Annotated in this window: 110 protein-coding genes, 15 tRNA genes, 1 rRNA gene, 1 pseudogene and 3 riboswitches (2 of these 130 running past the window's edge); of the genes and pseudogenes, 86 read left to right on the forward strand and 41 right to left on the reverse strand. The window is 42.7% G+C overall.

The window, feature by feature from the left end; all coding sequences use genetic code 11:
• The 16 genes from rrf to AC0VX7_RS05740 all read left to right on the forward strand — a co-directional run.
• A 5S ribosomal RNA gene (rrf, locus tag AC0VX7_RS05665) occupies positions 1-31 on the forward strand; it begins 85 nt to the left of the window's first position.
• A 65-nt stretch (positions 32-96) separates the two neighbouring features.
• Positions 97-171: transfer RNA gene (locus AC0VX7_RS05670), tRNA-Asn, on the forward strand.
• Between the two features lie 4 nt (positions 172-175).
• Positions 176-267 (forward strand) — tRNA-Ser (locus AC0VX7_RS05675).
• 15 nt (positions 268-282) lie between these two features.
• Positions 283-357 (forward strand) — tRNA-Glu (locus tag AC0VX7_RS05680).
• Positions 358-418: 61 nt separating this feature from the next.
• Positions 419-494 (forward strand) — tRNA-Val (locus tag AC0VX7_RS05685).
• A 181-nt stretch (positions 495-675) separates the two neighbouring features.
• Positions 676-749 (forward strand) — tRNA-Met (locus tag AC0VX7_RS05690).
• A gap of 42 nt (positions 750-791) precedes the next feature.
• Positions 792-867, forward strand: a tRNA-Asp gene (locus AC0VX7_RS05695).
• A 144-nt stretch (positions 868-1,011) separates the two neighbouring features.
• Positions 1,012-1,087: transfer RNA gene (locus AC0VX7_RS05700), tRNA-Phe, on the forward strand.
• A gap of 71 nt (positions 1,088-1,158) precedes the next feature.
• Positions 1,159-1,243: transfer RNA gene (locus tag AC0VX7_RS05705), tRNA-Tyr, on the forward strand.
• Between the two features lie 8 nt (positions 1,244-1,251).
• Positions 1,252-1,325, forward strand: a tRNA-Trp gene (locus AC0VX7_RS05710).
• A gap of 11 nt (positions 1,326-1,336) precedes the next feature.
• Positions 1,337-1,412 (forward strand) — tRNA-His (locus AC0VX7_RS05715).
• 39 nt (positions 1,413-1,451) lie between these two features.
• Positions 1,452-1,526, forward strand: a tRNA-Gln gene (locus AC0VX7_RS05720).
• 6 nt (positions 1,527-1,532) lie between these two features.
• Positions 1,533-1,607 (forward strand) — tRNA-Gly (locus AC0VX7_RS05725).
• Positions 1,608-1,616: 9 nt separating this feature from the next.
• Positions 1,617-1,691 (forward strand) — tRNA-Cys (locus AC0VX7_RS05730).
• A 41-nt stretch (positions 1,692-1,732) separates the two neighbouring features.
• Positions 1,733-1,817, forward strand: a tRNA-Leu gene (locus AC0VX7_RS05735).
• 52 nt (positions 1,818-1,869) lie between these two features.
• Positions 1,870-1,943 (forward strand) — tRNA-Gly (locus AC0VX7_RS05740).
• 113 nt (positions 1,944-2,056) lie between these two features.
• On the opposite strand, the gene AC0VX7_RS05745 is transcribed toward AC0VX7_RS05740, so the two are convergent.
• Positions 2,057-2,725 (reverse strand): B3/B4 domain-containing protein, encoded by a 669-nt coding sequence (locus AC0VX7_RS05745; RefSeq protein ID WP_475427052.1) that lies wholly within the window; start codon positions 2,723-2,725, stop codon positions 2,057-2,059.
• Positions 2,726-2,833: 108 nt separating this feature from the next.
• Here AC0VX7_RS05745 and queG point away from each other — a divergent pair, with 108 nt between their 5' ends.
• From queG to yhbH, 7 genes are all read left to right on the forward strand, one after another.
• The gene (gene queG, locus AC0VX7_RS05750) at positions 2,834-3,991 is read left to right on the forward strand and encodes a tRNA epoxyqueuosine(34) reductase QueG (protein ID WP_475427053.1); all 1,158 of its coding nucleotides are present in this window, start codon (positions 2,834-2,836) and stop codon (positions 3,989-3,991) included.
• 281 nt (positions 3,992-4,272) lie between these two features.
• Positions 4,273-5,166 (forward strand): amidase domain-containing protein, encoded by an 894-nt coding sequence (locus tag AC0VX7_RS05755; protein ID WP_475427054.1) that lies wholly within the window; start codon positions 4,273-4,275, stop codon positions 5,164-5,166.
• Between the two features lie 90 nt (positions 5,167-5,256).
• Positions 5,257-5,736, forward strand: a complete 480-nt coding sequence (gene trmL / locus AC0VX7_RS05760) for a tRNA (uridine(34)/cytosine(34)/5-carboxymethylaminomethyluridine(34)-2'-O)-methyltransferase TrmL (protein ID WP_041968144.1) — start codon at positions 5,257-5,259, stop codon at positions 5,734-5,736.
• A gap of 111 nt (positions 5,737-5,847) precedes the next feature.
• Positions 5,848-6,597, forward strand: coding sequence for an oxygen-insensitive NADPH nitroreductase (nfsA, locus tag AC0VX7_RS05765; protein ID WP_475427055.1), 750 nt, complete (start codon positions 5,848-5,850; stop codon positions 6,595-6,597).
• A gap of 337 nt (positions 6,598-6,934) precedes the next feature.
• Positions 6,935-8,830 carry a PrkA family serine protein kinase gene (locus tag AC0VX7_RS05770; protein WP_215035508.1) on the forward strand — a complete coding sequence of 632 codons (1,896 nt, stop codon included), beginning with the start codon at positions 6,935-6,937 and terminating at the stop codon, positions 8,828-8,830.
• Positions 8,831-8,913: 83 nt separating this feature from the next.
• Positions 8,914-9,096, forward strand: a complete 183-nt coding sequence (locus AC0VX7_RS05775) for a hypothetical protein (RefSeq protein WP_215035506.1) — start codon at positions 8,914-8,916, stop codon at positions 9,094-9,096.
• Between the two features lie 364 nt (positions 9,097-9,460).
• Positions 9,461-10,630 (forward strand): sporulation protein YhbH, encoded by a 1,170-nt coding sequence (yhbH, locus tag AC0VX7_RS05780; protein WP_475427056.1) that lies wholly within the window; start codon positions 9,461-9,463, stop codon positions 10,628-10,630.
• Between the two features lie 66 nt (positions 10,631-10,696).
• Here yhbH and AC0VX7_RS05785 read toward each other — a convergent pair whose 3' ends face one another.
• Complete coding sequence (locus AC0VX7_RS05785) at positions 10,697-11,449, reverse strand: C39 family peptidase (RefSeq protein WP_475427057.1); 753 nt, start codon at positions 11,447-11,449, stop codon at positions 10,697-10,699.
• A gap of 601 nt (positions 11,450-12,050) precedes the next feature.
• On the opposite strand from AC0VX7_RS05785, the gene AC0VX7_RS05790 reads away from it, so the two are divergent.
• The 4 genes from AC0VX7_RS05790 to AC0VX7_RS05805 all read left to right on the forward strand — a co-directional run bounded on the left by AC0VX7_RS05790 (position 12,051) and on the right by AC0VX7_RS05805 (position 17,362).
• A complete protein-coding gene (locus AC0VX7_RS05790) occupies positions 12,051-13,565 on the forward strand; it encodes a glycine betaine uptake BCCT transporter (RefSeq protein ID WP_475427058.1) in 1,515 nt (504 codons plus the stop codon).
• A gap of 528 nt (positions 13,566-14,093) precedes the next feature.
• Positions 14,094-15,032, forward strand: a complete 939-nt coding sequence (locus AC0VX7_RS05795) for a sugar-binding transcriptional regulator (RefSeq protein WP_475427059.1) — start codon at positions 14,094-14,096, stop codon at positions 15,030-15,032.
• Between the two features lie 273 nt (positions 15,033-15,305).
• Positions 15,306-16,520 carry a NupC/NupG family nucleoside CNT transporter gene (locus AC0VX7_RS05800; protein WP_475427060.1) on the forward strand — a complete coding sequence of 405 codons (1,215 nt, stop codon included), beginning with the start codon at positions 15,306-15,308 and terminating at the stop codon, positions 16,518-16,520.
• Between the two features lie 86 nt (positions 16,521-16,606).
• Entirely contained in the window at positions 16,607-17,362 is a 756-nt protein-coding gene (locus AC0VX7_RS05805) for an NRDE family protein (RefSeq protein ID WP_475427061.1), read from the forward strand.
• 110 nt (positions 17,363-17,472) lie between these two features.
• Here the strand turns inward: AC0VX7_RS05805 and AC0VX7_RS05810 are convergent, their stop codons facing one another.
• Both AC0VX7_RS05810 and AC0VX7_RS05815 read right to left on the reverse strand, forming a co-directional pair.
• On the reverse strand, positions 17,473-18,438 hold the full coding sequence (locus AC0VX7_RS05810) for an NAD(P)H-dependent flavin oxidoreductase (RefSeq protein WP_475427062.1): 966 nt from the start codon (positions 18,436-18,438) through the stop codon (positions 17,473-17,475).
• A gap of 170 nt (positions 18,439-18,608) precedes the next feature.
• Positions 18,609-19,439, reverse strand: a complete 831-nt coding sequence (locus AC0VX7_RS05815) for an aldo/keto reductase (RefSeq protein WP_475427063.1) — start codon at positions 19,437-19,439, stop codon at positions 18,609-18,611.
• A 648-nt stretch (positions 19,440-20,087) separates the two neighbouring features.
• On the opposite strand from AC0VX7_RS05815, the gene AC0VX7_RS05820 reads away from it, so the two are divergent.
• On the forward strand, positions 20,088-20,315 hold the full coding sequence (locus AC0VX7_RS05820; RefSeq protein WP_475427064.1) for a thioredoxin family protein: 228 nt from the start codon (positions 20,088-20,090) through the stop codon (positions 20,313-20,315).
• Between the two features lie 14 nt (positions 20,316-20,329).
• Here AC0VX7_RS05820 and AC0VX7_RS05825 read toward each other — a convergent pair whose 3' ends face one another.
• On the reverse strand, positions 20,330-20,998 hold the full coding sequence (locus AC0VX7_RS05825; protein ID WP_475427065.1) for a hypothetical protein: 669 nt from the start codon (positions 20,996-20,998) through the stop codon (positions 20,330-20,332).
• A 203-nt stretch (positions 20,999-21,201) separates the two neighbouring features.
• Between AC0VX7_RS05825 and AC0VX7_RS05830 the strand changes: the two genes are divergently transcribed.
• Entirely contained in the window at positions 21,202-22,047 is an 846-nt protein-coding gene (locus tag AC0VX7_RS05830; RefSeq protein ID WP_475427066.1) for a DegV family protein, read from the forward strand.
• A gap of 111 nt (positions 22,048-22,158) precedes the next feature.
• Positions 22,159-23,067, forward strand: a complete 909-nt coding sequence (locus AC0VX7_RS05835) for a Gfo/Idh/MocA family protein (RefSeq protein WP_475427067.1) — start codon at positions 22,159-22,161, stop codon at positions 23,065-23,067.
• A gap of 43 nt (positions 23,068-23,110) precedes the next feature.
• Here AC0VX7_RS05835 and AC0VX7_RS05840 read toward each other — a convergent pair whose 3' ends face one another.
• The 7 genes from AC0VX7_RS05840 to AC0VX7_RS05870 all read right to left on the reverse strand — a co-directional run bounded on the left by AC0VX7_RS05840 (position 23,111) and on the right by AC0VX7_RS05870 (position 31,737).
• Entirely contained in the window at positions 23,111-24,370 is a 1,260-nt protein-coding gene (locus AC0VX7_RS05840) for a rhodanese-like domain-containing protein (protein ID WP_475427068.1), read from the reverse strand.
• A 4-nt stretch (positions 24,371-24,374) separates the two neighbouring features.
• The gene (locus tag AC0VX7_RS05845) at positions 24,375-24,998 is read right to left on the reverse strand and encodes a TorD/DmsD family molecular chaperone (RefSeq protein ID WP_475428089.1); all 624 of its coding nucleotides are present in this window, start codon (positions 24,996-24,998) and stop codon (positions 24,375-24,377) included.
• A gap of 101 nt (positions 24,999-25,099) precedes the next feature.
• A complete protein-coding gene (gene nrfD / locus AC0VX7_RS05850) occupies positions 25,100-26,248 on the reverse strand; it encodes an NrfD/PsrC family molybdoenzyme membrane anchor subunit (protein WP_475427069.1) in 1,149 nt (382 codons plus the stop codon).
• A gap of 15 nt (positions 26,249-26,263) precedes the next feature.
• Positions 26,264-26,803 carry a 4Fe-4S dicluster domain-containing protein gene (locus tag AC0VX7_RS05855; protein ID WP_475427070.1) on the reverse strand — a complete coding sequence of 180 codons (540 nt, stop codon included), beginning with the start codon at positions 26,801-26,803 and terminating at the stop codon, positions 26,264-26,266.
• Between the two features lies 1 nt (position 26,804).
• Complete coding sequence (gene srrA, locus AC0VX7_RS05860) at positions 26,805-29,015, reverse strand: respiratory selenite reductase catalytic subunit SrrA (protein WP_475427071.1); 2,211 nt, start codon at positions 29,013-29,015, stop codon at positions 26,805-26,807.
• A gap of 29 nt (positions 29,016-29,044) precedes the next feature.
• Positions 29,045-30,097, reverse strand: coding sequence for a rhodanese-like domain-containing protein (locus AC0VX7_RS05865; RefSeq protein ID WP_475427072.1), 1,053 nt, complete (start codon positions 30,095-30,097; stop codon positions 29,045-29,047).
• A 347-nt stretch (positions 30,098-30,444) separates the two neighbouring features.
• Positions 30,445-31,737 (reverse strand): NCS2 family permease, encoded by a 1,293-nt coding sequence (locus AC0VX7_RS05870; RefSeq protein WP_475427073.1) that lies wholly within the window; start codon positions 31,735-31,737, stop codon positions 30,445-30,447.
• Positions 31,738-31,834: 97 nt separating this feature from the next.
• Positions 31,835-31,936, reverse strand: a riboswitch (purine riboswitch).
• Positions 31,937-32,357: 421 nt separating this feature from the next.
• Between AC0VX7_RS05870 and AC0VX7_RS05875 the strand changes: the two genes are divergently transcribed.
• The 7 genes from AC0VX7_RS05875 (at position 32,358) to AC0VX7_RS05905 (ending at position 37,055) form a co-directional block, all read left to right on the forward strand.
• Positions 32,358-33,080 carry a CBS domain-containing protein gene (locus tag AC0VX7_RS05875; protein ID WP_475427074.1) on the forward strand — a complete coding sequence of 241 codons (723 nt, stop codon included), beginning with the start codon at positions 32,358-32,360 and terminating at the stop codon, positions 33,078-33,080.
• A gap of 175 nt (positions 33,081-33,255) precedes the next feature.
• Positions 33,256-33,576, forward strand: a complete 321-nt coding sequence (locus AC0VX7_RS05880; protein ID WP_475427075.1) for a hypothetical protein — start codon at positions 33,256-33,258, stop codon at positions 33,574-33,576.
• Positions 33,577-33,742: 166 nt separating this feature from the next.
• Positions 33,743-34,420: a nucleotide-binding protein gene (locus AC0VX7_RS05885; RefSeq protein ID WP_475427076.1), complete on the forward strand. Its 678-nt coding sequence runs from the start codon at positions 33,743-33,745 to the stop codon at positions 34,418-34,420.
• Positions 34,421-34,434: 14 nt separating this feature from the next.
• Complete coding sequence (locus AC0VX7_RS05890; RefSeq protein WP_031307999.1) at positions 34,435-34,665, forward strand: 4Fe-4S binding protein; 231 nt, start codon at positions 34,435-34,437, stop codon at positions 34,663-34,665.
• A gap of 16 nt (positions 34,666-34,681) precedes the next feature.
• Positions 34,682-35,746, forward strand: a complete 1,065-nt coding sequence (locus tag AC0VX7_RS05895) for a 3-methyl-2-oxobutanoate dehydrogenase subunit VorB (RefSeq protein ID WP_475427077.1) — start codon at positions 34,682-34,684, stop codon at positions 35,744-35,746.
• Positions 35,743-36,504, forward strand: coding sequence for a thiamine pyrophosphate-dependent enzyme (locus AC0VX7_RS05900; protein ID WP_475427078.1), 762 nt, complete (start codon positions 35,743-35,745; stop codon positions 36,502-36,504). The genes AC0VX7_RS05895 and AC0VX7_RS05900 overlap by 4 nt, the downstream gene beginning before the upstream one ends.
• Positions 36,501-37,055: a 2-oxoacid:acceptor oxidoreductase family protein gene (locus tag AC0VX7_RS05905; RefSeq protein ID WP_475427079.1), complete on the forward strand. Its 555-nt coding sequence runs from the start codon at positions 36,501-36,503 to the stop codon at positions 37,053-37,055. The genes AC0VX7_RS05900 and AC0VX7_RS05905 overlap by 4 nt, the downstream gene beginning before the upstream one ends.
• Before the next feature lie 514 nt (positions 37,056-37,569).
• On the opposite strand, the gene AC0VX7_RS05910 is transcribed toward AC0VX7_RS05905, so the two are convergent.
• Positions 37,570-38,094: a D-glycero-alpha-D-manno-heptose-1,7-bisphosphate 7-phosphatase gene (locus tag AC0VX7_RS05910; RefSeq protein WP_475427080.1), complete on the reverse strand. Its 525-nt coding sequence runs from the start codon at positions 38,092-38,094 to the stop codon at positions 37,570-37,572.
• Positions 38,091-38,750: a DNA-3-methyladenine glycosylase gene (locus AC0VX7_RS05915; protein WP_475427081.1), complete on the reverse strand. Its 660-nt coding sequence runs from the start codon at positions 38,748-38,750 to the stop codon at positions 38,091-38,093. The genes AC0VX7_RS05910 and AC0VX7_RS05915 overlap by 4 nt, the downstream gene beginning before the upstream one ends.
• 208 nt (positions 38,751-38,958) lie before the next feature.
• Between AC0VX7_RS05915 and ytvI the strand changes: the two genes are divergently transcribed.
• Together ytvI and AC0VX7_RS05925 are read left to right on the forward strand one after the other, a co-directional pair.
• Positions 38,959-39,990 carry a sporulation integral membrane protein YtvI gene (gene ytvI, locus AC0VX7_RS05920; protein ID WP_475427082.1) on the forward strand — a complete coding sequence of 344 codons (1,032 nt, stop codon included), beginning with the start codon at positions 38,959-38,961 and terminating at the stop codon, positions 39,988-39,990.
• 78 nt (positions 39,991-40,068) lie between these two features.
• The gene (locus AC0VX7_RS05925) at positions 40,069-40,248 is read left to right on the forward strand and encodes an H-type small acid-soluble spore protein (protein ID WP_475427083.1); all 180 of its coding nucleotides are present in this window, start codon (positions 40,069-40,071) and stop codon (positions 40,246-40,248) included.
• Positions 40,249-40,262: 14 nt separating this feature from the next.
• On the opposite strand, the gene AC0VX7_RS05930 is transcribed toward AC0VX7_RS05925, so the two are convergent.
• Positions 40,263-41,537: an ATP-binding protein gene (locus AC0VX7_RS05930; RefSeq protein WP_475427084.1), complete on the reverse strand. Its 1,275-nt coding sequence runs from the start codon at positions 41,535-41,537 to the stop codon at positions 40,263-40,265.
• Positions 41,538-41,917: 380 nt separating this feature from the next.
• On the opposite strand from AC0VX7_RS05930, the pseudogene AC0VX7_RS05935 reads away from it, so the two are divergent.
• Positions 41,918-42,136 (forward strand): annotated as a pseudogene (locus AC0VX7_RS05935) (glutaredoxin family protein); the annotation flags it as partial.
• A gap of 243 nt (positions 42,137-42,379) precedes the next feature.
• Positions 42,380-43,732, forward strand: a complete 1,353-nt coding sequence (locus AC0VX7_RS05940) for an L-cystine transporter (RefSeq protein WP_475428090.1) — start codon at positions 42,380-42,382, stop codon at positions 43,730-43,732.
• Positions 43,733-44,025: 293 nt separating this feature from the next.
• Here the strand turns inward: AC0VX7_RS05940 and AC0VX7_RS05945 are convergent, their stop codons facing one another.
• The 3 genes from AC0VX7_RS05945 to AC0VX7_RS05955 all read right to left on the reverse strand — a co-directional run bounded on the left by AC0VX7_RS05945 (position 44,026) and on the right by AC0VX7_RS05955 (position 48,032).
• Positions 44,026-44,601 carry a YitT family protein gene (locus AC0VX7_RS05945; protein ID WP_475427085.1) on the reverse strand — a complete coding sequence of 192 codons (576 nt, stop codon included), beginning with the start codon at positions 44,599-44,601 and terminating at the stop codon, positions 44,026-44,028.
• 143 nt (positions 44,602-44,744) lie between these two features.
• On the reverse strand, positions 44,745-46,046 hold the full coding sequence (locus tag AC0VX7_RS05950; RefSeq protein WP_041968111.1) for an NCS2 family permease: 1,302 nt from the start codon (positions 46,044-46,046) through the stop codon (positions 44,745-44,747).
• 162 nt (positions 46,047-46,208) lie between these two features.
• Positions 46,209-48,032 (reverse strand): dihydroorotate dehydrogenase, encoded by a 1,824-nt coding sequence (locus AC0VX7_RS05955; protein WP_475427086.1) that lies wholly within the window; start codon positions 48,030-48,032, stop codon positions 46,209-46,211.
• 146 nt (positions 48,033-48,178) lie between these two features.
• Here AC0VX7_RS05955 and AC0VX7_RS05960 point away from each other — a divergent pair, with 146 nt between their 5' ends.
• The 3 genes from AC0VX7_RS05960 (at position 48,179) to AC0VX7_RS05970 (ending at position 49,997) form a co-directional block, all read left to right on the forward strand.
• Complete coding sequence (locus AC0VX7_RS05960; protein WP_475427087.1) at positions 48,179-48,361, forward strand: H-type small acid-soluble spore protein; 183 nt, start codon at positions 48,179-48,181, stop codon at positions 48,359-48,361.
• Positions 48,362-48,529: 168 nt separating this feature from the next.
• Positions 48,530-48,913: a DUF302 domain-containing protein gene (locus AC0VX7_RS05965; RefSeq protein WP_041968108.1), complete on the forward strand. Its 384-nt coding sequence runs from the start codon at positions 48,530-48,532 to the stop codon at positions 48,911-48,913.
• Positions 48,914-49,214: 301 nt separating this feature from the next.
• Positions 49,215-49,997, forward strand: coding sequence for an aldo/keto reductase (locus AC0VX7_RS05970; protein ID WP_215035516.1), 783 nt, complete (start codon positions 49,215-49,217; stop codon positions 49,995-49,997).
• Positions 49,998-50,352: 355 nt separating this feature from the next.
• On the opposite strand, the gene AC0VX7_RS05975 is transcribed toward AC0VX7_RS05970, so the two are convergent.
• Positions 50,353-50,502, reverse strand: a complete 150-nt coding sequence (locus AC0VX7_RS05975) for a hypothetical protein (RefSeq protein WP_475427088.1) — start codon at positions 50,500-50,502, stop codon at positions 50,353-50,355.
• Positions 50,503-50,897: 395 nt separating this feature from the next.
• Here AC0VX7_RS05975 and AC0VX7_RS05980 point away from each other — a divergent pair, with 395 nt between their 5' ends.
• Entirely contained in the window at positions 50,898-51,152 is a 255-nt protein-coding gene (locus AC0VX7_RS05980; protein ID WP_031307992.1) for a GlsB/YeaQ/YmgE family stress response membrane protein, read from the forward strand.
• An 82-nt stretch (positions 51,153-51,234) separates the two neighbouring features.
• Here AC0VX7_RS05980 and AC0VX7_RS05985 read toward each other — a convergent pair whose 3' ends face one another.
• A complete protein-coding gene (locus AC0VX7_RS05985; protein WP_475427089.1) occupies positions 51,235-52,155 on the reverse strand; it encodes an RluA family pseudouridine synthase in 921 nt (306 codons plus the stop codon).
• Positions 52,156-52,358: 203 nt separating this feature from the next.
• On the opposite strand from AC0VX7_RS05985, the gene AC0VX7_RS05990 reads away from it, so the two are divergent.
• Entirely contained in the window at positions 52,359-52,757 is a 399-nt protein-coding gene (locus AC0VX7_RS05990) for a YhcU family protein (protein ID WP_475427090.1), read from the forward strand.
• 68 nt (positions 52,758-52,825) lie between these two features.
• On the opposite strand, the gene AC0VX7_RS05995 is transcribed toward AC0VX7_RS05990, so the two are convergent.
• Both AC0VX7_RS05995 and AC0VX7_RS06000 read right to left on the reverse strand, forming a co-directional pair.
• A complete protein-coding gene (locus AC0VX7_RS05995; protein WP_475427091.1) occupies positions 52,826-53,296 on the reverse strand; it encodes a thioredoxin family protein in 471 nt (156 codons plus the stop codon).
• A 1-nt stretch (position 53,297) separates the two neighbouring features.
• A complete protein-coding gene (locus tag AC0VX7_RS06000; protein WP_475427092.1) occupies positions 53,298-53,735 on the reverse strand; it encodes a disulfide oxidoreductase in 438 nt (145 codons plus the stop codon).
• A 281-nt stretch (positions 53,736-54,016) separates the two neighbouring features.
• On the opposite strand from AC0VX7_RS06000, the gene AC0VX7_RS06005 reads away from it, so the two are divergent.
• The 5 genes from AC0VX7_RS06005 (at position 54,017) to AC0VX7_RS06025 (ending at position 60,349) form a co-directional block, all read left to right on the forward strand.
• Entirely contained in the window at positions 54,017-55,555 is a 1,539-nt protein-coding gene (locus tag AC0VX7_RS06005; protein ID WP_475427093.1) for a GNAT family N-acetyltransferase, read from the forward strand.
• Positions 55,556-55,898: 343 nt separating this feature from the next.
• Positions 55,899-57,644, forward strand: coding sequence for a phospho-sugar mutase (locus AC0VX7_RS06010; RefSeq protein ID WP_475427094.1), 1,746 nt, complete (start codon positions 55,899-55,901; stop codon positions 57,642-57,644).
• A gap of 37 nt (positions 57,645-57,681) precedes the next feature.
• Complete coding sequence (locus AC0VX7_RS06015) at positions 57,682-58,404, forward strand: SDR family oxidoreductase (protein WP_475427095.1); 723 nt, start codon at positions 57,682-57,684, stop codon at positions 58,402-58,404.
• 146 nt (positions 58,405-58,550) lie between these two features.
• Entirely contained in the window at positions 58,551-59,669 is a 1,119-nt protein-coding gene (locus AC0VX7_RS06020) for a GAF domain-containing sensor histidine kinase (RefSeq protein WP_475427096.1), read from the forward strand.
• 20 nt (positions 59,670-59,689) lie between these two features.
• Positions 59,690-60,349, forward strand: coding sequence for a response regulator (locus tag AC0VX7_RS06025; RefSeq protein ID WP_475427097.1), 660 nt, complete (start codon positions 59,690-59,692; stop codon positions 60,347-60,349).
• A 102-nt stretch (positions 60,350-60,451) separates the two neighbouring features.
• On the opposite strand, the gene AC0VX7_RS06030 is transcribed toward AC0VX7_RS06025, so the two are convergent.
• On the reverse strand, positions 60,452-60,706 hold the full coding sequence (locus AC0VX7_RS06030) for a YhdB family protein (RefSeq protein WP_475427098.1): 255 nt from the start codon (positions 60,704-60,706) through the stop codon (positions 60,452-60,454).
• Between the two features lie 189 nt (positions 60,707-60,895).
• On the opposite strand from AC0VX7_RS06030, the gene AC0VX7_RS06035 reads away from it, so the two are divergent.
• The 3 genes from AC0VX7_RS06035 to AC0VX7_RS06045 all read left to right on the forward strand — a co-directional run bounded on the left by AC0VX7_RS06035 (position 60,896) and on the right by AC0VX7_RS06045 (position 63,788).
• On the forward strand, positions 60,896-61,219 hold the full coding sequence (locus AC0VX7_RS06035; RefSeq protein ID WP_475427099.1) for a DUF3889 domain-containing protein: 324 nt from the start codon (positions 60,896-60,898) through the stop codon (positions 61,217-61,219).
• Positions 61,220-61,287: 68 nt separating this feature from the next.
• Complete coding sequence (locus AC0VX7_RS06040; RefSeq protein WP_475427100.1) at positions 61,288-62,697, forward strand: SpoVR family protein; 1,410 nt, start codon at positions 61,288-61,290, stop codon at positions 62,695-62,697.
• Between the two features lie 167 nt (positions 62,698-62,864).
• Entirely contained in the window at positions 62,865-63,788 is a 924-nt protein-coding gene (locus AC0VX7_RS06045) for a cation diffusion facilitator family transporter (protein ID WP_475427101.1), read from the forward strand.
• A gap of 63 nt (positions 63,789-63,851) precedes the next feature.
• Here the strand turns inward: AC0VX7_RS06045 and AC0VX7_RS06050 are convergent, their stop codons facing one another.
• On the reverse strand, positions 63,852-64,142 hold the full coding sequence (locus tag AC0VX7_RS06050) for an ArsR/SmtB family transcription factor (RefSeq protein ID WP_215035514.1): 291 nt from the start codon (positions 64,140-64,142) through the stop codon (positions 63,852-63,854).
• An 83-nt stretch (positions 64,143-64,225) separates the two neighbouring features.
• Positions 64,226-64,888, reverse strand: a complete 663-nt coding sequence (locus AC0VX7_RS06055) for a DUF3939 domain-containing protein (protein WP_475427102.1) — start codon at positions 64,886-64,888, stop codon at positions 64,226-64,228.
• 424 nt (positions 64,889-65,312) lie between these two features.
• On the opposite strand from AC0VX7_RS06055, the gene AC0VX7_RS06060 reads away from it, so the two are divergent.
• The 8 genes from AC0VX7_RS06060 (at position 65,313) to AC0VX7_RS06095 (ending at position 74,909) form a co-directional block, all read left to right on the forward strand.
• Positions 65,313-67,670 (forward strand): sensor domain-containing protein, encoded by a 2,358-nt coding sequence (locus tag AC0VX7_RS06060; protein ID WP_475427103.1) that lies wholly within the window; start codon positions 65,313-65,315, stop codon positions 67,668-67,670.
• A gap of 46 nt (positions 67,671-67,716) precedes the next feature.
• A riboswitch (guanidine-I (ykkC/yxkD leader) is annotated at positions 67,717-67,816 on the forward strand.
• Positions 67,817-68,127: 311 nt separating this feature from the next.
• Entirely contained in the window at positions 68,128-68,451 is a 324-nt protein-coding gene (gene sugE / locus AC0VX7_RS06065) for a quaternary ammonium compound efflux SMR transporter SugE (protein ID WP_215035423.1), read from the forward strand.
• 120 nt (positions 68,452-68,571) lie between these two features.
• The gene (locus tag AC0VX7_RS06070; RefSeq protein WP_214903229.1) at positions 68,572-68,919 is read left to right on the forward strand and encodes a PadR family transcriptional regulator; all 348 of its coding nucleotides are present in this window, start codon (positions 68,572-68,574) and stop codon (positions 68,917-68,919) included.
• Complete coding sequence (locus AC0VX7_RS06075; protein ID WP_475427104.1) at positions 68,900-69,541, forward strand: HAAS signaling domain-containing protein; 642 nt, start codon at positions 68,900-68,902, stop codon at positions 69,539-69,541. The genes AC0VX7_RS06070 and AC0VX7_RS06075 overlap by 20 nt, the downstream gene beginning before the upstream one ends.
• A gap of 99 nt (positions 69,542-69,640) precedes the next feature.
• On the forward strand, positions 69,641-71,116 hold the full coding sequence (locus AC0VX7_RS06080; RefSeq protein ID WP_475427105.1) for a DUF4153 domain-containing protein: 1,476 nt from the start codon (positions 69,641-69,643) through the stop codon (positions 71,114-71,116).
• A 116-nt stretch (positions 71,117-71,232) separates the two neighbouring features.
• Complete coding sequence (locus AC0VX7_RS06085; protein WP_041966379.1) at positions 71,233-71,586, forward strand: hypothetical protein; 354 nt, start codon at positions 71,233-71,235, stop codon at positions 71,584-71,586.
• A 403-nt stretch (positions 71,587-71,989) separates the two neighbouring features.
• Complete coding sequence (locus AC0VX7_RS06090; RefSeq protein ID WP_475427106.1) at positions 71,990-73,786, forward strand: TIGR04190 family B12-binding domain/radical SAM domain protein; 1,797 nt, start codon at positions 71,990-71,992, stop codon at positions 73,784-73,786.
• 166 nt (positions 73,787-73,952) lie between these two features.
• Positions 73,953-74,909 (forward strand): cation diffusion facilitator family transporter, encoded by a 957-nt coding sequence (locus AC0VX7_RS06095; RefSeq protein ID WP_475427107.1) that lies wholly within the window; start codon positions 73,953-73,955, stop codon positions 74,907-74,909.
• 61 nt (positions 74,910-74,970) lie between these two features.
• On the opposite strand, the gene AC0VX7_RS06100 is transcribed toward AC0VX7_RS06095, so the two are convergent.
• Entirely contained in the window at positions 74,971-76,320 is a 1,350-nt protein-coding gene (locus AC0VX7_RS06100) for a hemolysin family protein (RefSeq protein WP_475427108.1), read from the reverse strand.
• Positions 76,321-76,819: 499 nt separating this feature from the next.
• Here AC0VX7_RS06100 and AC0VX7_RS06105 point away from each other — a divergent pair, with 499 nt between their 5' ends.
• The gene (locus tag AC0VX7_RS06105) at positions 76,820-77,887 is read left to right on the forward strand and encodes an ATP-binding protein (protein ID WP_475427109.1); all 1,068 of its coding nucleotides are present in this window, start codon (positions 76,820-76,822) and stop codon (positions 77,885-77,887) included.
• 14 nt (positions 77,888-77,901) lie between these two features.
• On the opposite strand, the gene AC0VX7_RS06110 is transcribed toward AC0VX7_RS06105, so the two are convergent.
• Positions 77,902-78,462, reverse strand: coding sequence for a GNAT family N-acetyltransferase (locus AC0VX7_RS06110; RefSeq protein WP_475427110.1), 561 nt, complete (start codon positions 78,460-78,462; stop codon positions 77,902-77,904).
• 316 nt (positions 78,463-78,778) lie between these two features.
• Between AC0VX7_RS06110 and AC0VX7_RS06115 the strand changes: the two genes are divergently transcribed.
• Positions 78,779-80,053 (forward strand): dicarboxylate/amino acid:cation symporter, encoded by a 1,275-nt coding sequence (locus AC0VX7_RS06115; protein WP_475427111.1) that lies wholly within the window; start codon positions 78,779-78,781, stop codon positions 80,051-80,053.
• A gap of 77 nt (positions 80,054-80,130) precedes the next feature.
• On the opposite strand, the gene AC0VX7_RS06120 is transcribed toward AC0VX7_RS06115, so the two are convergent.
• Positions 80,131-81,261 carry a histidine kinase N-terminal domain-containing protein gene (locus AC0VX7_RS06120; RefSeq protein WP_475427112.1) on the reverse strand — a complete coding sequence of 377 codons (1,131 nt, stop codon included), beginning with the start codon at positions 81,259-81,261 and terminating at the stop codon, positions 80,131-80,133.
• A 258-nt stretch (positions 81,262-81,519) separates the two neighbouring features.
• Positions 81,520-81,626, forward strand: a riboswitch (TPP riboswitch).
• 109 nt (positions 81,627-81,735) lie between these two features.
• On the opposite strand from AC0VX7_RS06120, the gene thiT reads away from it, so the two are divergent.
• From thiT to AC0VX7_RS06145, 5 genes are all read left to right on the forward strand, one after another.
• Entirely contained in the window at positions 81,736-82,332 is a 597-nt protein-coding gene (gene thiT, locus AC0VX7_RS06125; protein WP_475427113.1) for an energy-coupled thiamine transporter ThiT, read from the forward strand.
• Between the two features lie 285 nt (positions 82,333-82,617).
• Positions 82,618-82,842 (forward strand): FeoA family protein, encoded by a 225-nt coding sequence (locus AC0VX7_RS06130; RefSeq protein ID WP_213365637.1) that lies wholly within the window; start codon positions 82,618-82,620, stop codon positions 82,840-82,842.
• The gene (gene feoB, locus AC0VX7_RS06135; RefSeq protein ID WP_475428091.1) at positions 82,842-84,851 is read left to right on the forward strand and encodes a ferrous iron transport protein B; all 2,010 of its coding nucleotides are present in this window, start codon (positions 82,842-82,844) and stop codon (positions 84,849-84,851) included. Before AC0VX7_RS06130 ends, feoB begins: the two co-directional genes overlap by 1 nt.
• Before the next feature lie 21 nt (positions 84,852-84,872).
• Positions 84,873-85,034: a FeoB-associated Cys-rich membrane protein gene (locus AC0VX7_RS06140; protein ID WP_215035398.1), complete on the forward strand. Its 162-nt coding sequence runs from the start codon at positions 84,873-84,875 to the stop codon at positions 85,032-85,034.
• 207 nt (positions 85,035-85,241) lie between these two features.
• A complete protein-coding gene (locus tag AC0VX7_RS06145; RefSeq protein WP_215035396.1) occupies positions 85,242-85,706 on the forward strand; it encodes a helix-turn-helix transcriptional regulator in 465 nt (154 codons plus the stop codon).
• Positions 85,707-85,779: 73 nt separating this feature from the next.
• Here AC0VX7_RS06145 and AC0VX7_RS06150 read toward each other — a convergent pair whose 3' ends face one another.
• Entirely contained in the window at positions 85,780-86,298 is a 519-nt protein-coding gene (locus tag AC0VX7_RS06150) for a universal stress protein (RefSeq protein WP_475427114.1), read from the reverse strand.
• 157 nt (positions 86,299-86,455) lie between these two features.
• Between AC0VX7_RS06150 and AC0VX7_RS06155 the strand changes: the two genes are divergently transcribed.
• Positions 86,456-86,641, forward strand: coding sequence for a hypothetical protein (locus AC0VX7_RS06155; RefSeq protein WP_475427115.1), 186 nt, complete (start codon positions 86,456-86,458; stop codon positions 86,639-86,641).
• 852 nt (positions 86,642-87,493) lie between these two features.
• A complete protein-coding gene (locus AC0VX7_RS06160) occupies positions 87,494-89,923 on the forward strand; it encodes a transglycosylase domain-containing protein (RefSeq protein ID WP_475427116.1) in 2,430 nt (809 codons plus the stop codon).
• 153 nt (positions 89,924-90,076) lie between these two features.
• Here the strand turns inward: AC0VX7_RS06160 and AC0VX7_RS06165 are convergent, their stop codons facing one another.
• Both AC0VX7_RS06165 and AC0VX7_RS06170 read right to left on the reverse strand, forming a co-directional pair.
• Positions 90,077-90,283, reverse strand: a complete 207-nt coding sequence (locus tag AC0VX7_RS06165; protein WP_475428235.1) for a hypothetical protein — start codon at positions 90,281-90,283, stop codon at positions 90,077-90,079.
• A 425-nt stretch (positions 90,284-90,708) separates the two neighbouring features.
• A complete protein-coding gene (locus AC0VX7_RS06170) occupies positions 90,709-91,032 on the reverse strand; it encodes an HPr family phosphocarrier protein (protein ID WP_215036548.1) in 324 nt (107 codons plus the stop codon).
• A gap of 262 nt (positions 91,033-91,294) precedes the next feature.
• Here AC0VX7_RS06170 and AC0VX7_RS06175 point away from each other — a divergent pair, with 262 nt between their 5' ends.
• The 7 genes from AC0VX7_RS06175 to fumC all read left to right on the forward strand — a co-directional run bounded on the left by AC0VX7_RS06175 (position 91,295) and on the right by fumC (position 99,861).
• Positions 91,295-92,575, forward strand: a complete 1,281-nt coding sequence (locus AC0VX7_RS06175; RefSeq protein ID WP_475427117.1) for an MFS transporter — start codon at positions 91,295-91,297, stop codon at positions 92,573-92,575.
• A 198-nt stretch (positions 92,576-92,773) separates the two neighbouring features.
• The gene (sigY, locus tag AC0VX7_RS06180; RefSeq protein WP_475427118.1) at positions 92,774-93,325 is read left to right on the forward strand and encodes an RNA polymerase sigma factor SigY; all 552 of its coding nucleotides are present in this window, start codon (positions 92,774-92,776) and stop codon (positions 93,323-93,325) included.
• On the forward strand, positions 93,291-93,638 hold the full coding sequence (locus AC0VX7_RS06185) for a YxlC family protein (RefSeq protein WP_215036545.1): 348 nt from the start codon (positions 93,291-93,293) through the stop codon (positions 93,636-93,638). Before sigY ends, AC0VX7_RS06185 begins: the two co-directional genes overlap by 35 nt.
• Positions 93,635-93,841 carry a sigma-Y antisigma factor component gene (locus AC0VX7_RS06190; protein ID WP_475427119.1) on the forward strand — a complete coding sequence of 69 codons (207 nt, stop codon included), beginning with the start codon at positions 93,635-93,637 and terminating at the stop codon, positions 93,839-93,841. The genes AC0VX7_RS06185 and AC0VX7_RS06190 overlap by 4 nt, the downstream gene beginning before the upstream one ends.
• A gap of 429 nt (positions 93,842-94,270) precedes the next feature.
• Positions 94,271-96,028, forward strand: coding sequence for an ABC transporter ATP-binding protein (locus AC0VX7_RS06195; protein ID WP_475427120.1), 1,758 nt, complete (start codon positions 94,271-94,273; stop codon positions 96,026-96,028).
• On the forward strand, positions 96,025-98,028 hold the full coding sequence (locus AC0VX7_RS06200; RefSeq protein ID WP_475427121.1) for an ABC transporter ATP-binding protein: 2,004 nt from the start codon (positions 96,025-96,027) through the stop codon (positions 98,026-98,028). The genes AC0VX7_RS06195 and AC0VX7_RS06200 overlap by 4 nt, the downstream gene beginning before the upstream one ends.
• Positions 98,029-98,481: 453 nt before the next feature.
• Complete coding sequence (gene fumC / locus AC0VX7_RS06205; protein WP_475427122.1) at positions 98,482-99,861, forward strand: class II fumarate hydratase; 1,380 nt, start codon at positions 98,482-98,484, stop codon at positions 99,859-99,861.
• Between the two features lie 157 nt (positions 99,862-100,018).
• Here fumC and AC0VX7_RS06210 read toward each other — a convergent pair whose 3' ends face one another.
• Positions 100,019-100,222 carry an alpha/beta-type small acid-soluble spore protein gene (locus tag AC0VX7_RS06210; RefSeq protein WP_023615428.1) on the reverse strand — a complete coding sequence of 68 codons (204 nt, stop codon included), beginning with the start codon at positions 100,220-100,222 and terminating at the stop codon, positions 100,019-100,021.
• Between the two features lie 356 nt (positions 100,223-100,578).
• Between AC0VX7_RS06210 and AC0VX7_RS06215 the strand changes: the two genes are divergently transcribed.
• Positions 100,579-100,821 carry a hypothetical protein gene (locus AC0VX7_RS06215; RefSeq protein ID WP_475428092.1) on the forward strand — a complete coding sequence of 81 codons (243 nt, stop codon included), beginning with the start codon at positions 100,579-100,581 and terminating at the stop codon, positions 100,819-100,821.
• Between the two features lie 76 nt (positions 100,822-100,897).
• Here the strand turns inward: AC0VX7_RS06215 and AC0VX7_RS06220 are convergent, their stop codons facing one another.
• Positions 100,898-101,998: an ABC transporter ATP-binding protein gene (locus AC0VX7_RS06220; RefSeq protein WP_215036540.1), complete on the reverse strand. Its 1,101-nt coding sequence runs from the start codon at positions 101,996-101,998 to the stop codon at positions 100,898-100,900.
• Positions 101,999-102,123: 125 nt separating this feature from the next.
• Positions 102,124-103,023: a PucR family transcriptional regulator gene (locus AC0VX7_RS06225; protein ID WP_475427123.1), complete on the reverse strand. Its 900-nt coding sequence runs from the start codon at positions 103,021-103,023 to the stop codon at positions 102,124-102,126.
• A 166-nt stretch (positions 103,024-103,189) separates the two neighbouring features.
• Between AC0VX7_RS06225 and AC0VX7_RS06230 the strand changes: the two genes are divergently transcribed.
• Entirely contained in the window at positions 103,190-103,450 is a 261-nt protein-coding gene (locus tag AC0VX7_RS06230) for a metal-sensitive transcriptional regulator (protein WP_041966706.1), read from the forward strand.
• 44 nt (positions 103,451-103,494) lie between these two features.
• Here AC0VX7_RS06230 and AC0VX7_RS06235 read toward each other — a convergent pair whose 3' ends face one another.
• The 6 genes from AC0VX7_RS06235 to AC0VX7_RS06260 form a co-directional block, all read right to left on the reverse strand.
• Positions 103,495-103,680: a hypothetical protein gene (locus AC0VX7_RS06235; protein ID WP_041966707.1), complete on the reverse strand. Its 186-nt coding sequence runs from the start codon at positions 103,678-103,680 to the stop codon at positions 103,495-103,497.
• Positions 103,681-103,740: 60 nt separating this feature from the next.
• Positions 103,741-103,953, reverse strand: coding sequence for a YheE family protein (locus AC0VX7_RS06240; protein WP_475427124.1), 213 nt, complete (start codon positions 103,951-103,953; stop codon positions 103,741-103,743).
• Positions 103,954-104,114: 161 nt separating this feature from the next.
• Complete coding sequence (locus tag AC0VX7_RS06245; protein WP_475427125.1) at positions 104,115-105,299, reverse strand: YheC/YheD family endospore coat-associated protein; 1,185 nt, start codon at positions 105,297-105,299, stop codon at positions 104,115-104,117.
• Positions 105,296-106,663: a YheC/YheD family endospore coat-associated protein gene (locus tag AC0VX7_RS06250; RefSeq protein WP_475427126.1), complete on the reverse strand. Its 1,368-nt coding sequence runs from the start codon at positions 106,661-106,663 to the stop codon at positions 105,296-105,298. The genes AC0VX7_RS06245 and AC0VX7_RS06250 overlap by 4 nt, the downstream gene beginning before the upstream one ends.
• Positions 106,660-107,745, reverse strand: a complete 1,086-nt coding sequence (locus AC0VX7_RS06255; RefSeq protein WP_475427127.1) for a YheC/YheD family endospore coat-associated protein — start codon at positions 107,743-107,745, stop codon at positions 106,660-106,662. Before AC0VX7_RS06255 ends, AC0VX7_RS06250 begins: the two co-directional genes overlap by 4 nt.
• Positions 107,746-107,822: 77 nt before the next feature.
• The gene (locus tag AC0VX7_RS06260; RefSeq protein WP_475427128.1) at positions 107,823-108,926 is read right to left on the reverse strand and encodes a YheC/YheD family endospore coat-associated protein; all 1,104 of its coding nucleotides are present in this window, start codon (positions 108,924-108,926) and stop codon (positions 107,823-107,825) included.
• A gap of 203 nt (positions 108,927-109,129) precedes the next feature.
• Between AC0VX7_RS06260 and AC0VX7_RS06265 the strand changes: the two genes are divergently transcribed.
• The 4 genes from AC0VX7_RS06265 to AC0VX7_RS06280 all read left to right on the forward strand — a co-directional run bounded on the left by AC0VX7_RS06265 (position 109,130) and on the right by AC0VX7_RS06280 (position 113,548).
• Positions 109,130-109,489: a YlbF/YmcA family competence regulator gene (locus tag AC0VX7_RS06265; RefSeq protein ID WP_475427129.1), complete on the forward strand. Its 360-nt coding sequence runs from the start codon at positions 109,130-109,132 to the stop codon at positions 109,487-109,489.
• A gap of 278 nt (positions 109,490-109,767) precedes the next feature.
• Entirely contained in the window at positions 109,768-110,640 is an 873-nt protein-coding gene (locus tag AC0VX7_RS06270) for a Cof-type HAD-IIB family hydrolase (RefSeq protein ID WP_475427130.1), read from the forward strand.
• Positions 110,641-110,920: 280 nt separating this feature from the next.
• Entirely contained in the window at positions 110,921-112,429 is a 1,509-nt protein-coding gene (locus AC0VX7_RS06275; RefSeq protein ID WP_475427131.1) for a coproporphyrinogen III oxidase, read from the forward strand.
• Positions 112,430-112,756: 327 nt separating this feature from the next.
• A complete protein-coding gene (locus tag AC0VX7_RS06280; RefSeq protein WP_475428093.1) occupies positions 112,757-113,548 on the forward strand; it encodes an enoyl-CoA hydratase in 792 nt (263 codons plus the stop codon).
• A gap of 39 nt (positions 113,549-113,587) precedes the next feature.
• Here the strand turns inward: AC0VX7_RS06280 and AC0VX7_RS06285 are convergent, their stop codons facing one another.
• On the reverse strand, positions 113,588-113,773 hold the full coding sequence (locus tag AC0VX7_RS06285) for a YhzD family protein (RefSeq protein ID WP_475427132.1): 186 nt from the start codon (positions 113,771-113,773) through the stop codon (positions 113,588-113,590).
• Positions 113,774-114,078: 305 nt separating this feature from the next.
• On the opposite strand from AC0VX7_RS06285, the gene AC0VX7_RS06290 reads away from it, so the two are divergent.
• Together AC0VX7_RS06290 and AC0VX7_RS06295 are read left to right on the forward strand one after the other, a co-directional pair.
• Positions 114,079-114,978 carry an ABC transporter ATP-binding protein gene (locus AC0VX7_RS06290; RefSeq protein WP_475427133.1) on the forward strand — a complete coding sequence of 300 codons (900 nt, stop codon included), beginning with the start codon at positions 114,079-114,081 and terminating at the stop codon, positions 114,976-114,978.
• Positions 114,971-115,343, forward strand: partial view of an ABC transporter permease gene (locus tag AC0VX7_RS06295; protein ID WP_475427134.1) — the beginning only. The gene runs 881 nt beyond the window's last position; 373 of the gene's 1,254 nt are visible here — the first part of the coding sequence; its start codon is at positions 114,971-114,973; the stop codon falls past the right edge of the window. The genes AC0VX7_RS06290 and AC0VX7_RS06295 overlap by 8 nt, the downstream gene beginning before the upstream one ends.

The following is a 115,343-nucleotide window of genomic DNA, read 5'->3' on the forward strand; positions in this document are numbered from 1 at the left end:
TTCCCCCTGTGAGAGTAGGACGCCGCCGGGCAGGATGCATTTTCATCCTCTTCAAAGATACGGATCGTGTATCCAAGTCGGAGAAATCATTATTATTCCGCAGTAGCTCAGTGGTAGAGCACTCGGCTGTTAACCGAGCGGTCGTAGGTTCGAATCCTACCTGCGGAGCCAATTTGGAGAGCTGTCCGAGAGGTCGAAGGAGCACGATTGGAAATCGTGTAGACGGTCAACGCTGTCTCAAGGGTTCGAATCCCTTGCTCTCCGCCATAGAAATTTATATCTGGCCCCTTGGTCAAGCGGTTAAGACACCGCCCTTTCACGGCGGTAACACGGGTTCGAATCCCGTAGGGGTCACCAAGATTTTTTCGCACTAGCGAAAATAATCATCCTTAATATCATCACGCTAGCGATTACAAATGGAGGATTAGCTCAGCTGGGAGAGCATCTGCCTTACAAGCAGAGGGTCGGCGGTTCGATCCCGTCATCCTCCACCAAGATTTTTTCGCGCTAGCGAAAATAATCTTCATATTATTGTCGCGGGGTGGAGCAACGAGCGTTACTTCACTGAATGAACTGCGAGTTGTACCGATCGAGCAGCAGCTTGGATAAGCTTCCTGAGATCGGGACAGTCATTGCTCTCAAAGAGCATGCGCAAAACAATATTATTATTACCGTCGCGGGGTGGAGCAGTCCGGTAGCTCGTCGGGCTCATAACCCGAAGGTCGCAGGTTCAAATCCTGCCCCCGCAATTAATAAAAGTTCTTTTCAAGTACTTCACTTGAAAAAACTTTGGTCCCGTGGTGTAGCGGTTAACATGCCTGCCTGTCACGCAGGAGATCGCCGGTTCGATCCCGGTCGGGACCGCCATTTTAATTAGTGGCTCAGTAGCTCAGTTGGTAGAGCAGATTGCTCACTTCCTGAATAAGCTTCTGCGGCAATCTGCGAGAAAGACCGAAGGTCATTCGAGCAAAGGACTTAAACAAGTCAAGGTTTAGGCAACAATATTATAGTGGCTCAGTAGCTCAGTCGGTAGAGCAAAGGACTGAAAATCCTTGTGTCGGCGGTTCGATTCCGTCCTGAGCCACCATTTATACAATACCTGGTTATCCAGGGAATTTGCTAAAATGGGTTTTTCAACACCAGAAAAAATGTTATAGTGGAGGGGTAGCGAAGTGGCTAAACGCGGCGGACTGTAAATCCGCTCCCTCAGGGTTCGGCGGTTCGAATCCGTCCCCCTCCACCACTTAATATAGGGGTATAGTTTAAAGGTAGAACGAAGGTCTCCAAAACCTTTGGTGTGGGTTCGATTCCTACTACCCCTGCCAATTTTATAATGGCGATTGTGGCGAAGTGGTTAACGCACCTGATTGTGGTTCAGGCATTCGTGGGTTCGATTCCCATCAGTCGCCCCATTATAATCACATTTTCAATACTAATGGAATACAATATATTGGGCTATAGCCAAGCGGTAAGGCATCGCACTTTGACTGCGACATGCGTTGGTTCGAATCCAGCTAGCCCAGCCATTTTTTGCGGAAGTAGTTCAGTGGTAGAATACAACCTTGCCAAGGTTGGGGTCGCGGGTTCGAATCCCGTCTTCCGCTCCAAAAATATATGGCGGCATAGCCAAGTGGTAAGGCAAAGGTCTGCAAAACCTTTATTCACCGGTTCAAATCCGGTTGCCGCCTCCACTAAAACATTAGTGGTAGCAAAAAGCAAGACATCTTAATATGCCGGTGTGGCGGAATTGGCAGACGCGCACGACTCAAAATCGTGTTCCTTCTGGAGTGTCGGTTCGACCCCGACCACCGGTACCATTTTTATTATAAACAGGATTTCCTGTTTTCTTTATTTCATAGAGATATGTATGCGGGTGTAGTTTAGTGGTAAAACCTCAGCCTTCCAAGCTGATGATGAGGGTTCGATTCCCTTCACCCGCTCCATACATACGTAACTAATGCAGCATGTCGTTTCCAGAAAACGATATGCTGCATTTTTTTGTTTTTATAGTAGATAGATAAGCTAAACGATATGAAGGCAAAAGAAAAAGGATGCATCAGCATCCGATCATTCTATAAGTGCCAGTCCCTCCATGGATTTGGGTAAACATATTCATTAGTGATTGTGTCATTTTTTGCATGCTCTCTGGTGGAGTTGAGGGTCTTAAATATACAATCTGCAGGGCATTTGTCGTCGATGCTGTTACGGCCGATCTTTCTGAATCGACAAATGGGCTGCCGAATGGTCCTTGTTCATCTGCAGAGGTTATTAGGTTGGCAAGGTTATTGGTTCTTCCATTTAGACCTTTGTATTCTTCGCTTTCTTCTCCGATGTTAATCGATACATTCCCTACAAGCTTATCACTGTCATAAATTCCTATTGGAATTTGATATTCAAGTGAGAAGAAGTTATTTAAATCTATCGCACTATGTATGGATTGAAGATAATTCTGCTTTGCGATCCTGCGGTAGAGGGCTTCGGCCGAATGTCTATATCGGTTTGGATCCTTCCCTGTTGTTTTAAATATTCCTCGCCACTCTTTGATGCCTTCAAGCTCGGTTACGTTTTTTTCCAGAAGGTCGAAGTAAATTGATTCCTGGAAAAGCTGAAGTCTGCCCTTTAACATTTGCGGAGACTCGCCAACCTGTATGTCTTTATATTCGATAATCCCGACTGTGAATCCGGGAATGAGATCACCTATCAACCTTGAAACTTGAATTTCCATTGATTCCACCTCCAAATCTGCTTTAAAATAGTTTATCATAAAAGTAATTTGCATTTAAATTTATGGGATTTCAATATAAATATCAAAATGGAGAGGAGGAATCTGCAAATGGATACAGTAAGTTTGAAGCAGGATATTATTGAATACAGCAAAACAATCGGGATTGATAAAATTGGTTTTGCAGCTCCTTCAACTTTTGAAGAAATGAAGGTCAGGTTATACAGGCAGCAGGAACTACAATATCAATCCGGGTTCGAGGAAAAGGATATTGAGAAGAGAACGGAGCCTAGCCTTATTTTTGACGGTCCTAAATCGATCATTTCGATTGCACTTGCTTATCCTTCAAAGATGAAGACGAAAGTTGTCAGCAAGAAGGGAGAACGTCGGGGAATCTTCTGCCGTGCATCATGGGGGACTGATTACCACATGGTGCTCAGGGACAGGCTGAAAAAATTGGAGGATTATATTGCTTCGAAGGTACCTGGCTCAATGTTCAAATCGATGGTCGATACGGGCGAACTTGTTGACAGGGCTGTTGCCGAGCGGGCAGGGATAGGCTGGAGCGGAAAAAACTGCTCCATTATCACTCCAGAGTATGGATCCTACGTTTATTTAGGTGAAATGATTACGAATATACCGTTTGCCCCCGATACGCCTATGGAGGATCGCTGTGGCACCTGCAATAAGTGTGTGGAAGTTTGTCCTACTGGGGCACTTGTACAGGGCGGGCAGCTTGACGCACAAAAGTGCATTGCCTTCGTAACACAAACGAAGGGTTTTTTGGCTGATGAATTCCGCGAAAAATTGGGTAATCGCTTATATGGCTGTGATACTTGCCAGACCGTTTGTCCCGAGAACAAAGGGAAGGATTTTCATTTCCATGAAGAAATGGAGCCAGACCCTGAAATTGCGAAGCCGCTCCTAAAACCTTTACTAACCATAAGCAACCGTGATTTCAAAGAAAAGTACGGACATGTCTCCGGTTCGTGGAGAGGAAAGAAGCCTATTCAGCGCAATGCGGTCATTGCCCTTGCGCATTATAAGGATGATACAGCAATACCTGAGTTGATCAAGGTAATGCAGGATGACCCAAGACCTGTACTCAGGGGGACGGCAGCATGGGCGCTTGGTAAAATTGGCGGTAGTGAAGCGTTGGACGCACTGAAACATGCCTCTGCTGTTGAGAAGGATGAGGAAGTATTAAAGGAGATCAGTAAGGGACTGGAGTTTTTTAAGGACAACTCAGAGTCGAATATTACAGTGTAAGAAGGATGGATTTAGTCAAATCCATTCTTTTTTTTAGGCTCATTTCTCAAACTTTGTGGCTATTGAATACAAAATAGGAATGAATGTATTATGTTTCTTCGCAAATTTGACTCTTAATATGAGAAATGAGCATGCCAACTTAATACCGAACAAAAAATGGCTAAGTTTTACGTTAAAATCGGCTTTAGGATTTTAACAACAATCTTGACCAAAACAGCCTTTTTTTATGCGTGAAATCCTGGAACGCTTCATAAATATGAAAGGTGAAGGGAGAGATGAACATGCGTGAACAACTGCAGGAACTGCTGGAACAACGTGTCCTTCAATGTGTATCAATGCCGCGAAATCAACTGCACGAGTGTCCCAGTATAGAGATGAAAAAGCAGAGTTTTGCCAATAGGTCTGCTGAAATTGTAAAAGCAAAGGCAAATGGCAGAGTAATAGAGAAGTTTGAAGATAAGGAAAATGCCAAGGTTTTATATGAGGTTCATTTTCAGTATTTGATTAAGCAACGGGGATTATTTTACATGGAGGAGGAAGTGGAGAAGAGGGAGGCTGAATTTTACAAGGGCGTCCTGGTAAAGGATGAAAAGATGAATGAAATCAAAGGATCCCAGGGCAGCCATGAAGCGATGCCTGCTATTGCACAGGAGGAGGGAGACCAGGAGAGGAAGGGATTCAAATATGACAGGCTGAAGGCCGTCCAGTATGCGGAAAGATGGTGGAATGACTACAATCCTGCATATAAAAAGTTCGAGGTCGACTGTACCAACTATATCTCGCAATGCCTTCATCAGGGCGGAGGGCCGATGCGCGGGTATCCAAATCGAAGCAATGGCTGGTGGATGCAGAATGATAATTGGAGTTTCAGCTGGTCGGTCGCCAATGCGATGCGCTGGCACATCCCAGGTTCTAAGTTGGGCTTGAGGGGAAGAGAAGTGAAAAGTGCTGATAAACTGAAACTAGGAGATGTCATCTGCTATGATTTCGAGGGGGATGGACGTTTCGACCATACCACGATTGTTACAGGACACGACGCGGATGGAATGCCGCTGGTCAATGCCCATACGTATAACAGCAGGATGAGATATTGGGCATATGAAGATTCAACCGCCTATACCCCGAATATTAAATACAAGTTCTTAACGATTACGGATGATCATGATGATATTTAATGACATACCCAAACGAATACAGCGCCATTTCTTTTGCTGAGAAGCAGTGTAGTGGTATAATGGCTTTAGTTTTTATTAGAGGTGAAAGTCATGGCATTGCATGTTGTATTATATCAGCCGCTCATTCCAGCAAACACTGGCAATATAGCGCGCACATGCGCCGGTACAGATACCGAGCTTCACTTAATCAGGCCGTTGGGGTTTTCAACGGATGACAAGATGTTGAAGAGGGCGGGTTTGGATTACTGGGAGCATGTGAAAATTCATTATTATGATTCGCTTGAGGACTTTTATCAACAGAACGAGGGCGGAGAATTCTTTTACGTGACCAAATTTGGCAAAAAGGCGCATTCTGATTTTGATTATAGTGCAACCGAGAAGGATTTCTTCTTTATATTTGGCAGAGAGACAACCGGACTTCCTAAAGAAGTGATCGAAAACAATATCGAGACATGCCTGAGGCTGCCTATGAATGAGAATATCCGTTCATTAAACCTGTCTAACACGGCTGCTATCTTAATTTATGAAGCACTTAGACAGCAGGACTATCGGGATTTGCGTAAATACTAGGAGGCCTATTCAGGTCTCCTTTTTGGCATGGACAGGTGTCTGGTGGTTTTTACTTTTAATGAATCGTGTCATTTCCAGGCAATACATAATCAAGAAGGAGCTGTTAATAGAATGAACCAGGTAATTGAAACTCTACTGCAACATCGTTCGATCAGGCGTTTTACGGATCAATCGCTGGATCGGGAACAAGTTGAAACCATCGTGAAAAGTGCCCAGGCGGCTTCTACTTCAAGCTTTATCCAGGCATATTCAATAATCGGGGTAACAGATCAGGAAAAAAAGGACAAGTTGGCTGAATTGGCGGGCAATCAGGCTTATGTAGCGGCTAATGGCCACTTCTTTGTATTTTGTGCGGACCTCCATCGCCATAAGGTAGTTGGTGGTTTGGAAAATGCTGATGTAAAAGATTCGATTGAAAGTACGGAAAAATTCATGGTGGCATTAATTGATGCTGCGTTAGCTGCCCAGAATGCGGCAATAGCTGCTGAATCGATGGGACTCGGGATTTGCTATATTGGCGGTATCCGGAATGACCTCGAGGCGGTAAAGGAAGTATTGAAGACACCTGATTATGTTATTCCTCTGTTTGGCATGGCAGTAGGCTATCCCGATCAGGAAACGGATCTGAAGCCGCGTCTTCCGCTAGAGCATATCTATATGGAAAACGAGTATCAACAAGACCAGAGCTTGTTTGAAAAGCAGCTTCAAGATTATAACAAAACGACATCTGAGTATTACCAGGAAAGAACGGGCGGGAAAAGAGCGGACTCATGGACTGGGCAAATGGCCAAGATGCTTGAGCGTAAAACGAGGATGTATATGAAGGAGTTTATTGAGAAGCAGCAATTAAATAAAAAGTAGTTATGAAAAAGTGAAAAAGCTGCCAAAAGGCAGCTTTTTATTTTTTCGTGATCCCCGGCTTATCATCGTAACCACCTGTGAAAATAGCAGCTAGAAAAGCAATAGTTACGCCTATAATTAGAATTAGTTTCATGTATGTAAGCCTCCCTTTTATTCGTTTTGTCCATATAGAATTTATTATATCCTATTATTTCGCTACTGTGAAGGATGGGCTTATTTTTTCCCGATGAAAGTAAAAAAGGACAATCATCCAGGCAGAACGTTTACGCATGTTCAAATTGTTTGCTGCATAGAATTTATTAATCGTCTCTTGATAACGCTAGATGGGGAGGTCCATATGGATATTTTAAAAAAAATTGAGTTGTATCGCCAGGATGAAGAGAAGCTGAAGTGGGAAGGGACGTTCAGGGAGTATCTTGAAATTGTGAAGGAACAGCCATGGGTTGCTCAATCGGCACATTCCCGTGTGTATAATATGGTCAAAGACGCAGGGATTGAAAACGATAAAGGCAAGAAACGCTATTCCTTCTTTAATTCACAGTTGTTTGGTCTTGAAGAAGCATTGGAAAGGCTAGTCGAGGAGTATTTTCACCCGGCTGCGAAAAGGCTGGATGTCAGGAAGCGTATCCTTTTGTTGATGGGACCAGTGAGCGGAGGTAAATCGACTCTCGTCACGATGCTAAAAAGAGGGCTGGAGGCTTATTCTCATACAGACAGGGGAGCAGTTTTTGCAATTAAGGGCTGCCCGATGCATGAAGACCCGCTGCACATGATTCCACATCATTTGCGAAAAGATTTTTATGATGAATATGGCATCCGGATTGAAGGCAATCTGTCGCCGCTTAATATGATGAGACTTGAACAGGAATATGGCGGCAGGATAGAAGATGTCATCGTGGAACGAATCTTCTTCTCCGAGGATAAGCGGACGGGTATCGGAACATTTAGTCCATCCGATCCAAAATCTCAGGATATAGCGGATTTGACAGGCAGCATTGACTTCTCGACCATCGCGGAATATGGATCTGAATCTGATCCGCGGGCATACCGTTTTGATGGCGAGCTGAACAAAGCAAACCGGGGGATGATGGAGTTCCAGGAAATGCTGAAGTGTGATGAGAAATTCCTCTGGCACTTGCTCAGCCTGACGCAGGAAGGTAATTTCAAAGCGGGAAGATTCGCATTGATCAGTGCGGATGAATTGATTGTTGCGCATACGAATGAAACGGAATACCGTTCGTTTATTTCCAATAAAAAGAACGAAGCCCTGCATTCACGTATTATCGTGATGCCGATTCCGTATAACCTAAAAGTGTCCGATGAAGAGAAAATCTATGACAAGATGATCAGGGAAAGTGATGTAAACGATGTCCATATCGCTCCTCATACTCTGAGGGTTGCTGCGATGTTCACGATTCTTACCCGCCTGAAGGATCCAAAAAAGGGTGATATTGACCTGATCAAGAAGATGAGACTCTATGATGGGGAAAGTGTCGAAGGCTATAACAGAGCTGATGTAGAAGAATTGAAAAAAGAACATCAGGATGAAGGCATGAGCGGAATTGACCCTCGTTATGTCATTAACCGGATTTCTTCGACAATCATCAGGAAGGAAGTTAAAACGATTAATGCATTAGACGTACTGAGATCACTCAAAGAAGGCCTTGACCAGCATCCATCGATTACGGCCGAGACAAGGGAGCGATATCTGAACTATATTTCTATTGCGCGCAAGGAATACGATGACATCGCGAAAAAAGAAGTTCAAAAGGCATTCGTGTATTCTTATGAAGAATCAGCTAAAACCCTTATGGAGAATTACCTTGATAATGTTGAGGCGTATTGCAATAAGGCGAAGATGCGTGATCAGCTGACTGGTGAGGAAATCAATCCGGATGAGAAGTTGATGCGCTCCATTGAGGAGCAGATTGGCATTTCCGAAAATGCGAAGAAAGCGTTCCGTGAAGAGATTTTAATCAGGATTTCTGCCTATGCGCGAAAAGGCAAGAGGTTTGATTATAATTCGCATGACCGCCTGCGTGAAGCGATCCAGAAAAAACTATTTGCTGACTTGAAGGATGTCGTCAAGATCACGACTTCATCAAAGACTCCTGATGAGACCCAGATGAGAAAAATTAATAATGTAGTCGCAAGACTGATCGATGAGCATGGCTATAACTCTACCTCAGCCAATGAGTTGCTGAGGTATGTCGGAAGCCTGCTAAATAGATAGAATGGAAGGACCTGCGGATTGCAGGTCCTCTTTAGTTTATAAAATCCTGATAGCGGGAATAGTACAGGCAAGAGGTGATAAGAATGACTAAAAAGGATTTGCCAAAAGACTATGTTCCTAAAAATAGTTCAATGGCCCGCAATGAAGAAGAAATCGAAAATCTCGGCAAGCAAATGGAGAACCGACGCACTGGCGAAGTGTTGAAAGAGGACTACGATAAAGTACCAGATCCGATTCAATTTGATAAAGCGAATGAAAAGAAATAACCTTTGCTGATAACGCAGAGGTTATTTTTTTAGATTATAACAACATATCGTTAATTCGAGCTTCTTTAAAATAATCCAAACCTGGAGCAAATTGGGTGGCGAACGTACCTGTCTTGTAAAAGAACTTACACCTAAGCTTCTGGAACAAGGGACAATAATGCCCAAAGGGGGTTCAAGATAAAATGGGCTTGTCCATCCATAGGAGAAAAGGTTAATTGTCAAAATTATTTGTAAATTATTTTGTCTTCCTGCATAAGATAGAGTAATTACAATTCCCACAAGGGTAAAGTCCATCGGGATATTGTATGAAAGTATGTTGTATTATGTTACCGTCAAAATGAAAATTTCAAAGGAGGGGTTGAAAATGACCGATGAAAGCAGTCACCAGTTTGTGATTTCCCAGGAAGATTGGTCCCTCCACCGCAAAGGACATGATGACCAACAGCGCCATCAGGAAAAGGTGCAGGAAGCAATCAAGAGCAATCTGCCTGATTTGATCACCGAAGAGAATATTATCATGTCCAACGGCAGGGATGTCGTCAAGATTCCGATAAGGTCACTGGATGAGTACAAAATCCGTTATAACTATGATAAGAACAAACACGTCGGCCAGGGGAATGGAGACAGTAAAGTAGGAGATGTCGTCGCCCGTGATGGCTCAGGCCAGCAGCAAGGCCCGGGAAAAGGGCAAGGCGCAGGAGACCAGGCCGGTGAAGATTATTACGAAGCAGAAGTATCGATGATGGAAATTGAAGAAGCGTTATTTAAAGAGCTGGAGCTTCCAAATCTCAAGAAGAAGGAAGAACAGGAGCATCTCGTTGAAAATATTGAGTTCAACGATATCAGGAAGACTGGATTGATGGGCAATATTGATAAGAAGCGGACGATGATGTCAGCTTATAAACGGAATGCAATGACCGGTAAGCCATCATTCCACCCTATTTACAAGGAAGATCTTAAATTCAAGACGTGGAATGAAGTCGTGAAGCCGGACTCAAAAGCTGTTGTGCTTGCGATGATGGATACGAGTGGAAGTATGGGACTGTGGGAAAAATATATGGCGAGGAGCTTCTTCTTCTGGATGACGCGTTTCCTTCGTTCCAAGTATGAAACCGTTGAAATCGAATTTATCGCCCACCATACAGAAGCAAAGGTAGTTTCCGAGGAAGACTTTTTCTCAAAAGGGGAAAGCGGAGGTACCATTTGTTCATCCGCCTATCGAAAAGCATTAGAACTTATTGATGACAAGTACAATCCAAGCAAGTTCAATATTTATCCATTCCATTTTTCAGATGGTGATAACCTGACCTCCGACAATGCCCGCTGTGTGAAGTTAGTAGAAGAGCTGATGAAGGTCTCCAATATGTTCGGCTATGGAGAAGTCAATCAGTACAACCGCCACTCGACCCTAATGTCCGCGTATAAAAACATTAAAGACGAAAACTTCCGTTACTATATCCTCAAGCAGAAAGCTGACGTATTCCACGCGATGAAAAGCTTTTTCAAAAATGAAGAAAACAAGATGTATGCTTAATCAAAAATCGGCAGGATATAACTCCTGCCGATTTTTCTATATAAAAACTCTTATAGTAACAATCTATTATTTTTCTATTCCAATCGCCTGGCTGCCCATCTGTACCCAGGCTTTTTCGAAAGGTGAACGTGGAACGGGTTTATAGCCATTGCTGGCAAGAGGATCGTTTACGTAAATAAATTCCTCGTCATAGCCGACAATCAGCACACTGTGTTCTCTATAAGTGATCTTCACGTTTCCCGTATTTGTCTTCCAAATAGTAAACTCGGATTCGGGAAGTGGCGCGAAAGTGGAGTTGGTGATGACCCAAACTGGTGAGCCGTTGTCGATCAGTTGATATACATCATCGATTGAATTTCCGGTTATGTCCTTGATTTTCCCGGGCAGATAATTCTCTGCAAGATTTGCTACAGGACCGTGGTAAACGCCATATCCTGATTTGCTGAATGTATAGATATCGCCTACAAATCCATCATATGGGTTGCTGCGAACATAATTTGCGTCGCGGAAGGGGATTTTATGTATCTGCTTAGCCAAGGTCATCTTGTCGGCTTGTATTCCTTCATACTGCAACAGCATAGTTAAGCTAGTTACTTCACACCCGCGTTGTAATTCTGGAAGCTGACTGATGTGCGGGACACCTTCAATCATTTTTTTCTCTTCAGTACTGATGAAATCCTCGAGAACTTCTTTATCAGCAATATTTTTAGTTACCGAATGAGCTTCTGTTCGGGTTATTTTGGGTGCAACTGAAGCTTGTGTTTCTGCAGTTGGATTTTCAACTGATCGTAAGTTCTCCGCCCCCAGGTAAGTGGCCAAGAAAATGCCTCCAATTGACAGTGATCTTATAATTAACTTTTTATCCAAAATATCTTCTCCTAACATTTCTCCTTCAAGTGAGTATCTCTACCAATTTTAATCAAAATTCGACAAGGATTCAATAGACTAATAGAATGATATTGGGAATTTATTGGAAAGTCGTCTTTTTTCTAAGATCTTTTCATAAACTCTGTTGCTTGCATAACCAAAAGTAAAAAGGTAGAGGCACCTCCGCCTATTCCACTGCAGAAGTCCTCGATATGATATCTATAGGGAATGTGATGGAAGTTCATATTCGAAAGCTAACAATTAATGCCAAAAATAATGCCGAAAAAGTTTTTATCGGAGAAAGTACATAAAAAATATATTAGGCCTAAGGGATTATTCAACAAAGAATTCCATAACTATAGGTTTTTGGGTAAGAATATGGGGGAATGCAGTAGTTGAAACTGAAAGTGAAGCTTTAGAAAAAATTAAATTGAACCATCATTTTTATGGCTGTAATCGGTAATACTATCTCTGTTATAAGTACAATCTTTTTAAAAAAACTCTAATTTATGTTAGGGTATTAAAGTGCAAAGTTGACGAAGGGAGTTTTTTGATGAAAAAGGATTCATCTGTTTTTTTCATATCGACTGGAATTTTGTTATTAATGGTTCTTTTCGGTGTGTTTGTTCCAGATAAACTTGAGTCAGTAACAGCCAGCATCCAGGCATTCATTACTGATTCTTTTGGCTGGTATTATTTAATTCTTGTTTCTGCTATTGTAATCGTTTGTCTGTATTTCCTGATCAGTCCCCTTGGAAAGATCAGACTTGGCAAGCAGGATGACCGCCCTGAATTTTCTACCCTGACATGGTATGCGATGCTCTTCAGCGCAGGTATGGGGATAGGGTTGGTTTTTTGGGGAACTGCTGAACCAATCAGCCATTATATGGTCTCGACACCAACTGGAGTAGAGGCAGGGTCTGACCAGGCAATTCGTGATTCGATGAGATTCACATTTTTCCACTGGGGTATCCATGCCTGGGCCATTTATGGGATCGTTGCATTAGTTCTAGCTTATTTCAATTTCCGTCATGGGAAGCCAGGGTTGATTAGTGCTACTCTTAGCCCGATTTTAGGCGACAAGACGAATGGCATCACTGGAAAAGTGATTGATATAATTTCCGTTGTCGCGACTGTTGTGGGAGTGGCAACAACTTTAGGATTTGGAGCTGTACAAATTAATGGGGGTCTTTCTTACCTATTTGGAATACCTACTGGTTTCGTAACTCAATTGTTTATTGTCCTGATCGTAACAGTATTGTTCATGATATCTGCCTGGACAGGACTTGGGAAAGGTATCAAGATTTTAAGCAATGTGAATATGATACTTGCTGGGTTATTGCTAGTGGCCATTCTGTTTTTGGGACCCACTCAATTTATCCTGAACCTCTTTACCAACACAATTGGTACATACCTTCAGAATCTGCCGACAATGAGTTTCCGGATTTCGCCTCTAAATGAAGAAGTCCGCTCATGGATTAACGGCTGGACCATTTTCTACTGGGCATGGTGGATTGCCTGGGCACCATTTGTAGGGATTTTTATAGCTCGAGTTTCTAAAGGCCGGACAATCAGAGAGTTTGTATTTGGAGTACTGCTCGTACCTTCTTTGATCGGCTTCCTATGGTTTTCTGCTTTCGGAGGTTCAGCCATCATGCTTGAGCATGAAGGGATTGCGAAGATTTCAGAGCTTGCGACTGAAGAAGCATTATTTGGTGTTTTCGCCAATTATCCAATGAGTTCATTATTGTCGATAATGGCAATGATTCTTATCGGAACCTTCTTTATTACTTCAGCAGATTCAGGCACATTCGTATTAGGAATGATGACAACGAATGGATCACTGACTCCAGGAAATAGAATCAAATTCACCTGGGGAATCATGCTGGCGGCAATTTCTTTAGTATTGCTGTACTCAGGCGGGCTTCAGGCATTGCAAAATACAATGATCGTAGCTGCGCTGCCATTCTCAGTCATTATGGCATTAATGGCACTGAGTCTAATTAAAGCATTGAACCAAGAGGCGAAAGAACTGGGGATTGGAAAAATTCCTAAACGTAAGTCTTAATACTAAAGGTGCAAGGAGTCATTCCGGTTTTAAGGGATGACTCCTTTTTAAAAAATTAAGAATGTATAAAATTTATTTCGAGAAATTATCTAGCTCCAGCGCTAGCAGGGGTTGAGCAAGTCGCTGGAGCTTTTCTAACACAAGGGTTGGTTTATAACCAATCCTTATTTTAATTTTAGGTTGTTTTCGTAAAGATTGTTGTTAAAATCCTAAAGCCGATTTTAACGTAATATATACCCATTTTGCAGGTCGGTATTAAGTTTGCATGCTCTTTTCTCATAAGAAGCGTCAACTTTACGAAGGTATAGGTAATTCACTACAATTTTGTATTCAAAAAGCAACAAAGTTTGAGAAAAGAGCCTTATTTTCTGGGCACAGTCGAACTAAATGATCGAAAGGTAATGGACATTTGTAAAAGTATGGGTATTTATGAACATTTTGTTCTTTTTTAAAATGTAAATGTTTTCATTCGTATTTTTTGCTAAAATGAATGTAATGAATTTAAGTCATTTCCAAGGGTGATCACGAATGGAAAAAGAAAAATTATTGAAGATAATTGAGGCAGCTAAGCTTTATTATTTACTTGATTATAACCAGAATGATATTGCAAGAGAGTTGGGAGTATCAAGGCCGACAGTATCAAGGTTCCTGCAGATCGCAAAGCAGGAGGGGATCGTCGATATCAGAATCATGGACCCGACAGAGGATGTAGAGAATTTGTCAGCGCAACTTGAACAAAAGTTTGGGTTGAAAAAGGCAATTGTCACCCATATTCCGCAATATGAGGACAGTGTAATCAAAACATATCTCGGGGAGAAGGCTGCTGCTTTTCTGAATGAAGTGGTTGAACATGATGATATTATCGGTGTCACTTGGGGCACGACCCTTTATCATGTCGCACTCGAACTTAAGCAGAAGCCGTGCAAGAATGTCAAGGTCGTTCAGTTGAAGGGCGGAGTCAGCCATTCTGAGACGAATACATACGCGAATGAAATACTGTATTTATTCGGAAAGGCCTTCAATAGTGCACCTCATCACCTCCCGTTGCCGGCGATCGTTGATCATGTCGTGGTAAAACAGGCGATGGAAGCGGACAGACATATCAAAAAGATCCTGGAGATGGGGAAGCAATCGAACATTGCAGTCTATACTATCGGCCCGATAAAGTCTGAATCATTATTGTTCCAGTTAGGATACTTTACAGAGGAAGATCTGCAAGTCATATATTCAAAAGCCGTAGGCGATATATGTTCGCGCTTTTTTGATAAAGATGGGATGGTTTGCAACGAAAATTTGGATGCAAGAACTTTAGGGATAGAACTTGAACAGTTGAAATCGAAAAAATATTCAATATTGGTTGCAGGCGGAGCTCACAAGATTGATGGTATTTATGGAGCTTTAAAGGGGAAGTATACAAATGTACTTGTAACGGATCAATTCACTGCAAAGTTCTTGTTAGATAAGTAAGGATTCAGTGAATAGAGTAAAAGCCATAAGATACAAACAAATACCCGATAGGTTTGAGGCCTTTGCGGGTATTTTTGTCGAAATGATGAAAAGGTATAAATTTCATTTTACATTTGTTCAAAAACTTATTTACAAAAGTTCTTAACTTCTGATATATTTGCTATAGAAAGTTTGAGATAAACAAATGTAAACGTTTTATTGAAATTTTTTTCATATCATTTGTAAACGTTAACAACATTTCATCAAATATCACAACAAGAGGTGGGGTCAACAATGAATATCTTATGGGGTTTAATAGGGATTGCTGTCGTTTTGGGAATTGCATTTATTTTCTCGAATAACAAAAATTCCATCAATTTTAGGACAATCCTTGGCGGGTTGGCAATCCAATTCATTTTCGCGTTCTTAGTATTGAAATGGGAAACAGGTAAACTCTTACTGAAAAAGCTTTCACTTGGTGTCAATGAAATCGTCAACTATACAGACGCTGGTGTGCAATTCCTGTTCGGCGGGTTGTTCCAGGCCGAAAATATTGGCTTTGTATTCGCTTTCCAAGTATTAACGGTTGTTATTTTCTTCTCTTCTTTAATTTCAGTGCTGTACTACCTGGGAATCATGCAAGTGGTCATCAAGATCCTGGGCGGAGCGCTTTCTAAATTGCTTGGAACGAGCAAGGCTGAATCACTATCAGCTGCTGCGAACATTTTCGTGGGCCAGACAGAAGCACCGCTTGTTGTTAAGCCTTACATCGCGAAAATGACTCAGTCAGAGCTTTTTGCAATCATGGTTGGGGGCTTGGCTTCTGTCGCAGGTTCCGTATTGATTGGTTATTCATTATTAGGTGTTCCATTGGAATACCTGCTTGCAGCAAGCTTCATGGCTGCTCCAGCGGGTTTGATCATGGCTAAAATCATGATTCCAGAAACAGAAAAATCTGAGTCATCCGATGAACTAAGAATGGAAAAAGATACAGATTCAGTTAACGTGATTGATGCTGCCGCTAAGGGAGCAAGCACGGGTCTTCAGTTAGCTTTGAATATCGGTGCAATGTTGCTTGCCTTCATCGCATTGATTGCCTTGATTAATGGAATTCTTGGGTTCTTTGGAGGATTCTTCGGAGCCGGTAACTTAACGCTTGAAACAATCCTAGGCTTTGTATTCGCACCACTTGCTTTCGCAATCGGCGTACCTTGGGATGAGGCTGTGAAAGCCGGCGGATTCATTGGTCAGAAGTTAATCTTGAATGAATTTGTAGCTTACTCTTCATTTGCACCACAAATTGAACAATTATCTGCTAAAACAGTAGCAATCATCAGCTTTGCTCTTTGTGGATTCGCAAACGTCTCTTCAATGGGAATCTTGCTTGGCGGTCTTGGAAGCCTTGCTCCAAATCGTCGCGGAGACATCGCTCGCATGGGTGTACGAGCTGTCATCGCAGGTATGCTTGCATCATTATTGAGTGCAGCAATGGCAGGTATGCTTTTATAAAAATGAGGAAAGAGAGGGACTTGGTCCTTCTCTTTTTTTGCGTTGAGTTATAATAGTGGAAAATGAAATGAAAGCTGTGATGATTTATGTGTTTGATTTTATTTGCCTACAAAGTGCATCCGAAGTATAAGCTTATTATTGCTGCTAATAGGGATGAAGCATATGCCCGGGAAACTGCGCCGGCTTATTTTTGGGAAGATGCGCCAGAACTGCTCGCCGGCCGGGATCTTGAAAAAATGGGAACATGGATGGGGGTAACGACTTCAGGCAAGTTTGCTGCCTTGACCAATTATCGCGACCCAAGTGAAACCACGAATGGGAAAAGAACAAGAGGGGAGCTTGTTGCAGATTTTCTGAAAGGGAAAGATAACCCGCAGGCCTATTTACAGGACTTGGCCAATCGTCGTCATGAATATCCGGGTTATAATCTACTAGCAGGGAATTTGGAGGAGCTTTATTATTATTCCAACCGTGGAGGCCCCTTGCAAAAAATTGATCCTGGTATTCATGGTGTCAGCAACCACTTGTTTAATACGGACTGGCCAAAGGTAGAACGAGGGAAGGCGGGACTTGCCAGCATTATTTCTGGAGAGCAAACAGATCTGGTTGACCAGTTATTTACCCATTTGGAAAATGCCGACCCTGCACCAGACCATCTGCTGCCTTCAACAGGTGTCTCGCTGGAGTGGGAGCGTTTGCTGTCACCGATGTTTATCAAAAGCGATGGATACGGGACGAGAAGCTCTACCGTCATATTGATCAATGAAAAAGAAATCTATTTTAATGAACGGGTTCATACAAAGGATCAGCGGTCAAACCAGGAGTTTTTGATAACTTTGTGAAGCAAAACAGACAACCACGAATTAGGTTGTCTGTGAATTTTTTAATTGAGAGCACGAAAAAAGCCCTAAGCCAATTCGATGGTCTGCCCTAAATCTAATACAATCTATATTCAGGCAAAGCTTTGAAGTGCTGTTTTATATTCCGTTTTTAAGTTTTCTATGATTGCCCGGACCGGCAAGATTTCTTTAATTTCACTTACCCTAGAGCCAGCGAATACGAGGCCATTCTCTACATCGCCGGCAACAGAGGTGAGCAGAGAGTCCAGTGTACAAAATTGATAGGAGCAATTTTTCAGGCAATCACGACATTTTTTGATCCTAAGTTTATCTGAGGTAGTGATTAGCTTAGTAAAATGATTGGCAATGGCCCGACCGTGCAGCCCTACTGTGGTTTTCACTAGTATTGTGTCTTTTTCAGTGGCTGACACGTATTTCTCCTTGAAGCTTTGCGGAGCGTCGCATTCATCACTGGCAACAAATCTTGTGCCCATTTGGACGCCAGAAGCTCCAAGGGACAAAGCCTTAGCGATATCAGCCCCAGTCATGATTCCTCCAGCAGCAATCACCGGGATGGTCACAGACTCAACAATTTCAGGCAGTATGTCAAAAAGGGGCTTGTCAGTCCCAAGATGCCCGCCTGCTTCAAATCCTTCAACTACCACTGCAGCAGCACCCAGGCGTTCCGAGATTTTAGCTAGCTTGGCAGAGGAGACAATGGAAATGACCGGGATCCCCGCTTGCTTTCCCCATGAATACATATCTCGTGAAATTCCGGCTCCAGATATGATGAAATCAACTTTTTCATCTAGTGCAGCTTTCATTTTTTCAGCAAAATCATTCATCGCAAACAATACGTTTACCCCGATGTATCCATTACCCTGTGTTAGCTTCCTGGCTTTCCTGATATGCAGACGCATCTCTTCAACTGTGATCCCTGTTCCGGAGATGATACCAATTCCCCCTGCGTTTGCAACCGCTGATGCCAATCCGCTGAGCGAGATGCCTACCCCCATTCCGCCTTGCATTATTGGAACCCTGGGAACCATATGGCCAATCTTAAGTTTTGGCAAGTCCATGCTAAAAACCCCTCTCTAAATTTATTCCTTTGCAGTTTAACATGCAGATTTATAAAAAGATGTGATTTTTAGCACCAGATACTATATTTAGGTATAATTATTTGGTATTGATTTTTCAGAAATAAAAAAGACGCAGAAACTAATCTGCGTCCAAGTTGCATTGATGTTAATTAGAAATCGAAATTATCCGGATCGGGACCTACACGCTCATTCTTGTTCAAGCTGTTCAAGCGGTCCATATCAGCGGCAGAAAGCTCTAAATCGAAGATATTTGCATTTTCGATAATACGATGTTCCTTGATTGATTTAGGAATCGTCACCACTTCATTTTGTAAATCCCAACGCAGGATCACTTGTGCGGGCGATTTCTTATGCTTTTCTGCGATTTCAACGATTGTTGGTTCTGATAAAAGCTCTCCCTGCTTCAATGGAGACCAGGCTTCCATTTGGATGCCTTCAGCTTTGCAGAACTCAAGCAGCTCAGTCTGGGCCAGATGCGGATGGTATTCGACCTGGTTAACCATTGGCTTGATTTCAGCATCAGCCATCAAATCTTTAAGATGATGAACATGGAAGTTGCTCACGCCAATGGCGCGGACACGCCCATCTTTATAAAGCTTTTCGAGTGCCTTCCACGTTTCTTTATATTTACCCGCTACCGGCCAGTGAATCAGGTAAAGGTCAAGGTAATCAAGGCCAAGCTTTTCCATGCTTGTCTCAAATGCCTGGAGTGTCGATTCATAACCCTGGTCAGAATTCCAGACCTTGGTCGTGATAAACAATTCTTCACGCGGAACTCCAGCTTCTTTGATTCCCTGGCCCACGCCTTCCTCGTTCTTGTAAACTGCTGCAGTATCGATGCTCTTGTAGCCATTTTTAAGCGCTGCTTTAACAGATTCTACAACTTCAGAACCTTCCTGGACCTTAAACACACCAAGTCCAAACCATGGCATCTTGACACCATTATGTAAAATCGTAGTATCCTGGAGATTTTGTGGCATATCATGCGCCTCCTTATCAATTCAATTGCTATTTTATTTTCTCATATTTTTTGAATGCTAAAAAGTAATTGGACTTCCTTGGTGGATTAAAAGATGATCTGTTAGAATCTTGACAGCTTTGGCCCATTCTCCAGAAAAACTGTCAGAATAACGAAGGAATCTTGACAGCTTTGGCCCATTTCCCTGAAAAGCTGTCAGAATAACGGCGGAATCATGACAGCTTTGGCTCATACACCTGAAAAGCTGTCAGGAAAACGAAGGAATAGTGACAGCTTTAGCCCATTCTCCAGAAAAGCTGTCAGAATAAGGGTGGAATCATGACAGCTTTGGCTCATACACCGGAAAAGCTGTCAGAAAAACGAAGGAATCATGACAGCTTTAGCCCATGCGCCTGAAAAGCTGTCAGAATAACGAAGGAATCATGACAGCTTTGGCCCATGCGCCTGAAAAGCTGTCAGAATAAGGGCGGAATCATGACAGCTTTGGCTCATACACCTGAAAAGCTGTCAGAAAAACGAAGGAATCATGACAGCTTTGGTTCAATCACCATAAAAGCTGTCAGATAAAAGGCTTTTATTCTTAAGATCAGGGTACATTTAAGATATAAAGGTAATTAAACATAGTCAAATGTGAAAGGAGATAGAAATTATGATCATCAAAGTACTGGGTCCTGGTTGCGATAAGTGCAAAAGTCTTGAAGATAGTATAAATGCTGCTGTAAAGGAAGCGGGTGTCGCAGCGGTCGTCGAAATGGTGGAAGACAATAAGGAAATCGAAAAGTATAAGGTGAAGAGTACGCCAGCTTTGGTCATTGATGAAAAGGTTGTTTCAGCGGGGAAACAGTTGTCAGCACAAGAAGTGAAGACTTTATTTTAAATTCAAATCAGGCCTCATATCGTGGCCTGATCTGAATTTTTATCAAGGAAAGCTTTTGTTGCCCATAAGGAAATTAGTAAAATCAGTTCGAAGCCGTTGGTAGCTGCATCACTCTCCAATGGAATTGGCACAGCGCTTCCTATACCCATCAAAATGACGCCGATGGCCATCCATTTCCACTTCAGCTTTTTCCAGAGGATAATCCCTGCAAGCAGTAACGCAACAGTAACACCAATGATCATAATAGGGGGGCTATGTGATCCGGCAGATTCATAGCTTAGTACTCCATATTTCTGGGCGGGCTCAAGCTTGAGTCCGATGGTATTTTGGACAAGTTCAGCAATGATCATAGCTAGAGTGAAGACTCCCGCCAAGAAAAATCCTGCTTGTCCTTTCAGCCAGTCGATTTCTGTCTTCCTGATAGCTGCCCAGGAAAATAAAATCAACAATGGCGTAAAGAATGCGTGGAACCAGTAACGCATCTCATTCAAGGCTTCTAAAAAGCTTCCTTCTCCAATCACGCTCCCCATGGCTAGTACAAGGTTGTCATACACTAAACCGAATGTAACGAGCAAAAGAACATTCAGCCAGGAAAAAAATCCATACTTAATGGATAATTTTAGTCCCCATAGGAATAAAAACAAGTAGATGAGGGAATATAAACCGTAGATATATGGGTCCATGAGTCACTTTCCTCCAGTCAGGTTTGTTACAATTGTTCCCTTTAACCGGAATGAGAAACATGTGTCTGTGTTATTAACTTTTTCATTGTTTTTAACAAATAAATCGTATTCTTAAAAATTACTAATAGTCTTATAAGGCTTCTTCATATATCATGGAAAATGTAAGCATATTCAACGATATTTTGACAAGAACAGGAGAAATCATGACTACATTAAATGAAATTGCATGGGTAACTGACAGTACATCTGGACTAACAGAAGAATACATAAAAAATAATCATATATATGTTGTACCTTTAAGTATTATTTTTGGTGAAGAATCATATTTGGAGGGTGTAGATATCACTGCAGAGGATTTTTATCCAAAGCTGGCAGCATCTAAGGTCCTTCCGAAAACATCGCAGCCTGCTATTGGGGAGTTTGTGGAACTATACCAAAAACTTAAGGAGCAATATAAGCATGCGATCGCGATCCACGCTTCGAGCGCTCTGACAGGAACTTACCAATCCTCCATGGCAGCTTCCAGCATGGTAGATTTCAAAGTCGATGTCATCGATTCGAAGATAGGTTCTTATCCGTTGGGGCGCATGGTTGAAAAGGGTGTTGAACTTCAAAAGCAAGGAAAGTCCTATTCTGAAATTGTTTCCTATTTAAACACACTCCCTGACAAGGCCAATTTATATATGGCACCCGGAAGCCTTGAGCAGCTGCATAAGGGTGGACGTTTATCCACGACACAGGTGATTATCGGCAGCTTGATTAAATTAAAGCTGATTGTCAGGTTCGATGATGGCAAGGTAGTCCTGTTTGATAAAATCAGGACGGAAAAAAAGGTCAAGGAACGCCTTTATCAAATTTTTGAGGAGGCTTCAACGAATATTAAAGAAGCAAGTGTCATTCACGGAAATGTGAGGGAATTGGCTGAGGAATGGCGTGCGGAACTTCAGCAGCGTTTTCCAAACATTTCTTTTACCACAACTACGTTCAGTCCAGTGGCTGGAACTCATACAGGGCAGGGAACAATTGGGCTTGCCTGGATTAATGAATAGTCCGCAATAGTAAAAAAAAATTAGAAATCAGCCTGGTCAGGGCTGATTTCTTTTTATTGTCCAGGTTCCTGTGTACACTTGAAATATCAATAATAGTAGGGGGAAATCGACATGTTGAAGATCGGGATCATTGGTTTAGGGGATATTGCGCAAAAGGCCTATCTACCTGTATTCGCGGAAAAGGGAGATATTGAATTCCACCTTTACACGCGAGATATTGCCAAGCTGAAAACTCTGGCTTCCAAGTATAGGTTTGCCCATATACATCTAAGTCTGGATGAGCTCATTGAAAGTGGAGTTAAGGGTGCTTTTGTCCATAGTGCAACTGAATCACATCATGAAATTGTAAAAAAACTGCTGCTGGCTGGTATCCATGTGTATGTCGATAAGCCGATTGCCTATGAGTATGAAAAAGCCAGGGAATTGACAGAGCTGGCTGAGGATAAAGGTTTGATATTAATGACAGGTTTCAACCGCAGGTATGCCCCGGCGTATAAACAGTTGGCCGAGTTGAAAGAACCTAATATGGTGATCATGCAGAAAAACAGGAAGGCCTTGCCTGGGGAAATACGCCATTTCATTCTCGATGATTTTATCCATGTGGTCGATACGTTAAGATTTTTGTTTCCCTACGACATAAAGCAGGTCAATGTTACAGGAAAGAAAAATGGAGCTTTTTTGCATCACGTAGTAATTCAGCTGCAGGCAGAAGAGGGAATCGCAATCGGAATCATGAACCGTGACAGCGGCGTTGTCGAGGAAAAGGTAGAAGTATTCCAATCGAATCAAAAAAGAACGGCAGTGAATGTTTCAGATTTATTGGTTCAGGAAAATCGTAAGGAAGTAAGACATGGAGGAAGTGACTGGGAGCCAACCCTTCATAAGCGTGGCTTCGAGCAGATTATTTTTGATTTCATCCAGGCGGTCGGCAGCGATACAACACCGTTAATAACTGCAAAGGATTCCCTCGTAACACATGAGATCTGCGAGACAATCGTGAAAGAATTAGAGGCGTTGTAATGCGCAAAACCCCGGTACATGAAATTGTACCGGGGTTTGGTTATTAAAACGATGGTTTGCCATCTGCAGATATTTGGATGGCGTTATTCAAATAGAATGTGTTTGCATAACCTAGGTCAACAATTTTATTCACAACACCAGCAGCCCTTGCGCCAGATGCGCAATGAATGACGATGACGGCATTCTTATCTTTTGGAAGCTGGCTTGTGATAGCGGCTGGATCAGCCAGGATGACACTGTCAGGAATATTCAGTGATCCCTTGAGGACGCCGGCCTTTGTTTCATCCTGTGAACGGACGTCAAGGATAAATGCCCCCGCACTGATTTTGTTCATAAACTCCTCTGGGTTGATTCCGCGGTTAACCTGGCCTTCAGCTACATTAAAGCTTCCGCCTGAATTAGCAGTTCCGAATGTTGGCAAGGATTGTGCAGTCCAGTCTGGGAGTCCTCCTGAATAGACTTTGACATTTGAGTATCCTTTTTTCAGGAGTTCCTCAGCGACAATATGGCTTTTATGGCAGCCGAAACCTCCACAATAGACGATTATTTCAGTCTTTTTATCTGCAGGTGCTATTCCTATATATTTTTGCACAAAAAGAGTATCATCTGCAAAGACTGCGTTCGGGATGTGTGACTCGAAATATATCTTATACGGTCTGGCATCAAGGATGACGAAAGGTGGCTTATCATCCCGTGACACATTTGCGTCCATGATCAGTCCCTTTACATAAGGAGCTGTAACAGCCAGGTAATTTCCTGCTTTTTTCCACTCTGGCAGTCCTTCCTGGTAAACTTTGATATTCTTGTAGCCAAGCTTGATTGCTTTTTCAGCAGAATTGCTGCTTAATTCACAGGTGACCCCGCCGCAGTAAAAAATAAGAAGCTTATTTTTATCTTCTGGGAGCAGGGAGGCAAATTGGTCGAACTGTGAATCCGGGATATTGATTGCTCCGTTGATATGCCCTTCATGAAAAACAGTTTGAGGACGGGAATCGACGATGACAAAGTCCCATTCTGAAGGGAATTGTTCGTACGTTTTCCTTGCCGAGCTTACCTCTCCTTCGGACGCTTTTAATCTCATCATATATTCGGTGCCAACATAGGTGAGATTATCCTTGAGTGGCACGGCTTCCTTCTCGGGTGCAGCTTCCTCGCCTACCTTGTAGATTGAAAGGTCTGCTTTTTGGTTAAAATCCGCAGCCGCATTCGAGTTAGGTTTGGACGAATCTTCCCCAGTCCCGCAGCCGGCAATTACTACTCCGACAGTGAAAATCAATCCTGCTAGCATAGTTTTCTTTACCATGAGACTATTCACTCCTTTCTTCACCAGGCTGTTCACTCCTGTAGCTAAACGAAGGGGAGTGGACAAGCTGGTTCACTATTTGTGTGATCGATACATAAAATAAACTCGTATCTGCCTTTTTCAATTCCTGAACGAAATTGTCAAGCCAATCGAAATGGTCAGTGATAAAAGAATGGATCTGATCAGCTGTACCATGCTCGAGCAAGAACGAAAGAAATTCGAGCAACAGGGTCAAGTGGTCTGGCATTGCCCGATATTCTTCGGGAAATTCAAGCTTGAACTGGCGGAACAGATACTGGACATGCAGTGCAGGGTCGCCATAGAAGAATCCTGTTTGTCTTGCGAATGAAACAGCCGCGGTAGAATCATCCGTCCATTGTTTGTAGAGTGATTCAATAGGCGGTGCGAAAGGCTCGGAAGGCCCAAGAAAACAATGGATATAGGATTGTTTCATATTTTCATAAGAAGAAAAAGCGTCTTCATATGTTTCTTCCAGTTTTACAAAAGGCGTCAGCTCTTCTAAGGCTGTTCCATTTCTCAAAGCTTGGTAGAGTTCATTGGTTGGCGGCTTATAAAATTCTGCCAGTAGCATTAGCGCGTTGGACAGCAGCCGTTTTTCTTCTGTCATGGTAAACAAGTGATCAGCCCCTTTTCGTTTGTCCAGCTCCAGCACCTAGCCCCTCGAGTCGCTGGTCGGGGCTGAACAAGGCGCTGGCGCTTTTCTTTTTTCTATAGGGTTACATCCCCATGTCTTTTCAGCTCTGTTGCTGGTTTGTGTTTGATGATCCTTTCCAGAAGCTCACGCTGGAGATACAACATTGCCATGATCCCAATAGCGCCCATGATCAGAGCCCATTCAGACCAGGTCACACTGAAAAGGTTGAAGGCGGTTTCTTCGGCAGGATTTTTGACTACTTTCAATGGAGTAATCTGCCCGGCGATCACCATATTGAAGCGCATGAAGAAAATTCCTGTCAGGGATAGCAGACCTGCAAGTCCGAGCTTTATGGCTGAGAGCTTGTGTGCAGACACAATCAGCCCAAATGGAATGACAATTGCCAGCGATATTTCCAGTACCCAATAGTTAAAACTCAAAGGTCCTGTCAGCAAAGCGAGCAGTGATTCATATTTTCCCGGCACCTGGCCGTAGAGTCCGACAAAGGTTTTGCCGATATAGATCACTACCATAACCCCCATCATGGACAAGCTAAGTGTTCTGAGGAACTTAACGGTTTCAAGGTTCTCGCGGGTTTTCTTCCTTCCGTGTAGATAAGCGATAACGGAAGCCATCGCGATCCCAGAGAACACAGACGTAAGAATAAAGTAAAGAGGTGAGATCGGTCCGTTCCAGTAGGGACGGGCAATGATGAAACCGAACAGGAATCCGATGCAAATTAGTGCGACTACAGCAGAAACTGCTGTCAAGATCGCAAATGGTCTGATCAAAGACTCATTTCCGCGAACGACAAACACCGTCAAAGTCACTAGCAGCATCAAATAGATTCCGTATAGCGGTGCCATCCACCAGATTGGCGATGTAAAGTTAGGAGTCAGGAAATAATGGATGAAATTAAGTGGATTGCCTAACTCCACCAATAAAATCGCAAATCCGCTGATAAGCGAAAAAATCGCAAACATCAGCAGTGATTTGCCGATTGGGATGATGGCCTTCACATGGAATACATAGCCTAATGCTGCGACCAGCAGCAGTCCTGTGCTGATCCCAACAAAATATTCGTAGCCGGCGATCAGGATTCCCCATGGAATTTGATTGGTCGTTCCCATCGCATGTTCACCGTGGATAAAAATATTGGCTGCTCCTGCCAGGCCGAAGAGAATGAAGGCTGCTGACAGGATCGTCCATTTATTGATTTTCACGAGATTCACCTCCAGTTATTTTTTCACATAGAAGATGCTTGGCTTCGTGCCTTTAGCTTCAAGCAATTGATAGACTTCGTGCTTTGCCAGCTCTTTGTTCAGCTGGCTGTTTGGATCTTCCAGGTCTCCGAACAGACGGACCTCATTCATGCATGTCGCAGAGCAGGCAGGCTGCTCACCTTTTTCAAGCATCTCAGGGCACCATCTGCACTTTTCCGGCACGCGCTTTTCATTCAGCTGTCTTGCTTCATAAGGGCAGGCAGCCATGCAATATTTGCAGCCAATACATTTATCAGCGTCTATCTCGACGATTCCATCTTCACGCTTGTAAGTTGCCTGGGTTGGGCAGACGGAAACGCACGGAGCGTTGTCGCAATGCTGGCACTGCACTGGTAAAATTTCCATTTTCACATTCGGGTATGTTCCAGTCTCCAAAATTTCAAGTCGGTTGTAGGAAACGTCCGTCCCGAGCTGATTATGCGACGCGCAGGCGATGTTGCAGGCGTTGCAGCCCGTACAGCGTTCCGGGAATACCAAAAGGCCGTATTTTGCCATACTAGTTGCCCTCCTTTGCCACGGTCACGACAACCTCTTGGGCCATTGTCGAGCCAGAAAGAGGGTCTACCATGATTGGGATAAAATCATTAAAGTTCACGCCGACTCCGTTTGCTGTCCTGTTTTTAGGAGAGAATCCTCCATAAGTGGAAGGGAGCCAGGCTGCTTCTGGGTGCAGGAGCTCGGTTACTTTAACCTGTATCTTCTTTTTGGCAATTTTTGACTTAACCGTGACGGTGTCTCCAGTTTTGATGCCAAGCTTCCTGGCTCTAGAAGCATTAAGCCACATAAAGGTTCCCTGATACTTCTCGGAAAGCTTCATCAGCTGTTCGATATTGGTTGTCATTGCATGGGAATGCCAAGGTTGTTTTCCATGGATCAGCCGGAATTCATGGTCATTTTTAGGATCAGGTTCAACGAGTGGCGGTACCCAGACAGGAATTCCGAGTTTTCCATCTATCTTGAACAAATCGGCGGAAAATTGAATCTTTCCGGTTAGCGTAGGTAGAGCCGGTTTGCCTTTTTTCATCGGGAAGCCTGGCTTAACAGTAGCCGGGAATTCCAGTGTACCTGCTTTTTTCAGCTGGTCGAAGGTGATGCCGAGCGGGGCAATCGCTGCTTCTACTTCTTGTTCGATCGTAAAAGGATACAAATCCTTATGGCCCATTGCGTCGGCGATCCCCTTCAACATATCAAGCGTGTTTTTTGTATCATACATCGGCTTGATGACGGGCTGGCGTAGGGCAAGCTGTGGGTTATCATGCGAAATATGGCCTGATACAGCTTGAGGATGCTCCAACCTTTCCAGATAATAATGCTCAGGCAGGATATAATCAGCGGCATAGTAGCTTGTTTCGTTCCAGTCGATGTTGATGGAAACTACAAGCTCTGCGTCCTTGATCTTTTTTTGCTCCTCGGGATCCGGTGCGGTCCTGAGGGGGTTATAGTTACAAATGAATACAGCCTTAGCCAGCCCTTGTTGTACAAGCTGTGGCGTGATATGGGCGATTCCCCTTGATGGTTCAACCGTACGGTACTTTCCAGTCACACCTGCTCCGTCGATACGAGCACCCTTTTCAGGCATATTTTCGATTGCTGGAAGGTCTAGATGTCCTAGCTGCAGGCTGGCAGATGGCATCAAGCCGCCTTTTTCGAAAAAGTTGCCGACAAGCGCATTCAGGATAATTCCCATTTGGGCCGTTTGAGTGCTGTTCACATAATGGGAATGCAGTCCGTGCCAGCCTGGCTCGATGAAGGCCTGAGGTGCGTATTTGGCAAAGTCCCTGGCAATTTCCCGGATTTTATCAGCTTTTATTCCTGTGATTGGTTCTGCCCATTCTGGTGTGTATTCCTTGTTCATGCGTTTGAATTCACTGAAGCCATCAACGAATTGTTGGACAAAGGTCTTATTGTAGAGATTTTCTGATATTAGGACATTGGCCATCGCCAGCCTGAAGGCAAGGTCCGTACCCGGTCTGATTGGAATCCATTCATCAGCGATTTTCGCAATCTCTGAAAAGCGCGGATCGATGACGATTAACTTGGCGCCTTTTTCCTTTGCCTGCGTGATGTGGTTCATGCCATTCGGGATGATCCCTCCGGCGAAATTCCTACCTTCAAATATCATGTATTTAGCATTTTTATGGTCACCGTTAAGGGAGGTGCCAGTCATTTGCAGCCATGCGTTTGTTTTTGCATTGAAGCATGTTGAATACTGTGTCGTGAAGTTTGGCGAGCCAATGGTGTCAAACAAGCGGTCCACGTATGACTTCCGGTGGGTGCCGTGCTCAAGCCACAATACAGAATTACCGGTATACTGCTTAACGATGCTGTCAAGCTTTTCGCCGATTTCCTTGAATGCCTGGTTCCAGCTGATTGGTTCGAATTTCCCTTCTCCAACCCGTTTCATTGGGCCAGTCACTCTGTCTTTTGAGTACAGGTAAGCTGCCATTCCGTGGCCTCTTGCGCAAATTCTGCCGCTGGATTTTAAATGGATCGGGTGTCCTTCGACCTTCCAGACCCGGTCGTTCTTCACATGGGCAATGATTCCGCAATAACTTGTGCAGCCGTGGCAGAAGGTTGGTACCTTCTTCACGCTTTCTTCGGTTGCAGCTTTCTTGAACTCACTGAAGCCGAAATAAGCTGGAACCGAGCCTGCTGCGACAACCGTTGCTGAAGCTTTTAAAAACGTACGGCGTGATAAGTTTGTCATCTCTTCATACTCCTTTCTCTCACAAGCTGTTAACCGCAGCTGGCGGCTCCAGTTTCTGTTTCGAGTTTTGTGTTTAGCTGTTTCAAAGGATAATCCTTGACCTTTTCGTTGGAAATTGGAAGAATACCATTGATTTCTGCATTGGATGTCCATACTCTCATGCCATCTTTCATGGCATAGGCTTCATATCCGAGCATATTGAGAATCCGTGCTGCTTTACTGGACATGGTGCCGTCATGGTCAATGAGGACAATCTTTTTCTCAGGAGACAATTTCTTAAGCTGTTCAAGCTCTGCCAGCGATTCATAGGCGATATTGATTGCCCCAGGAATATGGCCTGCTGCATATTCAGTTGATGGCCTTAGATCGACCAGTAAGAGGCTATTCGACTTATTTTCAATAGATTCCTGGATAGCCGTTGGTTTCATGATCGGTGGAAGGCCGGTTTTCAGATAGTCATCAGCACTTCCTAAAATAGCTGCGGTTTCATCAGAATATTGTTTGTTTGATGGAGCTGGGAGATCATAGCTCCCGGCTTTTGAATCTGTTGCTTCCACTGCAAATTCAAAAGGTTTCTGCGGAAGCGGTGTCCCCAAATTCTCGTCGCTAGTCCAGCCACCCATCCCGTTTACCATCGGAACAGCGTCATATCCGAGCATATTCCACAGGGCTGCTGTCTGACTTGCTGTATGGCCGCTATAACAAATGACAAGGATCTTCTTGTCCTTTGGCAAATTAGCGATTTGATTCGGATCGGCTGTCATACTATATGGAATATTGACAGATCCTTCGATATGTCCAGCAGCAAAAGCAGCTGTATCACGGACATCGACAATGAAGTAGGACGGGTCGTAATTCAATATCATCTTTACAAAAATTTCTTCTGCAGTAATAGACTCTGCCGTTTTTTTCAGATATGCATCTGCAGTTTGCTGTACGACTGAAAAAACATTGAGCTGCTCACTTTGTCCATTTACTTGTGGTTGGACCTTTGTTGAACCTTGCTCGGTACCGCATCCTCCAGTGAAAATCAGCATTGTACCGGCCAATATGAATAATATTTTTTTTCCAAACAGCTTCAAAGCTCTCACCTCTCTGCTGGCGGATATACCGCCAAAATATTGATTTGGAATTGAACCAAACGGTGGGAATGTACACCTCCAGTCTTGTGAATGCCTATACTCCTATGGGTTTGAGGGGTTGCAAAAAAAATAAGCGCTTAAGTTATTTTTACCATCAGGGGTAAGTCTATTGCTGTGGAAATTCAGTTACTATTTTCGAGAATGCAGGAAGAAGTAAGGGGAATCACCTATGAATAATTTGAATTTTTTGCACACTTCACACTTAAAACACATTCGTGAAAATTGCGTGGAGAATTTTCGGTGAAATACAAAAAAGTCCGCAGCTAAACTGCGGACTTGAAGGCTTATTAAACGTAGATAAAATAACCAACAAACAAGAAACCAAGAACATACATAATTGGATGGACTTCTCTAAGCTTGCCCATGCCAAGCATCATCAATGGATAAAGAATGAAACCAAGGGCGATTCCTGTTGCGACACTGAAGGTGAGCGGCATCATGATGATTGTTACGAATGATGGGATAATCACAGCAAGGTTGTTCCAATTGATTTTACTGATTTCGGTTGCCATCAATGCACCAACAATAATGAGTGCCGGAGCGGTAACTTCTGGCGTGATGACTGATAGGATCGGAGAGAAGAGCATTGCCACACCGAAGCACGCCGCAATGATTACGGAAGTGAAGCCGGTACGACCGCCGACCGCGATGCCTGCTGATGATTCAACGAACGACGCTGTTGTGGAGGTACCAAGTACAGCTCCAGCTACAGCCGACCCTGCGTCCGCAAGAAGGGCACGCCCGGCATTGGGAATTTTATTGTCCTTCATCAGACCAGCCTGGCTGGCTACCGCAATAAGTGCCCCTGCAGTATCAAAGAAAGCAACAAACAGGAATGTGAAAATGACGGCAAGGACATCTGGGGAGAAGATATCTCCCAGGTGATTGAAGACGACACCAAACGTTGGTGAGATGTCAGGAACCGAACCGACGATTGCTGTAGGTTTTTCAATCAATCCAGTGAAAATACCAACGATTGTGGCAATCACCATTCCATAAAAGATGCCGCCACTGATTCCGCGGACCATCATGATGACACTGACGATGAAGCCAAAGAGAGCAAGCAGGACAGGGCCTGATGTCAGGTTGCCGATAGAGACAAAAGTCGCTTCGCTGCCAACGATGATTCCCGCATTTTTCAAGCCGATGAAGGCGACGAAGAAACCGATTCCCGCAGCGATTGCATGCTTAAGATCCTGAGGGATGACATTGATGATTTTTTCGCGGATCTTCAAAAGACTGAGGATGACGAACAGAACACCCGCGATGAACACACCAGTAAGGGCGACCTCCCATTTGACTCCCATCCCGATACTGACGGTAAAAGTGAAAAATGAATTCAAGCCCATGCTTGGAGCGATTCCAATCGGAAAGTTAGCAAGCAGACCGATCAGAAGGGAGCCGATGATGGCTGATAGAGCTGTAGCTGTAAAAACAGCCCCTTTATCCATGCCTGCCTGGCTAAGGATTAATGGATTGACAACAAGAATGTACGCCATCGACAAGAACGTCGTGATACCTGCGAGTGTTTCTTGTTTATAATTTGTATTTCGTTCTGCGAACTGGAAAAAGTTTTTCATGTGTGCTGTCCTCCTGGTTGGTAGTAAAAATAAAAAAACTCCGGCAGTTTTATGCTGCCGGAGTACCACAAAGGACAAATAGATGCCAAAAAGAATAGCAAATATCAAAGTCCCTTGTAGTCACGCCTTTTACGGTAGCATGGTAGAAACGTCCGAGCCATATTCTCGAACATATACAAGGAAAAGATTATAGATTTAAATAATACTAGTGATAGTATCAGCAATTTACATCGAGGTCAATTGCAATTCTTAAAGTTTATCTATTTGTTTTTTTCTGATTATTAGGGAAGCTGGAAGCTAGTTGGTATATCTGTTTGCGATTTTCCAAGTCGCGGAATTATGGTGGAAAATCGCGGAATTATCATGGACTTTCGCGGAATCAAGGTGTGAAATCGCGGAATAACCATACAATTTCGCGGAATCAAGTATGTAAGAGTGCCAGTTTTACAGATCAACAAGCAAAATTAGCCTATTTTTTGATACTATTAAGGAAATGTAATTCATGTACAGCACATTACGGATGAAATTCGTAATAAACACGAACAAAAGTTTAGAGAAATCATAGTAAATGATGAATGAATGATTAAATACATAATGATATGAAGCGAGGAGACATTAAATTGGCTGTTATTCAAAATGAAAAAAGATCTGAGAGATTTGAAGTGGCGTTCAACCAGATTCATCGGTGGATGCAGAGGAATGCTAGGAATGAGACGACTGATAAATTTTCAGAGTTGCTGCGGATTAATTATCCGAGACATTCGATTATCCGCAAATATTATCATGACTTAAAGATGTATGGGCGCCTTCGGAATTCCCTTGTGCATGACAAAATTGCGCTGGATTTTTACATAGCTGAACCGCATGAAAAAGTGGTGGAGAAGATTGAAATGATCGCCAGTCAGGTGTCAGATCCGAAGAATGCACTGGAGATCGCGACAAGACCAGTGTTTTATTTTAAAGAAGATACCAGTTTAGTTGATGTCTTGAAAATTATCCAGAAAAGGGCCTATTCCCAGTTTCCTGTCTATGATGATAGTGGATTCAAGTGGTTATTGACTTCGAATTGCATTGCCCAGTGGCTTGCGAGTAATCTGCTGGAGGGCGGCAGAACGATAGAGGATGTAAAAATCAGCGACCTGGAGTATCTTCATTCAAAGAGATTCGTAGAGTTTGCAACGAAAATCTCAGATATATTCTCGGTAGAGGATATCTTTGAAAAGTATCATCTTGAAAACAGGAAGCTGGAAGCAGTATTAATCACTGAGAATGGAAAAGCCTCCGAGCGGCCGATCGGGATCATCACGCCCTGGGATTTAGTTGAAATCGATGCATTAGATTAAGTATGTGGTGATTTAGTTAAATCCCTGTATGGGTATCGGAAATCCCTTTGTTTAGGAGTTTTTGACAACTTTTTGACCGGAATATGTGAATAATAAATGAACTAAATGGCAAAACACCCCTGTTTGGATTTTTACTTACTATAATGATAGTGTAATCCAAATGGAGGTGCCAATAATGAACGTAACAACGATTATTGAATTGGAAAATCGTGAAGTTGAGAAGATGGCTGGCGCAAAATTAGTATTTATACAGGAACAGATTGATACAAATATCGTGGAAACGTGCGTTGATTGTTTTAAATATGAAGGTTCTGAAGATTGCCTGGATACAGATGACGCAATGCAAAAAGTTTTTAATGCACTGAAAGCAGATGGAATGATCCCTGAAGCAGTGGAAGATTTTTCGTATGAGATGCCTTCTTGTGAGAGATTGAGAAAAGATGTTTATGAAGAACAGGACATGCCGCAAAAAGTGATTCTGAGCTTTGCAATATAAGACTTAAACAGGAGTTCTGTCGTGGAACTCCTTTTTTAAGTTGGTTAACACTTTTTTGATCAGTTTTTCTAAAAACGTGACTTTTATCAAAGAGAAGCCTGGTAGAAATTTATATAATGAAGTTGACATAAAATGAAAACGCTTTCAACAAGGGAGGTGGGAACCGGTGAAAAAAGGTGCGGACATCACCATCATTACCGGCCATTTTGGCAGCGGAAAAACAGAGATATCAATTAATCTAGCTCTCGAGGCAGGGAAAACAAATGCCAGGACAGCAGTTGCCGACCTCGACATCGTTAATCCATATTACCGTGCTAGGGACGCCAGAAATATTTTTGAACAAAATGGAATTGAACTTCTTGCACCTGCTGAAAGGCTTGCAGCCGCTGATTTGCCGATTGTTCCGAGCGATATGAGCAGGGTAATCTATGACCCGGCCTATAAGCTGATCGTCGATGCTGGAGGAGATAAAGATGGAGCTACAGCACTGGGGCAATTTTATAACGATTGGAAAGAAATGAAGCCAGAGGTGCTGTTTATTTTGAATGCAAACCGTCCATATGTCAGTACTCTGGAGGGGGCGGTTGAGACATTGCAGAAAATCGAAAAAGGCTCCAGGCTGAAAATCACAGGAATTATCAATAACTCAAATGTAGGATCCGAAACGACGATTCAGGATGTCGAAAAGGGGTTTGCGTTAGGCAAGGAGCTGTCAGATAAATTGGGAATTCCTTTGTTGTACACGATGGTACCGCAGCATTTATCAGCTGAAAGTGCTGGAATTGAATCGGAGTCCCATGTAAAAGTGATTTTGAGGTATTTAAAATTGCCATGGGAAATGTAAAGGAGGCAAATACGGTGGAGCAGAGAGTTGTTTTTAATGAAGAGACTTGTAAATCATGCAAGCTGTGCGTGAACGCTTGTCCGACAAATGTGATTTATCTTGCTGATTACTTGAATGAAAAAGGCTACCGGCCGGCGGTTGTGACAGACCAGGAAAATTGCATCAGCTGCGGCAAGTGCGCACAGATGTGTCCGGATTCGGTCATCACTGTCTATAGGCCAGAAAAGGTAAGGAAATCTGTATAGCAAAGGAGATTTGACAATGGGGAAAGTACTTATGAAGGGTAACGAGGTCATTGCGGAAGCCGCTGTCCATGCGGGCTGCAAGTATTTTTTCGGCTATCCGATCACTCCGCAGAGTGAGCTTGTTGCCTATATGGCCAGAAGGCTGCCAGAGGTTGGCGGATTATTTTTACAGGCGGAAAGTGAAGTAGCAGCGATCAATATGGTGTATGGCGCGGCTGGAACCGGTGTGCGTGTGATGACATCATCATCCAGTCCTGGATTCAGCTTGAAGCAGGAAGGAATCTCATACCTGGTAGGGGCAGAACTGCCGGCACTGATTGTGAATGTCGTTCGGGGAGGGCCCGGACTCGGCAATATCCAGCCGGCACAATCGGACTATTTCCAGGTGACAAAAGGTGGCGGTCATGGGGATTACCATACACCTGTCCTGGCTCCGTCCACGCTTCAGGAAATCATTGACCTGACTGAAGCGGCATTTGATATCGCCGACCGTTACCGGACGCCAGTTATCCTGCTTGGGGACGGAATGCTCGGACAGATGATGGAACCGGTAGAGTTCAAGGAATTGAGCGAGAGGAAGCCGGAACAAAAGGAATGGGCTACAACTGGAACACGCGGTGATGGGAAACCAAGAATTATCTCTTCACTAGAATTGAATGCAGATGCACTCGAAAAACGAAATGAACTTTTACAGAAAAAATTCGCCCTGATTAAGCAAGATGAAGTCAGATACGAAACGTTTGAAATAGAAGATGCCGAATATATTGTAACTGCTTATGGAACTGCAGCAAGGATTGCCATGAATGCAATCAATAAAGCGAGGAGAGATGGACTGAAAATCGGGATGATCCGTCCGATCACGCTTTGGCCATTCCCTGAGCAGCCGTTCATTGAAACCCGTGACAGGGTGAAGGGTTATCTCTCAGTCGAGATGAGCGCAGGCCAGATGGTTGAGGATGTCAGACTTGCTGTCGAGGGCCGTGCTCCAGTTTCATTCTTTGGGCGCACTGGCGGTGTTGTTCCTACCCAGGAAGAAATTTATGACCAAATCGTCAAACTGGCAGGGGGTGTTGAGGTATGACAATGAAAACTGTGTTTGAGAAGACAGCTGGATTGACTGATAACCAGACGCACTACTGCCCGGGCTGTACGCATGGAATCATCCACAGGATGGTAGGCGAAGTACTTGAAGAAATGGGGATTCTTGAGGATACCGTTGGAGTCGCTTCTGTCGGTTGCTCTGTTCTGTCCTATGAATATTTCAATTGTGATATGACACAGGCTGCCCATGGTCGGGCCCCGGCTGTCGCCACAGGCATAAAGCGCGTTCTTCCTGACCGGTTTGTTTTTACCTACCAGGGTGATGGAGACCTTGCTTCGATTGGGATTGCCGAGGCTATCCACGCCGCTGCCAGAGGTGAAAATATTACTGTTATTTTTGTGAATAATGCGATATATGGCATGACTGGAGGACAAATGGCGCCGACAACATTGGTTGGCCAGAAAACGGCTACGACTCCATTCGGCCGGGATGCGAGCATCCAGGGACTGCCGATCCGGGTAAGTGAGATGCTGTCAACTCTGGATGGAACAGCTTATATCGAACGAGTTTCGACGCATGATGTACCGAACATCCTTAAAGCGAAGAAAGCGATTCGCAAAGCATTTGAAACACAGAAGCAGGGACTGGGTTTCTCGATGGTCGAGATTCTGTCCAGCTGTCCGACAAACTGGGGCCTTGATCCCAATGAATCTCTTGATTGGATTAAGGACAATATGGTGCCAGCCTATCCTCTTGGCGTGTATAAGGATATACCAAAGGGGGCTGATGAGAGATGATGGAGGAAATGTTGATTGCCGGGTTTGGCGGCCAGGGAGTCATGTCGATGGGCCAGCTGATTGCCTATGCTGGTATGACTGAAGGAAAGTTTGTATCCTGGCTGCCTTCCTACGGTCCCGAGCAGCGGGGCGGAACAGCCAACTGTGCAGTCGTCGTCAGCGAGGAACAGGTAGGTTCACCACTTGTGTCGCGGCCGACGACAGCAATTGTCCTTAATAACCCGTCATATGAAAAGTTTGAACCGGTGGTCAGGGCAGGCGGGTTATTAGTTGTGAACTCATCATTGATTTCAAAAATGTCAGCTAGGACCGATATAAAAGTATTAAATATTGATGCAACCGACAAGGCGAACGAGCTCGGCAATCCAAAAGTCGCTAATATGATCCTGCTTGGGGCATTCCTTGAGGAAACGGGTATTCTGTCCGATGAATCAATTTTGGAAGCATTGAAAAAAGTGCTTTCCCCGGAAAAGCACTCTCTATTGGAAATCAATCGCCAGGCGCTTGAACTGGGGCGATCTTTGACTAAGGAAACCATCCCTAAGTCATAACGTTGGGGAGGGATAACATTGTTGAAGAGTTATGTGCCCGTGAACCGAGAAAAGCTGAAGCCACGGTCACATAAAAGGGAAATATGTGCCCGTGAACTGACAAAAAGTGAAGTCACGGTCACATAAAAGGAAAATATGTGCCCGTGAACTGAGAAAAAGTGAAGTCACGGTCACATAAAAGGGAAATATGTGCCCGTGAACCGAGAAAAAGTGAAGTCACGGTCACATAAAAGGAAAATATGTGCCCGTGAACTGAGATAAAAAGGAGTCACGGTCACATAAAAGGAGAATATGTGCCCGTGAACTGAGAAAAGCTGAAGTCACGGTCACATACAAGGCTGACATACTCAAAGCTGTTTTAAAAAAAGCATTCCAGTTCTTTGGCTCAACTCTAATGTAATGAAACAATGAAGAATTCAAAAAACGCTGCCAGTTCTCTATGGCAGCGTTTTTAAAGTGTATCAACTGTGGCTACATCGTTTGATTGAAGGATAATTACTTTTTTTCATAATCCTTATTTCAAAAGCTCCAAAATTAATGGAACCGCTGCCTGCAGTGAAGGGGCCTGCTTATCGGCTCCTGTTTCATCGGTCCCTATGAAGACAGTTTTGCAGCCTGCTTTTTTGCCAGCTTCGATATCGCGCTCGTGATCTCCTACCATGACACTTCCTGTCAATTCGATATCATGCCTGCTGGCAAGGTCAAGAAGCATTCCGGCATTAGGTTTTCGGCATTCACAGCCTGCCTTTGGTTTGTGTGGGCAGTAGGCAACCTCCTTGATATGGCCACCATGTTCCCTGATCATCTTTACCATGTGATCATGGATTTCTTGCAGGCGCTTTTCCTTCAGGAATCCAAGTCCGACGCCTCCCTGATTGGTGACTACAAAAATTTCATAGCCAGCCTTGCTCAAGTCTGCGACTGCTTCTGCTGCACCCTCAAGGAGATAAAGATCTTCAGGTGTGTTAACGAATTTTACCCGGTGAGATAATACTTCATTGAGGACTCCATCCCGGTCCAAAAATATTGCTTTATTCATTTTGTTCCTCCGTTTGTGCTAACATCTTTTAAAACTATTATCTTCTCGGCATTCTGATGTCGTGATACATAGCGATTACCGGTGATCCAAAAACGCCATGGATAGTCTCTTGCTTCTCCGGAATTGTCGATGCCGATTCTCTTCCCTGAAGAAATGCTCTCAGGTACAAACCCTCGGGAGATGAAAAGTGGCTTCTCTGTTAAGGGATGCCCGTAATCGGATGTATTTATGCCCATTGCTTTCGTTAGCTTTCCAGGTCCATTGGTGAGATTGGCTGACTCCGGCATACCTCTGCGCTTAATCATTAAGTCGATTCCCTCAACAGGTTCCATGGCTCTGATCAAAACTGCCTCTGGATTGTCTTTCTTTGCACTGACAACATTGAAGAGTGTATGGGTGTGCATAACATAAGTATAGGCTAAACCAGCTTCATGGAACATGATCTCTGTCCTTTTCGTCCTGCGATTATTATAGCTGTGCGCCGCTTTGTCCATTGGACCAACATAGGCTTCTGTCTCCACAATTATTCCCGCGGCTGTTCCTTCTTCAGTTTCTTTCACTAAAATGCATCCCAGGAGCGATACCGCCAATTCTAGGGTAGGCTGCTGATAGAACTTATTGTCAAGTGTTTGGAAAGCATCACATTGTTCTGACATAAAACCTCCTAATAACTCTTTTTAATCTTTATACCCTGCAGCTGAATGAGTCATCCATTATTTTTTGCCCAAAATACTAGTATTTTTTTTAATACCTAGTGTTTTCTCAAAAATACCTAGTGAAAAAAATAGCGGATAGACGAAAGATGGTTTATAGTATTTTTAAAGGTCTGACAGTTTTAATTTCCATTAGGGGAGTATTAATTATATGTGGAAAAAATGGGTATGGATTGCAGTGATTGCTGCAGTTATTTTTTTCCTTGTTCCATATAGCCTTCCGCTCATTTTTGCTGTGTTAACAGCAGTCATGCTCGAAGGAATGGTTCAATGGATTATGAAAAGATTTTCATTCAAGCGTCTTCAGGCTGTGATCGGAGTATTTATCAGCTATGTGCTCCTGTTAGGTGTTATTGGATATAACCTGGTTTCAATTATCGCCCATCAAGCGGTATCCTTATCCGAGCGAACTCCTACATTCGTAAGGGACATTTACAGAACAGCGATTCTTCCTTTGATGGGCAAGTGGGAATTTTACTCAAAAAACTTCCCGGGAGAAGTCATTGACCAGATTGAAGCGACGATTGAAAAGAATATAAACACGCTGGATTCATTCCTGCAGCAATTCATTGCTGGCATAATCAATCTGCTCACGGCAATACCAGGGTTCATGATTGAATTTCTTGTTTACCTTATTGCGTTATTCTTGTTCAGTCTTGAACTTCCTAACCTTAAAATGAAGCTGGAGTCTCACTTGAAGGAGCAAACTCGGCAGAAGGTCTTCCTGGTTGGAAGCCAGTTGAATAAGGCAGGGATAGGTTTTTTAAAAGCGCAGGTTATCCTGAGTTTGGTCACCTTCTTTATGGCGATGGCAGGGTTGAGCATACTAGGGGTTAAATATACGGGACTGCTGTCATTGTTGATTGTCATTGTCGATATTCTGCCGATTCTCGGAACCGGATCAGTCCTGGTACCATGGGCAATTATTGCGATTCTGCAGGATAATCATTTTCTGGGAATTGGATTGATTATTTTGTTTCTGGTCATCACTGTTGTCCGCAGGGTGATCGAGCCAAAGATTTATTCATCCAACCTTGGTATCTCGCCGCTTGCCTCATTGATCAGCATGTATATTGGACTCAAACTACTTGGGCTTTCCGGGATTTTTATCGGGCCGATTATCGTGATCATCTATGACACTTTAAGAAAAGCAAATGTAATTCGGCTGAATTTCAAGATTTGAATTTCAGCTCGTTTTTTTGGATAGCAGAACATGATTAAGCATAAATTATGTTTGTTACCAAGAAGGAGGAACGCAGGAATGAATGTAGGCCGAGCTAAGGAGATTGTTGAGTCAGCAGACATGATCAATGTAACTTATGATGGGACGTCAATCATCATCCAGCATGTTGACGAAAAGACCAAAATGGCAAGGATTTATTCAAAGTCAGAACCGGATGTTGAAAGAGACGTACCAGTCTTGAATTTAATAGAGGAATAGAAAAACGGGAGAACCTACGTCTCCCGTTTTTCCATGTTATAAAGCGGTAATGTGATCTTGAATTGGGTGCCTTCGTTAAGTTTGCTTTTTACGTTTACCGTACCGCCCATTTCATGGATAATCTTATTAACGACCATCATGCCCAGCCCAGTGCCTTTTTCTGCCTTGGTTGAAAAGTAAGGTTCCCCGATTTTCGCTAATTGCTGTGGAGACATTCCGCATCCTGTATCTTTGATCGTGATGGATACATGGTTATTGGCCAACTCGCGGCAGCTAATTACCAGGTCACCGCCGTTTGGCATAGCCTCAATGCCGTTTTTGATGATATTGAGTATACATTGATGGAATTTGGCGGCTTCACCGGCGACATTCATTCCCGCCATCAAATCCCTTTTTATATTTACCGAAAAATGATTCGCATAAGGAAGGATGAGCTCAAGTGCTTTTTCGATTTCTTCTTTTACACAGATGGATGACTCCATTTCCGATTGTGGTTTGGCGAAATTAAGGTAATCTTTAATGATACTTTCTGCACGATCGAGTTCATCGATTGCCGTATTCAAGTAATAAAGCCTCTTTTTTTCCTCAATGGTTGGATCTTTTAGCATTTGCAAAAATCCACGGGTGACTGTAAGCGGATTACGGACCTCATGACTGACACTCGCAGCCAATTGGGAGACGACTTCAATCTTATCGGACTTGATGACAGCATTATGTAAAAGCTGGTTCTGCCTCATGATTTCAATATAATAAGTCACAATGAAAATTCCGGCAGAAAGGGCCAGACCGTATAAGAGCATGAATTGAAAATTAGTCAAGTCGTCAAACACCGCTGCCTTCATCAGGAAAATGAGGACGGTATAAGATAAAGCGACCGCCACAACAGTATATAGTTTCCTGGAGAGAGGGAATGCCCTGAACTTACTGGAAAGATACACGGTTAAAACAGTGATGGTGAGCATGTTGAAAAAGTTAATCCATACCCCGTTGCCACCAAAAGGAATTCTTGCGGCTACAACGGTGATGAAAAGCATGATGCTGACAACCGGACCGCCATACAAGCCCCCGACGACAACGGGGATCAATCGGAGGTCGAAGATGAAATCAGAATTGCCGATCACCGTAAAAGACATACAGAACAGAATTTGAATTCCACCCAAGACAATAATGAAGGCTTTGGAGTATTTCCTATATAAATTAGTAAATTTGTTTACGATAATGTATTGGAACACAAATGTAGTAAACAGGATGAAGATCAGATTCAATACAAGAACAGTTAATTGGTTCATAGTCTTAATCTCCAGTCGACAAGGAGCGACCGCTCCATTCAAAAAATATGTTTGTTAAGAAGACAAATTATTCGGATATATTACTTTTACTTTAACATAAAATTGATTCAAGTTGCTTTTTTTACCATGACTATTTTTCGCACTAGTTGCTTTTTGAAATGTTCTTGAATATAAAAAGAAAAGCTTTTTTTCGACATGACTTTTCTAATGGAAGGGCATGAATATCCAAGTTTGGATTACAGGATGTCCAAGCGGATTATTGGATGGCCCTCATAACTTGGCGATATACTATTGGTACAAAAAACTGCAGAGGAGGCAATAGAATGGCCCGAAACTCATTAACACTTTTCACGAGGCCTATGTGAACGGATTGCCAGGAAGCGAAGGAGTTTCTTTCGCAAAAAAATGTACCGTATGAAGAAATCAATGTTCAGGATGAGCCTGAAAAGGAGAGAAAGCTAAAAGAATTAACAGGTACTGTAATTGTTCCTGCGTTTATTTTTACGAGCACAAAGTTCTTGTTCATGAAAGATAAAAAAGTATTGATCGGATATGAAAATAACAGAAGTGAAATTGAAAAGCTTGCTGGAAGCTTATAATCTTAATACTGAATGACAAAAAGCCTTCGAATGTGAGGGCTTTTTGTTTTTAAATAAAATTTTTAAGTAGCATGGAACTTTATTGGAGTTCATAAATTATAATATATAAATCTTTCATGGGGGAGGATCATTATTTTAATTCCGAGTTGACTTATCAGAATACATGTATTATATTATTCGAGAATGATAAATTAAGGGGGAAAGAAAGTGACCACTGGACTTGTTATTTTAAATATTGCAGTTATGCTAGGCATCATTGCTGTTCTTTTTTATATGCAAAAGAAACATGTCTCTTTTTCTAAACGAGTATTCATTGCACTGGGAATTGGGATAGTTTTCGGTTTTGCATTGCAATTCGTTTATGGAGCCGGATCCGAAGTTATTATGAAAAGTACTGACTGGTTCTCGATTGTGGGAAGCGGTTATGTAAAGTTCCTGCAAATGATTGTTATGCCGCTAGTATTTATATCGATTTTAGCTGCTTTCACAAAGCTAAAGCTGACGAATAACATCGGTAAAATCAGTACACTGATCCTCGGCTTGCTGGTTGGCACAACAGCTGTTGCCGCTGCGGTTGGTATCGCTACTGCTGTTGGTTTTGACCTTGAAGCTGTGCAAATCACACAGGGTGAGGCAGAGCAAGCGCGTGCGGAGAAGCTTGAGGAAACGTATGGAGGAATTGAAGGGCGCACGATGCCACAGCAAATTCTTGATCTCTTACCAGCCAATCCATTTCTTGACTTCACTGGGGCACGACCGACATCTACAATATCCGTTGTTATTTTCGCGGCATTCCTGGGAATCGCATACCTTGGAGTGAGAAGAAAATCTCCTGATCAGGCAGAGCTTTTTGCCAAGATTGTGGATGCTTTCTATGCGGTCATCATGAGGGTGGTCACGCTGATCCTGCGCCTGACTCCATATGGAGTTCTTGCCATCATGACAAAGACTGTTGCCTTAAGCGATTTCGACGCAATCTTAAAACTAGGGAAATTCGTAGCAGCTTCATATGTTGCTCTTGCAATCATGTTCATTATCCACTTGTTATTATTGACGATTGCTGGTTTAAATCCAGTCACATATATTAAAAAGGCATTTCCTGTTCTCGCGTTTGCTTTCACTTCAAGAACGAGTGCCGGGGCATTGCCGTTAAATATCAAAACGCAGCGCTCGCTTGGCGTTCCAGAAGGGATTGCAAACTTTGCAGGTTCCTTCGGGTTATCTATCGGGCAAAATGGCTGCGCCGGGATTTATCCTGCGATGCTCGCAGTCATGATCGCACCATCAGTTGGTGTTGACCCATTGACACCATCATTCATCGCGACCGTGATCGCCATCGTAGCCATCAGTTCCTTCGGAGTTGCCGGTGTTGGGGGCGGAGCTACATTTGCGGCATTGCTCGTGCTCTCTGCATTGAACCTGCCAGTTGCACTTGCCGGCTTGCTGATTTCAATCGAACCATTGATTGATATGGGACGTACAGCAGTAAATGTAAGCGGCTCGATGACATCAGGCATCCTGACAAGCAGAATTACAAAAGAAATCGATTCATCGGTCTATACAGATATGAATCAAAAAATCGAAGCAGAAGCGTAAGCGTAAATATAGTAAAAGCCAGCCAAAGATATTTTGGCTGGCTTTTCTAATTTACTAGGAAATTAGAAAATAATTCCAATGTGAATAACTATACGGGTTTTCTTAATCCAGCTCCAGCGCCTAGCCCCTCGAGTCGCTTCGGTCCGCCCAATGAAGTCAAAGAACGACTTCACTGGTCGGCCCTCCAGCGCTTGTCGGGGCTGAACAAGGCGCTTGCGCTTTTTGTTCTTCTTTGGATTTGTCCAGAATATGAGAAGCAGTAACAGATGGCTGGGCTCTTAATAAAAATTAATTTATAGTACTCGCTCTCTTTTTATCACACACAAAGATGTCATCAAACCTACACAGGTTATTGTTAGCAGGGAATAGAAGAATTTTTCCATTCCGATCACTTTTAACCCTGACAAAACCACAAGGCCATCTATTAAAAAAATCAAGATTCCTACATTTAGAGATGAAAATTTATGGATTAACTGGGCTAACAGGTCAGTTCCTCCGGTGCTCGTTTCATAGCGGAGCATCAACCCGATACCGCAGCCGACTAATAGGCCGCCTATGATCGCGCTTGAAAAAATGCCTAATTGCAGTCCTTTTTCCACTGGAGCGAACAAGTCGATGAACAGACTGGATACCAACAATCCATGCAGACTATGAAAAAAATATTTTCGCTCCAGTATCCAGGCCAGTACGTATAGTGGGATACTTAGGAAAATCATGGTCAAGCCCGTTGGCCAGCCATAAAAATAGTGCATGATCAAACCAATTCCGATCATTCCGCCGTCGAGTAAGTGATGGGGTACCAAAAACCCATTAACTCCTATCCCCAGTAACATGCTGCCTACTAATACAGCAAGAATTTTTCCTGTCATCCATTATCACCAGCCTTGTCCTTCTCCCATTATTTCTATGTAAAAAGACAAGTGTTAGAACATGACATAAAAAAGAACCTGCCAATCGGCAGGTTCTTGTTACATTAAGTAGGTTATATCAAAATTCCGAGCCTGGCCACCTCTTAGTGAGGCAAGAAAGCGAGTTGGTAAAAGAACAGCACTGCAAAAACGTAAAGCAGCGGGTGAACATCACGCCATTGCCCTTTCACTACTTTCAGTAAAGGATATGAAATGAATCCAAGCGCGATGCCGGTTGCGATGCTTGATGTAAGCGGCATGCTCAAGATGATCAGGAAAGCAGGGAATGCTTCGTCAAGCTCGTCCCAGCTGATCTGTGAAATACTGCCCATCATCAGGCTTCCGACAATGATTAGAGCCGGAGCAGTAATTGCTGATAATCCGGAAACAGCACTGACAAGCGGTCCGAAGAAAGCAGCGGCGATAAAAAGACCGGCTACCGTCAGCGAGGTAAGACCAGTACGTCCACCTGCAGCAACACCTGATGATGATTCGATATAGGCCGTTGTCGGACTTGTTCCGAACATAGCACCTGCGGCAGTTGCGATCGAGTCAGATAGCAATGCTTCTCTTGCACGCGGCATTGAATTTCCTTTCATCAAGCCTGCCTGGTGGGCTACACCGATCATTGTTCCGGTAGTATCAAAGATTGTCACCAGGATAAAAGAAAAGACAACTGCGTATAAGCTGTTTTGTACGACATCCATCAATGCTGTCCATGGATTCAGGACAATCATGCCTTCGGGAAGTGATGGCATAGACATGAAACCTTCTTTGAAGTCCAATTGGCCTGTGAAGAAGGCGATCAATGCAGTGACGACCATTCCCAGGAACAATGCTCCATTCACTTTAAGCACCATTAAGACAAGCGTGACTGCAAGACCAATCAATGCCAGCACTGCAGATGGGGAATGCAGATCCCCAAGACCCACCAAGTTCGATGGGTGGTCGGTGATGATTCCTGTAAGGCGCAAACCGATGAAAGCAATAAAAAGTCCAATACCTGCGGTGATTCCGTGCTTTAAGTTGGCTGGAATTGCTTCAATCAACTTTTCACGGAATGGAGTCAGGGACAGGATGACAAATATTAAACCTGCGATAAAAACCGCAGCGAATGCAGTCTCATATGAAATGTTCTGGTTGTTGCCTACAACAGAGTAGGCAAAGTAAGCGTTCAGTCCCATACCAGGAGCGATCGCGATTGGATAATTAGCAAATAAGGCCATCCAAAGCGTACCGATCACAGCAGCAATGATTGTCGCTGTAAAAACTTGCTCAAAGGGAACGCCGGCATCAGCCAGGATGATAGGGTTGACGACAACGATATAAACCATTGTGAAAAAGGTCGTTATACCGGCCATCATTTCTGTTTTTACATTCGTGTTGTTCTCTTTTAATTTAAACATGAGTTCCTCCAAAAATACGAACGATTTTTAAACACAAATAATATATTATTCGTTTTTAGCTCTTTTTTCAAGTGTAAATTTTAAAATTTGGATTTTGTTACTTAGTATCACACAAAAAAACATTTTCACCCAATTAAAAAAGGACTCAAATGAGTCCTAATTTCACCTTTTTGATTTGAAGTAATCTTTCGTAAGCCATAAACCGCCAATGTAAAGCGCCAATGCGAAATAAGCCGGCAAGAGGTGGATAAAATCAATGTAACCTATATACAGGTGCGTGAAAATTCCAGCTGTAAAAGCGGGTATTCCCCCGATTAGGAATGTTCTCCAAACCCAGGCAGAATCTTCATGGAATCCCCACAGAGACAGAGTTAGTACAAGCAGACCTACACTGAAGAGTGCGCTGCCAAAGCCCGCGCGGTCATGAGCGATGACCGGAATCAGTTTTTCGTTCAGCGCATTCAGTTGGTCTGGTGTCATACAAATATAACTCAGGTCAGTATCAACAAACACATAAGTTGCCCCAATTGTCGATATGACAATCCCGCCGAGCACAAAGGAGAAACCGAGGATGACGAATAATAGCTGCCCATATACTGCTTTCTTCCAGGCTGAATGGTTTGTGCGGTTTTTTGATGAGGGCGATTGATTTGCTGAGCGTGTTTTTATGTAGCCCATGATGTAAAAAGGAAACAAAATGAGCCAGAACAAACCGTGCAGCCAGTCGAAATAACCGAATCCAAGAAAAAGCATGATTCCCAGGAATCCAGTAATCGCCCCGATATTGAAAGTTCTTTTTGCCCAGTGCATTCCATAGCGGATGCCATGACGCGCAAGCTGCATATAGATGAAGCCCCCAGAAATCATCGTACCGGCAAGTGTCATTCTGTCATGTGACATGAATTTATAAAGATTGGGATTGTAGGCCATCAATTCAAGCCTGGTCATTTGCAGGAATGCTTCATCATAGAAGAGGATGACCTTCGTGAAACTGAAGAATAAGACCACGGCTCCTCCAAGCAGGATGAAAAGTCCGAACAGCCAATACCAGATCCAGCCAGGAAGCTCTCTTCTCTCGTCTCTTAGTTCGTCCAGAAGCGCTTCATTGATTCTTTTGGGCAAACCAGGACCTGATGCGACATAGCCCCCGGATAAAAAGACTAGCTCCGCACCTGCCTCAAAAAGGGCGAGCGCATCGGCGGGTTCAGCAACGCCTCCAGAGGTAACGACCGGTATATCAATTTCATTTTTTATGATGTTCAGAGCATGTATCATTCCATCTGTTTGCTGAAGTGGCAAGACCTGTTTGCCGTCTGTTAAAATACGGTCTTCTTCAATCATAATTCCGTCCGCAATACGACTGGCTGATTTAAGCTTCAAAAGATTGTCGGCAACAGTAGAATGCCTAATAGCTAAAAGGACAGGCTTGTTTAGAAGAAGTATTTTTATATGTGTGAGATCATCGATGCTCTCAATTGAATCAATTTCAATTATGAATGCTCCGCCAGCATCTTTTAAATGTTCCGCAGTGTTTATCGGTTCTTCTAGCCGGATCAGAATCGGCACTGTCCGCGATTTTGTTAGTTTGTTTTTTGTGGCGATAAGTCCAATCGTCTCAGCATATTCAGGCAGGATCAAGGCATCATTAGTTTTTGAAAGAGATCCTGCTGTTTCAGACTCTCTCGGAAATTTGGTGATGGGACCAACTTCAATTGCACCAAAGCCAAGACTCGGGAAGGCTTCAATCCCGGATAATTGTGGGTCAATCTTCCCGCTTAACCCAACCGGGCTACCGAAATGAAGACCAAACAAATTGCGGTGCAATTTTTCCGAGGGAGACATATGCCCAAGAAACTCGATGAAAGATCTGCCCCCTGGAACCTTTGCGATGGTGGACATCCCACGGTGGATGAATTCCCGTCCTGCATTTCCGGGCAAAATGGACAGCCATGGTTTAAATAATGGGTGATATGACCAATCAGGCATAATGACCTCCTGAATTTATACGTTACTTTTATTCTATCGCAATTTACCAATTCTGTGGCAATCAGGCATATATAATTCTCCAGAGCGAATAAAAAGAAATGCTTCTAGCTAAAATAGTGGAGAAAATCGAATGCGGAGGTAAGATTATGGATTTGAATCGTGTAAAACAAATATTGTCATCATCTGCAGAAATAGATGTCACTTATAACGGTGCATCCGTCTGGATTGACCATTTAAATGAAGATGGACGCACTGCCACTGTCCATCTGCGCGGGCCTCTGGAAGAAAGGACAAATGTCGAGATTTCCGATCTGCAGGAAAGATCTTAAGCAGTAACCAAAATAAGGTGGAGGAACCTCCTTATACGAACGAACTTACCGCCGGAATGCAAAATAGTGTACGGCGGTTTTTTCCTATGGCACAATATTTATAATACCTATAGTGGTTTATCTACTATGAAAGAGAGGTATTTTTTAAAATCGAAAGGAGAGATGAACATGTTCCATCATACGATTGAAGTGGACAAGTCAATGAATGAAGCAGTATCTGCACTCGAGGCAAGCTTGAAGGATGAGAAATTCGGTGTCCTTTGGTCTCTGAATATGAAGGAAACATTAGCTGGTAAAGGTGTGGAACTTGACGGTGACTATATTATCCTTGAAGTGTGCAATCCGCATGAAGCAAAGAGGGTACTTGAAAAGAATCCTATCGTGAGCTATTTTCTCCCTTGCAAAATTGTAGTGTATAAAGATAATGGTACAACTAAGGTGGGCCTTCCAAAGCCAACAGAACTGATTAAATTTGTGGAAAATGATGACCTGCAGGCAATCGCGGCAGACATCGAAAAAAGGCTGATCGGTGCAATTGACAATATTAAATAACTTGCAACAACATGAAGTCCGGGATTTTGTCCCGGGCTTTTTTTGCGTTTAATAAATAAAGATAAGCCCATTTGAAAAAAATGTATTGTCCGGCTGTTTAGGACAAATTTTTGCCGGGAACTTAAAGATTAATCAAAACGAAAAATTTCGGCCGATGAGCCGTTTATATAGATTTGGCGGCTGTCAGATTGGCAGCCGTTTTGATTTGTATTCGAGTTTATAGAGGAATAGAATGGATTAAAAAGGAGGGGAATTCACGGTGAGCATTTTTGAGACGATTGAATTACATAACGGAGTGAAAATGCCGGCTTTTGGCCTCGGTGTCTATAAAGTCGAGGAAGGTGAACAACTCGAAAAAACGATTCATACTGCGCTTGACCTTGGCTACCGGCTCATAGATACAGCTTCTTTTTACCAGAATGAAGAAGGTGTTGGTCAGGCCATCCGAAACAGCGGAATCCCAAGGGAAGAGTTGTTTATCACAACGAAGGTCTGGAATTCGGAGCAGGGATATGAAAATACTTTGAAGGCCTTCGATGACAGCATGGAGAGATTAGGGCTGGATTATTTGGATCTATATCTCGTCCATTGGCCTGTAAAAGGAAAATACTTAGAAACGTGGCGCGCTCTTGAAGAATTGTATCGCGAAGGCAGGGTGAAGGCGATCGGTGTCAGCAATTTTAAAATACACCATTTGAAAGACCTTCTGAGCCATGCTGCTGAAAAACCGGTTATCAACCAGGTAGAGCTTCATCCGTTGTTGTCTCAGGTTGAACTGAGGGACTTCTGTCAGCAAAATGACATCAAAGTAGAAGCATGGTCACCATTATCACGAGGTAGATTCCTTGAGGAACCTGTGCTCGGGAAGATTGCTGCACAGCACGGCAAGACCCCTGCGCAGATCATTTTAAGATGGCACCTGGAAAATAAAATTATCCCAATTCCTAAATCAGTCACACCGTCAAGGTTAAAAGAAAACGCAGAAATATTTGATTTTCAGCTGAATCAAAAAGAGCTGGAAGAGATAAATGGACTTAACAAGGACCAGCGTTTTGGGGCAGATCCTGACCATATTGATTTTTAAAGCAGAGCTCGCCGAACGCTGGGCAGATGATGAAATTTATGGGACCAGAACCAACTAACTACAAAAAGCGAAACGGACACTGCTCCGCTTCGCTTTTTTTATTTAAAAAAATTCGGATGTGGTCGAAATAATGCGAAAAGTGGTCGAAATAATACAAAATGTGGTCGATAAAATCAAAAATCCGCCAATATAATTCAAAAAGTGGTCGATAAATTTCGTTTTTCGCCAATAAAGAAGAATCGGCCATCTCATTTAGATTATTTTCCTCTGGTTTTAGCAAGTAGATCACAGATGTAGTAGATTCCTCTGTAAAACAAGATGCCCGCAGCACTTTTTCGAGTGCTTCCCTCATCATTTATTCTCCATCCACGAACTTCCCGTGCTCTGGCACCGTAATCTCCTCAAACTCCCGTACCAGTAAATCACGATTCTTCTCCAGCTCCTCGCCTTCCATTGGGTACAACAGCATTCGATTAAAGAAGCTTTTAAAAAGAATTATTTTCACAATGACGGACTGAATTTCAATCAGTCCGTTTTTTATTTTGCGAAATGGATACATTAAAAGAAAGAGAACACTGCGTGATAACTGTTAAAGGCTAAAATATCATCCCGAAGGTTTTAAAATAATCTGTGGGTGGTAATGTAGGTGTACAAGCAGAAAACAACAAGATTCAACATCTTAGAATACTGCTTGTTAGACTGCAGAACCCATTGGTTTAACACCATGGAAATTGAGGTAATATAAGGTTAGAGCAAGCTGTTTAGCTCCCGGGAAGCAATGAAAATCAGCAAAGGCTAATTTTACATCACTGCAGTTTGAACTCTTTAAAGGGTGTAAAACCCCTTAGCACTATTACTACTTGTAAAATACATCTAATTTTAAGGAGGAATAACATTATGATGAGTTTTCTTTGGGCATTAATTATTGGTGGTATTATTGGGTGGTTAGCAGGATTGATCTTGGGCAGAGACATCCCTGGCGGTGTTATCGGTAACATCATCGCTGGTTTCGTAGGTGCCTGGATTGGTCAGGCAATCTTAGGAGACTGGGGACCTGTAGTTGCTGACTTTGCGATTGTTCCGGCATTGATCGGTGCCATTGCATTGGTATTCATCGTCAGCCTTGTTATGAAGAGTATGCGTAAAGCTGACTAATAGAAAAAAATCCTTCCGTCTTCGGAAGGATTTTTTTTGTGGAAATTTTTGTGCTTAACCTTAAGTATAGGCTGAAAAAAATTCAGATTTCATACGGATCAATATTAATAAATATCGGTGATTGGTCGATAAAAGGTGCGTGGCATATTATTTTTTCCTGTGTAAACGGGTGGGTGAATTCCATTTTTACCGCATGCAGCGCTTGCCTGTGAAATGTATCGCTTCCTCCGTAGAGGCTGTCTCCAGCCAGTGGATGCCAAATAGCGCCAAAATGCACCCGGATTTGATGGGTCCTGCCAGTATCCAGTATACATTGGACAAGGGTCAGGTCTTTCTGTTTCATTTGATCTAATACTTTAAAGTGGGTGATGGCCTGCTGGCCTGTTTCCGAAACTCTTCTTCTTGTTGGATGATGACGGTCACGGCCGATTGGTTTATTGATGGTTCCTTTTTTCTGTCTGATGATCCCGTCAGCCAACGCCAGATATGTTCTTTTAATGGTACGTTCCTCAAGCATTTTATCGAGAATAGCTGTGATAAGCGGATGTTTGGCAAATAGCACTGCACCCGTTGTCTCCCGGTCGAGCCTGTGTATATGACGGGGACGGGTAATCTCTCCATTTGACTGCATATGGAAAGCAGCTCCGTTCGCCAGAGTGCCACCCTGGCCGCTCTCGTTTGGATGAGTATCCATTCCGGCAGGCTTATTGAATACAATCAGGTGGTCATCCTCATAGATGATATCAACATTCAAGTATTCAGGGATGACGGTAACCTCTTCTTCAGTAAAAAGCTTCATACTTAAGCGATCGTTCTTTTTGAGTGGATGTGTCCAATCAGGAATATTTCCGTTAATCAGGACGTTCTTTTCCATCCTTAAATGATGGACCAATTTTTTTGGAGCTTTCCAAAAATCCTTGAAAAGTGTTTCAAGAGTGTGCTGTTCCCATTCAGCGGGAATGACCAGTTCAAACCATTCGCCTTTTTTGTTAGTATGTATCATATTTGTCTCCTGACTTGGTAAGTTAGATTTGATTTTGCTCTATGAAAAAGTATTATATAAACTCGTTTTCATTCAGTAGGAATCTGTCAACTTTTACCGCATGCATGGTCATAATTACCACCCAGAAAATTGGAATGGATATGTTATTCTAGGTATATATATTACGAATAGATTACAAAGTGTTAAAAAAGGTGGGTCGATCATTGAAAATTGTTTTTGCGTCTACTCCCGGACAAGAAGAGAAAGTAGTTGAATTGGCAAGGTATTTTTATACTGATATTTTTCCATTGTACTTTTCAGATGAAGACATTCATGAATTTGAAAGGCTTGAAGTATTACATACAAGGCCCGAGCAGTTCGAGAGATTCAGTACACTTGGAGATGCTTTCCAGGTAATTACAAGCATGCAGACATTGATCTCTATTTTGGAGTCTGGCCATATTCCTGAAAAATATCAGTGGATGTTCCGTAAAAATGTCCAGACATTGACAGACTATGGAATCTGTTTCCCATTTAATTACAGTCAGTTTTCTGACTCCAAGCATGTCCATCTAGATTATATCAGTACCTATACGAAAGCCGCCAATAGACTGTTACTTTAAGAGCGGAGAAACATTATTAAAAACAAATCTAAAAATGAAAACGCCTGCGAATCGCAGGCGTTTTGTCGTTATTTTAAGGTATTCTCATTGAACCAATTTTCGAATGTCGGTTCTTCCTGGTAGCCAACGATCCTGTTGACTTCTTTTCCATCCTTGTATTGTACAATTGTTGGAGTCGATTCGATTCCATAATCATTCCAGCCTTGTTCAAACTCGAGCAAGTTATATTGTTCGAGATCTACTCCCATATCCTCTGCCAGAGGTGCAACAATAGGAGTGGTGCGAACGCAGTGAGGGCATGTTGGACTGTGGAAATACACGGTAACATCCTCGCCGTTTTCAATTTTCTTCTCCAGTTCCTCAGGAAGGATAATATTTTGATAGTTCGGATCATCCAGTTGTTTGACGGTTTCAGGATGAAGCGTATTCTTTCCGTAAGGGTTTCCTTCAGCTTTTTCCTCATTTTGCGCTTTATTTAGAAAAAATAATGCTGCGAATAATCCAATGATAATTAATAAAAAAACAATAACCTTTTTCAATTTACGCTTCCTCCTTAGATTTCTTCCAAATCAACATGCTTAGTGAAAAAATAATGATAAAAGCAGTTAAAGCCAGGAATGGGATGGAGATAAAACCAAGCCAGTTGATATATTGGCCTGTACAAGGCACTCTCCCGCAAGTATCAGCATTGTCAGCCATGAATGGCACCTTTTGCAATGAATAATGATACAGTGATATCAATCCGCCGACAGCTGCCATAATCATCGTATAAAAGGAAATCTTATAATCTTTTTTGACAACGGCAATCCCCAGTAACAAGGCAAAAGGATACATCAGGATTCGCTGATACCAGCACAGCAGGCAAGGTTCATACTGGCGGATTTCCGAGAAATACAGACTGCCGAACATGGCGATGATCGATGTAGCCCAAGCCGCAAATAAATACGACTCCCTTGAATCTTTTTTCGTCTCTTTCAAGCTAATCTCCCCTAAGCTATGTAATCTCTATTTAAACATTCTTTATAAAAGAAACAACTATCTCTCATTACATCTTAAGGAATGTAATAAAATAATTCAATTAACATTATGTGAAATAATTTTTCCCAATATAAAGGGGGAGGCTAAAATAAAGAGTTATAACCGATGAATTTAGGGTATAGGAATATGATGATGATTTTTAGGATTGTTTGTTTTTTTACATAAATAGTAAGTAAAATGTTAATATAGCGTTTTTTATGAGAGAAAGGATGCAGGATTATATGAGCGAATTGGATTTGTCCAAATTTGAAAAAAGAATGACCATCCGCAACACGAAGCAAGAGGATATTGATGAGATTATCAAAATGCAGAACAGCTGCTTTCCTGGGATGGAGCCATGGAAGCGCGATCAGCTTGAGAGCCACCTTGAAATCTTTCCAGAAGGCCAATTTGTCGCAGAGTATGATGGGAAAGTAGTTGGTTCCTGCTCAAGTCTGATAATAAACTTTGATGAATACGATGATCGCCATAGCTGGGATGATGTTACAGATGAAGGCTATATCTCGAACCATAATCCAGAAGGCTATAACTTGTATGGAATTGAAGTCATGACTCATCCTGAATTCAGGAGGATGAAGGTTGGCTACCGTTTGTACGAAGCAAGGAAGGATCTCGCAAGGCAGATGAACTTGAAAAGTATCATCATCGGCGGCAGGATTCCGAATTACCATCTGCACGCGGAAGAAATGTCACCTCGTGAATATGTACGGCAAGTCGCATCGCATAAAATCTATGACCCGGTACTCTCGTTCCAGCTAAGGAATGACTTTACACTGATGAGGATCAACCCGAACTACCTCCCGGACGATCTCCAGTCGAATAAGTACGCGACATTGATGGAATGGAATAATGTTGACTACCAGCCAAAATCGAAGAGATTCTATAAAACCAGCAACCCAGTCCGGATTTGTGTTGTCCAGTATATGATGAGAAAAATCAAGTCATTTGAAGATCTGGCACACCAGGTTGAATACTTTACGGATGTTGCTGCGGATGCTGGCTCAGATTTTGCGGTATTCCCGGAAATCTTCACGACACAGCTTATGTCCTTCATGGATGAGAAATCACCTTCGCTCGCTGTCCGCAGGGTGACTGAATATACAGAGCAATACATCGAGCTTTTTACCGATCTGGCCGTCCGTTATAATGTCAACATCATTGGCGGTTCGCACTTGGTAAAAGAAGAAGATGACGAAATATACAATATCTCTTACTTGTTCCGCCGTGATGGAACGATTGATAAGCAATATAAGCTTCATATCACGCCAAATGAGCGCAGATGGTGGGGAATCAGCCGCGGTGATGAGTTGAAGGTGTTCGATACAGACTGTGGCAAAATCGCCATTCAAATTTGTTATGACATCGAATTCCCTGAGCTTGCGAGGATTGCCACTGATATGGGAGCCAAAATCATTTTCACGCCGTTTTGTACCGAGGATCGCCAGGGTTACCTGCGGGTACGTTACTGCGCTCAGGCAAGAGCTGTCGAAAACCAGGTATACACTGTCATTTCTGGTACCGTCGGCAACCTGCCGCAAACAGAAAACATGGATATCCAATATGCCCAGTCCGGAATCTTCGCGCCTTCTGATTTCGAATTCGCAAGGGATGGGATTGTCGGTGAAACGAACCCGAATATCGAAATGGTCATGATCGGCGATGTTGACCTTGAAATCCTCCGCCGCCAGCGTCAGGACGGCACAGTCCGCCAACTGAAAGACCGCAGGCACGATATTTATCGGATACAGTATAAGAAGTAGAAGTAGGATAAGTTGCAGCACCTGGGGAAAAAGAGCTGGATTCCCCAGGTGTTTTTCAGTGGGAATGGAATTGGCTTAGGGCGTAACTCGATCATCATTTCGACTTCCAATTTGAACTCTGGAAATCCCATCAACCGGAAAAAGAGGCCACCAATAAAGGCGTATTGGCGCCCTAAAATCCCAGAAACCGGAAAAAGAGGTCACCAATAAGGACGTATATTCACAAAATCACTGAAATGATATGAAAACAAATTGACAAGTTAGCATAAAAGTTATCAATCCGACTCTATCTTGTTTTATAATTAGCTGTAAGTTTCAAATCTTATTTACGGGAGGTCATTTGATGGATTGGAAAAAGAAAGCTGAGAAATGGCTTGGTTTTGCCGGATTGGATCCGGAGCTTAAAACTGAGCTTGACTCATTTAAAGAAAACGAGAAGCATTTAGAGGAAGTTTTTTATAAAAACCTGGAATTCGGTACTGGTGGTATGCGCGGAGAAATTGGTGCTGGTACCAACAGGATGAACTTATACACTGTCCGCAAGGCATCAACCGGCCTGGCAGCATACATAGAAGAACAAGGGAATGAAGCGAAGCAGCGTGGTGTGGCCATCGCTTATGATTCACGCCATAAATCACCTGAATTCGCAATGGAGGCTGCAAAAACATTAGCGACGCGCGGAATCCAGACATATGTTTTTGAAGAACTGCGGCCTACTCCGGAGCTGTCATTCGCGGTACGTCACCTGCACGCTTATGCGGGAATCGTCATAACCGCCAGCCATAATCCGCCTGAATATAATGGCTATAAAGTATATGGACCAGACGGCGGCCAACTGCCTCCAGGTAGCGCTGATGAAGTGATCGACAAGGTTAATGAAATTGAAAATGAACTATCCATCGAGGTAATGGACGAGCAAGTGTTGAAGGAAAAAGGTTTGATCAAGATGATTGGACCTGAAGTGGACCGCGCTTATCTTGAGAAACTGATGACGATTTCCGAAAATCCGACGCTGGCAGATGAAGCCGATGTAAAAGTGGTATTCACACCGCTGCATGGCACTGCCAATATGCCTGTACGGAATATCCTTACCAACCTTAAATACCAAAATGTCTTGGTAGTAAAGGAACAGGAACTTCCGGATCCTGAATTTTCGACAGTAAAAAGCCCGAATCCAGAAGAGCATGCCGCATTTGAACTGGCAATTCGTGAAGGGAAGAAAATCGATGCGGATGTGCTGATTGCCACAGATCCTGACGCTGACCGTCTTGGTATCGCTGTGAAAGATCCAGACGGGGAGTATGTCGTCCTGACAGGAAACCAGACGGGTGCACTGCTGCTGCATTATATCCTGACGCAAAAGCAGGAGAAAGAAACTTTACCAGCCAATGGAGCCGTGTTCAAAACAATCGTTACATCCGAACTTGGCCGCAAAATCGCTTCCTCTTTCGGAGTCGATACAATCGATGTCCTGACTGGCTTCAAGTTCATAGCTGAAAAAATTAAACAATATGAAGACTCAGGAGAGTATAAATTCCTGTTTGGCTATGAAGAAAGCTATGGATACTTAATCGGCGACTTTGCCCGGGATAAAGATGCAGTCCAGGCGGCAATGCTAGCTGTCGAGGTTTGCGCATATTACAAAAAGAAGGGCATGTCTTTGTACGAAGCGCTTCTAAGTGTATTTGAGGAGTATGGTTACTACCAGGAAGGACTTCGTTCCCTGACGCTAAAAGGAAAAGAGGGTGCGGAATTAATCCAGAAGACACTTGGAGTCTTCCGCCAGGAGCCGCTTAAGCAACTTGGTGAATTGAAAGTAACGGCAGTGGAAGATTATTTAACAAGTGTAAGAGTGAATGAAAACAACGAAGAAGAAAAAATCCAGCTTCCTTCTTCAAACGTCATCAAATACTATCTTGAGGATGGCACATGGGTTTGCCTTCGCCCATCTGGTACTGAGCCAAAGATTAAGTTTTATTTTGGTGTGAACGACAAGAGCCTCGCAGAAAGCAAGCAGAAACTCCAAAAAATCGAACAGGATTTCATGGAGGTAGTTGAAAAGAAAATGGAAGCTGCAAAGAACCTGTAAAACAACTGAGAGAAACAGCTGAAAGGAAGTAATTACATTGTTAAAAGAACAAGTCGCAATCGTCACAGGTGCATCAAGAGGAATCGGCAAAGAAATCGCAGTTAAATTAGCTGAACAGGGAATGAAACTTGCGGTTGCAGGAAGCTCTGAAGAAATCAACAACACTGCGGAAGAATTGAAGCAGAAAGGTATTTCTGATGTCATTGCGGTCCAGACTGATGTCAGCGATGAGCAGCAGGTGAAAAACCTCGTTGAAAAAACGGTTGAAGCATTCGGTCAGGTTGATGTACTTGTCAATAATGCGGGTATTGGCTTTTTCAAACTGGCCGAGGAAGTAACCGTTGAAGAATGGAAAAAGCTATTTGAAGTAAATGTCCAGGGTGTATTCCTTGGTGCGAAAGCCGTACTGCCTCATATGAAGGAGCGTAAATCAGGCACGATTATTACGATCTCCTCTGATGTTGGCCGATACACGATACCAAACGGAAGTGCTTATACAGCTTCGAAGTACGCTGTCCAAGGCTTCAGTGGGGCACTTGCGCAGGAAGTCAGGGAATATGGAATCCGTGTTGGTACCATTAATCCAGGAATGGTCGATACTTATTTCGCTGACTCAGAACAAGGTCTGCCAGAGAAACATGACTGGCTTAAGGTGGAAGACATCGCGAACGCTGTTGTCTATATGGCATCCGCTCCAAAACATATGCTGATTGATGAAATCGTCATCCATCCGCTTGTCCAGAATTACCCGATTGCTTAATGCAGAGTCCGAAGAGGAATTCCCTCTTCGGATTTTTTTGTATAAAAAGTTGATAACTACGACTTTTGAACGAGAGGAAATTCAGACTTTTTTCAAAAGCGGAATTTTCCGATTAGAGATATAATATAGGAAAATGGGGGGGTTGGATGGCTGGGGATAAAGCGAATTCAGATGTCGGCATTTTGAAGGAAATCGCTGAACTATTGAACGAGGGCACAGAGCTTAATACTGTTCTGGCCGAGGTATTGAGAAGGCTGCTGCGAATAACAGGACTTGAGACAGGCTGGATCTTTCTGATTGACGCGCAGGGCGACTACCAGCTGGCTGCAATGGTTGAGTTGCCTCCTGCATTATCCATGGACAATTTCGCTCCAATGTGTGAGGGAGGCTGTTGGTGTGTCGACCGCTATAATGATGGAAGATTAAATAAAGCGACGAATATCTTCGAATGTAAAAGACTTGAGGATGCAATAAATAATAAAAGTGGCGAAACGAACGGTTTGACTCACCATGCGACTGTTCCGTTAAGAGCGGGAAATGAAAAGTTCGGTGTCATGAATGTAGGAACACCAAATAAAACCCACTTCAAAAAAGATGAACTCGCTTTGCTCGAAGCAGTCGCATTCCAGATCGGAACGGCGATAAAAAGGATAAGGCTTTCCCAGCAGGAGCAGGAACTAGCGTTGGCAGCTGAGCGGAACCGACTGGCCAGGGATTTGCATGATTCAGTGAACCAGCTCCTTTTTTCACTGAGTTTAACGGCAAGGGCCGGCACAGAAATGGCGGATACTCCGGAACTGAAAGATACTTTTTTGTATATACAGGATCTGGCGCAGGAAGCTCAAGGAGAGATGAGAGCACTTATCTGGCAATTGCGCCCCCGTGGTCTCGAGAACGGGATCATCTGCGCGCTTGCGGGTTATGCAGAGATGCTGGATTTGCCACTTGAAACAAAGGTAGTTGGTGTTTCAAGTCTTCCAGGGAAAGTGGAAGAAGCGCTTTGGAGAATCGGGCAGGAAGCGCTGGCCAATTGCAAAAAACATTCCCAGGCCGAAAGAGTTCACTTAACACTCGATTCGGCCAGTGGTCAGGTAGAAATGCAGATTCAGGATGATGGTGCAGGCTTTAATTTTAATCCGGAAAAGGAACTTCCATCACTAGGTCTGAAAAGCATGCAAATGAGGGCTTACTCGCTTGGGGGCAAGCTTGAAATACTCAGTAAACCTGGTGAAGGAACAATGATTATTGTAAAGATCCCGATATGATAAAAGGGGGGAATGGGGGGATGACAATTAAAATTCTGATTGCGGATGACCACCATGTCGTAAGAAGAGGGTTGGTTTTTTTCCTTAGGACACAGGAACAAATAGAGATTGTCGGCGAAGCAGGGAATGGAAAGGAAGCTGTTGAGCTTGCGAGGGCATTGAACCCGGACATTATTTTAATGGATTTAATCATGCCTGTTATGAACGGGATTGAGGCAACGAAGATTATCAAGGCAGAGAACCCAGAGATTAATATCATGATGCTGACCAGCTTTGCAGACCAGGAACATGTGATCCCAGCCATCGAGGCAGGTGCATCTGGCTATCAGCTTAAAGATATCCAGCCAGATGAACTGGTAAAAGCAATATTCAGGATCATGGATGGTGAAAATCAGCTGCATCCAAAAGCAACATCACTTGTTTTAAAGCATCTATCAGGCAAAAATCGCCATGAAAGGAATCTTCTTAATGAGCTTACAAGGCGGGAGCTGGAGGTGCTGAAAGAAATCGCCAGCGGCAAAAGCAATAAAGAGATTGCAGCTTCATTGTTTATTACGGAAAAAACAGTCAAAACGCATGTTTCCAATATCCTGGCAAAATTGGAATTGGCAGACCGGACTCAGGCAGCGTTATATGCTGTCCGGAATCGCCTCGTAGACCAGGAACCGCCCTCCGCTTGAGAAAGATAAACCATTAATTAACAATAGGAATCAGCATAAAAAATAACAAACACGGCACCTTAATACAGGTAGCCGTGTTATTTTTTTGGTGGAATTCTCTTGTTAAATCGAGCCGGTTACAGCGGTTTCCAGGTAGTCATCGCCGGCGGCTTCATTTGCGTGGTCGATATATCTGAGCAGGGAATACAGGCGTTTTTCAATGACAGCATAATCTTTTTCAAAGTTGTAAGCGTGGAGAAAATGTTCAATCTTTTTAGCCAGGAACTGGTCCTCTGTCCTGACCATAAGGATGAGCAGGTTATCCCATTGAGATCGGTGCGTGTAATATAAAGCACGATCATATTCCGTTTTATTCATATCCAATCCTCCTTATGAGGAGTTGATAATATTATATGGAGTTGACGCCGTATCTTCCTCAGAAAATGTTGGACGACCTTGTTTACTGGGGTTTTCAAGTTTTACCTGTATAATTGGGCATTCAAATGAACTAAGAATGACTACATACCGAAGTTGATTATAAAGCTGAGCAGTTTAAAGGAGTGTATGATGAAAAAGTATTTTTTCGCTATAACTGTATTTTTGATTTTGTTAATGGGAATCCAAAGAGGGGATATTAATGCTCAAAGGCCTGATTACGAAAAGTATGGGAAGATAGCTACTGCCGTAATCAATGAAGAATTTCCCGATGAGACGGTCCGGAATTATAAGTATATGGGCAGGAAGCAGAAAGACGATCGCCAGGTACTTGACTCATTTCAATACAAGGTCAGTGACAATAGAAAAACGGTTATTATCACTGTGCAAGTCGCCCATGATGTGAAAAGTGACAGGTTATTGAGCCTTTCTGTTACCGAACAACTACAGCAGTAAAGTTTCTAACCTGTTCATCTTTCTCCTTTTTTTCTCATACATTGTTGTAAGAGGTGAAAGGGGGAGAGATGGTGTCGGAAGATCAAAAGTCACTGGAATATGCCATTTCTGAAATTACCGAAATCGCTAAAGGGTTTGGGCTGGACTTTTATCCGATGAGGTATGAAATATGTCCTGCAGAAATCATCTATACATTTGGTGCCTATGGAATGCCAACGAGATTTTCGCATTGGAGCTTTGGGAAACAATTTCATAAAATGAAGCTGCATTATGACTTAGGGCTTTCAAAAATTTATGAACTTGTCATCAATTCAAATCCATGCTACGCCTTCTTGCTGGATTCAAACGCGTTGATCCAGAACAAATTGATTGTTGCCCATGTTTTGGCACACTGTGATTTCTTCAAAAACAATGTTCGATTCCAAAATACGAAGCGGGATATGGTCGAAAGCATGTCAGCAACGGCAGAGAGAATCCGCAAATATGAAATCGAGCATGGAAAACAAGCAGTGGAGTCTTTCTTAGATGCGGTGCTAGCCATTGAAGAGCATATCGATCCATCGTTGATGAGGCCGAAGCTCGCATGGTCAGCCGACGATGATTTCGATGATGAACCAACGTCAATAGCAACTCCATATGATGATCTTTGGGCCCTTGAGTCAACAAAGTCCGAATCAACAGAGAAGGTAAAGAAGAAGAAATTCCCGCCGCGCCCTGAGAAAGATCTACTGTTGTTCATTGAAAGTTTTAGCCGCGAGCTGGATGATTGGCAGAGGGATATCCTGACAATGATGCGGGAGGAAATGCTCTATTTTTGGCCGCAGCTTGAAACAAAAATCATGAATGAAGGCTGGGCCTCTTATTGGCACCAACGGATTCTCCGGGAAATGGACCTGACGAGCGGTGAATCAATCGAGTTTGCAAAATTGAATGCCGGGGTCGTTCAGCCATCCAAAACGGGAATCAATCCATATTATTTAGGAATCAAAATTTTTGAAGATATCGAAGACCGTTATAATAACCCGACTGAGGAAATGAAACGTCGTGGAGTAAAACCAGGATCAGGCCGGGAAAAAATGTTTGAAGTCCGTGAAATCGAATCAGATATTTCATTTTTACGCAATTACTTGACGAAGGATCTGGTCATGCGTGAAGATATGTATCTTTTCCAAAAGCAGGGACGAGAATACAAAGTCGTTGATAAAGCGTGGGAACAAGTCCGCGACCAGCTTGTCAGCATGAGAGTCAATGGCGGATTCCCATATTTGACCGTGACGGACGGCGATTACTTGAAAAATGGGGAGTTGTATATAACTCACGGCTTCGAAGGCATCGAGCTGGACATTAAATATTTGGAAAAAGTACTTCCGTATATTCATCAGCTTTGGGGACGGAAATGCCATATCGAGACGATGGTAGAGAACAGGACAATGCTCTACACCTATGATGGGAAGGGTATCCATCGCAAGTATTTATAAGGTAAGAACAAGCCGCTGGTCTCCAGCGGTTTTAATTTTTTTTGTGTAAAAACTATAATTAAAAGGTATTTAAATAATGGACAAGCTTTTTATTGAACCAATTTCGCAAATGAGACATAATTATATATATGAGCATATATTCATATATAAGAAAAGGAGGGAAACGTATGGGGCATAATCATTCACACGGCCATGGCCACGGTCATAGCCATAGTCATACAAACAACAAAAAGGCATTATTCTGGGCTTTTCTCCTGATCGCCACTTTCATGGTTGTAGAGGTGATTGGCGGGGTAATCACAAACAGCCTTGCACTGCTATCAGATGCGGGCCATATGCTGAGTGATGCGGCTGCGCTTGGGCTAAGTTTGTTCGCAATGAAGCTTGGTGAAAGAAAAGCAACACAATCAAAGACGTTTGGCTTCAAACGATTTGAAATCATTGCAGCTGCTTTAAACGGTCTTACATTAATCATCATTTCGATTTATATATTTGTTGAAGCGTACCAACGTTTTACAGATCCCCCAGAAGTACAAAGCATGGGAATGCTGACGATTTCGGTTATCGGGTTAATTGTCAATATCATCGCCGCTTGGATCCTGATGAGTGGAGACAAAGATGAGAACTTGAATGTAAGAAGCGCATTCCTTCATGTGCTGGGAGATATGCTTGGCTCGGTTGGCGCAATTACAGCAGCATTGCTGATCTACTTTTTTGGCTGGGGACTTGCGGATCCCATTGCAAGCGTTGCGGTTGCGATTCTCATCATCATCAGCGGCTGGCGAGTGACAAAGGAGAGCTTCCATGTGTTGATGGAAGGCACACCTCAGGAGATTGAATTGAATGAAGTGAAGGATGAAATAATGAAGATTCCAGAAGTAAAAGATGTACACGATGTTCACGTTTGGTCGATCACTTCAGGTGTCTTAATGCTTAGTGGGCATATTGCCGTCGAAGGGGAAGGAGCACATGATCGCGTACTCCACAAAGCACAAAGGCTTTTGCACGACCGCTTTGGAATTGATCATAGTACCCTTCAGGTAGAAGGGGAAGAGCATGGGTGCCCATGTGCGCACGGACCTTGCAATTGATTATTGCGTGTGTCGGATTATTGTGTAAAAAAACATGCCAGCCAATATTGATGGACAATCTCATCAATGATGGCTGGCATGTTCTATGCTTTGCTTTAACAGGTCAATGACGTGTTCGTCGTCATGCGTATAAAATAGAGATGTACCCTCTCTCCTGAATTTGACGAGCCTGAGGTTTTTTAGAAAACGCAATTGGTGTGAAACGGTTGATTGCAGTAATGAAAGTTTTTCAGCTATTTCATTGACCGAATGTTCCCCCTGGAACAAAAGATGGAGGATCCTGAGCCGTGTCGGGTCTGAAAGTGCCTTGAAAGTCTGTGAAACGATGAATAAAGTTTCCTCATCAAGCTCCATTACAGGAGAATTATTTTTCTTTTCTTCCAAGTTAATCGCCTCCTGCTCCTATTATAACTGTATCTTTTCTTTTACACAGTTATTCAATTTCCTGTGCTGTTCTTCTTTGGTTTTTTATGGGTAACGAGACCATCGTAATTGGTGATATAAAGCTCAATCTCTGGTTGGGTGTCCAGGCAATGGGCCTTCAAAAGCTGATAATAGTTCACCCTGTTTAATGGATCATAAGGCAGCATTGGATATTCCTTATTCTCCCTAACATAGAGGTCTACTGCTTTCTGGACTTTATCTATCGTTAGTGCGAGATCTTTCTCGTCTTCATCGAAAATATCATATGTTTCCTTTGACATGTAAAAATTTCGGGATGGAAGGCCTTTAAGGATTGGGGCAAGTTGCTCAACATCAATGCTGTTATCTTCCTTAACGAGAATTGTGCGGTAGACGCCTTTTGGAAGCTGTTCCGAATAAATACGTACTGCTTTTTTTATCTCTTCAACACTGGTCTCAATGATTGGCCAAACCTTTGGTGTATGGTTTGGTATTTCTGTCGTCCTGTGAGTGAAAAGAAAATATAGGGCAAAGCCTCCAACGGAACCTAAAACAGTTACATATGGGATTAAATCAAACACGAGGTCAATCAGATAACCGATAATTGGCCAGACTGCTGCAGCTGCGACTCTTAAGCAGGGTTTTCGCGGAAAAGTATTTTTGATATTTCTTCTGTCATTCTCCTTATCCTTATCCATACTATTCCCCTCCTTTCTAGGGCAGGAAGTACCCTTATTTCACAATAATCCAATAACATATGTGGCGTTATATATTTGTAAAGCCTTATAAGCGGATTTGGGTTAAAAAATCTGTGGTTTTGCCGATATAAAAGAAAGAGTCTGTGCTTTTGTGATATTTTGAAAATGGTTTACCATGGTGATTGAAGCAGGAACCGGGGAGGGTTTAGAGAAAATAAATGAATTGCTTCTCCTTATATTATATAAAATTTACCGTTAGATTGGTAATGGATCGTTTTGAAAATTGTGAAAATGATACTCAAAACAGTTCAATTAATGTTGAATATTGTATAATATTTAGAAAGCTTCAGTTTTATTCCCGGAAATTGTCATACATAGACCGCTAGTCTGAAATCAAATAAACCAGACAGAAACGAGGGGCAGGATGAATATTCCCCATATGTACATATTCGACTTTAATAATATAGCTCTGACTGTCGTTTTTTTAATCATTTCGTCAATAATGGCGGTTGAATTCAGCAGGCAAATCAAAAAGGCTATTGATAGAAAAAAACGTAAAATGGTCCTTTATTCACTTCTTTTGGCTCTTACATTTATGCTGACCCATCTGTTTGTTATTATTTCCGCAGGCGTCCCATTTTCGACGAGCAATTTTTATTTATTTTTTCTGTTATTCTTTGGTATCTGCGGAGTTGGGTCCTATGCGGCTTTGAGCCTGGCACAAAGGGACATTGCGAACACATCGCAGTATATATTCACCAGCCTATTAATCGCAGCTAGTATCATGATGGCAGAGTATACTGCATTTTATATAATCTTCAGGGAAGCAATCGAGATTCAGCCAATATTATCGGTGATGGTATTTTTGATGATATTGGTTACATCCTTCACGCTGATCAGATTTTTAATGCAGATTACAAATGAGGATATTTATGAGTTTGTCAAAAATTATAAATATACGGGAAGTGTCCTTGGGGGCATGGCAATGGGAGGCATTCCATATATCGTCTTGACTTCAATGATGGAGATTACGGATGGAAGCGGCGTGCATTCTTTCCTGGCACCGTTCATTTATATGGCCGCCGCAAACTTATTATTCATGCTCGTTCCTGACCTGTTTGGCGAAAAGCTCATCATGAAGAATGTCCAATCCCATTTATCCTTGTTCAGCCATAACCCTGATTCTGTGTTCAGGGTCGATTTGCAAGGATATATTTTAAGTGTCAATAAAGAGGCAGTTGAACTGACAGGTTACATGCCTAATGAATTAGCTGGACTGCATTTCATTGATCTGATTGGCGGTAGCGAGGAAGAAAAGAAAATCAGGAAATATTTCATGAAAGTCCTTAGCGGCGAGACGAAATTGATTGAAACCACCCTTAAAAGGGCTGATTCGACTTATGCGGACGTGAGGATCACAGCAGTCAGGATTATTGTCAAAAATAAAACAGTTGGTGTCTTTGGGATAGTCAGGGACATAACAGAACAGCAAAAAGCAGACAAGATGATTGAGTATCTGGCATATCATGATGAACTTACTAATTTGCCTAATAGACGGAACTTAGAGAAAGTAATGGCTTCACAATTTATAAAGGATGAAGCATTTTCGTTAATTTATCTTGATTTTGACCGGTTTAAAAGAATCAATGATACCTTCGGGCATTCGTTTGGTGATAAAATCTTGATGCAAATCGGCAAGAAGCTTTCAGAAGTTGTGCCAGAGGAATGTCTTGTGGCAAGAATTGGCGGTGATGAATTCGCGATTCTTGTTACTGAAGGAAATCAGCCAGACAAGATTGCCAATGAGATTGTACGAGAATTCCAGTCACCGCTTTTTGCGGAGGGCATGGAATTCCTGATCACGGCAAGTATTGGAATCTCGAAGTATCCTGAAGATACAAATAACCTTGAATTATTGCTGAAATACGCTGACATGGCGATGTATAAGGCAAAAGAAAACGGTGCAAACCACTATCAGTTTTTTGACCAGAGTATGGTGGATCAGAACGTGAATAAGTTTGAGCTTGAGAATGATTTGCGGAACGCTATAAATAGTAAATCTCTCACCGTCTTCTACCAGCCTAAATACAATGCAACAACTAATGAAATAACAGGGGCTGAAGCATTGGCTAGATGGAAGCATCCTCGCCATGGAATGATTCCTCCTGGTGTATTCATCCCGATTGCCGAGGAGGCGAACTTAATCGTACCCCTCGAGAGATTAATCATCAGGCAGGTGTTCAGTCAGCTTGTCACATGGAAAGATCGGGGGTTCGAGGTTCCTCGTACTTCAATCAATATCTCGATTATCCATTTCTACCAGGAGGATTTCGTAAAGTTCATGCAGCATACTCTTAAGGAGTATGATCTTTATGGTGAGTTGATTGAAATCGAAGTGACTGAGAGCATCATGATCAAGAAGGAAGACAGTATCAACTCACAGCTCCAGGCATTAAGGGAAATTGGAATTGAAGTCAGCATTGATGACTTTGGAACGGGATACAGTTCTTTGAGCTATTTAAGTAAACTATCAGTCGATCGGTTGAAAATTGACCAAAGCTTCATTTCACACTCCCAGGAAAACCGCGAAATCATATCAACGATTGTCTCAATGGCAACGAACCTGAAGTTAAAGGTCATTGCCGAGGGTGTTGAAACGGCATCGCAGATTGACCTGTTGAAATCACTTGGCTGTCAAGAAGTCCAGGGGTATTTCTACTCGCCTCCTTTGCCATCAAATGAATATGAAACAATGATGAACAAGCAGCCCCAGGAGACCTGATTGGCATTTTTGACTGAAGAAGTAGATTATGTTATTATTCCTTTTATAAAAAGTCCTCTAGGGTTCCGCGGCGTTTATGCTGGACTGGTCCGAGAGAGGGCGCACAGGGATGCCTGTGTACACGGAGGGACAAAAACCCGGGAGATATCCATGATATCTCCCGGGTTTTTTTAGTCCTGCTCCAGTTCATGTCTAGGCTGACCAAGGCGCTTGAGCTTTTTTCGTTTTTTAAGAAATATAAACTTTTACACTTAGATTAGTGTCTAGCTCCAGCGCCTAGCCCCTCGAGTCGCTTCAGTCCTGCCAATGAAGTCAAAGAACGACTTCACTGTCATGCCCTCTGAGGCACACGATGTGCTAGACCCGCCAGCCACAGGACGTGGCGCTTTGAGGCGGGCAGCACTTGTCGGGGCTGAGCAAGGCGCTTGCGCTTTTCTTATGAAAGGAGTTAAGAATTATGGCTTGGTTTTATTTAGTTATTGCCGGTATATTTGAAGTCGTGTGGGCCATAGGCCTGAAGTATACAGAAGGATTCACCAAAGCTGTACCTTCGTTGATTACGCTGGTAGGCATGGCAATAAGCTTTTATTTTTTGTCTATGGCAGTTAAAACTTTGCCAATTGGTACCGCATATGCAATCTGGACAGGAATAGGAGCAGCAGGCGCAGTCATTCTCGGGATTGTCCTGTTTGGAGAGCCGCGCAATCTTTTAAGGCTGATGTTCGTAGGCTTTATTTTGGTCGGCATCATTGGACTGAAAGCAACATCCGGAAGCAATTAGTCATATTTAAAAAGCAGACTTGCAAATGATTGCAGTCTGCTTTTGATTTTCTATTTGCAAAATTACCCAAGTTATATTATGATGCGGATATATACCTTTTAATACTAGGTAGGTGATAGGATGTTTAATCGTGAACTTTTAAAAGGTAGCACATCCCTTGTGCTTCTCCAGCTGTTGAATGAACGGGATATGTATGGATACGAGCTTGTGAAAGAACTTGATAAGCGAAGTGACCATAGTCTTCAGGTAAAAGAAGGAACCTTGTATCCAGCACTGCATAAACTTGAAAAGCAGGAATACATTGAATTTTACTGGCAGGAGCAGGAAAAAGGCCCGGCCAGGAAATATTATCGGATCACTGAAGAAGGAAGAGAAGTCCTCATAGAGAAGACAGAAGAGTGGCAGCAATTCGTCAATGTTATGAACAAAGTGATCAGGAGACCGAAAAATGATCCAGTTAAAGACTGACTTCCTCACCGAGCTTGGCAGGCATTTAGGGAAGCATCCAGACAAAGAGCAGATTTTGGCTGAATACGACAGCCATATCACAGAAATGCTGGGCGAATTTAACGGTAAACAAAGAGATGAAGCGGATATCAGCTCGGAACTTTATTCAAGATTGGGGACTCCAGAAGAAATTGCGGATAGCTGGCGTGAAGAACTATCAACGACACCAATGAAAACTCAATGGGTTTTCATTTTGGCCAACCTGATTTTCTTCGTTGGCGGTACCATCCTGACTCTGGTACATAATCTTTTCGATTTCCCTTTCATTGACATGGCGTGGAAAAGCCTCACCTCGATACCTGCTGTGATCATTTTGCTTTATCTCTTCTTTTGGGCACTGCTTGGATATGAGATAGGCAAAGGCTTTGGCCATAAAGGGAGAAGATTGATGAAAAAGACTTTTATCCTGTCCATACTGCCGAACATCATTCTTATGAATCTGACTTTGTTCAAGCTAATACCGCATGACTGGTTCCAGCCGCTGCTGAGCCCGATATTCATTATTATTTGTATTCTTTTTACGGCGCTATTGTATCCGATTTGCTGGATTGGATATAGATGGGGGAAAAAGGCTTCCATCTAATTTTTTTGGTCTAGTACATAGAAATTCTATGTATATAGAATTGCAGGGTGTTTTTTTGAATATATACCTAGTTATTCTAGGTGGAGGGAGAGAGTGAAAATGGAAGAGAAAATGGAATTTAAACTAAAAAAAGGAGACTGGATATTTTTCCTGGTCTGTCTTGCTTTAGGAATTTTGGCGGAAAGGTCATTTTTGCATGGCATAATTGGATTGTCGTATCCTGTTTTTATTACTTGCTTTTATGGAGTATTTTTCTGGAGGTATCGTTCATTCTCCTTTACGAATAAAAAGCTTGGATTACTCTTGATTGCTTCAATATGGCTGCTCGCAACAAGTTTTTTCCTGAATTCGAATATGGTTTTATATATGCTGAACATCCTGGTGATTCCAGTGATGGTACTTATTCAACTTGTACTTGTCACCTACCCGATGGAGAACCAGTGGCATAGATGGCCGTTTGTCCAAAAGCTCTTTACAACAGTAGGAGCTGCGATTGCATATGTGTTCAGGTTCATTATGTATGCTCCAAAATTGGCTGTCAGGGGAATTGAAGAAAGAAAGAGTGCAACGATTCGAAAAGTGTTAATAGGTGTGGCTATTTCATTGCCGCTCTTGTTTGTCATCGTCAACCTGCTTGTCTCTGCTGACCAGCAGTTTGGAAACCTCCTAGGTACTATACCGCGCTGGCTTTTGGGATTGAAAATAGAAGAAGAGGTTTTGCGTACAATCGCAATCATCATTTATACATTGGTGATCTTTGGAATACTGCAGGTGCTAAGGACCAGGCAGTCTCTGCCTCCTGAACTGCAGACGCAAAATGAAAAGATGGCGTGGGATAGTGTCATCAGTCTGACAGTGCTGACTTTATTGAATGTCGTTTACCTGCTATTTGTGGTTGTCCAATTCCAATATTTTTTCAGTGAAACATTGAAAGAAGGATATACGTATGCTGAATTTGCGCGCAGAGGATTCTTTGAACTGCTTTTTGTCACTTTGCTGAATTTACTGATCATCTCAACAATTGTTACCTATGTTGAAAAAACGGCTAAATTTTTGACGCTGGTTATTCGCGGCCTTCTGTCACTACTCGTTTTTTTCAGCGGAGTCATGCTATATTCAGCTTTTATACGTCTGTTCATGTATGAAGAGGCGTACGGATTTACCTTTGCCAGGGTGCTGGCCCATTCATTCATGATTTTCCTGCTGGTGATTTTATGCTATTCATTAATAAGGATATGGATGGATCGGCTATCGCTTGTACGCTTCTACATTATATCCGCAATCATTTTCTATACTTTGGTCAACACAATCCAGCTTGACCGATTTGTCGTCGAACGCAATTTGGAGCGTTACTCAGAATCCGGAAAAATAGATATTTACTATCTGAATTCGTTGTCCTATGAAGGAGTGGAGGGGCTGATGGAGCTTTATGAAATTAATCCGGACCACCCAGGTCTCTCAGACTTGTTGCTGCAAAGAAAGCAAGATCTGCAGTATTCAGAAGAAAGCTGGAACTCCATAAATATGTCCAGAAGAAACGCTGAAAAAGCGTTGAGCGACCTAGAGCTGAAGTAAGATGAAATGTGGCAAAAATGCAAACAAATAACCTTTTTGTTACCAGTTTTGTAACATATCGATGTGGTTAATGATGATAAAATAACCTTAAGCCAAATAAAGGGGAGCCATGCAAAATGGAAGGGTTATCTGAAATCATTAATCTCTTAAAAGGTATCGAGAGTTCAATTGACTCATTGAATAAAAGAACTGAACACATAGAAAAAAGACTCGACCGTCTTGAGAAAGTCGATAGTATTGAACATCGGGTAACATCTAACCAGATCGACATTACAGATATTAAAGACGCACTTGAAAGAATGGAAGAAGCGCAGAGTGCAAAAATCGAAAACATGTTAAAGGAATTGCTAAGCAAAGCAGAGTTAAAAAACAATACAGAATTCAGCACGATCCACAAACGGCTTGATTCACATTTGCTAAAATTGGGCAGAGTCGAGGAAGAAATCCTGATGGTCCAGCAGGAAAAATAGTTTATTGGGAGATTGCTATTTAGCAGTCTTTTTTTTTACGAGATAAGAAAGTATAAATTTCCACTTCGAGAATTGTCCAGCTTCAGCGCCTAGCCCCTCGAGTCGCTTCGGTCCGCCCAATGAAGTCAAAGAACGACTTCACTGGTCGGCCCTCCAGCGCTTGTCGGGGCTGACCAAGGCGCTTGCGCTTTTCTTATCCCTATCCACAAAACTTTCATAAACTCGCAATCCCTTTATTCAACAGGGTCTGACGCTCTCTAGAATCGGATTTGTTCAGTTGTTCACAAAATATTACACTTTGCGGGACTAAGACGAAGGATCCGGGAGTTATCATTAAGGTGTAATCATACATTGCCTTTATTAGGCAGATTAATAGAGTATATTTTACTTCGAGGTGAGTATTTTGAGATACGATTTAGTTCTTCTCCATGCGCCAAGTGTATACGATTTCCGAAAAAATGCGCTGTTGGCTGGCCCAATCAGTGACGTTGTTCCATCCTCTCCAGTATTCGAAATGTATCCTATTGGCCTGACGAGCATTGCGGAATATTTAGAACGCCAAGGCTTGCGCGTTAAAATCATCAACATCGCGAATCGAATGCTGATGGATGAAAATTTTGATGTCGAAAAGAAATTGAAAAAGATCAAGACACGGGCTTTTGGTATTGACCTTCACTGGCTCCCTCACGCTCATGGAAGTATTGAACTGGCGAAAATTGTGAAAAACCTTCATCCTGAAACTCCTATGGTTTTTGGCGGTTTATCAGCAACTTATTACCATAAAGAGCTAATAGAATATCCATTCATTGACTTTGTCATGCGGGGCGATTCAACCGAAAAATTGATGCTCCTTTTAATCAACCATTTGAAAAATGGAACCCATCATCTAGGCGGGATCCCAAACCTTACTTGGAAGGACGGAGACACTCCAGTATACAACCCGTTAAGCCATGTTCCTGACAGCCTGGATGAATTTGATATTCCCGGCTATCGATATACAATCAAGTCGGTCTTCAAATATAAAAACTTCCTGGATCCACTGCCATACAACGGCTGGCTTCAATACCCTAATACGGCGATCCTCACGGCAAAGGGTTGTACCCAGGGATGCTTGATATGCGGTGGCTCGAAACAATCGTACAAGGATAACTGCAACCGTAAAGTCCTGGCTAAACGCTCGCCTGCGAAACTAGTTGAAGACATTCTTTTCATCCAGCGCTTCAGCAGGGCACCAATTTTCATTCTTCATGATATACGCCAGGCGGGTAAGGATTATGTCGATGAATTTTTTGAGAGGCTCAGCAAGATTAATCTTAAGAATGAGTTGGTATTTGAATTATTCCAGTATGCAAACGAAGAGTTTTTTGCGAAAATCGAGAAGGTTGTACCGAAATACAGCGTTGAATTGACCTTGGAAACACATGATGAGAAAATTCGCCGTTATAACGGCAAATTCAACTGCACGAATGCAAAAGTGATTGAAACGCTGCAATCTGCATTGAAGCATAGCTGCAAGAAGATTGATATATTTTTCATGGTTGGCATACCGCATCAGGATTATCAAAGCGCCCTTGATAATGTCGATTTTTGTGAGGAGATTCACAATGCGTGCGGTGGGGATAAACGACTATCCTATTTTGTCGCTCCGCTTGCACCGTTCCTGGATCCGGCTAGCCCGGCATTTGAAGATCCTGAAAAATATGGCTATAAGAAATTCTGCCATACAATTGAAGATCATAGAAAAGCAATCACCCAGCCATCATGGAAATACATGCTCAGCTTTGAAACAGATTATATGACCAGGGATGAAATTGTCAGGTCAACCTATGAATCTGCCAGAAGCCTTAATGCTTTTAAACTGAAGTATGACCTTGTAGACAATAAGACACATGATGAGGTGAATGAGAAAATCACCAAGTCACTTGAATATATAGAAAAAATCGATGAAATCGTTGCTCTTCCTGAACAGGAAAAAAACCAGCAACTGGCATTGCTCAGCAAGGAAATGGAAGAAGTGAACAAATACAGTATTTGCGGGAAGCATGAATTGAAATGGGAAGTGAAGAAGCATTATGCTAACGTCTTCTCGCTGACGGCAATCGGAATCGAGCTGTTGGTAGAGGACATCTTGATCAACGCAAAACAGAAATGGAATGCCTATAACAAAAGAGTTGGAGAAGCCTCTAAAAGCAGGACGTAAATTTTAGTAATGAGCCCATCAGGAGATATTCCTAATGGGCTTTTTTAGCTATGCCTTACTCTAATTAATACCAGCTAAATTCAAATAGATGTTTAAAGAAGACAGAAATGTGAAAAATGTAAAGGACATATAACCGATAGAAGAAAATAGCAAAGCGGGTGGAGAAATGTCATCAATGATTGATTTTTTAAAAAGAGGAAATAAATCTTCAGGGATTGCAGCGCTAGGGAATACCTTCCTTGCAATCATCAAAGGGGTAGCTGCTGGTATCAGCGGAAGCGGTACGATGCTCGCGACAACACTTCATTCGGTTGCGGATGCATTGAATCAGTTTTTTGTTTTCATCGGCAGTGCTATTTCGGAAAAAGAAGCAACCAAACGCTTCCCGACTGGATTTGGAAGGGTTGTAAACCTGTTCGTGCTCGTGGCGGTCATCATCATTTCGATCATGGCATACGAAACAGTCATCAAAGGGTGGGAGCTGGTCCAGCATCCGAAAGCTTCATCCAATTTGTGGCTTAATGTCATTATCATGGTAATTGCGGTACTTGTTGATGGAGGAATTCTGGTTAAGGCCATGAAAGAGATTGCCCATGAAACAAGAAGCGATGCAAAGGGCTTTGGTATAGTCGCAAATGCATTTAAGAATGTTAGCCTTGCAGCTCCGCCGACAAGACTGGTTTTCTATGAAGATTTAATTGCGACATTTGGAGCGCTCCTAGCATTGGGTTCAATTGTCCTTGCCCATGTAACAGGATTTTATTTGCTTGATGGAATTGGAACCTTGCTGATTGGCATCCTGCTGATCGGGATTGCTTTGAAGATTGGGTATGAGAACACGGTAGGTCTCATTGGTGTTTCAGCACCTAAAGTAGTTGAGGACCGTATAGCTAATCTCATCCTGTCAGATCCAGATGTCATTGATATCAATACATTAAGGATTGTTCAGGAGGGCAGGCAGTACCATGTCGAAAGCTATCTGGAACTCCGCAAAGGGCTGACACTGGCTGATGCAGATGATATCAAGTTCAGGGTCAGGGACAATGTCTTAAAGGATCCGGACGTAGATGATGTTATTCTGGGAATCATCGAAGCAGATGACGTACAAACCTGGAAAGTGTAAAACAAAACCCAGGCAGGGAGGACCTGCCTGGGTTTTGTTTATTCGAAGTAACAGTTGATCGTTATGAAACAACTTCTGTCTTATTCATAAAAAAACTATCTGCTGTCTTTTCGATTTCAGGTTGTTTCATTACTTCGATATATTTAATGTGATGCTCTTCCATTTCGGTGATTTTGAAAAGGTAAGATCCGAAGCTGACAACGTCGCCTTGCTTGACTTCGTAATTTTCGGTAAGCATCCAGCCGCCGATTGTATCGACATCTTCATCGTTGATATCAAGTGCCAGAAGTTCATTCACCTCACTGACAAGCAGTTTGGCATCGATGATGTAATGGCTTTCTTGGATTTTGCGTATCATCGGCACTTCATCCATATCGAACTCGTCACGAATTTCACCTACAATTTCTTCAAGGATATCTTCTACTGTCACAAGCCCGGAAGTTCCACCATATTCGTCCATCAAGATTGCCATGTGAATGCGTTCTTTTTGCATTTTTACCAGCAAGTCATGAATTGGAATGCTGTCGATGACTCGGATGATTGGGCGAATATATGAATCTATCGCTTTTTTGCTCCGTCCTTGTTCATTGATGAAATCAGTCATTACTTCTTTTATATTGACTAATCCGACAATATGGTCCTTGTCTCCGTCAATGACAGGGTATCGTGTGAATTTCTCTTCCTTCACAATCTGGAGAAAACTCTCCAGTGAATCCTCTTTTGACAACGTAATAATTTCCGTGCGGGGCACCATGATTTCTTTGGCGATCCGGTTGTCAAATTCGAAAATTTTATTTACATACTTAAACTCTGACTGGTTGATTTCACCACTTTTAAAGCTCTCAGACAGGATAATGCGAAGTTCTTCCTCAGAATGGGCCAATTCCTGTTCAGAGGCAGGTTTAAGGCCGACAAGACCAACAGCAAGACGGGCAGATCCGTTCAACAGCCAGATGAATGGATACATGATCTTGTAAAAAAGGATCAGTGGACCAGCTGTATTCAGCGACACCCACTCTGCTTTTTGGATCGCCAATGTCTTAGGGGCCAATTCCCCGACTACGACATGCAGGAATGTGATGGTCATGAACGCAATTCCAACTGACAAGACATGTCCGAAGGATTCCGGAATATCCAGGCTGGTGAATAACGGTTTTAGCAGATCGGCAATCGCCGGCTCTCCAAGCCAGCCAATACCAAGAGCAGTGACCGTAATCCCCAGCTGGCAAGCAGAAAGGTACTCATCCAGATTGGAAATGACTCTTTTTGCGAGCACAGCTTTTTTGCTGCCTTCCTCTATTAATTGGTCGATTCTGGAACTCCTCACTTTAACTATCGCAAATTCTGAAACGACGAAAAATGCCGTTAAAGCAATTAAAATGGCTATCCAAACCAAGTTAAATATGTCCAAATAAGTTCCCTTAGCCCGCTGGTGTGCGGGTAAGGAGTCACCTCCCAGTAAACTCAAAATTAAGCCTGGATTTGCAGGCTTCAATATAAATAATTAAATTCATCAAGAAATTATAACGGCCCGTTCCGAGCGGCTGGTCCAGCCAGGGCCAACATCCTGTTATGCTGTTCCTTCCGCTTTTGCAGCTGTTAAATTCTTGATACGATAGATTGCCCCATCATACCACCTCAGCTTTATCATTTAAATTTTATTATACCATATAGAGAATAATTGAGGGGAACATTAATACGTTTTGATATCAATGTATGAAACGGACACATAAAGTATGAAGTTTATGTGTAATTATATTGGAAAATTCAGTTTTTAACAAATTAGTGCTTTTCCTAAACTTCAGAAAAATTTCCCAATGTAAATAAAACCCTTTTTGTGGTTTATTTGACAGTTAGAGTTTGATATTAATTTAAATATTCAGTAAAATTTTACAAAAGGGAGGCTGGCTATGAGTACTCTATTATCCAGTTTGGAAAGAAAGCTGCAAAAAGTCGAAAAGACGAATGATAATATTTGGGTAGAACCATCCATGGATTTTATTTGCAAAAGAACTCCTGATGGTCTCATTAAATATGTTTCGCCATCTGTTCAGGCTATGCTCGGGTATGAGCAAGCTGAATTAATCGGAAAACTGTACACTTTATTTGTACATGCAGAAGATTATAAAAGGATTTTGAATACTGCCATGCCTGATGGGGTGGAAGTGTCCATTCTTACCTATCGTATTAAGCGAAAAGACGGAGTGTATATCTGGGTGAGTTCACAAATCTCAGTGGTACGGCATCCGGAAACAGATGAACCATTTGAACTTTTTTCAGTTACAAGTGATATTTCCGCAAAAATCAAAGCAGAGCATTTTATTCTTGAGTATGAGAAGTTGAATGTTGTTGGCCAGCTTGCTGCAGGTATTGCGCACGAGATCAAAAACCCTTTGACAAGCCTGAAAGGGTTTATCCAGCTTATGAAGGCCGGAGAAGAATTGAATCACAACTATTTAGCGATCATGGAAGAGGAAATAAAGCGGATGGAGGCAGTATCAAAAGAACTGATGCTTATGGCAAAGCCGCATAAGTCCGACTTTAAGTCATTTGATATGAATGATTTGGTTGACCATGCAATTACTCTGCTGATGGCTGAGGCAGCAAAGAAGTGCGTGGAAATAACAAAAGAATCCACATTGGGAGACGGAATGTTTCTTTGCGATGGGAATAAGATCAAACAGGTATTGATCAATATGCTGATGAATGCGATTGATGCGATGGAATTGCCAGGTGAAATAACGGTTTCGATCTCTAAATCAGACGACGAGCTGATTATTGCAATTGCTGACACTGGTACAGGAATTCCTCCTGAGGATTTGGACAAGATTGGCAAGCCGTTTTTTACGACAAAGGCGAATGGGAATGGCCTGGGTTTGATGATTTGCTATAAAATCATTGAGGAACATGATGGCAAAATTAAAGTGGAATCAAGTTCAGAGGGAACGACATTCACCATCAAGCTGCCAATCCATTGATTAGCGCCTGGTGACTAAGGAACAAGCGTATGTCTTCTTTGCCATTCTCTTGAAAGAAGCCCATATACAATCAAATCATGGAAGTTTCCATTTAGAAATTCCCCATCACGGAGGATGCCCTCCTTGTAAAATCCAAGCTTCTTGGGAATAGCCTTGCTTTTATCGTTGTCCTTGCCGCATCGGATTTCAATGCGGTTAAGTCCTAACTCAAAAAAAGCATGGTTTATTACTGCTTTCACCGTTCTGATTATAATGCCCCTCCCTTGCAGTTTTTCCGACAGGTAGTAGCCGATGCTTGCCTGCGAGTTGTTCCAGTCAATAGCATGGAGGCTGATGCTGCCTGCAAGGACTCCCCTGTATCGGATCCCAAAATGACTGCTGCTTCCTTCCTGGAAATTTTTCTGCCACATTTGAATGACCGAGTAAAATTGTCCCGGAGATTGAATACCATCAATCCAGGGCAGCCATTCCCGCAAATAGCGGCGATTGGAATCCACAAGCCAGAACAACTCCCCAGCTTCATGCGGCTCAAAAATTCGAAGTTCAAGTTCAGAATCAACTTTTAAAGTTAACATAGATACCTCCTTAAACTTTATTCTGATGGTAGAGTTGACCAATTAGCTATCTGTGGTTTTATTCGTCCAAAAGAGGGAATAAAGCTTTACATTGTTTTTTTATATAGGCTCTTTTCTCAAACTTTGTTGCTATTGACTACAAAATAGGATTGAATGACCCATTTTCCTTCGCAAAGTTGACTCTTATCATGAGAAAAGAGCTTGCACACTTAATACCGACGTACAAAATAGCTTTTTATCACGTTAAAATCGGCTTTAGGATTTTAACAACAATCTTTACGAATACAATCTTTATACTTTTTTTGGGAGGAAGACTATGAAATTAACGACTAAGATCTTGATTGGCCTTGGACTTGGCGCTATGACCGGGCTGATCCTCAACATTTTTTCACCCGAATTGTTCACTGTTTTAGATAAATTCTTATTTACGCCTCTAGGTAAGATATTCATCAATTTAATCAGTATGCTCGTCGTACCAATTGTCCTGTTTTCGATTATTCTAGGAACTGCAGGATTAGGCGACCCTAAGAAACTCGGCAGGATTGGTTTTAAGACGGTAAGCTTCTTTTTAACGACAACAGCTATAGCTATTTCAATTGGTCTTGCGCTGGCCTATTTAATCAAGCCTGGCTTGATGGGCCAGTTTGATACGAGTGGAGCAGAATTCAAAGCTGAAGAAGCTCCGCCAGTAAGCGAAACCTTTTTAAATCTTATTCCGGCGAACCCGTTTGAAGCACTGACAACTGGCAATATGCTGCAAATTATCGTGTTTGCGCTATTCATTGGTATTGCTTTAACAGCACTTGGTAACAAAACAAGAGGAATTTTGAATCTGATTGAACAAGGAAATGAGATCATGATGTATCTGGTAGGCCTTGTCATGAAGTTTGCTCCGTACGGAACTTTTGGTTTAATCGCAACGGCGATCGGAAGCCAGGGAATCGACGCCATCAAGGCGATGGGAATATACATGATTGTCGTTGTTCTGGCTCTAGTTGTCCATGCGTTCATTACTTATGGGTCAGGGGTATATTTCCTTGGAAAGAAAAACCCATTCTGGTTCTTTAAGCAATTCTCCCCGGCGATGGGGGTAGCCTTCAGTACATCGAGCAGTAATGCTACACTTCCGGTATCAATGGAAACAGCACAGAAGAACCTTCGTGTCCCTGAATCTGTCAGTAGCTTTGTTCAGCCTCTTGGAGCAACGATCAATATGGACGGAACGGCAATTATGCAGGGGGTGGCTACTGTCTTCATTGCACAGGTGTACGGTGTCGATCTCACAATGGTCGAGCTTCTTACGGTTGTCCTGACTGCGGTGCTTGCGAGTATTGGAACTGCAGGTGTTCCAGGCGTTGGTTTGATCATGCTGGCGATGGTACTCCAATCTGTAGGTCTGCCTGTTGAAGGGATTGGAATGATACTGGGCATCGACCGTTTGCTGGATATGGCTCGTACCGCTGTCAATATTACTGGCGATGCAGCTTGCGCGGTCATTGTCTCTGAATCTGAGAAAAAGCATGCATTACGACCGGAGAAAAGCAAAGTGAAAAATGTGGCGGACAACCGCTCACTTGAATACTCTGAATAAAGGAGAAGAGACCCTGCCATTTACGGCGGGGTCTCTTTGTGATCAACAGGGTCTGCTAAAGCCAAGTTTTAATATTGCTAGTTTTCTACTCTTGTCAAAGGCAGCAGCATGATGAAGGACGTCTTGTCCGGTTCCGATGAACAGGCGAGAATTCCTTTATGCTTTTCGATGATTTCCCGGCAGACGAACAAACCGAGTCCGGTTCCAAGTGTTTTGGTTGTGACGAATGGTTCGAAAATGGTTTTTAGTAACTGGTCTGGAATGATTGGCCCATTATTTGAAATCTCAATTTTGATATGGGTATCATTCACGAAAAATCCTTTTATTTCAATCTGTGGATCGTCACGGTACTGGCTCAATACATCAATGGCATTAAAGATGATATTGATGAGGACCTGCCTGATTTCATCAGCATAGCCGTACAATTCCATATCGTCTGCCACTTCCTTGATAATCCGGACCTTTGTGTCAAGGATGCTGGGATATAGGAAATTCAATACTTCCTCAATCATTCTATTCAATGAGAAAAGGGTCTTCTCTTTACCAATCAGCTCTTTTTTTGATAAAAGTAGGAATTGCGAAATCCGGAAATTCAATTGCTCCAGCTCGCTGGAGATGATATCGAGATACTTCATATCTTCATGTTCGGATTTTAATAGCTGAATGAAGCCCTGGATGGAAGTTAACGGGTTGCGGAATTCATGGATGAAGCTTGATGTCATTTGGCCAAGCAATGTCAGTCTGTCCTTATGTGTTGAATCGATGAACTGATTCTTCTCTTCGATGACCTTGTTTTTCTGTTCATTGTAATAGGATACAGCGTAATACAAGAAGGTATCAAAACAATAATTGATCCGATTGATCGCCTCCTGCATTTCCTCCCATTCCATATTCATTTTGTGAAGGTGCTTGTATAGAACTGATCGTCCCGAGTTGACATTATAGACAAAATCTCCAATGTTAATGTCAGCGCGAACTCGTTCTTCTCCTACCATAAAAGCAAGCTTTTGGATGTGTTCTTCCAATTCTTCACTTGTCTTGGAAAATACCGAAAGAATGATTACATACATTCTCTCAGCGTTCTTACTGATTTTCTCTTTATATGGATCATCTTCTGAAACGATTATATTATCCGTCCAGTCGGCAATGAGTTTTTCCTTTTCACTAGTCAGGAAGCTAAGCAATCGGTTATCCGTAATTGGCAGCATTTCATTAAGTCCCCCAGTTTTTCATATCGGTATTAAAGATTCGAGAAAAATCATGAAATCCCTTTGTCGAATATTGAGAACATCCGCTGAATTGCGTCGAATAGCTAAAATCGTGACAAAAGACCGATTTTTTTAGCAACAATGAGAGAGTTTTGTCTATTGAGTCATCGACATTTATTGGATCGACCAGAGATTACAGAAAGGTTATACTTGTTATTGAATAGTAGACGTAGTATATTCATAGTGTAGAAATTAAATAATAACCACAAGGGGAGCTGCGTAAAGCAGCTGAGAGTGAGCGGCCGAGTTCTTACCCTTTGAACCTGTTAGTTAATGCTAGCGAAGGAATGTGGATGCGATAGGAAAGCAATCTTGGGAATCCTATATCGATCCCCACGATTGCTTTTTTTGTTTCTGAAGCAGAAAAGGCGTGTCAGAAACGGACCTCATTCTAAAAAGAAGGAGGAACAAAAGATGAAACAAAAACAGACTCTCTTTTTAGTGGAAATTGCCGTATTTTCCGCACTGGCTTATTTGCTTGATTTATTTTCAGGATTTTTATTTTCAAGAATCTGGCCCCAGGGCGGTTCAGTATCGATCGCGATGGTACCTGTATTCCTGATGGCATTTCGTTGGGGAGTAAAGGGCGGAATCCTTACGGGCTTCCTGTTTGGGCTACTGCAGGCCATACTCGGAATGTCGCAAATCTACCATCCGATACAAGGAATTCTTGATTATCTTGTTGCGTTTGCTTTGGTGGGAACGGCCGGATTATTTGCAGCTCAGGTAAAAGAAAGCATGCAGAAAGGCAACAGGATAAAATGGATTGCCTTTGTCATTGCCGGAACTTTTATCGGCAGTGCCCTGCGATTCATTACCCATTTTATTTCAGGCTGGGTATTCTTCGGAAGCTATGCGCCTCCAGGTCAGCCTGTTGCCTTATATTCTTTTCTATATAATGGCACCTACATGCTCCCAAGCATGATTTTAAGTGCGATAATCGTCATTCTTGTCATCAGCTACGCACCGTCAAGAATGGTCCAATCCACACAAGTTAGCAATAAAATATGATGTGAAGGAGAGCTGAAACAGCTCTCCTATTTTTATATTCTTTTAATACCCTAATGGGTATATAATATGGATGAAGTGATTACTGGTGAAAATATTGTCAATTATATGGAGTTTGCATAAAATCCACGTGTGCAGCTGAGGTATAGTGACATAAGTCACAGTGGAAGTCGAGCTAAACTGGTTAAATAAAGATAATCATTCTCATTTAGAAAAAACAGGTGTAAAAAGTGAAGATCAACATAAATCCTCTTAAAAACTAACAAAAATTTGAAAAAGGTGATGGCTATGCTGGGAAAATTAAAGACTGGTGAAAAAGGCCGGATCATGAATATTTCTAGTGCAGATAAATTTGTCAGAAGAAGATTGCTTGATTTGGGAATAGCGGAAGGCTCTGAAGTGTGCGTAAAATGTATCCTGCCTTTTGGAGGCCCTGTCATGGTTGAATCATGCGGGCAATGCATCGGCATCCGCCGCAAAGAAGCACTTAGGATTGAAGTGGAGCGGGTATGATGAATATTGCGCTCATAGGCAACCCCAACACTGGAAAAACTTCATTGTTTAATAACTTAACAGGTTCCTATGAATATGTAGGCAACTGGAGCGGTGTAACGGTCGAAAAGAAAGTAGGCCTTTTTAAAAATGGAAAGGATCAGCTTATTGACCTTCCCGGAGTTTATACTCTCAATCCCCTTTCTAAAGATGAGGGTGTCGTTACAAATTTCTTCCTGAATGAACCATTTGAAAAGCTTCTGAATATCCTGGATGCTTCTCAGTTAAGGCGCAATCTTCACCTTACATTGCAGCTATTGGAATACGGTGCACCGGTCATAATTGGCTTAAACATGCTGGATGTGGCGAAAAACAGGGGGGTACAAATTGATATTGCCAAACTGTCTGAATCACTGGGAGTTAATGTAGCCCCTGTTGTTGCCAGGACAGGCAAGGGGTGTAACGAGCTTGCAGAGCTGGTGACTGCTGGAGCTGTCGGAACAGGGAGGAACAATCTCGTTTATTATGGAAAAGCGATTGAAGCTGGAATCCTGGAGCTTGAGAACAAGCTGACTGGGAAGATACAGCACCCCGTTCGCTGGCTTGCTCTTCAACTGTTTGAAGGCAACCTTTATGTAAAAAATTATTTGGCAACAATTTTGCCGATTGATGAAATTGAAAAATTAATCAACTCAGTTACTGTTGACCAACAACAAAATGCAGACAGCAAACAAGCGCTTGACCAGGTAATCCACCGGAAGCGAAGTGAAGCGATAGATAAAATAGTATCTGCTGCTACCACAAAACAGGATAATAAAAAGGTTCCTCTGACTGAGAAGGTTGACATGGTCGTAACGAATAAATTTCTCGGAATCCCGATTTTTCTAGTCCTTATGTATATCATGTTCATGCTTACCTTTGACTGGCTTGGCTTCCCGCTGTCAGACGCATTGGATTCATATTTGTCCGGGCCATTAACATCGGGGATTACAGCAGCATTGGCTGCGGCAGGTGCTTCAACATTCATCAAAGATCTTATTCTTGATGGAATCGTTGCCGGGGTAGGGGGAGTCCTCGTCTTTGTGCCGCAGATCTTCATTTTGTTCTTTTTCATATCCTTGCTTGAGGATTCAGGTTATATGGCCCGTGTCGCGCTAGTAATGGACCGCCTGATGGAATCAGTCGGCCTGAACGGAAAGGCGTTCATTCCGATGATGATCGGATTCGGGTGTAACGTACCAGGCATTATGGCAGCAAGGACGATTGAGACGCCAAAGGAAAGGCTGATGACCATCCTGTTGACGCCTCTTATGTCATGTTCAGCCCGATTGCCTGTATACGCCTTGTTTGTCGGAGCATTTTTTGTAGAACAGAAAGCAGCTGTCGTCTTGAGTTTGTATATATTAGGAGTAGTGATTGCACTTATTCTGGCCAAAGGATTCTCGAAGACTCTTTTGAAGGGTGAAACTTCGGTATTCGTCATTGAGCTTCCGCCATACAGGCTGCCACAGGCAAGAGCCCTTTGGAGAAGCACATGGGATAAGGGAAAGGGATTCGTAAAGAAGGCGGGAACCTTCATTTTTGCCGGCTCCGTCCTGATCTGGCTGCTTGCCTACGCTGGTCCGGAAGGCGTGAATGTCAGCATGGATGACAGCTATTTAGCTCTACTTGGAGGTATATTCGCTCCATTATTTGCCCCTATAGGCTTTGGCACATGGCAGGCCAGTGCATCCCTTTTCACAGGGTTTCTGGCAAAAGAAGCTATTATTTCAACAATGAATATCATTTATTTTGTTCCAGATGAAGCAAGTCTGCAAGGTTTGCTAGCTGCCCATTATACACCACTTGCTGCATACAGTTTTATGGCATTCATCTTGTTATACATTCCATGTCTCGCAACGGTCGCAACCATTTATAAAGAAACTGCTTCTAGACGCTGGACCGCTTTTTCAATCGCTTATGCCCTGGTTATCGCATATGTCTTGTCTCTGGTTATTTATCAGGGCGGTAGGTTGTTAGGATTGACCTAAGCCCGGAAGGAGGAAGGATCTATGATCGCAAACATATTAATCGGCGGTGCTATATTCGGATATGCCGGCTGGGCCTTCTACCGATTCATCAAGAAATCGAAGGAAGGAAAATGCGCTGCCTGTTCCATCCAAAGCTCTTGTTCAAGCAACTGCAGCGTCAGCCAGGAAAAACACATAAAATAAACAAAAGGAATGCAGATCCTTGCATTCCTTTTTCAAACGGATGTGTTCAGTTGCTGATTTAAGTAATGAAATGCGAAACGCATGGAACGGAAATCAACTGCCTAACTTTGCTACTGATTGAAATAATAAAATAAATGTAAAAAGTATTTTGAATTCAAATTAATATAGTGTAAAATTACACTTAAAGAACTTAAAGGAATGAAGCGGATGACGAGGGATGAAATCATTAGCAGGGTCTCGGAAAAAGTTAGGGTGCTGCGAGCAGAAGTTGGTTATACACAGGATAAAATGGCTGATATCATCGGAATCTCCAAAAAGACGCTTGTCCAGATTGAAAAAGGCAGAGTCCAAGCCGGCTGGTCGACAGTTGTGACCATATGCGCCTTGTTCAGGGAAACAGAAACAATCCAGTTTTTGTTCGGCAATGAACCACTAGAGGTCCTTGAAACCATTGCCCATGAAGGGACAGATTATCGAAAAGAGAAAACATTGGGCGGTAAAGTCTGGTGGAGGGAAGTAGCCAGAGATGGAGGATTTGTCATGCAGCAAAATATTCTGAGCCAGCATTACAGGATTCTTGATCAAGACGACTTTCGGATATTCAGCAGTTTTGAAGAAAACGAAACAAGAGAGCGGTTAGAGGAGATTGCAGCTGAAGCGCTGAAGGGATAAGCGAGTCTGGATCGCAGTAAATAACGAAAAATATTAAACAGCCGGGTGGCATATACCCGGCTGTTTTTGGCTTTTATTTTGCAATGAGTACATGGCAATGAGCGTTATTGGCTACCTTTTGACTAACACCGCCAAGAATTTTACGTTTGATACCTTCATTTCCTGATTGGCCTATGATGATTAAATCAGCATCTACATCCATGGCGAATTCTAAAATACTCTCGGCTGGACTTCCATCCAGAGTGGAGTATTCAGTATCCATATTAAGAGCATCCAATTCGGCCTTTGCGTTGTTAAAGGCTTGTTCAGAGCTGTGGGTAATGATTGAGTGCTCTGATTTATCGAGTGCACCTTGTTCCATAGCCAGTGGAGGCACCTGGATAACATCAGCCGGAAAGTTGTTAATGGGCAGATGCTCAATGGGGCGCTCGGTTGATTCAACCAACTCACTTTTGACTTTTTCCTCATATACATGGCCAACATACAATTTTACGCCTTCTTTATCTCTAGCGATCTCCTTTGCCAATTGCAGAGCTTTCTTGCTTCCTGCTGAATCATCATAAGCGAGAACCACATTTTTTATTACTGCCATATAGATCAACCTCCAAGATTAGTACGTCTTACTATTCAATACCCATTTTTAAAATGGAACTAACCGACCTAAAAATTTCCATATACCCTCAAAATTCCTCAAAAACTGGCGAACCTTGTTGTAAAGCTGTTTAAAATTTTGGATAGGAGTGGTCGGTATGGAATTACAATCTCAAAAGCCGATTCATCCGACAATACGGAAATGCATGCAGCACCTTGATGTCATAAAAGCGGATGATAAAACCAAGCAAATCGTCTATATGTATATGGAATCACTGCTTCGCGAAAGAGATCTGATAGCTGCCAGCAAGCAGGAACCAATAGAATCACAGATTCATAACTAGTAAGAACCATCGGTGCTTATTCCAAAGAACTACCGCAGATATCGGAATATCTTGCGGTTTTTTTTGTTGTTTTGCCTGAAGTGAAGCCGTGTCCTGACAAAACAATGTCTCCAGCTGGGGGTTTTGTCTGAAGTGAAGCCATGTTCGGACAAAACATCTTCTCAAGCATGAGGTTTTGTCTGAAGTGATGCCGGGTTCGGACAAAACAATGTTTCAAGCTGTCGCTTTTGTCCGAAGTGATACCATGTTCGGACAAAATACCGGCTCAAGCAGGCGGTTTTGTCTGAAGTGATACCGTGTTCGGACAAATCAACGTCTCAAGCAAGATGTTTTGTCTGAAGTGATGCCTAGTTCGGACAAAACATCTTCTCAAGCGGTCGGTTTTGTCTGAAGTGATGCCGGGTTCGGACAAAACAACGTCTCAAGCATGAGATTTTGTCTGAAGTGAAGCCTAGTTCGGACAAAACAACGTCTCCAGCATGAGGTTTTGTCTGAAGTGAAGCCATGTTCGGACAAAACAACGTCTCAAGCATGAGTTTTGTCTGAAGTGATGCCATGTTCGGACAAAACAACGACTCAAGCATGAGAATTTGTCTGAAGTGATGCCAGGTTCGGACAAAACAACGACTTAAGCATGAGATTTTGTCTGAAGTGAAGCCATGTTCGGACAAAACAATGTTTCAAGCTTTCGGTTTTGTCTGAAGTGATGGCGGGTTTTGAAAATGAAATGGCCTTTTGCTTGCTTGTATGTCTTTTTTCCTCATAATTAGCCAATTTGTGTTAATCCCTTTTAAAAATGGGTAAAAGAAAGTGTCATATTTCTAAACTATTTTTAAAAGGTTGGGGTGCTCAGTGAGCAAAAATTCAATAGCAACACGTTTTCTAAGAGGCTGGAAAAGGCTACATATGAACCAGGTGCTGGTGTTGTCTGTTTCAACAGCGGTACTGGCATTCTTAAGTTTTTTTCATGTTTATTCTGAGGGTGCTGACATCAGTGCATTGAATGATGACATGGCACAGTCAACCGTCATCTACGATGCTAATGGTGAAGTCGCCAGTAAGATTTCGGCTTTGAAAAATGAGGGAGTCAAGATTGAAGATGTCCCGGATCATGTCAAGAATGCAGTAATTGCCATCGAGGATCACCGTTTTTATGAACACGATGGTGTGGACCTTGTCGGTATTTCGCGGGCATTTGTCCAGAACATCAAGGCAGGGAGCATTGTAGAAGGTGGAAGCACGATTACACAGCAGTTGACAAAGAATGCTTTACTTTCGAGCGAAAAGACATATAAAAGAAAGCTCGAAGAATTTTTCATGGCAAGGGAAATAGAAAAGCAATATTCCAAAGATGAAATCATGCAAATGTACTTGAATCGTATTTATTTTGGAAATGGATCTTGGGGTATCAAACGAGCTGCGATGGGATACTTTGGCAAGGATGTCAAGGATCTTTCCATAAGCGAAGCGGCAATGCTGGCAGGCTTGATTAAAGCTCCGTCTGCATTGGATCCTAATAAGAATTATGAAGAGTCAGTGGAGAGAAGAAATCTTGTTCTCCAAATGATGAATTCCCATGGTTTCATAAAGGAAGAGGAATATAAAAAGGCCGTCGCTGAAGAAATTGTACTCAATGAAAAAGGCGGAGATCCGTTGCGTGGCCGCTATCCATATTATGTTGATCATGTCATTGATGAAGCAATCAAGAAGTACGGCCTGACACAGGAAGAAGTATTAACTGGCGGACTCCAAATCTATACAGAGCTTGATGTGACAATGCAATCAGCGGTGGAAGCGACTTACGCAAAAGATGACCTGTTTCCAAAAGGCACTGATAAGCAAATCGTCCAAAGCGGCGCTGTACTGGTAGATCCTAAAAGTGGAGGGATTCGGGCCCTTGTAGGCGGCCGCGGTGAGCATGTATTCCGTGGTTATAATCGTGCTACTCAGTTAAAAGCACAGCCGGGCTCAACGATGAAGCCTCTTGCTGTATTTGCACCGGCGCTTGAAGAAGGCTGGGGTGTTACGGACATGCTTAAAGACGAAGAGATGGAATTCAAAGATTATAAGCCTCAAAACTACAATGATAAATATAAAGGCGAAGTCCCGATGTATGAAGCATTGAGAGATTCATTGAATGTGCCTGCCGTATGGCTGCTGGATGAAATAGGAATTGTCAAAGGAATGGAATCTGTAAAGAATTTTGGCATTAATCTAGATCCAAAAAACGACCGTAATCTTGGCCTCGCGCTTGGAGGCTTATCGACTGGGTTATCTCCGGTTACAATGGCGGAAGCATACTCGGCATTCGCCAACAATGGCGAACGTCATGAAACGCATGCAATCACCAAGATTGTTGATAAAGAAGGCAACACGATTGTTGAATATAAAGGGAAGAAGAGCAAGGCTGTTTCAAAAGAAACCGCAGAGAAAATGACGACCATGCTTCTTGGTGTCGTTCAGGAAGGAACAGGGAAAGGTGCCCAAATCGAGGGTAGAGAATTAGCGGGCAAAACTGGTTCAACACAGGTTCCGATTGAAGGCGTCAAAGGAACGAAGGACCAGTGGTTTGTTGGGTATACTCCACAGCTTGTTGGCGCTGTATGGGTTGGTTATGACAAGACAGATAAGGAGCACTACTTAACCACTACTAGCAGTGAAGGAGCCGCCTTGGTCTTCAAGGACTTTATGAAGGAAGCATTGAAAAATACAAAAGCACAATCCTTCAATGTTCCTCCACTTTCAAAATATATCGAGGAACACAAGAGGCAGCAGCGTGCCAAGTCTGTAAAAGAATTAGAGGAAAGGGTTAAGAGGGAAGCAGAAAAACTAAAGAAGCAATGGGAAGAAGCAAAAAAGAAGCTGAAAGAGAAGCCGAAAGAAGAAGCAAAAAAGAAAGATAAAAAGGAAACTAATACTGAATCGGCAGCAGCGTCAACGAATTCTGGCAACATCAATGACACCAGTGAAGCGAGTGATGGTGGATCCGATGACTCTGGTGATGAAGGAAATACCGGTGGTGAAGGAAATACCGGTGGTGAAGGAGATACCGGTGGTGAAGGAGATACCGGTGGTGAAGAAGATACCGGTGGTGAAGGAGATAGCGGTGGTGATGGAGGTACCGGAGGTGAAGAAGATACCGGTGGTGAAGGAGATAGCGGTGGTGATGGAGGTACCGGAGGCGATGGAGATGCCGATGGTGAAGAAGATACTGGAGACACCGGAGAATCTGAAGACGACGGATCTGATGATAAAGAAAAAGATGATGATAGCAATAACTGATGCTAAACAGCACGGGGGATATGTCTCCTGTGCTGTTTTTATGTGTATTCCTTTGCGAGGTTAGAATTGATTTCAACAAAAAGTCGAGTATCTCGCAGAAAACATTGGATGTTCTCATGAAGACTACTGGAGTGAACATAAAAAAATCTGCATTTAAGCAGGTCTCAGTTTGTCGACAAAAGGGTTTCGGAATGTTCTCATTCCGAAACCCTTTTGGGATTTCATCTGATCCAGTTTATAGATGAAAGAAAAATCAAGGGCTGCTTCCATCTTGCGGACTAAATGTTCCTGAGGAACAAGCTGGTCTAAAGCAACCATTTCTAATTGGTCTCGTTGGATTGGATTGCTCTTCGAAAGCATCTTTATCACCTCAAGCGTTATATGCTTCTATTTTAAAATAGACTTATGTTTAGTTCCACGTTAAATTTAGAACTCCTGTTGATTGGAGTGGAAGGCGCGTAGACTCCTGCGGGATCAGCTGGACAGGTGAGACCCCGCAGACGCTAACGGCGGCGAGGAGGCTCACCGCCAGCCCCGCGGAAAGCGAAGCGCCTGGAACGGAAATCAACAGCCTCCATTTTTCCACCAAACAAAAAAGACTGTAGACAAGCTCGATTTCCATCGAGTTTGTCTACAGTCTGAGACCTGCATTTAAGCAGGTCTTTACTAAAATCAAATTATATTAAGCTTAATAGGAAACCGATCACGACGACAGCGCCAATAATCATAAGAATGGTTCTTACCATGAAACTTCACCTCAGTCATTATTTTATCTATTATTGGGACTAAATTTGGAATGATTCGGAAGACTCAATAAGTCGCTTGCGTTTTACGCGAAGGACAGAAGCTTCATTCGTAAGCAGCTTAGTCAGCTGGTCTAATTTCGGTTCTACATCTGTACCTTCCATAATAATTTTTAAAGTTGTATTTGGTTCCACCGTCAGCAGGAAGGAAACAAGCTTAGACAATGAAGTTGCCTCAACTGCCTTCTGGCGGCTGTATAAGTAAGTCGTACCGTCCAACTTTTTAGCAGCCTGATAGATTTCAAGCATTTTCTTCATAGTGAATCTTTTCTGAACCATAACATTAGATGACATAATCTCTTTCATTTATATATAACTCCTTTTATGAATCATTTTTATTAGGTTAATAGAATATTACCCCGTTAACTTGGTTCGAAAACCTTTAGAGGGTAAATTGGGCGAAGTTGGCAGGCTAACCAGCTGGAAAGCCTCTGAAGCCAAAGTAGTTCTCAAGTGCAGAGGCACTCCGTCTGAGGATGGAGAAAGAAACGGTCAGGAGAAAGTTTATTGTTACCTGAAAATTAAGCTAATATGAGGTTATTAATAGAGATGCGAGGAGTAGACAATTATGAAAAAATTTGCGGAGATTTTCAGGAACAGGAGTTTCACGAAGTTATTTTTAGCAAACTTCACTTCCCAAATGGGCAGTACAATCGGATTGACAGCCTTTATGTTTTTCTTGCTGGACCGTTTCAGTTCCCAGCCCGCCTATGCGACTATAACCGAAATGATGTATTCCGTGCCAATGCTTGCGGTGTTTTTCCTGATCGGGGTATTTGCTGACAGGATGGATCGGCAAAAAATCGCCATTTATTGTGATTGGATTAGTGCCGGCTTATCTGTCGCATTGATTGCTGCAATCTATGTTGGCTGGATGCCGTTGGTCATTGGTGTTCTGTTTTTGAGAAGCGCGGTTCAAAAGTTCTTTTTCCCGGCTGAGCATGGGATGGTACAAGGAATCTTGAAAAAAGAGGACTACACAACTGCAGCTGGTTTGAATCAGCTCGTGATGAGTTTGTTCATGTTGTTTGGCAATGGACTAGGGGTACTCGCTTATTGGTCGATTGGTATTTATGGCGCTATATTAGTTGACACTCTGTCATTCATCATCAGTGCATTACTCATTCAGAAGACTGACGTTTCGAAGGAGGCGCGACTGCCCAATGGCTCTCATACACTAAAGGATTTGAACATCAAAATGGTCTTCAAAGATTTTAAATACGGTTTTCAGTATGTCATGAGCAGTAAATTGTTGTTCACTCTGATCATCGGTTTTTTCATCTTTGGAATCGTGAATGGCGGCTTCTCCGTCATGCCGATTTTCATCCTGAAATATAAGCTGGCTCCAGATACGTATGAACAATACTCGATTGTCATCGGCTTCGTGTTTGGAATCGGGGTGTTGATTGGCAGCTTTATTGCGTCATTGCTTTCTCAAAAAGTGAAGCTCTACCACCTGATTTCAGTAGGTTTGATCATCTCTGGCAGCTTTACGGCTCTCGCATCACTGCCAAACAACATTTATCTATTCCTGGGAATCCTGTTTATCTCAGCACTGGCGTTACCGCTTATAAATGTAGGAATTGGAGGGTGGCTTCCGAGGATTATAGATCCGAAAATGATGGGCAGGGTCCAGGGACTAATCAGCCCGCTTAACATGCTGTCTCATTCATTGACTCTTGCATTCATTGCGTACAGCTTTCCGGCTCTGCTAACAATTGAAATGCTATATTGGATTGTCGGCGGCTGCCTCGCCATCGTTGGGGTGTTTTATATGATTGTTTTGCCTAAGCTCGCAGAAGAGAGTGGGTCCGCTGTTAAAGAGCCTGCTGTCGAGCAGGGGATATAGAGGAAAGTCCATACAGGGCTTTCTTTTTTTCGTAGATTTCGTTTTCTATTGAATTATGCATTAAACTTTTTGGCTAATTTAACAGAGCTAACTTTTTTAAAATTTTTTGAACGATTCTTTACTTCATGCGTCTAATTAATAAATAATCAATCTAAGAGATAATTTTTCGGGGTGGCGGGGAAAGAGGGGCATGCTTTGATGGATGAGAAAGTGTTAATCAATAGCGCTAAAAAGGGCGACCACCGTTCGTTTGCTATGCTGTTCAGGAATCATTATCCCCTGCTGGTAAAATACCTGATGAAAATAACGATGAATCCTGATATCGCAGAGGAAATAGCACAAGCAACGATGGCTAAATGTGTGGAGAAAATTCATTTATTCAATGGGAAATCAAAATTCTCGTCATGGCTGATCAGCATAGCCACAAATATGTACATTGATCAGCACCGCAAAAAAAAGCGCGAGCGGGAATGGAACGAAGGAGAAGCAGCGTCACGCAAGCTGCAGTGGCAAATGGAATCGAAGAATGAGGAATGGACAGATGCGCTCGCTGCCTTATCCAGGCTGACAGATGAAATGCGTATTCCTCTTATCCTTAAGCATTATTATGGATATTCGTACGATGAGATTAGTGAAATCCTGAATATCGCCGCTGGTACCGCGAAGTCTAGAGTCCACCATGGACTTCTAGCTGTTAGAAGGGAGCTGAAAGTAGATGAAAAACCAAAAGGGAATCTCGTCAAGCGATGAACAAATGGATAAAGAATTTTTTGACACCATCAGCGCCATCAATAATGGACTAGACAAACTGGATTCCTTGGACACCTATACCCCTGATGGAAAATGGTTTGAAGAGATGGTTCTGAATCAGCAACAGGTTCAAAAGAAGAAATATCGCCGTGAATTAGCGTGGTTCATTTTAAGTGCTATGCTGATTTTGAGCGGAGTGATCTTCACTATGCTGGAGCTCCCGATGCTCTTCTTAATGCTGCAGGCTGCGACGCTCGCGATTACAGCCATCTATAGTTTTAAAGGAGTGCAAAAGCAGGTGGACAGCCGATGAATGAGGAACTGTCACCTGTTATGCTGGCCATGGTAGTTGTGATTCTATTGGTGCAGAGCATTTTTCTTTTTACAAATGCTCGAAAGCATGGCCATAATTATTGGCTTTGGGGAATCCTAGGTTTGATTCAGGCACCAATGCCGCTGCTATTTTATTTGCTGTTTGTACGAAAAATATGGCGCAACAAGTCAGCTGAAAAGTAAAATGATGAAATATATCGAAAAGTTAGAATTGACATTGTGACTGTTAAGGTGATAACCTTACAAAGGAATGGAAAATATAACTAAAAGGAGGGTTACGGATATGAACATTGTAAAAAACGCAAGATACGCTCAACTAAATACACGTAACCCATCTTTTTACCATAACTGATTTTTAATTAAGTTGCTCTGTGACTGAAAAGGCATGGGTTGCGCATCTGCGTGACGTATGCCTTTTTCTGTCTTTATCGATTGATTCAAGACATATCGCATGCCGCGGTATGTCTTTTTTCATGTTCAGAGAATATCCATTCCAAAATAAATGAGGAGGAAATCAAGATGGTCAAATCAAAAGTGAAGAAACTGGTAAAAAAGGAATATCTAGAAAGCGGCTAGTCAGATTTTTACACAGAGAGAGAGGAGTGATTATTTATGTTATCAGTTTTATCAAAGTTAAGCTGGTTTTTTAAAGAAAACTGGAAGAGATACAGTGTGGCGATCTCATTACTGATTTTTGTCGGCATTCTTGATGTACTGCCGCCAAAAATCGTCGGGATGGCAATTGATGCTATCCAGATTGGTTCTATGAACCAGAATTTAATTCTTAAGTATATTGGCGGCCTCTTGCTGATTACGGTGGTCTCTTATTTCATCACTTACATTTGGATGTATCAATTATTCGGCGGAGCCTTTCTGATTGAACGGAAACTCAGGACCCGATTCATGAAGCATTTATTGAAAATGACACCGACGTTCTTTGAAAGGAATCGTACAGGTGACTTGATGGCAAGGGCGACGAATGATTTAAAAGCAATATCAATCACGGCTGGTTTCGGAGTACTGACACTTGTCGATTCGAGCATTTTCATGCTGACGATCTTGTTCACGATGGGATTTTTCATCAGCTGGGAGCTCACACTTGTTTCGATTATCCCACTGCCAATCATGGCATTTCTAGTAAACATATATGGCAAAAAGATTCATTCTAAATTCACTTCTGCTCAGGATGCATTCGGCGAGCTGAATGACAGGGTGCTTGAATCCGTATCAGGAGTGCGGGTCATCCGTGCTTATGTACAGGAGAAATCCGATGAATCAAAGTTTCATGACTTGACTGAAGATGTCTATCGTAAAAATGTCGAAGTCGCGAAAATCGATTCTTTATTTGAACCAACGATTAAGATTCTTGTTGGTATGAGCTATCTGATTGGTCTAGGGTATGGAGCTTTTCTTGTTTTCCAGCAAAAGCTGACGCTGGGAGAGCTGGTCAGCTTCAATGTATACCTGGGAATGCTGATCTGGCCGATGTTCGCGATCGGTGAACTGATCAATGTCATGCAGCGAGGCAATGCGTCTCTTGACCGCCTGAATGAGACATTATCATACAAAGAGGATGTTGCAGATCCAGTGAAACCAGTGGAGGGCAATGATCCGGAGTATTTACAGATGTCCGAGTTCACATTCAAATATCCTTCATCCAATGTGAACAACCTAGATAATATCAAACTGCATTTGAACCGTGGTGAAACGCTGGGGATCGTCGGGAAGACGGGGAGCGGCAAGACAACGCTTATCAAACAGCTGCTGAGGGAATATCCTGAAGGCAGTGGGAACCTCTTTGTATCAGGGGTGCCGATCCAGGAGCACAGCCTGAGGCAGACTCGGGGCTGGATGGGGTATGTTCCGCAGGAAAACATCCTTTTCTCGCGTTCGGTTAAGGAAAATATTCTGTTCGGAAACCCGATGGCTTCAGAAAAAGATTTGCAGGATATCATCGATTTGGCTGCTTTTCGCAAAGACCTGGAAATGCTGCCGGAAGGTCTGGAGACACTTGTCGGTGAAAAAGGGGTCGCACTGTCTGGCGGCCAGAAGCAGCGTATTTCGATTGCACGTGCTTTGATCAAGGATCCGGAAATCCTTATTCTCGATGATTCGCTTTCAGCAGTCGATGCAAAAACAGAGAAAAAAATCATTGATAACATCCGCAGAGAGCGGAATGCGAAAACAACCATCATCACAACTCACAGAATGTCTGCGGTTGAGCATGCGGATCATATCGTCGTACTTGAAGATGGAAAAATAATTGAGGAAGGCACGCACGAACAATTGGTGGCTGCTCAAGGTTGGTATTACGAGCAATATATCAAGCAGCAGGCTGCAGCAGTCGAAGAGGAGGTGCACTCCGTATGAGTACAGGAAAAAGACTGTTTAGATATGCGTTAAATTATAAGAAAATAATCCTGATTGCCCTGGCAATGCTGACTGTCGCTGTTGTTGCAGACCTGGCAGGACCATTCATCGCCAAGCGGATGATTGATAACCACATTTTAGGAATTGAGTCAGTCTGGCACAAGACAGAAGCTGGGGATGGTGCAGTTGAATATAATGGCAGTTATTACACAAAGAATGGTGAAGCTGCGAACGCAGATTCTGCCCGGATTTTACAGGTTGGTAGGAATTTTGTATTTGTGGAAGCTGATGTCGAATTCGAGGGAAGCCGCAGCTATGAGAATGGGTTATTAACAATCAGCAAAGGGTCAAAGGCTGCGCAATATGAAGCAGAAGTTCTATCCGGCGATGATTTGATGAATTTTTATAAACCAGAAATCCCGAATATTATTAAGCTTCTTTCGTTTTATTTCGGCTTACTGATCATTGCATCCATCTTCCAATATGGCCAAAGATTTTATTTGCAAAAGTCAGCGAACCGGATTATCCAGAAGCTCCGGGAGGATGTCTTCAGACAGATTCAGCGGCTGCCGATCCAGTATTTTGACAATCTTCCTGCAGGGAAGGTCGTTGCGAGGATCACGAATGATACAGAGGCGATCCGTGAATTGTACGTTACGGTCCTTTCAACTTTCTTTACAAGTTTCATTTATATTACCGGCATCTATATTGCCTTGTTCATCCTGAATGCGAACCTTGCAGCGATTTGTTTACTGCTGTTGCCAATCCTGTTTGTCTGGGCGAAGCTTTACCGGAAGTACGCATCAAAATACAACCATGTCATCCGCTCCCGCGTAAGTGATATTAATGGCATGATCAATGAATCGATCCAGGGCATGAGCATCATCCAGGCCTTCAGCCGGGAAAAAGAAACACAACAGGAATTCGAGACGTTGAACAAGGAGCATTTCACTTTTCAAAATAAATTGTTGAGTTTGAATTCCTCTACATCTCATAATCTTGTAGGGGTGTTAAGAAATATCGTCTTCGTTGCATTCATCTGGTATTTTGGAGGAGAGGCACTTCAGCCATCTTCTGCCATTTCACTCGGTATGCTCTACGCGTTCGTCGATTATATTAACCGTCTGTTCAATCCTGTCCAGGGAATCGTCAACCAGCTGGCTAACCTTGAGCAGGCTCTTGTTGCCGGAGAGCGGGTGTTCAATCTTATGGATGAGGAAGGAATCGACGTAAGCGAGAAGGCGATTCCCCGCTATAAAGGAAATGTCCTTTTCGACCATGTATCCTTCGGCTATAAAAAAGGTGAATATGTGCTTAAGGATCTTTGCTTTGAAGCAAAACAGGGTGAAACAGTCGCACTCGTAGGCCATACGGGATCAGGCAAAAGTTCGATCATGAACCTGCTGTTCAGGTTCTATGATCCGCAGGAAGGTAAAATTCTGATTGACGGCATGGATATTACCGAAATGCCGAGACAGACGTTGCGGAAGCATATGGGGATTGTCCTGCAGGATCCGTTCCTTTTTACCGGCACAATAGCCTCTAACGTCAGCCTCGATCACCCTGACATCACCAGGGATAGGGTTGAAAAAGCGCTGGCTAGCGTTGGGGCAGACACCGTCCTGAAAAATCTTGAAAAAGGGTATGATGAGCCGGTGATTGAAAAAGGCAGTACGCTATCAAGCGGGCAGCGACAGCTGGTTTCTTTTGCCAGAGCCTTGGCCTTCGATCCGGCCATCCTGATTCTTGATGAAGCGACATCGAGCATTGATACCGAGACAGAAGCGATTATCCAGGAAGCAATGGATGTCCTTAAGGAAGGCAGGACGACTTTCATCATTGCCCACAGATTGTCGACCATACGCAATGCTGACCAGATCCTTGTACTCGACCGTGGACGGATTGTTGAGAAAGGTAACCATGAACAGTTGATGGAGCTTAAAGGTAAATATTTTCAAATGTACCAGCTGCAGCTGGGCAACAAAGTTAAGGCAGGTTAAACAAGAAAATCCAGACCCATTTTTATTGGGTATGGATTTTTTGTTTAAATGATGATGCAATTATTGATTTTACGGAATATGAGAAACGTCACTTCCAATCCTATTTATGTCACAGAATGTTACGAAACCCTCTCGTTGCCGTTAGGCTTACTGTGGTAATTTAATAATAACCACATAAAAATTCAGGAGGTTGTCAAGATGGCGGAGTTCGCAGTAACCTTAAGCATCGCAAGCATCATGATCCTGGGCTATTATATAGGCTATGCAATTTATAAGGCATAACCGGGAGCGAAAATAGAAATAATGAAAAGCGGAAGCAGGATGCATGACTGCTTCCGCTTTTTTGGCTTGCTATGCACTTTTCTGTAATTTCTTCTAAAAAACAGTTATCCTATAGGCGAAAATGTTTTAAATGTTTCGATAAGTTAATAATTAGATTGAGGAGGGATTGTGTTGTCAGATTATCGGATTGAAAGAGATACAATAGGCGAAATCAAAGTGCCATCAGAGAAGTACTGGGGTGCGCAAACACAGCGGAGCAAACAGAATTTCAAGATAGGCACAGAAAGAATGCCAATTGATGTGATTTATGCATTTGCAGAAGTAAAGAAAGCTGCAGCTAGTGTGAATGCCGCCTCTGGAAAGTTGTCAGATGCAAAAGCGAAGGCGATTGAGGCAGCCTGCGATGAAATTCTATCCGGGCATTTTGATACGCATTTTCCGTTAGTTGTTTGGCAGACGGGAAGCGGAACTCAATCCAACATGAACGTGAATGAAGTGGTCGCAAGAAGGGCGAGTGAGCTGCTCAAAAATCAAGGGTCTGATGAAAAGGTCCACCCAAATGATGATGTGAATATGTCACAGAGCTCGAACGATACATTCCCGACAGCGATGCATATTGCTGCTGTCAAAAAAGTGACAGGTGAAGTATTGCCTGCGCTTGAACTTTTTAAAGAAACATTGAAGAAAAAAGAACAAGAATTCAATGACATCATAAAAATTGGCAGGACACATCTCCAGGATGCGACTCCATTGACATTGGGGCAGGAAATCAGTGGCTGGAGAGCCATGCTTGAAAAAAATGAACAGATGATTAAGGATGGATTGAAATACGTACGAGATTTAGCGATTGGCGGGACGGCTGTAGGTACAGGCATAAATGCCGCGAAGGATTTTGGTGACAAGGTTGCGAAACAGCTTGTTGAACAAACGGGGGAGACATTTCATTCCGCTCCAAACAAATTCCATGCACTGACCTCACATGATGAAATCGTGTTCCTTCATGGAGCATTAAAAGGACTCGCAGCAGACTTGATGAAAATTGCCAATGATGTTCGCTGGCTGGCCAGCGGTCCAAGAAGCGGGATTGGAGAACTATCGATACCGGCAAATGAGCCTGGCAGCTCCATCATGCCTGGTAAGGTTAATCCAACCCAGAGCGAAGCACTGACAATGGTAGCGACACAGGTGTTTGGAAATGATGCAACCATCGGTTTTGCAGCCAGCCAGGGAAATTTTGAACTGAATGTTTTTAAACCAGTTATCATTTATAACTTCCTGCAAAGCGCGAAGCTTTTGGCTGACGGAATGCGGTCGTTCAATGATAACTGTGCTGAAGGGATTGAGGCGAATCTTGATGTAATTGCTGGCCATGTAGAGCGGTCATTAATGCTTGTAACAGCTTTGAATCCACATATTGGCTATGAAAAAGCAGCAGAAATCGCCAAGCTCGCTTTCAAGGAAAATACAACCTTGAAAGAAGCGGCGATTAAAACAGGCTATTTAACATCAGAGCAATATGACGAGTGGGTTAAGCCTGAAAAGATGATTTAACAGAGTGCTTCTTCACCTAGCCGTAATAGGTGAATGGAAGTCATACAAATTCAAGTTCCAGTTAAGCAGTTGCTTGAAAGGCTCAGAACGACAATTTAAAAGGCCCCCTTTGGGAAGGGGGCCTAGCCATCCTATTTAATTTTATTGTTAATTACAATTAGCGTGCAGAACCGCCAAGTTGTTGCTCAGCCATTTGAACTAGGCGCTTAGTGATTTCTCCACCAACAGATCCGTTAGCACGAGAAGTAGTTTCTCCACCAAGTTGTACGCCAAATTCTGTAGCGATTTCGTACTTCATTTGATCAAGAGCTTGTTGAACACCAGGAACTAATAATTGATTAGAGTTGTTACTGCTAGCCATTAATATTTCCTCCTTTGTGTTTTTCATAGTTGTATTTGGGTTAGTATTGGACTTGAACCAATCATGGCTTTTGCCATGCCGCCTGGTTTAACCCGCTATAAGAAATTTGGCTGGGCTAGCCGGAATTGCACCGGCGCGCGTATAGCTGCCTTCTAAGGCTTAACCCAATGATTTTGTTGCGCTTGTTGTTGCTGCGTTGTTTTCTGTTGCTGCTTTATTAATAACTAGTATGTTTTGTTTTGAGAAGTTTATGCGCCGAGTGATTTAGGTAATTACTTCCAAAATAATCATCTTACATAACCAATTTTAATCAACGCAAACTATCGATATCAGTAAAGCAGAAAGGATTGAAGAGAATGGGGATGTGCCCGATTTGCAATGGCTTCAAGTCGATCACTCCGTCGTGTCCAAACTGCAGCGGCAGCATGGAGAACAATGGGCGAGAAGCAGACTTTTACGATGATTACAGTCCATATATGCCAATCGATCAAATGAAGCTAGAAGATGGGTATCCAACTGATTTCGCCGAAGGGGAGTGCCCGCATATGTTTAAATGTACAAATTGCGGATCAAGCCAGGTTATTCTTATTAAAGAATGAGGCTTTCGTAGTTCAGGAATAGTGAGTAATAGAAAAAAGCAACCGCAGGCCGCGGTTGCTTTTTTATCGTCTAGAATTAAGGACGGATCCTACTTTCTGTTTCAGCATCAAAGAAGTGGACTTTATTCATATCGAATGCCAATTCAATTACCTGACCTGGTGTTACATCTGTACGTGAATCAACACGTGCCACAAAGTCCTGGCCTTCGAATTGAGAGTAGATCATTGTTTCAGCACCAGTTAATTCAGAAACTTCAACATTTGCCTTGATAGTAGCGCCTTGTGAAGCATCGATGAATACTGGCTCATCGTGAAGATCTTCTGGTCTTACGCCAAGGATGATGTCCTTGCCGACATAACCTTGAGAGCGAAGAACTTTCATTTTGCCTTCTGGAATAGCGATCGAAGAGTTATTGTTTGTGAATTTGCCTTCTTCAAGCTTACCAGTAAAGAAGTTCATGGAAGGTGATCCGATAAATCCGCCAACAAAGACGTTTTCAGGATTTTCGTAAACTTCTTTAGGAGCTCCAACCTGCTGGATGATACCATCCTTCATGACTACAAGGCGAGTTGCCATTGTCATCGCTTCAGTCTGGTCATGGGTTACGTAGATAGTCGTTGTATCCAGACGGCGGTGAAGCTTTGCGATTTCTGCACGCATCTGTACACGAAGCTTTGCGTCAAGGTTTGATAATGGTTCGTCCATTAAGAAGACCTTTGCGTCACGGACAATTGCACGTCCCAATGCAACACGCTGGCGCTGACCACCAGAAAGTGCTTTTGGCTTACGGTCTAAGTACGGCTCAAGACCAAGGATTTTGGCAGCTTCTTGAACGCGGCGATCAATTTCATCCTTAGCGAATTTACGAAGCTTTAATCCGAATGCCATGTTATCGTAAACAGTCATGTGTGGATATAGTGCATAGTTCTGGAAAACCATGGCGATATCACGGTCTTTAGGAGGTACATCATTAACGCGCTTTCCATCGATATAGAAATCGCCTTTAGAAATCTCTTCTAGTCCTGCAATCATACGAAGTGTAGTAGATTTACCGCAGCCTGATGGGCCAACGAATACGATGAATTCTTTATCCTGGATGTGAAGGTTGAAGTCTTCTACAGCTGTTACTTTATTGTCATAGATTTTATAAATATTGTCTAATTTTAACTCGGCCATTTTTTAAAGCCTCCCTGAATGTTTGTCTACAAAAACAGTTTAGCGGAAATGACCTGAAATAATCATCGGCAGGGTGCACAAAAATCATGTAAGCCCTTTTATGCAATTTGTTTAATGGTAAAGGATCAGCGCATTTCTTCATAAATACTGGCAAGGTAAACTACAACGGCTGCATCAAAATCCTTTAAGCTGACACCGGTCTTCTCCATGAACTTGTCCAATCTGTATTGAAGCGTATTCCGATGGACATAAAGTTTTTTGGCGGAAAGAGAGGCGTTAGAATTGCTTTCAAGAAATACTTTTATCGTCGCCATTAACTCTTTATCCTCTCCAAATGCCTCAAGGATGGTAGCTTCAAGAATTTCCTTAAGGTAATCTGGCAAATGTGTCGCTAACAGCATTGGGAAAGCTTTTTCGAAGGTGTATACAGCATCACGGGTGGTATGTGTGGTCAATTCCTCGAATACCTGCTTTTCTCTTTTAAAAAAGTCAGGGAGCTGCATAGAAACCTTCTTGAATTTGCCGATATAAAAGGAGATCTTTACGTAGAAGTCACTCTCGAGTGTTGAGGCAATGGAAAAAAGATCATCAGCGTTTTCCGACACTTCCTTTTTTTCTTCAATAATGATTCCGTACGAATCCTTAATCCAGAGGGTAGTATGGTCAGGGAAGAATCCTTTTAAAGCTTCATGGATTTCCTCTGATTCGATATTATTTGACTGCAACTTGAACTGGATGAAACGGACTTCATCGATTCCTGCGGCTGGCAGAGCACCATCATGGAAAAGAAATTGATTCCATGAATGCGCTGTACCAGTTAGTTGTGTATTAATTTCCAGCTCGACAAATTCAAACAAGTTTTTCATTAGTTCAAGCTGGCTTTCAGAGATTTTACTTTTAGGAATACCAATCCACAAAGGCCTTTCATCTTCCTCTTTAAACCAGTAGTAATCAGGTGATGGAGGGAGTGGGATATATTCATGCGTGACAGAATCAGGGAAATAAGATAATATTTTATTAATCATATAAGTATCCTCAGATTTAATTTGATAAAAGCTGACATATATTTTATTATAACAGGTGTAGCTTTTAAATGTTAATTCGTGCAGAGAGTTATAACTGGTAGAAAAAAGGAAAAAACGCTGGTATAATAGATACAATACGGGGTACCGTAAGAGAGAGGTGTAGGAAATGGAATACACAACAGAAATGAAAAATCGTTTGAAGCGATTAGAAGGCCAGGTACGCGGAGTCATTCGCATGATGGAAGAAGAAAACCACTGTAAGGATGTTGTTACCCAATTATCAGCTGTCCGTTCCGCAGTAGACCGCGCGATTGGTTTCATCGTCGCTAAGAACCTTGAATCTTGCATCACTGAAGCAGCTCAGGAAGGCAAAGATGCCGACGAAGCGATCAAAGAAGCAGTCAATATGATTGTAAAAAGCAGATAAGACACCAGCATCCTTTTAGGATGTAGTGTCTTTTTTTCTGCTTTTCATTCATTAGGTGGATCTTCTGGGTAAAAGTCATGGCTTTCATCGATATTGGGTGTACCGTCCAATCTATGCACAGTACCGCCGGCCATTCCTTCATTGATCATCCGGTCAACATCGACGTAAACTTCGTCCCGCCCCTCATATTGCAAGTCTTCAGCAAACTTCTTGCTCCGTTTTTGTTTCATGATATCCTCCTTCAACGTTTTTAAGCTTAGAATTCCGGAAAAGGAGAAGAAACATACACCTTATTTGTCATATACATGGAAGAGCATCAGCTCGTGGATTTGTTCTTTCAACTGATGAATATGCTCGTCGGATGGCTCCTCAGAGGTCCACTCGATATCCCCGTTTTGATGATAGATTCCCATAAACTTCTGCTTTTTAAAATAAAATGAAAAATGCCAGCCGGGCATATCCTTATTTTCGAATAATGATTTGAACTGGAAATGAGTAATCAATTTGATTCCCCCTGTGAAAATGTCTTTGTCATTATTATATAGTATTCAAGCAAGAAGAAGTGCAGATTAACCCTTGTTGAATTGAGGGAGAATTATAGAGTAACTAAGAAAGGAGCCGCGTTTCATTGCGGCCCACCATAAGCTGTACCAAGGAATTCCTATCAAAATCCTGTTTTCCTGAAAAATAAATCGACAAGAGCGGAGATCCTTTTCTCTTCAATCTGGGGTTCGTCGAAGCTCATTGGTTTTGAGTTGACTTCATAAATGACATAATGGCCTTTTTCAGTGATTCCTGCATCAAGGGAAAATTCTCCGAAATAGCCTAACTCTTCAGTAAGCAGCTGTCCTATTTCTTTTACGGCCCAGTCGAAAAATCGGTCATGCCTTTCATCCTTAACCTTAATATAGGGGAGCATGACTCCTCCGTTTGGCAGGTGGGTGGTCAGGTCCTGCTTCCGGGATTGACGGATGCCGATTCCAGTCACTTCGTACCCATCCGGTCCGTCATGGGCATGGAGGCGGAAGTCAAATCGGTTGCCATCGATGACTGTCGGCGTGACTTCCCTCTGGGCAATGTACTCGTATCTTAACAACTGCCTGGATTTGACCTTCCAGAATTCCTTTATGCCAGGATAAAGATGGCGATGTGAATGGCTATCGAATTCGATTTGCCCATTTTTTTGCCGGAGCCGAAATATCCCGATTCCTTTAGAAGATGAAGCAGGCTTCAGGTAGATGCCCTCATGCTTATCAAGGAAGGCAGCTAACTGGATCATCGATTTTATAGCAATACTTTCAGGCATTAAATTTCTTAATTGTGGATGTCTGGCAAATAGTGAGTATAGCTTGTTTTTATTGATAAAGGCAGGATTGAAAAATGGGATTCCGAGTGCGGTCAGGTAGTTCACGGCATCTTTAAAGGCTGGCTGCTGCTCTGCTTTCCGAAAGGGGACACGATTGAAAACAAGATGAGGCAGAGGTGTTCTCACAGGAATCCATTTTCGAGCTTCAGGCAAAAATACGAACCCGGTGAGTCCATCTTTGACAATGGTTTCAGGAGGAAAGACGACAATCAATCCATTCCGTTTCAGCATCTCTGTCTGAAGTGCCTGAAACAATGAACCGTTGCCGGAAAGGGACATATTCTTGCTCATTGAGGTCATGATCCCAACCAACGGTCCGATATTTTCCTGCTTGTTTTTCAATGAAAACTGTTGGCTCCTCTCCGGGAGTGTCTCTGATGAAGCGGCAGGCACGCTGATTCTATTAAAGCCAAAGCTGTATTTTTCGCCAGCTTTGGCTTCATGTGTCCATTCCTTCGATTCAGCATTATAGCGGAGAATCATTTGAAAATATCCTCGGGTGCCGTAATGGCTTTTTCTGCTAAAAAAATGCCGAAAGATAGAGACAGCTTTCTCGTGAGTAGATCGAAATTCTTTAGCTTTGGATGCTTAAAGATCGACCGTCCAGGCTTTGAGTTGGCTTCAAAGAGCCAAACTCTTCCTGATTTATCGATTCCTAAGTCAAAACCAATCTCGCCTATGATACCTTCCATATTCTTTTCCAAAATGGAACTAAGGAGCAGAGATGCTTCAGAAAGTTTCTTCTCACAAAGCTCTCTTTCGGTCCTGTCTTCAAACAATTCATCAAGGGATTTTACGACTCCTCCATTGTTCACATGGGTGGTAACACTGCCCTGGCCGGCAATTTTTGCGGCGATCGCTGCTACTTGCCACTGACCGTATTCATCTTTATTTGTATGGACCCTGAAATCAATGAGTCTTTTTTCGGATCTAAGCAGGCTTATCCCCTGCTGGACAATCATCTGGGAAAGATTTCGCTTGTAAAAAACCTTCTTCATTAACTTTTCAAGGCTTTCAAACCTGGTTAACTTATTAATGCCCTCCTGGTCGCGGTAACGGCAATAATAATAGCCATTGTGCTTATCAAACAGAATTTGGTGGATTCCCAGTCCAAGACTTCCATTAGCCGGTTTGACATAGACGTTTCCATAGTTTGAAAGCATTCTTTCAATTACGGAAAAAGAAGAAAATTGATGTGTTTCAGGCAAATACTCTACTGCACGTTCGTCCTGCTGCAGACGCTCAAATACATCCAGCTTGCTGAAAAAGCCCGGATTATACCATGGAATCAAATAATCGGTCTGCATTCTGGACTTCAGGCTGCGAAGTTCAGATTTTCTTTCGGTGCGCCTGTTAGGTAGACGGTCGTATACAACATTGGGAAAGGGCACCTTAATTTTCATCCAGCCACCATCGACAAAGAAATAACCCTCGATCAATCCTTGATCCCAGTCGATGTGTTCCTCGCCAAAGACAAAGGGAAGGGCACCTACAGATTTATTGACCGAAAGCAGTTTGGCGAAGAACATGGACCTCTCACCAATCGGTCTCAATGGGAAAGGTGTGAATCCAGACGTCAGAATGCCTATCAGGGGCCCGATAAACAATGTATGCTGATCGATAAAAATATGCAATGAAGTTGATAAAACAGGCATCGAGAGCTCCTTCTGCACATCATTACTCAGGACTATCACATTTCTTCCCTTAGGATGAGGAGCACATGTAACATCAACCACCTTGTTGCCAAACGCGATTTTATTGATTTCCTTGTTATGTGTCAAATCAGCAGGTACAAAGACTAGTTGCTTGGAGTGTGAGATGACTTCAACAGGATATTTTTTTCTCATAAGTGCTGTTCCTCTCTTTCTGGCAGAATCTCCGAAAGGACTCTGGCATATTCAAGCGGTGCATTATATAGCACCTCTTTCAGGTCCGGATTTGTGGAAGCAATGACTTTTCTGCCGGGCTTTGAATTTGTATCAAGCACCCACAGGGCATGGTCCTTTGATACACCAATATCTACACCCAGCTCAAAAAGCCGAGGGAAAGATGCTTCAAGGATACCGGGCAGCTTCGAGATAATTTCTTCCAATTCGTGTAAAATGAATCTTCTTGAACGGATATTCAGTGAATTCGTATACTCTTCAAATGGCAAGATTTCTCCGCCGGCATGTAAGTTCGAAAGGATTCCATCCTTGCTGCCGCGGCGGACTCCCTTGCCGCGCACAATCCATTTTTCTTCATGATCCTTTTGCAGCAGCACTCTTATGTCAAAAGGACAATTTTGCGTATCAGACAGTTCTAGGTAAGGCTGCATCATATACTCTTTTTTACTGAACAGGCTGTCGAGCCAATCCTCTGTCTCACTGGTTGAATGGAAAGTTTTTGTGGATAGCCTGCCGCCAGGATCAGCTGAGACTTCAAACTCTCCACCTGATTTCTCAATTTTATAAATCCCTGCGCCGCCAGAACCGAAGATCGGTTTCAAGACTGCCTTTTTCATCTCTTCCAGCTGGGCAATTACATCTTTTCCGCTGCAGATAAGATTCGTTTTCGGGATGTATGGAGACAGGGAGGATTTCGACAGAGCCTCGTATATGGCCCATTTATTTGGCAAGCCGTTTCCAAGGAAAGTAATATCCGCTTTTTTCTTGAGCCATTTCACAATCGCCATCGCCTGCTTCGATGAAGGATCATTTGTATAAAAACAGCGGTCATAAACGATCATGGGGAGCGGAAATTCGGACTTTACCCAGCAGCCTTTCTTGTGATCGAATTTTTCTCCCGATACCAATTGTGTTACTGGATGGATTTTAGCTGGTGAGAACCGAAAGCAGGTGAACATGTTTGGATTCGCTCTCCTGGCAATCTCGGTAAAATATGTTTGTTCACTTTTTAAGGAAAGTGACATCATTCCGAATGAAATCATTTGCATTACTCCTTTTGTGCAGGGATAAGAAAGTATAATTCTTACTTAAAGAATCGTTCAGTTGCAGCACTTTTCTTTTATAGTTGGCAAAGTCCATAGCAGTGGTCAATGATGGCTTTTGTCGACGGCCTTATTTTCGTGCCGCGCTCTTCAAAGTTTTTGGAAGGTTTGGAGTTGGCTTCGATCAGCCACAGGTTACCTTTAATATCAATACCAATATCAATCCCGAGCTCGGCTGTGAGTCCTTCAGCATTTCTGCTGATGACTTCTGCAATCTCCAGGGCCAGCTCTTTCATCAGCGCCAACTGATGCCTCGCTTGTTCCTTTCCAAAAATCAAAGCGAGAGTATGCCCCGGTTTCATGACCTCGCCTCCGCGGGCTATATTGGATACGAAAAACTGCTCTGCGGAAACTCTGGCAACGATGGAAGTAACCTTCCAGAATTGCTGCGCGTTTTTATGACAGAGGACCCTGAAGTCCATTCTTCTGCCATTTAACTCTGATAGCTGTACACCCTGCTGAATGATGCATAGTCGTTTTCCAACTAGGGGATTGATGGCACGGGCCAGTTCTGATACATGTTTGAAGCCCGGAAGATCCTTGCCCGGCATCGAGGATAATGATGCATTGATCATCCCGTCATTTTTGGCCACCTGGATAATATTGCGTCCCTGGCTGCCATGAACAGGTTTGATGTATAGCTCATCATGCTTTTCAAGCATGGTTTCGAGCTGACTCCCGGAATATAGATGTGTTTCAGGAATGAACGAATGCAAATGTTCTTCTTTCAATAAAGATTCATGGATTTCCCACTTTGAAAGAAACCGGTGATTAAATATCTTTATTCCTAGAGCATCCAATTTATTTAAAAATCCCTTAAATCCTTTGCTGATTTCGGTCCTTCGGGATGAAACCCGATTGTAGATGACAGCGGGAAAGGGAAAGAGTCCTTTTTTCCAGTCATCTGCATTGTCATCGTATGAATAGCCCTCGACTCCTTCATCAGAAAAGCCTTTCAGTGAAAATACGTAAAAACTTCCGCCTTGTTCAGAAACTCCCTGGTGAAGCTCTTCGCAAAAGGAGTGGACTTTACCAAAGTCAGGTCCGTTATCTTCTTTTATTTCAGTCAGCAAAGCAATGACGGGATTGCTGGGTAAGCTTTTCGATTTTGCTGGCGTCATAGCTTCTCCTCATTTTCTTTTAGGGTGAATAAGAAAACTTGCTACTGTAATATAGGCAAACACACATATTGCATCCTATGAATAGTAGTTGTTATTGGTGATTTCATAATGGAGTTGGATTGGGCATAATCCGAACTTTTGGCATTCAGCAACATAGTTTGTTATAGTGGTGTGGAGCGTTTAACGTAGAAGGAGTGATTTAAATGGCAGTAAATCTTTACGATTCAGCCTACGAATTGGAAAAAGCAATCAGGAACAGTGCGGAATACACAGAATTAAAAAAACTTTATGATGCTGTAAACAGCGATGAATCAGCAAAAGGAATGTTTGAAAGCTTCCGCAATATCCAGATGCAGCTTCAGGAAAAGCAAATGACTGGGCAGGAAATTACCCAGGAAGAAGTAGAGCAGGCGCAAAAGACAGTCGCACTTGTTCAGCAGCATGAGTTAATCTCAAAGCTTATGGAAGCAGAGCAAAGAATGAGCATGGTTATTGGCGAAATTAACCAGGTCATCATGAAGCCTCTTGAAGAGCTTTACGGAAATCCGAACCAGCAGCAATAATAGAATGACAGAACTCCCGCCGATGTGCGGGAGTTTTTTTGTTGTTCGGAGTAGAGGGGGGGTTTGTACTACATCAAGATTATGATGAACACAAACCAGCGGAAGAGTGGAAAAACTGTCCGTCATCAATGAATCTTTTTGGAGGAAGGACTTATAAAATAAACTGCGACTGAATCCCCCAAGGAAGCTAATCAAAATCCTGCCCATGTTCTATTCTCTCGCTTTCTATCATACAAGTTAAATAAGGACAAAAACACCGAAGAAATGGGGGCATAAATATGATTTACCGTCTTCTTGCGCTTAATGTGGATGGCACGATTCTCCAATCAAATGGAAGGCTCCATAAATCCACGAGGGATGCGATTGAGTACGTTCAGCAAAAAGGGGTTTACGTGACTCTAGTAACTTCAAGAAGCTTTCCATCTGCCAAAAAAGTGGCTAAAGCGCTGAAAATAAATTCATTGCTTATAACTCACCTTGGATCCTATATTTCTAATGACCTTCGCAGTGACCCAGTTTTTGAAAAACGGATTCCAGAGGATGTAACCTTCCAACTCGTCAGATTCCTGGAAAGCTTTCCGTGCCAAATCCGGCTTGTGCATGAAAAGTTTTCACTGGCAAACAAGTATAAATTAAACCATAATCTGCTGGCGAAAACCGTGTTCACATCAGGCGATCCGATTTTTTACTCACAGCAATTTACGGATTCTATCAGTGAAACCCTGGTCAATGATCCAGTCTCTCCTCCTAAAATCGAAGTCTATTTCGAGTACGAAGAAGATTTGAAGGATGCACAGCAGGCGATAAATGGGATGTTCTCAGAAGTGTCCCTGTCCAAGCTGAATGATTACAGACTGGATATTATGCCTGAGGGTGTCTCAAAACTGAATGGTCTGATCCAGTTAGGTGAACACCTTGGCATACAGTTGAAAGAAATGGTCGCAATTGGCGATGGGCATGATGACATTGATATGATTGAAGCCTGCGGACTTGGCGTCGCCATGGGGAATGCTTCAGTAGGTGTAAAAAAGGCTTCGGATTGGGTAACCCGATCGAACAACCAGCACGGTGTCAGCTATATGGTCAAGGAACATTTTCGCAAGCAGCAGCCAATTGAATTCCTGAAGAAAATGAATATAATAAAAATGTAGAATAGAAGCATGCCTGGAATTGCAGGCATGCTTTTGTTGTGTTTGGGAATATATTGTGGATTTAGAGAATATATCAAGGTGTTTAAGGAAAATATGAAACTTTTTAGGAATATAAGTGCTGGATTCAGGAATATGTGAGGTTTTTAAGTAAAATAAATCAGTAGTCTATGATACTCAATCCGGCTTACACGAAAACTGGTAGCTTTTGCACTGTCTTGACCTTTGAATCATACTTCTATTACACTTATTGAAGCATGTTTAATTGAAAAAGGTGAATCTCATGATAATTAATATAAATGGAATACAAGATGACAGATTACAGCGTCCTTTAGGGTTAATCGCTAATTTATTCTTTGAAGAATCAGAAGTCAGATTAAGCGAGACGGATCAGGAAGTTGATGCGGTAATTGATTTCGATATTCAAAATGCCGACGGGGAGTTTTTCGTAAAAGCAGCTTTGGCGGCAGATGGCGAGAGTTTTACAGCAGAAGCCAACAAAGAAATTCCAGCTGGCTTGAGCGAAAAGGAAGAATTCAAATTGCTCAAAACAATCATTTCAAGGGCTTATTTAAAAGTGCTTCAGGACTGGACAGGTATGATCCAGAAGTGGGGCATTCTCACCGGAGTACGTCCTACTAAGCTTTTGCATAAAAAGCTCCGTGAAGGAATAGACAAGGATATGGCCCATAGAGAGTTGAAGGAACAGTATTTGATATCAGATGAAAAAATACAGCTCATGCAGCAAATTGTTGACCGCCAGCTTGCTGTCCTGCCTGACTTGTATGATCTGGAAAATGGTGTAAGCATTTATATTGGCATCCCATTTTGCCCGACGAAGTGTGCATACTGCACCTTCCCGGCTTATGCGATCAACGGCCGACAGGGGTCGGTGGATTCTTTCCTTGGCGGTCTTCACTACGAAATCCGCCAAATCGGCGACTGGCTGAAGAAGAATGATATCAAGATTACAACAGTTTACTATGGAGGCGGCACACCGACCTCGATTACCGCTGAAGAAATGGATATGCTGTATGAAGAGGTTCAACAGTCCTTCCCGGATGTTGAGAATATCAGGGAAGTGACCGTCGAAGCAGGCCGACCGGACACAATTACACCTGAAAAATTGGAAGTGTTGAAAAAGTGGAATATCGACCGGATCAGCATCAATCCGCAGTCATACATTCAGGAAACCTTGAAGGCAATTGGCCGTCATCATACAGTGGAAGAAACGATTGAAAAATTCCATCTGGCCCGCGAGATGGGCATGAACAACATAAACATGGATTTGATTATCGGCCTTCCAGGTGAAGGGACAGAGGAGTTTGCCCACACCCTTGCAGAAACGGAAAAGCTAATGCCTGAATCTTTGACTGTCCATACTCTTTCATTTAAAAGAGCGTCAGAAATGACAAGGAATAAACAAAAATATAAAGTTGCTGGCCGTGATGAAATCGAAAAAATGATGAACATGGCTGAATCATGGACGAAGGAACATGACTACGTTCCATACTATTTGTACAGACAGAAGAACATCCTTGGAAACCTGGAGAATGTTGGCTACGCTTTCCCGGAACAAGAGAGCCTGTACAATATCATCATCATGGAAGAGCAGCAAACCATCATTGGCCTTGGCTGCGGCGCATCGAGCAAATTCATTGATCCCGAAACAGGTATCATCACGCAATTCTCGAATCCAAAGGATCCAAAGTCATATAACGATAGCTTTGAAGAATACGCCAGTAAAAAGATCGAAATCCTCGATTCTTTGTTTAATAAAGCTACAATTTAATGGTGAAAAGCTCCCGAAGATGAATCTCGGGAGCTTTTCGCTGTGAAATAAGCTTTATTCCACAATAAAGGGCCAGCAATTTCCTGCTAGAAACTTGTGATTCCGCGAAAATGGCCGGCATTTCCGCGAAAACAGCTTCTAATTCCGCGAAAAGGACAAGTAATTCCGCGAAAAGCCACCATAATTCCGCGAAGTGGAAAAAACATACAATTACCCAAGTCAAAAATCGTCCATTCTTTAAAAAATCTAAATAGTAAGAAAAAAGGTTTTTAAATATAACATCTCCCTATATAATAAAAATATAAGAATAAATGGAGGGGATGAATGGTGGCGATTGATTTTTCAACGGACACTGTAAAATTAAACATTAATGGACGTGTTGCAATTCTCGAGTTGAACAGGCCTGAAGCACTGAATGCCCTTGATGTCGAAATGATTAAGGGAATCACGATGAATCTGAAGGAAATCTGCAATTCAGATGAGGTTGATATCGTTGTAATTAAAGGAGCTGGGCGGGCCTTCTCTGCCGGCGGTGATATTAAAACGATGCTTTCCAATACAAATGAAAGCGATTTCTACCATGTGATGGACGATATTCACGATATGATCGTGACTCTGTACAGCATGCCAAAGGTAACAATCTCAGCAATTACAGGTGCTGCGGCAGGCCTGGGATTCAGCCTTGCGCTCGCGACAGATTACATAATCGCTGAGCCCTCTAGCAAGATTGCGATGAATTTCATTGGCATCGGCTTGATTCCAGATGGCGGAGGCCACTTCTTCATGGAAGAGCGCCTTGGAGAAACGAAGGCGAAGCAACTGATCTGGGAAGGCAAGACGCTTTCTGCCAATGAAGCCCTGACACTGGGACTTATCGACGAGGTACCAGCGGGAGATTTTGCAGAATCAATTGAAGGAAAGCTACAAGAATGGCTGAACAAACCGGTTCAGGCTATGATAAAAACAAAGAAAATCCTAGCTGAGAAAAACAGGCCTAATCTATTAAAAATTCTCGAATTGGAAAAATACGGACAATTTAAGATGCGCCAGACAGAGGACCATCAGGAGGGCATTAATGCTTTTCTTGAAAAGAGAAAGCCGCAATTCAAAGGTAAATAAACAAAAAAAAGCAAAGAGGACTGACCTCTTTGCTTTTTCTTATGGGTGAAAAAGAACCAATTTTCCTCTAGGTGAAGTACAGCGGTGCGTCTTGTCGCTTAGGTTTTTTTCTTCAAGCATTTTTGTGCCAATTTCTTTTGCTTCATCATCACTGCCGGCCTGAAATGACTCGTCAATCAGTTTTTCCCCATTTGGTTCAAAGGCTGTTAGTTTGTAAGTATCCATCACAACTTCCCCTTTTTTAAAGATTAATAAGTAAATAATTAACTTCGAGAACTGTCCAGCTTCAGCGCCTAGCCCTTCGAGTCGCTTCGGTCCGCCCAATGAAGTCAAAGAGCGACTTCACCGGTCGGCCCTCCAGCGCTTGTCAGGGCTAACCAAGGCGCTTCCGCTTTTCTTGTAAAATTCAGACTGTTACTATTATTTTTGCATAACTTTTTTAAATATGCAAAATAAAAAATATATTTAAAATATGAAACTATTTCCCTAAAAAATTCGTAGTAATTTATTGGAAAGGGAGGACGATGAATATGGTCTTACAGCTTGAAAAAGTTACAAAGAGATTTGGCAATTTCACAGCAGTGAATCAGCTTTCACTCAATATACCAGAAAAAGAAATGTTCGGATTCCTTGGTGCAAATGGCGCAGGGAAGACAACGACCTTCCGGATGATTCTTGGTCTCCTTGATGTCTCGGACGGAGGGATTACTTGGGATGGAAAGCCAATAAATTATGGAACGAGCAGTATTATCGGTTACCTGCCGGAGGAGAGGGGACTTTATCCAAAGCTTAAGGTCCGCGAGCAGATCGTCTATCTTGCGAGGTTAAGAGGGATGCAAAAACAAGCCGCCCTCAAGGAGCTTGATTACTGGCTTAATCGCTTCAAGGTGCCAGAGTATGCGGATAAAAAGGTTGAAGAGCTTTCAAAGGGGAACCAGCAAAAAATCCAGTTCATTGCCGCCGTCATCCATAAGCCAAGGCTGTTGATCCTTGATGAGCCTTTCAGCGGACTTGATCCGGTGAATGTGGAGCAATTAAAGGAAGCTGTCCTCGAACTCAAAAATGCGGGTACTACTATCGTATTTGCAAGCCACCGGATGGAGCACGTGGAAGAAATGTGTGAGCATATTTGCATTATGCACAAAGGAAGTCCAGTAGTCCATGGGTCACTGAGAGAAATCAAACGATCTTTTGGTAAAAAGAATCTGGTCATCCATGCCGATTTCGATACTTCTTTCCTAAAGGAGTATCCTGGTGTGTCAAAAGCAAAAATGACGGCAGAGGGAATCCATCTTCAGATTTCGGGTGAGCAAGTTGCCGAAGACATCTTAAAAAATATCGTTGGCAAAGGCTTCATCCGCAAGTATGTTCTTGAAGAACCGAGTCTAAATGATATTTTCATCGAAAAGGTGGGTGATTCATATGAATAATTTTTTTATCATCCTAATCCATACATACATGAGCAAGTTGAAAACAAAATCCTTCTTAGTTACAACGATCCTGACCGTAGGAATTATGCTGGCGCTCACAAATATGTCAAACATCATCGACTTTTTCAATAAAGGTGAAGAGGCAGATAAGATCGCTGTCATTGACGAGACAGGCCAACTTTTTGAGCCGCTGAATGAACAAGTGAAGATGATCAACGAAGAACTTGTCCTGGAAAAATATGATGGAAATGAAAACAGTGCCAGGAAAGCAGTCGAGGAAGGAAAATATAAAGGATTACTTCAATTAAGCTTGAACAATGAAGAGCTTCCGGCAGCTTCCTACAAAGCGATGAGCATTGCCGATT

It is taken from the genome of Mesobacillus sp. QJM3NY_10 (assembly GCF_056173465.1).

Coding starts and splice junctions, on each gene's coding strand:
- AC0VX7_RS05745 (WP_475427052.1), bottom strand. CDS start 2,725: ATGGAAATTCAAGTTTCAAGGTTGATAGGTGATCTCATTCCCGGATTC.
- queG (WP_475427053.1), top strand. CDS start 2,834: ATGGATACAGTAAGTTTGAAGCAGGATATTATTGAATACAGCAAAACA.
- AC0VX7_RS05755 (WP_475427054.1), top strand. CDS start 4,273: ATGCGTGAACAACTGCAGGAACTGCTGGAACAACGTGTCCTTCAATGT.
- trmL (WP_041968144.1), top strand. CDS start 5,257: ATGGCATTGCATGTTGTATTATATCAGCCGCTCATTCCAGCAAACACT.
- nfsA (WP_475427055.1), top strand. CDS start 5,848: ATGAACCAGGTAATTGAAACTCTACTGCAACATCGTTCGATCAGGCGT.
- AC0VX7_RS05770 (WP_215035508.1), top strand. CDS start 6,935: ATGGATATTTTAAAAAAAATTGAGTTGTATCGCCAGGATGAAGAGAAG.
- AC0VX7_RS05775 (WP_215035506.1), top strand. CDS start 8,914: ATGACTAAAAAGGATTTGCCAAAAGACTATGTTCCTAAAAATAGTTCA.
- yhbH (WP_475427056.1), top strand. CDS start 9,461: ATGACCGATGAAAGCAGTCACCAGTTTGTGATTTCCCAGGAAGATTGG.
- AC0VX7_RS05790 (WP_475427058.1), top strand. CDS start 12,051: ATGAAAAAGGATTCATCTGTTTTTTTCATATCGACTGGAATTTTGTTA.
- AC0VX7_RS05795 (WP_475427059.1), top strand. CDS start 14,094: ATGGAAAAAGAAAAATTATTGAAGATAATTGAGGCAGCTAAGCTTTAT.
- AC0VX7_RS05800 (WP_475427060.1), top strand. CDS start 15,306: ATGAATATCTTATGGGGTTTAATAGGGATTGCTGTCGTTTTGGGAATT.
- AC0VX7_RS05805 (WP_475427061.1), top strand. CDS start 16,607: ATGTGTTTGATTTTATTTGCCTACAAAGTGCATCCGAAGTATAAGCTT.
- AC0VX7_RS05810 (WP_475427062.1), bottom strand. CDS start 18,438: ATGGACTTGCCAAAACTTAAGATTGGCCATATGGTTCCCAGGGTTCCA.
- AC0VX7_RS05815 (WP_475427063.1), bottom strand. CDS start 19,439: ATGCCACAAAATCTCCAGGATACTACGATTTTACATAATGGTGTCAAG.
- AC0VX7_RS05820 (WP_475427064.1), top strand. CDS start 20,088: ATGATCATCAAAGTACTGGGTCCTGGTTGCGATAAGTGCAAAAGTCTT.
- AC0VX7_RS05825 (WP_475427065.1), bottom strand. CDS start 20,998: ATGGACCCATATATCTACGGTTTATATTCCCTCATCTACTTGTTTTTA.
- AC0VX7_RS05830 (WP_475427066.1), top strand. CDS start 21,202: ATGACTACATTAAATGAAATTGCATGGGTAACTGACAGTACATCTGGA.
- AC0VX7_RS05835 (WP_475427067.1), top strand. CDS start 22,159: ATGTTGAAGATCGGGATCATTGGTTTAGGGGATATTGCGCAAAAGGCC.
- AC0VX7_RS05840 (WP_475427068.1), bottom strand. CDS start 24,370: ATGGTAAAGAAAACTATGCTAGCAGGATTGATTTTCACTGTCGGAGTA.
- AC0VX7_RS05845 (WP_475428089.1), bottom strand. CDS start 24,998: ATGACAGAAGAAAAACGGCTGCTGTCCAACGCGCTAATGCTACTGGCA.
- AC0VX7_RS05855 (WP_475427070.1), bottom strand. CDS start 26,803: ATGGCAAAATACGGCCTTTTGGTATTCCCGGAACGCTGTACGGGCTGC.
- srrA (WP_475427071.1), bottom strand. CDS start 29,015: ATGACAAACTTATCACGCCGTACGTTTTTAAAAGCTTCAGCAACGGTT.
- AC0VX7_RS05870 (WP_475427073.1), bottom strand. CDS start 31,737: ATGAAAAACTTTTTCCAGTTCGCAGAACGAAATACAAATTATAAACAA.
- AC0VX7_RS05880 (WP_475427075.1), top strand. CDS start 33,256: ATGAACGTAACAACGATTATTGAATTGGAAAATCGTGAAGTTGAGAAG.
- AC0VX7_RS05895 (WP_475427077.1), top strand. CDS start 34,682: ATGGGGAAAGTACTTATGAAGGGTAACGAGGTCATTGCGGAAGCCGCT.
- AC0VX7_RS05900 (WP_475427078.1), top strand. CDS start 35,743: ATGACAATGAAAACTGTGTTTGAGAAGACAGCTGGATTGACTGATAAC.
- AC0VX7_RS05905 (WP_475427079.1), top strand. CDS start 36,501: ATGATGGAGGAAATGTTGATTGCCGGGTTTGGCGGCCAGGGAGTCATG.
- AC0VX7_RS05910 (WP_475427080.1), bottom strand. CDS start 38,094: ATGAATAAAGCAATATTTTTGGACCGGGATGGAGTCCTCAATGAAGTA.
- AC0VX7_RS05915 (WP_475427081.1), bottom strand. CDS start 38,750: ATGTCAGAACAATGTGATGCTTTCCAAACACTTGACAATAAGTTCTAT.
- ytvI (WP_475427082.1), top strand. CDS start 38,959: ATGTGGAAAAAATGGGTATGGATTGCAGTGATTGCTGCAGTTATTTTT.
- AC0VX7_RS05925 (WP_475427083.1), top strand. CDS start 40,069: ATGAATGTAGGCCGAGCTAAGGAGATTGTTGAGTCAGCAGACATGATC.
- AC0VX7_RS05930 (WP_475427084.1), bottom strand. CDS start 41,537: ATGAACCAATTAACTGTTCTTGTATTGAATCTGATCTTCATCCTGTTT.
- AC0VX7_RS05940 (WP_475428090.1), top strand. CDS start 42,380: ATGCTAGGCATCATTGCTGTTCTTTTTTATATGCAAAAGAAACATGTC.
- AC0VX7_RS05945 (WP_475427085.1), bottom strand. CDS start 44,601: ATGACAGGAAAAATTCTTGCTGTATTAGTAGGCAGCATGTTACTGGGG.
- AC0VX7_RS05950 (WP_041968111.1), bottom strand. CDS start 46,046: ATGTTTAAATTAAAAGAGAACAACACGAATGTAAAAACAGAAATGATG.
- AC0VX7_RS05955 (WP_475427086.1), bottom strand. CDS start 48,032: ATGCCTGATTGGTCATATCACCCATTATTTAAACCATGGCTGTCCATT.
- AC0VX7_RS05960 (WP_475427087.1), top strand. CDS start 48,179: ATGGATTTGAATCGTGTAAAACAAATATTGTCATCATCTGCAGAAATA.
- AC0VX7_RS05965 (WP_041968108.1), top strand. CDS start 48,530: ATGTTCCATCATACGATTGAAGTGGACAAGTCAATGAATGAAGCAGTA.
- AC0VX7_RS05970 (WP_215035516.1), top strand. CDS start 49,215: ATGCCGGCTTTTGGCCTCGGTGTCTATAAAGTCGAGGAAGGTGAACAA.
- AC0VX7_RS05980 (WP_031307992.1), top strand. CDS start 50,898: ATGAGTTTTCTTTGGGCATTAATTATTGGTGGTATTATTGGGTGGTTA.
- AC0VX7_RS05985 (WP_475427089.1), bottom strand. CDS start 52,155: ATGATACATACTAACAAAAAAGGCGAATGGTTTGAACTGGTCATTCCC.
- AC0VX7_RS06005 (WP_475427093.1), top strand. CDS start 54,017: ATGAGCGAATTGGATTTGTCCAAATTTGAAAAAAGAATGACCATCCGC.
- AC0VX7_RS06010 (WP_475427094.1), top strand. CDS start 55,899: ATGGATTGGAAAAAGAAAGCTGAGAAATGGCTTGGTTTTGCCGGATTG.
- AC0VX7_RS06020 (WP_475427096.1), top strand. CDS start 58,551: ATGGCTGGGGATAAAGCGAATTCAGATGTCGGCATTTTGAAGGAAATC.
- AC0VX7_RS06025 (WP_475427097.1), top strand. CDS start 59,690: ATGACAATTAAAATTCTGATTGCGGATGACCACCATGTCGTAAGAAGA.
- AC0VX7_RS06030 (WP_475427098.1), bottom strand. CDS start 60,706: ATGAATAAAACGGAATATGATCGTGCTTTATATTACACGCACCGATCT.
- AC0VX7_RS06035 (WP_475427099.1), top strand. CDS start 60,896: ATGAAAAAGTATTTTTTCGCTATAACTGTATTTTTGATTTTGTTAATG.
- AC0VX7_RS06040 (WP_475427100.1), top strand. CDS start 61,288: ATGGTGTCGGAAGATCAAAAGTCACTGGAATATGCCATTTCTGAAATT.
- AC0VX7_RS06045 (WP_475427101.1), top strand. CDS start 62,865: ATGGGGCATAATCATTCACACGGCCATGGCCACGGTCATAGCCATAGT.
- AC0VX7_RS06050 (WP_215035514.1), bottom strand. CDS start 64,142: ATGGAGCTTGATGAGGAAACTTTATTCATCGTTTCACAGACTTTCAAG.
- AC0VX7_RS06055 (WP_475427102.1), bottom strand. CDS start 64,888: ATGGATAAGGATAAGGAGAATGACAGAAGAAATATCAAAAATACTTTT.
- AC0VX7_RS06060 (WP_475427103.1), top strand. CDS start 65,313: ATGAATATTCCCCATATGTACATATTCGACTTTAATAATATAGCTCTG.
- sugE (WP_215035423.1), top strand. CDS start 68,128: ATGGCTTGGTTTTATTTAGTTATTGCCGGTATATTTGAAGTCGTGTGG.
- AC0VX7_RS06070 (WP_214903229.1), top strand. CDS start 68,572: ATGTTTAATCGTGAACTTTTAAAAGGTAGCACATCCCTTGTGCTTCTC.
- AC0VX7_RS06075 (WP_475427104.1), top strand. CDS start 68,900: ATGATCCAGTTAAAGACTGACTTCCTCACCGAGCTTGGCAGGCATTTA.
- AC0VX7_RS06080 (WP_475427105.1), top strand. CDS start 69,641: ATGGAAGAGAAAATGGAATTTAAACTAAAAAAAGGAGACTGGATATTT.
- AC0VX7_RS06085 (WP_041966379.1), top strand. CDS start 71,233: ATGGAAGGGTTATCTGAAATCATTAATCTCTTAAAAGGTATCGAGAGT.
- AC0VX7_RS06095 (WP_475427107.1), top strand. CDS start 73,953: ATGTCATCAATGATTGATTTTTTAAAAAGAGGAAATAAATCTTCAGGG.
- AC0VX7_RS06105 (WP_475427109.1), top strand. CDS start 76,820: ATGAGTACTCTATTATCCAGTTTGGAAAGAAAGCTGCAAAAAGTCGAA.
- AC0VX7_RS06110 (WP_475427110.1), bottom strand. CDS start 78,462: ATGTTAACTTTAAAAGTTGATTCTGAACTTGAACTTCGAATTTTTGAG.
- AC0VX7_RS06115 (WP_475427111.1), top strand. CDS start 78,779: ATGAAATTAACGACTAAGATCTTGATTGGCCTTGGACTTGGCGCTATG.
- AC0VX7_RS06120 (WP_475427112.1), bottom strand. CDS start 81,261: ATGCTGCCAATTACGGATAACCGATTGCTTAGCTTCCTGACTAGTGAA.
- thiT (WP_475427113.1), top strand. CDS start 81,736: ATGAAACAAAAACAGACTCTCTTTTTAGTGGAAATTGCCGTATTTTCC.
- AC0VX7_RS06130 (WP_213365637.1), top strand. CDS start 82,618: ATGCTGGGAAAATTAAAGACTGGTGAAAAAGGCCGGATCATGAATATT.
- feoB (WP_475428091.1), top strand. CDS start 82,842: ATGAATATTGCGCTCATAGGCAACCCCAACACTGGAAAAACTTCATTG.
- AC0VX7_RS06140 (WP_215035398.1), top strand. CDS start 84,873: ATGATCGCAAACATATTAATCGGCGGTGCTATATTCGGATATGCCGGC.
- AC0VX7_RS06145 (WP_215035396.1), top strand. CDS start 85,242: ATGACGAGGGATGAAATCATTAGCAGGGTCTCGGAAAAAGTTAGGGTG.
- AC0VX7_RS06150 (WP_475427114.1), bottom strand. CDS start 86,298: ATGGCAGTAATAAAAAATGTGGTTCTCGCTTATGATGATTCAGCAGGA.
- AC0VX7_RS06155 (WP_475427115.1), top strand. CDS start 86,456: ATGGAATTACAATCTCAAAAGCCGATTCATCCGACAATACGGAAATGC.
- AC0VX7_RS06165 (WP_475428235.1), bottom strand. CDS start 90,283: ATGCTTTCGAAGAGCAATCCAATCCAACGAGACCAATTAGAAATGGTT.
- AC0VX7_RS06170 (WP_215036548.1), bottom strand. CDS start 91,032: ATGAAAGAGATTATGTCATCTAATGTTATGGTTCAGAAAAGATTCACT.
- AC0VX7_RS06175 (WP_475427117.1), top strand. CDS start 91,295: ATGAAAAAATTTGCGGAGATTTTCAGGAACAGGAGTTTCACGAAGTTA.
- sigY (WP_475427118.1), top strand. CDS start 92,774: ATGGATGAGAAAGTGTTAATCAATAGCGCTAAAAAGGGCGACCACCGT.
- AC0VX7_RS06185 (WP_215036545.1), top strand. CDS start 93,291: ATGAAAAACCAAAAGGGAATCTCGTCAAGCGATGAACAAATGGATAAA.
- AC0VX7_RS06190 (WP_475427119.1), top strand. CDS start 93,635: ATGAATGAGGAACTGTCACCTGTTATGCTGGCCATGGTAGTTGTGATT.
- AC0VX7_RS06195 (WP_475427120.1), top strand. CDS start 94,271: ATGTTATCAGTTTTATCAAAGTTAAGCTGGTTTTTTAAAGAAAACTGG.
- AC0VX7_RS06200 (WP_475427121.1), top strand. CDS start 96,025: ATGAGTACAGGAAAAAGACTGTTTAGATATGCGTTAAATTATAAGAAA.
- AC0VX7_RS06210 (WP_023615428.1), bottom strand. CDS start 100,222: ATGGCTAGCAGTAACAACTCTAATCAATTATTAGTTCCTGGTGTTCAA.
- AC0VX7_RS06215 (WP_475428092.1), top strand. CDS start 100,579: ATGGGGATGTGCCCGATTTGCAATGGCTTCAAGTCGATCACTCCGTCG.
- AC0VX7_RS06220 (WP_215036540.1), bottom strand. CDS start 101,998: ATGGCCGAGTTAAAATTAGACAATATTTATAAAATCTATGACAATAAA.
- AC0VX7_RS06225 (WP_475427123.1), bottom strand. CDS start 103,023: ATGATTAATAAAATATTATCTTATTTCCCTGATTCTGTCACGCATGAA.
- AC0VX7_RS06230 (WP_041966706.1), top strand. CDS start 103,190: ATGGAATACACAACAGAAATGAAAAATCGTTTGAAGCGATTAGAAGGC.
- AC0VX7_RS06235 (WP_041966707.1), bottom strand. CDS start 103,680: ATGAAACAAAAACGGAGCAAGAAGTTTGCTGAAGACTTGCAATATGAG.
- AC0VX7_RS06245 (WP_475427125.1), bottom strand. CDS start 105,299: ATGATTCTCCGCTATAATGCTGAATCGAAGGAATGGACACATGAAGCC.
- AC0VX7_RS06250 (WP_475427126.1), bottom strand. CDS start 106,663: ATGAGAAAAAAATATCCTGTTGAAGTCATCTCACACTCCAAGCAACTA.
- AC0VX7_RS06255 (WP_475427127.1), bottom strand. CDS start 107,745: ATGATTTCATTCGGAATGATGTCACTTTCCTTAAAAAGTGAACAAACA.
- AC0VX7_RS06260 (WP_475427128.1), bottom strand. CDS start 108,926: ATGACGCCAGCAAAATCGAAAAGCTTACCCAGCAATCCCGTCATTGCT.
- AC0VX7_RS06265 (WP_475427129.1), top strand. CDS start 109,130: ATGGCAGTAAATCTTTACGATTCAGCCTACGAATTGGAAAAAGCAATC.
- AC0VX7_RS06270 (WP_475427130.1), top strand. CDS start 109,768: ATGATTTACCGTCTTCTTGCGCTTAATGTGGATGGCACGATTCTCCAA.
- AC0VX7_RS06275 (WP_475427131.1), top strand. CDS start 110,921: ATGATAATTAATATAAATGGAATACAAGATGACAGATTACAGCGTCCT.
- AC0VX7_RS06285 (WP_475427132.1), bottom strand. CDS start 113,773: ATGGATACTTACAAACTAACAGCCTTTGAACCAAATGGGGAAAAACTG.
- AC0VX7_RS06290 (WP_475427133.1), top strand. CDS start 114,079: ATGGTCTTACAGCTTGAAAAAGTTACAAAGAGATTTGGCAATTTCACA.